At 47.1% G+C, this 115,343-nt stretch carries 100 protein-coding genes and 2 tRNA genes (2 of these 102 running past the window's edge); 40 read left to right on the top strand and 62 right to left on the bottom strand.

What is annotated here, in order from left to right; all coding sequences use genetic code 11:
• Positions 1-1,912: the 5' portion of a GxGYxYP domain-containing protein gene (locus KTO58_RS06825; RefSeq protein ID WP_225860099.1), read on the bottom strand. Its footprint begins 98 nt before the window's first position; the window shows 1,912 of its 2,010 coding nt (coding positions 1-1,912); its start codon is at positions 1,910-1,912; its stop codon lies off the left edge, out of view.
• A 173-nt stretch (positions 1,913-2,085) separates the two neighbouring features.
• On the opposite strand from KTO58_RS06825, the gene KTO58_RS06820 reads away from it, so the two are divergent.
• Together KTO58_RS06820 and KTO58_RS06815 are read left to right on the top strand one after the other, a co-directional pair.
• The gene (locus KTO58_RS06820; protein WP_198314992.1) at positions 2,086-3,468 is read left to right on the top strand and encodes a hypothetical protein; all 1,383 of its coding nucleotides are present in this window, start codon (positions 2,086-2,088) and stop codon (positions 3,466-3,468) included.
• Positions 3,469-3,483: 15 nt separating this feature from the next.
• A tRNA-Lys gene (locus KTO58_RS06815) sits at positions 3,484-3,556 on the top strand.
• A 62-nt stretch (positions 3,557-3,618) separates the two neighbouring features.
• On the opposite strand, the gene KTO58_RS06810 is transcribed toward KTO58_RS06815, so the two are convergent.
• Together KTO58_RS06810 and KTO58_RS06805 are read right to left on the bottom strand one after the other, a co-directional pair.
• Positions 3,619-3,777, bottom strand: a complete 159-nt coding sequence (locus KTO58_RS06810; RefSeq protein ID WP_157753142.1) for a hypothetical protein — start codon at positions 3,775-3,777, stop codon at positions 3,619-3,621.
• Positions 3,767-5,251, bottom strand: a complete 1,485-nt coding sequence (locus tag KTO58_RS06805; RefSeq protein ID WP_198314993.1) for an FAD-binding oxidoreductase — start codon at positions 5,249-5,251, stop codon at positions 3,767-3,769. The genes KTO58_RS06810 and KTO58_RS06805 overlap by 11 nt, the downstream gene beginning before the upstream one ends.
• A gap of 173 nt (positions 5,252-5,424) precedes the next feature.
• Here KTO58_RS06805 and ligD point away from each other — a divergent pair, with 173 nt between their 5' ends.
• Both ligD and KTO58_RS06795 read left to right on the top strand, forming a co-directional pair.
• Positions 5,425-7,578: a DNA ligase D gene (ligD, locus tag KTO58_RS06800; RefSeq protein WP_225860098.1), complete on the top strand. Its 2,154-nt coding sequence runs from the start codon at positions 5,425-5,427 to the stop codon at positions 7,576-7,578.
• An 80-nt stretch (positions 7,579-7,658) separates the two neighbouring features.
• Positions 7,659-8,117, top strand: coding sequence for an NUDIX hydrolase (locus tag KTO58_RS06795; RefSeq protein ID WP_095840100.1), 459 nt, complete (start codon positions 7,659-7,661; stop codon positions 8,115-8,117).
• On the opposite strand, the gene KTO58_RS06790 is transcribed toward KTO58_RS06795, so the two are convergent.
• The 3 genes from KTO58_RS06790 to KTO58_RS06780 all read right to left on the bottom strand — a co-directional run bounded on the left by KTO58_RS06790 (position 8,118) and on the right by KTO58_RS06780 (position 12,078).
• Positions 8,118-8,918, bottom strand: coding sequence for an alpha/beta fold hydrolase (locus tag KTO58_RS06790; RefSeq protein WP_095840101.1), 801 nt, complete (start codon positions 8,916-8,918; stop codon positions 8,118-8,120).
• A 580-nt stretch (positions 8,919-9,498) separates the two neighbouring features.
• Positions 9,499-10,734 (bottom strand): M57 family metalloprotease, encoded by a 1,236-nt coding sequence (locus tag KTO58_RS06785; protein ID WP_095840102.1) that lies wholly within the window; start codon positions 10,732-10,734, stop codon positions 9,499-9,501.
• A 228-nt stretch (positions 10,735-10,962) separates the two neighbouring features.
• Complete coding sequence (locus KTO58_RS06780; protein ID WP_095840103.1) at positions 10,963-12,078, bottom strand: Gfo/Idh/MocA family protein; 1,116 nt, start codon at positions 12,076-12,078, stop codon at positions 10,963-10,965.
• Positions 12,079-12,271: 193 nt separating this feature from the next.
• Between KTO58_RS06780 and KTO58_RS06775 the strand changes: the two genes are divergently transcribed.
• Entirely contained in the window at positions 12,272-12,775 is a 504-nt protein-coding gene (locus KTO58_RS06775) for a pyridoxamine 5'-phosphate oxidase family protein (RefSeq protein WP_095840104.1), read from the top strand.
• Between the two features lie 44 nt (positions 12,776-12,819).
• Here KTO58_RS06775 and KTO58_RS28895 read toward each other — a convergent pair whose 3' ends face one another.
• Genes KTO58_RS28895 through KTO58_RS06760 form a run of 3 tightly spaced genes read right to left on the bottom strand, consistent with a single transcriptional unit; the run spans position 12,820 to position 14,420 of the window.
• Positions 12,820-13,047: an alpha/beta hydrolase gene (locus KTO58_RS28895; RefSeq protein ID WP_095840105.1), complete on the bottom strand. Its 228-nt coding sequence runs from the start codon at positions 13,045-13,047 to the stop codon at positions 12,820-12,822.
• 52 nt (positions 13,048-13,099) lie between these two features.
• Complete coding sequence (locus KTO58_RS06765) at positions 13,100-14,017, bottom strand: helix-turn-helix domain-containing protein (RefSeq protein WP_095840106.1); 918 nt, start codon at positions 14,015-14,017, stop codon at positions 13,100-13,102.
• A 43-nt stretch (positions 14,018-14,060) separates the two neighbouring features.
• Positions 14,061-14,420: a winged helix-turn-helix transcriptional regulator gene (locus tag KTO58_RS06760; protein ID WP_095841675.1), complete on the bottom strand. Its 360-nt coding sequence runs from the start codon at positions 14,418-14,420 to the stop codon at positions 14,061-14,063.
• A gap of 143 nt (positions 14,421-14,563) precedes the next feature.
• Between KTO58_RS06760 and KTO58_RS06755 the strand changes: the two genes are divergently transcribed.
• A complete protein-coding gene (locus KTO58_RS06755) occupies positions 14,564-15,556 on the top strand; it encodes an MBL fold metallo-hydrolase (protein ID WP_198314994.1) in 993 nt (330 codons plus the stop codon).
• A 75-nt stretch (positions 15,557-15,631) separates the two neighbouring features.
• Here the strand turns inward: KTO58_RS06755 and KTO58_RS06750 are convergent, their stop codons facing one another.
• Complete coding sequence (locus tag KTO58_RS06750) at positions 15,632-16,534, bottom strand: ketopantoate reductase family protein (RefSeq protein WP_095840107.1); 903 nt, start codon at positions 16,532-16,534, stop codon at positions 15,632-15,634.
• Between the two features lie 103 nt (positions 16,535-16,637).
• On the opposite strand from KTO58_RS06750, the gene KTO58_RS28890 reads away from it, so the two are divergent.
• The gene (locus KTO58_RS28890; protein ID WP_095840108.1) at positions 16,638-17,030 is read left to right on the top strand and encodes a winged helix-turn-helix transcriptional regulator; all 393 of its coding nucleotides are present in this window, start codon (positions 16,638-16,640) and stop codon (positions 17,028-17,030) included.
• Between the two features lie 43 nt (positions 17,031-17,073).
• Here KTO58_RS28890 and KTO58_RS06740 read toward each other — a convergent pair whose 3' ends face one another.
• Complete coding sequence (locus KTO58_RS06740; protein WP_225860097.1) at positions 17,074-20,475, bottom strand: ATP-binding protein; 3,402 nt, start codon at positions 20,473-20,475, stop codon at positions 17,074-17,076.
• A gap of 404 nt (positions 20,476-20,879) precedes the next feature.
• Between KTO58_RS06740 and KTO58_RS06735 the strand changes: the two genes are divergently transcribed.
• Positions 20,880-21,422, top strand: a complete 543-nt coding sequence (locus KTO58_RS06735; protein WP_157753143.1) for a hypothetical protein — start codon at positions 20,880-20,882, stop codon at positions 21,420-21,422.
• A gap of 84 nt (positions 21,423-21,506) precedes the next feature.
• On the opposite strand, the gene KTO58_RS28885 is transcribed toward KTO58_RS06735, so the two are convergent.
• The 3 genes from KTO58_RS28885 to KTO58_RS06720 form a co-directional block, all read right to left on the bottom strand.
• Positions 21,507-21,677, bottom strand: a complete 171-nt coding sequence (locus KTO58_RS28885; RefSeq protein WP_225860250.1) for a carbohydrate-binding family 9-like protein — start codon at positions 21,675-21,677, stop codon at positions 21,507-21,509.
• A 560-nt stretch (positions 21,678-22,237) separates the two neighbouring features.
• The gene (locus tag KTO58_RS06725; RefSeq protein WP_095840113.1) at positions 22,238-23,302 is read right to left on the bottom strand and encodes a LacI family DNA-binding transcriptional regulator; all 1,065 of its coding nucleotides are present in this window, start codon (positions 23,300-23,302) and stop codon (positions 22,238-22,240) included.
• Between the two features lie 145 nt (positions 23,303-23,447).
• Positions 23,448-23,966 (bottom strand): hypothetical protein, encoded by a 519-nt coding sequence (locus KTO58_RS06720; RefSeq protein ID WP_095840114.1) that lies wholly within the window; start codon positions 23,964-23,966, stop codon positions 23,448-23,450.
• Between the two features lie 485 nt (positions 23,967-24,451).
• Between KTO58_RS06720 and KTO58_RS06715 the strand changes: the two genes are divergently transcribed.
• The 4 genes from KTO58_RS06715 (at position 24,452) to KTO58_RS06700 (ending at position 27,802) form a co-directional block, all read left to right on the top strand.
• Positions 24,452-25,321 (top strand): NmrA family NAD(P)-binding protein, encoded by an 870-nt coding sequence (locus KTO58_RS06715; RefSeq protein ID WP_095840116.1) that lies wholly within the window; start codon positions 24,452-24,454, stop codon positions 25,319-25,321.
• Positions 25,322-25,472: 151 nt separating this feature from the next.
• Positions 25,473-25,988: a DUF1826 domain-containing protein gene (locus KTO58_RS06710; protein WP_225860096.1), complete on the top strand. Its 516-nt coding sequence runs from the start codon at positions 25,473-25,475 to the stop codon at positions 25,986-25,988.
• 303 nt (positions 25,989-26,291) lie between these two features.
• The gene (locus KTO58_RS06705) at positions 26,292-26,861 is read left to right on the top strand and encodes a Crp/Fnr family transcriptional regulator (RefSeq protein WP_095840117.1); all 570 of its coding nucleotides are present in this window, start codon (positions 26,292-26,294) and stop codon (positions 26,859-26,861) included.
• A gap of 77 nt (positions 26,862-26,938) precedes the next feature.
• Positions 26,939-27,802 (top strand): SDR family oxidoreductase, encoded by an 864-nt coding sequence (locus KTO58_RS06700; RefSeq protein ID WP_095840118.1) that lies wholly within the window; start codon positions 26,939-26,941, stop codon positions 27,800-27,802.
• Between the two features lie 158 nt (positions 27,803-27,960).
• Here KTO58_RS06700 and KTO58_RS06695 read toward each other — a convergent pair whose 3' ends face one another.
• Both KTO58_RS06695 and KTO58_RS06690 read right to left on the bottom strand, forming a co-directional pair.
• Positions 27,961-28,281, bottom strand: coding sequence for a putative quinol monooxygenase (locus tag KTO58_RS06695; RefSeq protein ID WP_095840119.1), 321 nt, complete (start codon positions 28,279-28,281; stop codon positions 27,961-27,963).
• Between the two features lie 7 nt (positions 28,282-28,288).
• Positions 28,289-28,807 (bottom strand): dihydrofolate reductase family protein, encoded by a 519-nt coding sequence (locus tag KTO58_RS06690; protein ID WP_095840120.1) that lies wholly within the window; start codon positions 28,805-28,807, stop codon positions 28,289-28,291.
• 139 nt (positions 28,808-28,946) lie between these two features.
• Here KTO58_RS06690 and KTO58_RS06685 point away from each other — a divergent pair, with 139 nt between their 5' ends.
• Complete coding sequence (locus KTO58_RS06685; RefSeq protein WP_095840121.1) at positions 28,947-29,357, top strand: winged helix-turn-helix transcriptional regulator; 411 nt, start codon at positions 28,947-28,949, stop codon at positions 29,355-29,357.
• A 562-nt stretch (positions 29,358-29,919) separates the two neighbouring features.
• On the opposite strand, the gene KTO58_RS06680 is transcribed toward KTO58_RS06685, so the two are convergent.
• The gene (locus KTO58_RS06680) at positions 29,920-30,870 is read right to left on the bottom strand and encodes a lipase family protein (RefSeq protein WP_095840122.1); all 951 of its coding nucleotides are present in this window, start codon (positions 30,868-30,870) and stop codon (positions 29,920-29,922) included.
• A 298-nt stretch (positions 30,871-31,168) separates the two neighbouring features.
• On the opposite strand from KTO58_RS06680, the gene KTO58_RS06675 reads away from it, so the two are divergent.
• Entirely contained in the window at positions 31,169-31,738 is a 570-nt protein-coding gene (locus tag KTO58_RS06675; protein ID WP_095840123.1) for a dihydrofolate reductase family protein, read from the top strand.
• Between the two features lie 92 nt (positions 31,739-31,830).
• Here the strand turns inward: KTO58_RS06675 and KTO58_RS06670 are convergent, their stop codons facing one another.
• Both KTO58_RS06670 and KTO58_RS06665 read right to left on the bottom strand, forming a co-directional pair.
• The gene (locus KTO58_RS06670) at positions 31,831-34,872 is read right to left on the bottom strand and encodes a DEAD/DEAH box helicase (protein WP_095840124.1); all 3,042 of its coding nucleotides are present in this window, start codon (positions 34,870-34,872) and stop codon (positions 31,831-31,833) included.
• A gap of 754 nt (positions 34,873-35,626) precedes the next feature.
• A tRNA-Pro gene (locus KTO58_RS06665) sits at positions 35,627-35,703 on the bottom strand.
• A gap of 432 nt (positions 35,704-36,135) precedes the next feature.
• On the opposite strand from KTO58_RS06665, the gene KTO58_RS06660 reads away from it, so the two are divergent.
• From KTO58_RS06660 to KTO58_RS06620, 9 genes are all read left to right on the top strand, one after another.
• Complete coding sequence (locus tag KTO58_RS06660; RefSeq protein WP_095840125.1) at positions 36,136-37,395, top strand: dihydroorotase; 1,260 nt, start codon at positions 36,136-36,138, stop codon at positions 37,393-37,395.
• An 11-nt stretch (positions 37,396-37,406) separates the two neighbouring features.
• On the top strand, positions 37,407-37,940 hold the full coding sequence (locus KTO58_RS06655; RefSeq protein ID WP_095840126.1) for a DUF4199 domain-containing protein: 534 nt from the start codon (positions 37,407-37,409) through the stop codon (positions 37,938-37,940).
• 16 nt (positions 37,941-37,956) lie between these two features.
• The gene (locus KTO58_RS06650; protein ID WP_095840127.1) at positions 37,957-38,901 is read left to right on the top strand and encodes a glycosyltransferase family 2 protein; all 945 of its coding nucleotides are present in this window, start codon (positions 37,957-37,959) and stop codon (positions 38,899-38,901) included.
• An 86-nt stretch (positions 38,902-38,987) separates the two neighbouring features.
• Positions 38,988-40,142, top strand: a complete 1,155-nt coding sequence (locus tag KTO58_RS06645; protein WP_095840128.1) for a glycosyltransferase — start codon at positions 38,988-38,990, stop codon at positions 40,140-40,142.
• Positions 40,143-40,164: 22 nt separating this feature from the next.
• On the top strand, positions 40,165-41,187 hold the full coding sequence (locus tag KTO58_RS06640) for a GHMP family kinase ATP-binding protein (RefSeq protein ID WP_095840129.1): 1,023 nt from the start codon (positions 40,165-40,167) through the stop codon (positions 41,185-41,187).
• Positions 41,188-41,218: 31 nt separating this feature from the next.
• Positions 41,219-41,800: a D-sedoheptulose-7-phosphate isomerase gene (locus KTO58_RS06635; protein WP_198314996.1), complete on the top strand. Its 582-nt coding sequence runs from the start codon at positions 41,219-41,221 to the stop codon at positions 41,798-41,800.
• On the top strand, positions 41,797-42,495 hold the full coding sequence (locus KTO58_RS06630) for a nucleotidyltransferase family protein (protein ID WP_198314997.1): 699 nt from the start codon (positions 41,797-41,799) through the stop codon (positions 42,493-42,495). Before KTO58_RS06635 ends, KTO58_RS06630 begins: the two co-directional genes overlap by 4 nt.
• Positions 42,496-42,514: 19 nt before the next feature.
• Positions 42,515-43,054, top strand: coding sequence for a D-glycero-alpha-D-manno-heptose-1,7-bisphosphate 7-phosphatase (locus KTO58_RS06625; RefSeq protein WP_095840130.1), 540 nt, complete (start codon positions 42,515-42,517; stop codon positions 43,052-43,054).
• Between the two features lie 83 nt (positions 43,055-43,137).
• Positions 43,138-44,142, top strand: coding sequence for a hypothetical protein (locus KTO58_RS06620; protein ID WP_095840131.1), 1,005 nt, complete (start codon positions 43,138-43,140; stop codon positions 44,140-44,142).
• A 76-nt stretch (positions 44,143-44,218) separates the two neighbouring features.
• On the opposite strand, the gene KTO58_RS06615 is transcribed toward KTO58_RS06620, so the two are convergent.
• The 4 genes from KTO58_RS06615 to KTO58_RS06600 form a co-directional block, all read right to left on the bottom strand.
• Positions 44,219-46,759 carry a DNA gyrase/topoisomerase IV subunit A gene (locus KTO58_RS06615; protein WP_095840132.1) on the bottom strand — a complete coding sequence of 847 codons (2,541 nt, stop codon included), beginning with the start codon at positions 46,757-46,759 and terminating at the stop codon, positions 44,219-44,221.
• Between the two features lie 61 nt (positions 46,760-46,820).
• Positions 46,821-47,222 (bottom strand): hypothetical protein, encoded by a 402-nt coding sequence (locus tag KTO58_RS06610; RefSeq protein ID WP_095840133.1) that lies wholly within the window; start codon positions 47,220-47,222, stop codon positions 46,821-46,823.
• On the bottom strand, positions 47,219-48,115 hold the full coding sequence (locus KTO58_RS06605) for a DUF1835 domain-containing protein (RefSeq protein ID WP_095841680.1): 897 nt from the start codon (positions 48,113-48,115) through the stop codon (positions 47,219-47,221). The genes KTO58_RS06610 and KTO58_RS06605 overlap by 4 nt, the downstream gene beginning before the upstream one ends.
• 25 nt (positions 48,116-48,140) lie before the next feature.
• The gene (locus KTO58_RS06600; protein ID WP_225860095.1) at positions 48,141-50,054 is read right to left on the bottom strand and encodes a DNA topoisomerase IV subunit B; all 1,914 of its coding nucleotides are present in this window, start codon (positions 50,052-50,054) and stop codon (positions 48,141-48,143) included.
• Between the two features lie 496 nt (positions 50,055-50,550).
• Between KTO58_RS06600 and KTO58_RS06595 the strand changes: the two genes are divergently transcribed.
• Positions 50,551-50,706, top strand: coding sequence for a hypothetical protein (locus KTO58_RS06595; protein ID WP_157753144.1), 156 nt, complete (start codon positions 50,551-50,553; stop codon positions 50,704-50,706).
• Between the two features lie 265 nt (positions 50,707-50,971).
• Here the strand turns inward: KTO58_RS06595 and KTO58_RS06590 are convergent, their stop codons facing one another.
• Positions 50,972-51,640: a response regulator transcription factor gene (locus KTO58_RS06590; RefSeq protein ID WP_095840135.1), complete on the bottom strand. Its 669-nt coding sequence runs from the start codon at positions 51,638-51,640 to the stop codon at positions 50,972-50,974.
• Positions 51,641-51,686: 46 nt separating this feature from the next.
• The gene (locus KTO58_RS06585) at positions 51,687-54,812 is read right to left on the bottom strand and encodes a sensor histidine kinase (RefSeq protein ID WP_095840136.1); all 3,126 of its coding nucleotides are present in this window, start codon (positions 54,810-54,812) and stop codon (positions 51,687-51,689) included.
• A 217-nt stretch (positions 54,813-55,029) separates the two neighbouring features.
• On the opposite strand from KTO58_RS06585, the gene KTO58_RS06580 reads away from it, so the two are divergent.
• Both KTO58_RS06580 and KTO58_RS06575 read left to right on the top strand, forming a co-directional pair.
• Positions 55,030-56,115, top strand: a complete 1,086-nt coding sequence (locus tag KTO58_RS06580) for a beta propeller repeat protein (RefSeq protein ID WP_095840137.1) — start codon at positions 55,030-55,032, stop codon at positions 56,113-56,115.
• Positions 56,116-56,420: 305 nt separating this feature from the next.
• Complete coding sequence (locus KTO58_RS06575; RefSeq protein WP_095840138.1) at positions 56,421-58,814, top strand: glycoside hydrolase family 31 protein; 2,394 nt, start codon at positions 56,421-56,423, stop codon at positions 58,812-58,814.
• A gap of 444 nt (positions 58,815-59,258) precedes the next feature.
• Here KTO58_RS06575 and KTO58_RS06570 read toward each other — a convergent pair whose 3' ends face one another.
• Positions 59,259-61,718: a TonB-dependent receptor gene (locus KTO58_RS06570; protein WP_095840139.1), complete on the bottom strand. Its 2,460-nt coding sequence runs from the start codon at positions 61,716-61,718 to the stop codon at positions 59,259-59,261.
• A gap of 169 nt (positions 61,719-61,887) precedes the next feature.
• Between KTO58_RS06570 and KTO58_RS06565 the strand changes: the two genes are divergently transcribed.
• Both KTO58_RS06565 and KTO58_RS06560 read left to right on the top strand, forming a co-directional pair.
• On the top strand, positions 61,888-62,895 hold the full coding sequence (locus KTO58_RS06565) for a sensor histidine kinase (RefSeq protein WP_095840181.1): 1,008 nt from the start codon (positions 61,888-61,890) through the stop codon (positions 62,893-62,895).
• Positions 62,888-63,574 (top strand): LytR/AlgR family response regulator transcription factor, encoded by a 687-nt coding sequence (locus KTO58_RS06560; RefSeq protein ID WP_095841681.1) that lies wholly within the window; start codon positions 62,888-62,890, stop codon positions 63,572-63,574. Before KTO58_RS06565 ends, KTO58_RS06560 begins: the two co-directional genes overlap by 8 nt.
• A gap of 16 nt (positions 63,575-63,590) precedes the next feature.
• Here KTO58_RS06560 and KTO58_RS06555 read toward each other — a convergent pair whose 3' ends face one another.
• From KTO58_RS06555 to KTO58_RS06545, 3 genes are all read right to left on the bottom strand, one after another.
• The gene (locus tag KTO58_RS06555) at positions 63,591-64,817 is read right to left on the bottom strand and encodes a hypothetical protein (RefSeq protein WP_157753153.1); all 1,227 of its coding nucleotides are present in this window, start codon (positions 64,815-64,817) and stop codon (positions 63,591-63,593) included.
• A 24-nt stretch (positions 64,818-64,841) separates the two neighbouring features.
• The gene (locus tag KTO58_RS06550; protein ID WP_225860094.1) at positions 64,842-66,326 is read right to left on the bottom strand and encodes an apolipoprotein A1/A4/E family protein; all 1,485 of its coding nucleotides are present in this window, start codon (positions 66,324-66,326) and stop codon (positions 64,842-64,844) included.
• A gap of 524 nt (positions 66,327-66,850) precedes the next feature.
• Positions 66,851-67,474, bottom strand: coding sequence for a toxin-antitoxin system YwqK family antitoxin (locus KTO58_RS06545; RefSeq protein ID WP_095840144.1), 624 nt, complete (start codon positions 67,472-67,474; stop codon positions 66,851-66,853).
• 206 nt (positions 67,475-67,680) lie between these two features.
• Here KTO58_RS06545 and KTO58_RS06540 point away from each other — a divergent pair, with 206 nt between their 5' ends.
• Positions 67,681-68,577, top strand: a complete 897-nt coding sequence (locus tag KTO58_RS06540; protein ID WP_095840145.1) for a DUF4382 domain-containing protein — start codon at positions 67,681-67,683, stop codon at positions 68,575-68,577.
• A gap of 72 nt (positions 68,578-68,649) precedes the next feature.
• Here KTO58_RS06540 and glgB read toward each other — a convergent pair whose 3' ends face one another.
• The 16 genes from glgB to KTO58_RS06460 form a co-directional block, all read right to left on the bottom strand.
• Positions 68,650-70,608, bottom strand: coding sequence for a 1,4-alpha-glucan branching protein GlgB (gene glgB, locus KTO58_RS06535; protein ID WP_225860093.1), 1,959 nt, complete (start codon positions 70,606-70,608; stop codon positions 68,650-68,652).
• A gap of 91 nt (positions 70,609-70,699) precedes the next feature.
• Entirely contained in the window at positions 70,700-72,439 is a 1,740-nt protein-coding gene (locus KTO58_RS06530) for a DEAD/DEAH box helicase (protein WP_095840146.1), read from the bottom strand.
• Positions 72,440-72,527: 88 nt separating this feature from the next.
• Positions 72,528-73,838 carry a 30S ribosomal protein S12 methylthiotransferase RimO gene (gene rimO / locus KTO58_RS06525; RefSeq protein WP_225860092.1) on the bottom strand — a complete coding sequence of 437 codons (1,311 nt, stop codon included), beginning with the start codon at positions 73,836-73,838 and terminating at the stop codon, positions 72,528-72,530.
• A 356-nt stretch (positions 73,839-74,194) separates the two neighbouring features.
• Positions 74,195-75,073 carry a cupin-like domain-containing protein gene (locus KTO58_RS06520; RefSeq protein WP_095840148.1) on the bottom strand — a complete coding sequence of 293 codons (879 nt, stop codon included), beginning with the start codon at positions 75,071-75,073 and terminating at the stop codon, positions 74,195-74,197.
• Positions 75,074-75,665: 592 nt separating this feature from the next.
• Positions 75,666-76,625, bottom strand: a complete 960-nt coding sequence (gene ftsY, locus KTO58_RS06515; RefSeq protein WP_095840149.1) for a signal recognition particle-docking protein FtsY — start codon at positions 76,623-76,625, stop codon at positions 75,666-75,668.
• 199 nt (positions 76,626-76,824) lie between these two features.
• The gene (locus tag KTO58_RS06510) at positions 76,825-76,995 is read right to left on the bottom strand and encodes a DUF4295 family protein (protein ID WP_095840150.1); all 171 of its coding nucleotides are present in this window, start codon (positions 76,993-76,995) and stop codon (positions 76,825-76,827) included.
• A gap of 85 nt (positions 76,996-77,080) precedes the next feature.
• On the bottom strand, positions 77,081-77,263 hold the full coding sequence (gene rpmG / locus KTO58_RS06505) for a 50S ribosomal protein L33 (protein ID WP_095840151.1): 183 nt from the start codon (positions 77,261-77,263) through the stop codon (positions 77,081-77,083).
• Positions 77,264-77,290: 27 nt separating this feature from the next.
• Entirely contained in the window at positions 77,291-77,527 is a 237-nt protein-coding gene (gene rpmB / locus KTO58_RS06500; protein WP_095840152.1) for a 50S ribosomal protein L28, read from the bottom strand.
• Positions 77,528-77,828: 301 nt separating this feature from the next.
• On the bottom strand, positions 77,829-78,416 hold the full coding sequence (locus KTO58_RS06495; protein WP_095840153.1) for a carboxymuconolactone decarboxylase family protein: 588 nt from the start codon (positions 78,414-78,416) through the stop codon (positions 77,829-77,831).
• A 167-nt stretch (positions 78,417-78,583) separates the two neighbouring features.
• On the bottom strand, positions 78,584-79,138 hold the full coding sequence (locus tag KTO58_RS06490) for a peroxiredoxin (protein ID WP_095840154.1): 555 nt from the start codon (positions 79,136-79,138) through the stop codon (positions 78,584-78,586).
• 629 nt (positions 79,139-79,767) lie between these two features.
• The gene (gene bshB1, locus KTO58_RS06485) at positions 79,768-80,496 is read right to left on the bottom strand and encodes a bacillithiol biosynthesis deacetylase BshB1 (RefSeq protein ID WP_095840155.1); all 729 of its coding nucleotides are present in this window, start codon (positions 80,494-80,496) and stop codon (positions 79,768-79,770) included.
• An 84-nt stretch (positions 80,497-80,580) separates the two neighbouring features.
• On the bottom strand, positions 80,581-81,087 hold the full coding sequence (locus KTO58_RS06480) for a hypothetical protein (RefSeq protein ID WP_157753147.1): 507 nt from the start codon (positions 81,085-81,087) through the stop codon (positions 80,581-80,583).
• A 36-nt stretch (positions 81,088-81,123) separates the two neighbouring features.
• The gene (locus tag KTO58_RS06475; protein ID WP_225860091.1) at positions 81,124-81,756 is read right to left on the bottom strand and encodes a DUF4294 domain-containing protein; all 633 of its coding nucleotides are present in this window, start codon (positions 81,754-81,756) and stop codon (positions 81,124-81,126) included.
• A gap of 91 nt (positions 81,757-81,847) precedes the next feature.
• Complete coding sequence (locus KTO58_RS06470; RefSeq protein ID WP_095840157.1) at positions 81,848-82,849, bottom strand: alpha/beta hydrolase; 1,002 nt, start codon at positions 82,847-82,849, stop codon at positions 81,848-81,850.
• A gap of 72 nt (positions 82,850-82,921) precedes the next feature.
• A complete protein-coding gene (locus tag KTO58_RS06465) occupies positions 82,922-83,314 on the bottom strand; it encodes a barstar family protein (protein ID WP_095840158.1) in 393 nt (130 codons plus the stop codon).
• Positions 83,315-83,490: 176 nt separating this feature from the next.
• Positions 83,491-83,700 (bottom strand): SymE family type I addiction module toxin, encoded by a 210-nt coding sequence (locus KTO58_RS06460; protein WP_095840159.1) that lies wholly within the window; start codon positions 83,698-83,700, stop codon positions 83,491-83,493.
• Between the two features lie 229 nt (positions 83,701-83,929).
• Between KTO58_RS06460 and KTO58_RS06455 the strand changes: the two genes are divergently transcribed.
• A complete protein-coding gene (locus KTO58_RS06455) occupies positions 83,930-84,109 on the top strand; it encodes a hypothetical protein (RefSeq protein WP_225860090.1) in 180 nt (59 codons plus the stop codon).
• Positions 84,110-84,171: 62 nt separating this feature from the next.
• Here the strand turns inward: KTO58_RS06455 and ccsA are convergent, their stop codons facing one another.
• On the bottom strand, positions 84,172-86,628 hold the full coding sequence (ccsA, locus tag KTO58_RS06450; RefSeq protein WP_095840160.1) for a cytochrome c biogenesis protein CcsA: 2,457 nt from the start codon (positions 86,626-86,628) through the stop codon (positions 84,172-84,174).
• Positions 86,629-86,740: 112 nt separating this feature from the next.
• Positions 86,741-87,139 (bottom strand): cytochrome c maturation protein CcmE domain-containing protein, encoded by a 399-nt coding sequence (locus tag KTO58_RS06445; protein ID WP_095840161.1) that lies wholly within the window; start codon positions 87,137-87,139, stop codon positions 86,741-86,743.
• 378 nt (positions 87,140-87,517) lie between these two features.
• On the opposite strand from KTO58_RS06445, the gene KTO58_RS06440 reads away from it, so the two are divergent.
• From KTO58_RS06440 to KTO58_RS06430, 3 genes are read left to right on the top strand one after another with little or no spacing between them, the layout of a single operon-like run.
• On the top strand, positions 87,518-88,570 hold the full coding sequence (locus tag KTO58_RS06440) for an agmatinase family protein (RefSeq protein ID WP_095840163.1): 1,053 nt from the start codon (positions 87,518-87,520) through the stop codon (positions 88,568-88,570).
• 4 nt (positions 88,571-88,574) lie between these two features.
• Positions 88,575-89,165, top strand: coding sequence for a hypothetical protein (locus KTO58_RS06435; protein WP_157753149.1), 591 nt, complete (start codon positions 88,575-88,577; stop codon positions 89,163-89,165).
• A 47-nt stretch (positions 89,166-89,212) separates the two neighbouring features.
• Positions 89,213-90,508 carry a radical SAM family protein gene (locus KTO58_RS06430; protein WP_095840165.1) on the top strand — a complete coding sequence of 432 codons (1,296 nt, stop codon included), beginning with the start codon at positions 89,213-89,215 and terminating at the stop codon, positions 90,506-90,508.
• A gap of 74 nt (positions 90,509-90,582) precedes the next feature.
• Here the strand turns inward: KTO58_RS06430 and KTO58_RS06425 are convergent, their stop codons facing one another.
• The 4 genes from KTO58_RS06425 to KTO58_RS06410 all read right to left on the bottom strand — a co-directional run bounded on the left by KTO58_RS06425 (position 90,583) and on the right by KTO58_RS06410 (position 96,354).
• Positions 90,583-91,812 carry a DUF4374 domain-containing protein gene (locus tag KTO58_RS06425; RefSeq protein ID WP_095840166.1) on the bottom strand — a complete coding sequence of 410 codons (1,230 nt, stop codon included), beginning with the start codon at positions 91,810-91,812 and terminating at the stop codon, positions 90,583-90,585.
• Between the two features lie 29 nt (positions 91,813-91,841).
• Entirely contained in the window at positions 91,842-94,217 is a 2,376-nt protein-coding gene (locus KTO58_RS06420; protein ID WP_095840167.1) for a TonB-dependent receptor domain-containing protein, read from the bottom strand.
• Between the two features lie 163 nt (positions 94,218-94,380).
• Positions 94,381-95,613 carry an MFS transporter gene (locus tag KTO58_RS06415; RefSeq protein WP_225860089.1) on the bottom strand — a complete coding sequence of 411 codons (1,233 nt, stop codon included), beginning with the start codon at positions 95,611-95,613 and terminating at the stop codon, positions 94,381-94,383.
• 105 nt (positions 95,614-95,718) lie between these two features.
• Complete coding sequence (locus KTO58_RS06410; RefSeq protein ID WP_095840168.1) at positions 95,719-96,354, bottom strand: LysE family translocator; 636 nt, start codon at positions 96,352-96,354, stop codon at positions 95,719-95,721.
• Between the two features lie 525 nt (positions 96,355-96,879).
• On the opposite strand from KTO58_RS06410, the gene KTO58_RS06405 reads away from it, so the two are divergent.
• From KTO58_RS06405 to KTO58_RS06390, 4 genes are all read left to right on the top strand, one after another.
• Positions 96,880-97,653, top strand: coding sequence for a sulfite exporter TauE/SafE family protein (locus KTO58_RS06405; RefSeq protein ID WP_095840169.1), 774 nt, complete (start codon positions 96,880-96,882; stop codon positions 97,651-97,653).
• 89 nt (positions 97,654-97,742) lie between these two features.
• Complete coding sequence (locus KTO58_RS06400; RefSeq protein WP_095840170.1) at positions 97,743-98,636, top strand: hypothetical protein; 894 nt, start codon at positions 97,743-97,745, stop codon at positions 98,634-98,636.
• Between the two features lie 139 nt (positions 98,637-98,775).
• Positions 98,776-100,212, top strand: a complete 1,437-nt coding sequence (locus KTO58_RS06395) for a DUF5723 family protein (RefSeq protein WP_095840171.1) — start codon at positions 98,776-98,778, stop codon at positions 100,210-100,212.
• Positions 100,213-100,301: 89 nt separating this feature from the next.
• The gene (locus KTO58_RS06390) at positions 100,302-101,597 is read left to right on the top strand and encodes a bifunctional folylpolyglutamate synthase/dihydrofolate synthase (protein ID WP_225860088.1); all 1,296 of its coding nucleotides are present in this window, start codon (positions 100,302-100,304) and stop codon (positions 101,595-101,597) included.
• 12 nt (positions 101,598-101,609) lie between these two features.
• Here KTO58_RS06390 and KTO58_RS06385 read toward each other — a convergent pair whose 3' ends face one another.
• From KTO58_RS06385 to KTO58_RS06355, 7 genes are all read right to left on the bottom strand, one after another.
• Positions 101,610-102,161 (bottom strand): NUDIX hydrolase, encoded by a 552-nt coding sequence (locus KTO58_RS06385; RefSeq protein WP_225860087.1) that lies wholly within the window; start codon positions 102,159-102,161, stop codon positions 101,610-101,612.
• Between the two features lie 19 nt (positions 102,162-102,180).
• The gene (locus tag KTO58_RS06380; protein ID WP_095840173.1) at positions 102,181-102,720 is read right to left on the bottom strand and encodes a YfiT family bacillithiol transferase; all 540 of its coding nucleotides are present in this window, start codon (positions 102,718-102,720) and stop codon (positions 102,181-102,183) included.
• 58 nt (positions 102,721-102,778) lie between these two features.
• Positions 102,779-103,543, bottom strand: a complete 765-nt coding sequence (locus tag KTO58_RS06375) for an ABC transporter ATP-binding protein (protein WP_095840174.1) — start codon at positions 103,541-103,543, stop codon at positions 102,779-102,781.
• A 145-nt stretch (positions 103,544-103,688) separates the two neighbouring features.
• Positions 103,689-104,180 (bottom strand): CAP domain-containing protein, encoded by a 492-nt coding sequence (locus KTO58_RS06370; protein ID WP_095840175.1) that lies wholly within the window; start codon positions 104,178-104,180, stop codon positions 103,689-103,691.
• A gap of 347 nt (positions 104,181-104,527) precedes the next feature.
• Positions 104,528-105,949 (bottom strand): COG3014 family protein, encoded by a 1,422-nt coding sequence (locus KTO58_RS06365; RefSeq protein ID WP_225860086.1) that lies wholly within the window; start codon positions 105,947-105,949, stop codon positions 104,528-104,530.
• 38 nt (positions 105,950-105,987) lie between these two features.
• Positions 105,988-106,584, bottom strand: a complete 597-nt coding sequence (locus KTO58_RS06360) for a penicillin-binding protein activator LpoB (RefSeq protein ID WP_095840177.1) — start codon at positions 106,582-106,584, stop codon at positions 105,988-105,990.
• A gap of 50 nt (positions 106,585-106,634) precedes the next feature.
• A complete protein-coding gene (locus tag KTO58_RS06355; protein ID WP_157753151.1) occupies positions 106,635-107,006 on the bottom strand; it encodes a hypothetical protein in 372 nt (123 codons plus the stop codon).
• A 163-nt stretch (positions 107,007-107,169) separates the two neighbouring features.
• On the opposite strand from KTO58_RS06355, the gene KTO58_RS06350 reads away from it, so the two are divergent.
• Complete coding sequence (locus tag KTO58_RS06350; protein ID WP_225860085.1) at positions 107,170-107,541, top strand: hypothetical protein; 372 nt, start codon at positions 107,170-107,172, stop codon at positions 107,539-107,541.
• A 5-nt stretch (positions 107,542-107,546) separates the two neighbouring features.
• Here the strand turns inward: KTO58_RS06350 and KTO58_RS06345 are convergent, their stop codons facing one another.
• Positions 107,547-109,982: a TonB-dependent receptor gene (locus KTO58_RS06345; protein WP_225860084.1), complete on the bottom strand. Its 2,436-nt coding sequence runs from the start codon at positions 109,980-109,982 to the stop codon at positions 107,547-107,549.
• 135 nt (positions 109,983-110,117) lie between these two features.
• On the opposite strand from KTO58_RS06345, the gene KTO58_RS06340 reads away from it, so the two are divergent.
• On the top strand, positions 110,118-110,321 hold the full coding sequence (locus KTO58_RS06340; protein ID WP_157753154.1) for a hypothetical protein: 204 nt from the start codon (positions 110,118-110,120) through the stop codon (positions 110,319-110,321).
• A 6-nt stretch (positions 110,322-110,327) separates the two neighbouring features.
• A complete protein-coding gene (locus KTO58_RS06335) occupies positions 110,328-111,365 on the top strand; it encodes an LLM class flavin-dependent oxidoreductase (RefSeq protein ID WP_095840188.1) in 1,038 nt (345 codons plus the stop codon).
• An 80-nt stretch (positions 111,366-111,445) separates the two neighbouring features.
• Here the strand turns inward: KTO58_RS06335 and KTO58_RS06330 are convergent, their stop codons facing one another.
• The 3 genes in view from KTO58_RS06330 to KTO58_RS06320 are tightly spaced (at most 4 nt apart) and all read right to left on the bottom strand, a layout consistent with a single transcriptional unit that may run on beyond the window.
• Positions 111,446-112,345, bottom strand: a complete 900-nt coding sequence (locus tag KTO58_RS06330) for a DUF1338 domain-containing protein (RefSeq protein WP_095840189.1) — start codon at positions 112,343-112,345, stop codon at positions 111,446-111,448.
• A 4-nt stretch (positions 112,346-112,349) separates the two neighbouring features.
• Positions 112,350-114,671 (bottom strand): aminotransferase class III-fold pyridoxal phosphate-dependent enzyme, encoded by a 2,322-nt coding sequence (locus KTO58_RS06325; protein ID WP_198315001.1) that lies wholly within the window; start codon positions 114,669-114,671, stop codon positions 112,350-112,352.
• 3 nt (positions 114,672-114,674) lie between these two features.
• Positions 114,675-115,343, bottom strand: partial view of an MGH1-like glycoside hydrolase domain-containing protein gene (locus KTO58_RS06320; protein ID WP_198315002.1) — the 3' portion only. It continues 1,257 nt past the right edge of the window; the window shows 669 of its 1,926 coding nt (coding positions 1,258-1,926); the start codon falls outside the window, past its right edge; the stop codon is at positions 114,675-114,677.

Genomic DNA, 115,343 nt, shown 5'->3' with positions numbered 1-115,343 from the left:
AATTGGCTACGTTCTTAAAGCTGGTGGGTGTTACATTTTGCCACGGTTGTGCCTGTATGATGATAAAGCGGGGTGATGTCCTGTTCCATCCGGAAGAGGCGGAGGCAATATGATCTTTCATCGCTTGTTCGTTGGTACAGTAGTTACAGGAAAGTGCCATAGCCGGCAGTTTGCCGCTACTACCATTGTGTATGGTCAGGCCGCCCCCTGTATTTTGCGCAGTGAGTCCCAGTAAGGAAGGAGCATTATCTGCAAATGCCTGTCCAACGTTCTGGTTGATACCACCAGTAATAGTATTCCAAATGGTGATTACCCGGAAGCCTGCACGTTTATTATATTCTTCTGTTTTAATTACAAACTTGTTCAATGCCGTCTGATCCGGCCAGCTATTGGGATAGGTATATCCGTAACCGGAAGGGCCTGAAATCAGGTTATCATTGCCGGATGCGCTTTGGTAATAATAGTTGAGGGCGCCTGGCATAGCATCCAGCATGGCTGGCGACAATGTCCATCCAATAGGTACTGCTCCGCGGTCGGGATTGCTCCAGAGTTTGCGCATCAGGTGTTCAACATATTGGAGATTGTCGCCATCGCTCAATATGAAGGCTACATACAGTTTATTCTCCAAGGTAGGTTTAGCAGGTACGGGTTTAACATTTACTGTTCTGGACATACCGCTATGGACCGTCAGGTTAGTTGCCCAGTCGCTGGCGATGGTGGTGATGCCATATTTTGAACCTCTTTCAACGCCCGGTGCTTCGGCGGGCCACCATCCCATATAGTTAGATCCCGGAGGCATAGTGGACAGGAAGTTATTGAGTAAGGCACTTTCGGCGGCGATATCGGGATCGAGCCAGATAACGGCAGCACCCAGTGCGGTAGCATATTCCCGCAAGGCAGCCTTGTGTGCATCGGGGTTAAGCCCTATTAATAAGCGATGGTCCAAATTGGGCCAATAGGTATTGTACAATGTCTGATATACCTGTAATTTACTACTGAATTGTCCGCGTAGGTCCAATAATACCGGCAGGCTGTAAGGTGCTGCGGTCAGCCGTGAAAGCAATGCAGGGGAGACGATCAATGCTTTTTTGTCTTTGGCCAGTACGGTAGCCAGGTTAACCGTATGTATCTGTGCAGGATCATATACGATCAAACCAGATATTTCATTTCGATATTTGGTGATGAGGCTCCATTTATCGGCGGGTTCGGTCCAGCTAAGTCCCAGTGATTGTAGCCAGGTATACTGTCCTTCCGCAAATGCATCTCCTTCGTAGGAAAAGATACGCGGTTTTGTTCTATTCACGATACCCTTTAGTGAGGCGAACAGGTACATTTCCGAAGAAGAATTATTCTGTTGTACGCTTACCCAGTCTACCTTAGTGTAAGAGGAACCTCTCCAGTAAACACGTAATTCTATGGATTGGTCGTTTGCCGGAATTATAAACGGCAAGGTAAAATTGGTATAATCGGATGCGACCGGGAATTGTTTACGTGTCAATGTTTTTGCTGCTAATATCTGGCCGGTAGTTGCATTTCTGACATCGATGTCTACTACTGGGTCATCATTTGCTGTGTTATTGTCGATCTTCATCCGGAATTCGGCGACATTGGGTCCTGCGGGGATATTATTAACGTAAGGACCATAGATCATGTGTTCATTAGGCGCGTCAATACCTGTCTGACATAGCCAGCCATCGGTTTCCAGCCGCCCTGTTTTATGACTCAGTGCACTACCTTCAGCCTCCCAAAATGAGGAGGACTCGCGTAGGATGATCAGGTCCTGTGTAGGATTAGTGGCAGGAAAGGATGGCAAAAGTTGTCCGGCTGGCCATACCAGCTGTGCCGTAGCGGTGAACGTACACAATAAGAGAAGGGACAAAAGTAACGTGGGAATTCTAGCGATTGTTCTCATGGGTTTATTTTGCAATTAAGGATTGGCAGTTTTGGGTAACAACACGCCCCTTACACGGGTCAATAAATATAAGGTATAAGATCAATAAAAAGAAGTTTCCCCGCTACGAATATGCGTTGAATAATGGCTGTACAGCACCCTGTGATTGTAATTTCTATATATTTATATTGTTAATGAAGCAATTAACTTATGGACAGATGACAACTATTGCAGCTTTATATCAAACATTGCAGACGAGGAAACGGCCGGAAGATATTGCGGAAATGATCCGTTATTTATTGGCTGATAAGCTAAGTCCTTCTGAACGAAATATATTGGAAAAAGCAGCTAATGGTTCATTGGCGAAGAATGCCTGGGGTTATACGGCTATGTTACAGGATTTTGGTAATGTAGTTGGCGCCGGACATCAGGTGGCGGCGGCTGTAGCTTTATTTCAGCTAAAGGAGGATAATGCTGCACTTTATGATGATCCTATACATATCACTAACTTTTTGCAACACGCTGCGGGGATCATTCATAAAACTGTTGGCAAAAACGATTTCAGGCATGACCGGCTGAACCGGGAAGAGCGGGAGATATTGGAACTGGATATATCAAAACGCCGTTATAATAAAAAGTGGCGGATGTTAAAACGGATCGAGCGCAAACTCCAAACCATTCTAAGAGAAACGAAAAAGCTGACATTCCAGAAAGTGGCCAAACACGGTCTTGGGCATACGATCTCATTCGAAACATTTTCAGCAGATATTTATGCTGCTTGTTTTATAGCTTATTATAATGCCCGTTGCAATCTAAGGAGTGTATTCACCAATAAAAAGCAGGAAAGACCCTTTGATGAGATCTGTGATATGTTGTTTATGCTGTATAAGCGAGAGCGGGCTGAGCAGGACCCAGCCCGTTCTGCTGAAGCATGGTGGGCCATTTCTCATATCTATGCGACACAAGAAGTGCTATGGCAACTGACGGATAAGCAGCGAGGCATTCTTTTGGGGCAATGGACCACTATACTCCAAGATATAGCTGCCTTTTTAGAGGAGCTCTGGTATAGTAATAGTATTGATCGCCGGACTATGATCGTTAAGAAAGGGAATGATTCCAGCACATGGAATAATACGGCTGGTGCATGGAATAAGGCGAGGGATAACTGGATGCAATTGGTCTATTCGTTGGGCATGGATATGTTGCTGGAGGAAGTTTGTTTTGGTAAAGTCCTCCGGCTTATTGCAGGGGATGTAGCGGCGTGGCATTTTGCAAGTGGCGGGAAGCTTGATCCCAATACGTCGGTATGGGCCGGAGTTCCGTTACCCTGGGAGGTGTTGACGAACAGGGCTACCTGTAATAAGGACCTGATCATACAACATTGTAAGGGTGCGGGTCTGCATGCTGAACAATCCGGCTGGATAGCCCCAAAAACTCATGGGGTAGTGCCTTTTACCCCTACTCCTGAGCTGGTGTACGGTGTTAGTATTTCCAATCCTTACATCGCCGCTATGCTGAAAAGAAGTAAATATTTTTCCGGTAAGGGAGGTCAGCGGATCTTTCCGGAGAAAAATTAATATGTTTGTACGGTCTCTGATATAGCTCAGTGGCAGAGCGCCTGGCTCTTGGACCGGGTGGACACAGGTTCGAGCCCTGTTATCAGAGCAGCAGACACCCTGGCAAAAATTGCCAGGGTGTCTTTTTAGTGTGTAAGTGGTGTTCCATTGTTACAGCTCCTCTGTCGGTGGAAAATCTATTTCGAGATGTGTCAGGTTGTGTATGACGTCAATGATATTGGCTTCTTTATCACCTTGTTCTTTGTCAACTATGCAGTCCGTCGTTCCAGGCCGTTCATAATATCCATATTTTCCAAATTTACTGATCAACTGCCTTTATTGACAACGCATGATGAAATATATTCAGCGGATCCCATTGATTTTTAACTTTCTGTAGTCTTGGATAGTTCTCTTTGTAATACAAGGCATGCCAGGGTACACCTGACTTATTCCATTCCGGATCGGCGAGGTCGGTGTCCGGGTGATTGATCATGGCGCCGCCGGCTTGTTCGTTGGGAACAGGCACGCCACCAGTATGAGCGAATAGTTCGCGATAAAAATGGCGTACCCATGCGACAGCGGATGCTTCTTCTGCCGGATCTCCCCATCCTGTATTACAAGCAATATCGAGGATACAATCCCGTTGTGCGGAAGCCGTTATTGCCGGTGCGATGGCATTGACCTTGCCTCCGTAGGTGGCCATCCCGAGTACTCCCATATTCCCTTCCATTGTCAGGTATTTGTAAGCGGTTGCTATCTGGCTATCATCGAGAGGCCGACGTAGTAAGGCATCCTTTATTTTAGCTTTTGCATCATCGAATCCGGGTTGGAATAATTCAGGAAATGGATTCAAGGCAAAACGTAACCAGGGCAATTCTTCGATCTGCGGGGTGTATGATAATCCAAGAGGGTCTGCAATAGCCGCAAGGTGTTCTTCTATCAATTGTTTGGCTGCGGGGCCTGTAGCCCCCCCTTTCATTTCCAAGGTCCCGATATTGCGATGATTAAGGAATAGCAAGCTAAACAGTTGTCTGTAAGGAGAGTCGGGCCCGCTGTTTTGCTGGCACCATTCTCCGAAATATCTGATAAGATGGGTAAACGATGCTTTATCGATATTTTTCCAGTCCCATGCAACCCGGAAGGTCGTTACTGCTGCTGGCGCCGGGGGTAAGGCTGTAAAGGGATCTGATCCGGTGTTAAGCGGCGTCCTGAACCAGTAGCGGGTAACGATACCGAAGTTACCACCGCCACCGCCGGTATGTGCCCACCAGAGTTCCCTATTGGGATCGTTTGTGTTACGAGTGGCGATTGCACGCTGCGCTTTACCGGATGTGTTGACGGTGACTACCTCGACGCCATACAGGTAGTCAGCAGCGAGGCCGTACTCCCTGCAAATGAAGCCGAAAGCGCCTCCTACTACGTGGCCTCCCACACCGATACCCGGATGTTCTCCTGCGGGTACGACCACTCCCCATCCCAGAAATAACCTGCGATACATCTCTCCTACTGTGGCGCCTGCTTCGACCATGAAGGCGGACTTGTCCGTATCGTAAGCAATGTTTGTCATCAATGATAGGTCCAGCACCACCTGAATGGCAGGGTCGGTTACAAATCCTTCCAGACAATGGCCTCCACTTCGGACGACCAGGCGTTTATTGTTGTCTACGGCTTCCTGAACCGCCTCTACTACCTGTACAGTAGTGGTAGGCAGGCAAATGTATTCCGGTTTTCCCGAAAAACGTTTGTTGAATCTTTTTCCTGCGAGGTCAGGATAACGCGGATCGTTGGCGGTAATCTTCTCCATTGGGTGCTTTTTAAATTGGTTTCCATTTTGAAGAGCAAGCATCAAACTGTGTTTGACACCGGTATCATCCCATACAATTTAAGGTAAAAAGAAGGGGTATCCAATAGTCTACCGGCCTGATGTGCAAGTCATTCCGGCATGGTATTTCCTGTAGTTCTACTAAAAGCTGAGAGATGAGCCATGTGAATTCCAAGAAAAACGGGGCCAAGCAGGCTACCAATAAAAGACCTGCCGGCAAGCGAGAGAAAAAAGGGCATCTTGCTGACGCAAAGAGAACGCGGACAAAATTGTCCATAAAGGATAAAGTCGCTGTCCCTGGTAAAAAGGTTGTTATCACGACATTGCTTAAAGGACTTCCACGGATACCATTTTTCACCTCATTATCACCTATGCTAGCTACACTCGTTGACAAACCCTTCGATCAGCCTGGTTGGCTTTATGAGGTGAAGTGGGACGGTTATCGCGTCATTACTTTCAAGAATAAGCAGATATTGGAGTTGAAGTCACGCAATGATAAGTCTTTCAATGAAAAATTTTATACTGTTTATCAAGCTTTGCAGCAATGGAGAGCTGATGTTATAGTAGATGGCGAAGTAGTGGTGGTAGATGAAACTGGCAAAGCTGATTTCGGGCAGTTGCAGAACTGGCGAAGTGAGGCGGATGGTACGTTACGTTATTATATTTTCGATCTGTTGTGGTATAAAGGGTATGATCTAAGAGGTCTGCCGCTCGAAAAGCGGAAAGTCATGCTACAGCAGCTTCTTCCTGTAAGCGATATACTTTATTACAGTCATGATTTTCATACCGATGGTACCGCGTTTCTGGCAGCAGCCCGTAACATGTCGTTGGAAGGGATCATTGCCAAACGTTGCAATAGCACTTATCATACAGGTGAACGAACGAAGGACTGGCTCAAGATAAAAGCCAACAAACGACAAGAAGTCATTATTGGCGGTTATACGCGTAATGAGGGAAGTAGCAAACCATTCAGTGCGTTGCTACTGGGTGTGTATAGAAAGGGTAAACTAGTCTATTCTGGCAAAACAGGTACTGGCTGGAGTGTGCAGCAACAAAAGTTATTATTGCAGCAATTCAAGCGACTAGAAGTCAATAAGGTACCTTTTGATAAGGAGCCGGATTATAATAAGCCCAGTCGTTTCCGGCCTCATCCGCCTAAGGCAGAGGTTACCTGGTTACGACCATTGCTAATCTGCGAGGTAAGTTTTGCGGAGATCACCAATGATGGTGTGATGCGTCATGCTTCTTTTGAGGGGTTGCTAGAAGACAAACAGCCGAGTGATGTAGTGTTGGAAAAAGAGACAGCAACAGCTGCCATTGTTAAAACCGCCGATGCGAGCGCTCTTCTGCTTATGCCCGCGGCTGGTGGTACACGCCGTACATTACTCAATCCGAAAGATGTAACGCAGGTACGTAAGATTGGTGGTCATGAACTAAAATTCACTAATTTGCATAAGGTATTCTGGCCGAAAGAAAAAATCAGCAAGCGGGATCTGATCAATTATTATTATCAGGTAGCATCTTACATACTTCCTTACTTAAAGGATCGTCCGCAATCATTGAATCGTTTCCCAAATGGTATCGACGGCAAATCGTTTTATCAGAAAGATGTTACCGGGAAAGTGCCGGACTGGATGGAGACCTACGGATATTTCAGTGAAGGTGATGAGGAGCAGAAACACTATTTGTTATGTAACGACGAAGCGACGCTACTGTACATGGTCAACTTCGGTTGTATTGAGATGCATCCCTGGAGTAGTACGATCAGGAAACCAGATCATCCTTCCTGGGCAATGATCGACTTGGACCCGGATAAACAGACTTTTGATCAGGTGATTGAGGCTGCGAGGATGACGAAGGCTGTACTAGATGATATGGGCGTAGTGTCTTATTGTAAAACCAGTGGATCAACCGGATTGCATATCTATATCCCATTAGGGAACAAGTATACGTATGATCAATGTCAGGAATTTGCGCGGGGGGTAGTTACGCTTGTACATCGTCAGCTACCGGCCTTTACAACACTTGAGCGGATCGTCAGTGCACGAAAGGGGAAGATGTATCTCGACTTTCTGCAAAACCGGCCGCATGCGACACTTGCAGCACCTTATTCCCTGCGTCCCAAACCCGGTGCTACAGTTAGTATGCCATTGCACTGGGATGAGGTAAGAGCGGGGATGAAAATGAAAGACTTTAACATCTTCAATGCATTGGAGCGACTACAGAGTGACAGCGATATATTCAAACCAGTGCTTGGAAAAGGTATTGATCTAAAGAAAATTATTGCGTCATACCAGGTAAAGGATTGACTAATCCTCGTGATGGGGGTGTTATCTGTCAGGGCGGCACTCCTTCGCATTATGCGAAAATAACAAGTTTATGTCTTGATATGAAACGAAGTGCAGGTTTACTTCCTTATCGTCAACACTATGGGGAGCTACAATATTTCCTGGTACACCCAGGCGGACCTTTCTTTGCACGCAAAGAAGCTGGGTGGTGGACAATCGTCAAGGGGGAATACCTGGTAGCGGAAGATCCGCTGGCGGCCGCTATCCGTGAGTTTGAAGAAGAGACTGGTTATGTACTTAAAGGGCAATTTATTGCTTTAACACCTATCCTACAAAAAGGTGGTAAACATATCACTTGTTGGGCGATCGAATCTTCTCCTGATGCAGATAATATACGCAGTAATACCTTTACAATAGAATGGCCGCCCCGCTCCGGCAGGCAGCAAAGCTTTCCGGAAATTGATAAAGCCGGCTGGTTTAATAAAAGCACAGCCCGGCGACTGATCAATGAGCGTCAGATAGCGTTGCTGGAAGAGCTGGAGCGGCTACTGAAAATATGATCAAGGTGTGTTGATACGCAGTAGTAAGGTTGCCAGTTGATCTGGGGCGGTGATCATAGCGTCGTGGCCGGTATCGAGACTGTAAAATTCCCAATCTTTATTGTTGCGGGTCTTTTCATCAAACTGTTTTAGTACAGATAGCTGTTCATCGAGGCAGGCGACGTAAATCAGCGGCAGTTTATTACCAAACGGATGCTTTAATATCAGTGGCTGGGTGAAGCTCCTATAGGGTTGTGGGGTCAGCCGTTCATCCACCCATTTGCGTGTTGCCAGATCTTTGACCCCGAAAATACTGGCTGGTAGTGGAGGTATGCTCAGCCCTTTTGTCATTGCTGCCTGTCGTTTCCTCTCTTCTCTCATCTCCTTTGGCAGATAATCCGATAAACTTTTGCCGTTTTCTATTAAAAGTGCATCCAGGAACACCAGTTTTTTCAATCTGCCCGGGATCCGATCTGCCACACCGGCAATAACGGCGCCGGCGTAACTATGTCCGACCAGGATCACTTCTGAGAGATCCTGCATTTCAATAAAATGTACGATATCATTGATATGCGTGTTAAGGTCTATGGAGGAAGATAGCTGATGTTTATATTCTCCCAGCCCACTTAGTGTGGGGGTGTATACAATACTGCCGGTAGCTTGTAAACGGGTCGTAACGGGTTGCCAGCACCAACCACCATGCCATGCACCGTGCACCAATACGAATGTGGGTGTTTTGGGTTTACTTTGTGCTACCGCCACATTGGTGGCTGCTACAAAAAATAGCAGGCATAGCCATACTTTCATCGTCTTTATTTTCATGGTTTATCATTTTACGACGCAAGGTAGCAGACCTTTATTATCCCATCAATAACTCACCCGGAAATTAGTAAGTCATTTGGCGACATCTGCAAAAGAAAAGTCTGCCAATGCATACAATGTAAAGGTAATGGTAGACGCCTGCAATGTGAATGATGTGTTGAAAAAGACATTACAATGATGTAAAGCCTTTTTGTTTGTCAAATTACGATAATCAATGTTTTAATGATCAGGAGCATCATGCTATTAATAAAATAAAATGAAGGTGATTGTTCAGGGGAGATACAGCAAACTTACTCCACAGCCTGGAAGGCTGTGGCATTTATAATAAATATAAAGAAGTATGGGAGTGATCATCAATCATATACGGGTGCAAGGCTGCCTCCCCGTCTTAAATAAAGACGATACAGGTACTGGCAATTACTGCCCTGATGACAGTACTTGCGTTTAACGCCGTATGGTATGTGATGTTTGTTAACACTGTAGTTGAATTGAGGATGCAAGGATACAGTATATTTTTTCAGTAAACAAATAGGCTACCTTTTCGGGTAGCCTATGATGTTGTCAATTGTTATATGATATTTTACTGCACTTCCTGCCAGTAAAATTTTTCCCAGTCACCAATTGCGGGTCTATTGGCGTTTAGATAGGCGCCACCGTCATGTTCTGCGCATACATAGCTATTACTTACGACGGCTTGCAGGCTGATGGTACCGTCACTGTTGTTGATCCAACGGAATTGTTCCCATGTGCTTATTGCTTGTCTATTAGCGATCAACGGGTACAGTCCTGCATTTTCTGCACATACATACCTATTATTTACGACAGCCTGCAAGGCGATCAATCCACTACCCAGGTCTATTACCCTGAATTGTTCCCACAGTTCCACTACATCTCTGTTTGCCAACAGTGGCTCGTCGCCACCATGCTCTGCACAAACAAATTTGTTAAGGCTGGCGGAGCGCAGTGAAATGATTTTTCCGACCGGGGCTACATCACCGGGATACGCTCCCGGATATAGTGCTACCAATGCGATCCGGTCCTCCAATGTAAAGGGACGATCTGTATTATTGGAACAGGCGAGCATCCAGGAATCAGGAGTAGGATCGGTTGGTGAAGGCCAAATCGGATTCGCACCTACACCGGCACCACCTTCGTTACCACCGCCACCGCAGCTATAGGCGCGGTTCATATAGTCGGTATGTCTGAAGCCGATGGCATGCCCAATCTCATGAGCAATCGTCGTGGTCGCATCTGCTCTTGAAGCGCCATCGTTATAATAGAAGGTATTGAGGCTGATAGGGCTAGCGGGATTACCACCACTTGGAAATCCCGCACTATAACCTAATATCGGGCCTACCTGGTAAAAGGCTAGGATACTGATATTTGCCTGGGCAGCAGTTGCGGCACGTTCGAATACCAGGTTGAGGTGTTGTTCATTATACCTGGCCAATGCGGCATCGAAGGCCTGCTGCATATATGGGCCAAATCCACCGTCCATAAACACCCGTATGGTCCTGGTGCCAGCACTGATGGCGACCAGATTATCTGTACTATAATGTTCCGTTTGCGGAGATTTGCTGTCTTTAGCCGCAGGTAATGCCAGGATTTGTTCGTTGGTGAGGTATATATCGTGTTCTACCAGATATCCGTCTTTAAATCGCATTAAGCCTTCACTCAGGTTAAAGCCGGCGGCTTTCAGCTTGCTAACAATCTGATCCGGCATTCTTTCGGCGGGACTGTCTTTCTTATCTGATTTTTGGCAAGAGTAGAATAAGACTGGAAATAGTATCAATAAAAAAAGGATATACTTTTTCATATTATGGGATTTTGGTTTACAGATACATTATTTATTATAGGTTACTGTCAGTTTGGGTGTTCCTAGGGTGTTCCTAGGGTGCTACTACTGTTGAAAGTACCCGAATTGGATGCAGTGGGAATGCATTCATCTTTTTTGGGGACGTACGTATATATTTGGGTGATATTATTATATAACAATAGATATTGCCAGTTATTGCTTCCTGACAATATCCATTGAATTATAACCTTACCATTTGAGTGGTATCTTTTTGCCTGTGCGGCAGGCTTCGTAGATGGCGTCTATTATTTTCAGGTCTTTTACGGCTTCTTCACCATCAACGGGGATGACAGGTTGTTTGTTATCGAAGATGAGGGCTGACATTTCATCCATTTGAATGGTCTGATGGGCCACATGGGGATGAGTGATTTCTCCTTTATGAGTGTGTCCTTTGATGGGACCATAACCTGTTGCGGGCATTAGTTCCGCAAATCCTTTTTCTCCATTCAGGAAGAAGCGGTCCAGGTGATCCATATTATACGTAGACAGGCAGGAGGCTGCTGCTCCACCCGGGAATCCGAGCTGAAACTGTATTGTTTCATCTACTCCTTCGCGGAATTTGGCGGGATCTGTTTTTGTTTCCTGTGCGGTTACCCATACCGGCTCTTCTCCTATCATATAGCGGGCACCATTGATCGAATAGATGCCAATGTCCATCATTGCACCGCCGCCGGCCAATTGTTTATTGAGGCGCCATTGTGTGGGATCTCCTATTTTAAAGCCGCTGAGTCCCTGGAAGAACAGGGGTTTGCCGAACTCTCCATCTTTGCGCATCCGTACAATTTCCAGGGTTTTGGGTTCGAAGTGCATGCGATAGCCTACCAGCAATTTAACACCAGCTTTTTTGCAGGCGGCTATCATTTCATGCCCATCCTTTTCATTTAGGGCCATTGGTTTCTCGCAGATCGCATGTTTGCCAGCCTTGGCTACCCGGATGACCTGGTCGTGGTGCAGTGAGTTTGGCGTGATTACATATACTGCATCTATATCCGGATTATCTTTTATTTTATCAAAGTTGTCATAATTATAGCAGTTCTTCTCTGGTATATTATATTTTGTTTGCCAATCCTTGATCTTTGAAGGCGTGCCACTAATGACGCCTACCAGTTTAGCTCTTTTGCTGGATTGCATTGCTTCTGCCACCCGGGTGCCATAACTACCCAAGCCACAGATCGCTACCCGTAATATCTTATCTGAAGCAGCAGTTTCCAGGACGGGGCTGCCCAGCGATCTATACAATGGTAGAAATGGTAGTGCAACGGAGGCAGCAGCAATTTTTTGCAGGAAATAACGACGAGAATGCATACAGAAGCAGTTGGGGTTTTAAGGATGTTAGTAAATGTATGTACCGGGTTCTACTGTTTGAAAGATAGTTCTACAATATAAGGAATTTACTCACAACTTTACTTCTTAAAGTATCCGATCTCTACGGGTATTGCGGCGGCATAGTATTTGAACCACTTTCTTCAGTCGAATTTTTAACTACAAAGTCTACATTATGAGTACAGAGAACTTACATAGCCAGGAGGCCATAGACAAATTGAAGAAGCTGGTTGACAAAATAGACATCGGGATGCTTTGTTCAAACATCAACAGCGGGCATTTGCATGCTGTTCCGATGAGCAGACAGGAAGTAGATGAGGAAGGTAATATATGGTTTTTATTTTCTTCTGAAAGCGATACCTACCAGCATATACAACATGACAATAAGGTCAGTCTTTTATATTCAGATATCAAAGACTACAACTTCCTTAGTATTAATGGTACCGCTGAAGTATCCAGAGACACCGCCAGGATAGACAAATACTGGAATAAGATGATTGAGGCCTGGTTTGAAAAAGGGAAGGAAGACCCTCGTATCCGGGTACTCAGGGTTACTCCTTCGGAGGCGCATTATTGGGACAATAAAACTAACAAACTGGTTACCTTTTTTAAAGTAGCTCTTAGTGCTGTTTCCGATCAAAAGATGGATGTAGGAAGAAAAGGTGATCTTAATTTTTAAGTTAATTTTCCTCCGAAGTGTAAAGTGCTTCGGGGGATTTTTTGTCAGAAGCCATTTTCGGCCATCCATTTTCTGAACAGTTTAAACCAGTTATTGCCACTGTTTAAGTCATTTATACCGAATCCGTGACCTCCTGATTGGACAATGAGCATTTCTGCTTTCACGTTAGCGACTAGCAGGGAGTTGAAAAATATAAGGGAGTTTTTAACAGGGATGACATCGTCATCGGCTGCATGTACTAAAAAAGTTGGCGGAGTATATGGGAGTGACATGTTTTTCTGTGCTACACAGGTTCAATATCGTTGGGGTATCGTGCAAAAATGCTCAATTTTTATGTCCTTTCCGGAAGCTGGTAGGCTGTATACCATATGCAGCTTTGAATATCCGGCTGAAGGCACTTGCGCTTTCAAATCCACACTTCCATGCGATATCATGCACAGGTTCATTTGATCGCTGTAATAGACCGGCTGCCTGCTCAAGCCGGATCCTGGTGAGGTATTGATGCGGAGTAGTCTGGAAAGCGGACTTAAACTGTCTGACCAATTGAGGAACAGACATACATGCTTCGGCACTTACTTTATTCAAGTCCAGGTCTTCCTGGCAGGAAGAATGTAATACATCCTTTGCGATGCACAATCGTCTATAGATCTCTTGTCTCGTCGTGGCTTTAATTGCCATTATATTACTTACACGCTTTTTATCCGATCGGTGGAGCTCTATCAGGTTACGTAATAAAAATACCAGGCATTCATCCGTCATTGTTTTATGATACCCTTTTGTCTCCAACAGCCTTAGGAGGGCTGATAGCTGAAAGCCCATATCTGGTGTTATATATTGCAGGGTCTGGAAGAATTCGGGCAGGGCCTTACTTTCCGGAAAGGGATATTCCAGTAGAGAATCTTCTGTATGGGAAATATCGAACAGCACTGACGCTGCGAATTCTGTTCTGAAGAAAATGGACAGGCTCCTTACCTTTTCCTTGCTGCTGATACGGCAGGAATAGCGCTGATCATTGTTTAGCACCAGGAATAATCCTGGCCGTACCATCAACTGGCGGCCATCTATTCCGTAACATTCTTCGCCATTCAATATCGTTTTAATGGACAGGCATCCTACATGGTCATCACAAAAGCTTTCGCTACTTTCTGCATTAAAAATGATATTGTGCTTTTTAAACTTGCTGAAATGCTGCGACTCATTGAATCCCGGCTCCGTATGGTCGGGTAAGCAGGTAAAATACATATCGCTTTGTTTATTGGCAATTTATAACGAAAAATAATAGCGTTCAGGAGGGTATTTCCAAAGCAGGTCTTTTTCCCGGCTTTTTTAAATATTGTGTCCCCCAATTCTCCATCAAATTGATAACCGGCAGCAATGAATTGCCCAGTTCTGTCAGACAATATTCTACCTTCGGTGGCGCTACCGGATAAATGATACGCGTAACAATACCATACTCTTCCAACTCCATGAGTTGCTGATACAACACCCGTCTGCTTGCCTTTGGATTCAGCCGCTGTAACTGGCTGGGTCTGTTATATCCCTTCCAGATATTATAGATAAGACAGGGTTTCCACTTTCCGCCAATAATTTCCATGATCATTGCCATTCCGCAATCCAGGTCTTTAGGTATCTTTCTTTCCACCATATCCATCTACGTTAAGACATCAAAATTAAGGACTATTAGTGAGATGGACTATAGAGATAATTTTAGCCCTATGCTATAATAAAGTACGTACTTGTTGTGTAACGGCTGTTGGGATAGTTTTGTGCCCTCAAAAAAACATGACAATGATAAATTTCAATGTTAATCGTATTTTTTTCAGATCAGGTTATACTTTTATGCTCGTGCTGGTTATCCAGCTACTATCTTTACCTGTTACTTTTGCGCAGGAGTCCATTCCACCATTTCTTCAGCCATCCAGCTATCATATGCAGTTTGGTGAGATGGAAATCATTGCCTTTTCGGACGGTAGTGTTCTGCAGGATCTTTCTCAATTACTCACTAATGTCCGCCCCGGAGCGGTTAAAAGGCTGACTGCACAAAATTTCCAGACACCGGTTGTAACGGCCTCTGTGAATGCATTTCTGATCAAGGTCGACGGTAAACTCATTTTGGTGGATGCGGGGACTTCGGAACTGTATGGTCCGACACTGGGATACCTGCCTGCCAATATGAGGCGTGCCGGTTATGATCCGTCGCAAATCGATGCGGTATTAATCACGCACATACATACCGACCATACGGGAGGTTTAATGGACGGAGATAAGATGGTATTTCCCAATGCCACTATTTATGTTAGCAAAAGGGAAACTGATTATTGGTTAAGTGATGCACAATATGCGAAAGCTCCCGCGCGGTTAAAGACGTATTTCGATCAGGCACGGCTTAAGCTGCTACCCTATGCGAAAGCCGGCAAGATCATGGCTTATGAATACGGGAAGGAGCTCTTTCCAGGTATTCTTCCCATAGCAGCACCCGGTCATACCCCGGGACATAGTTTTTACCAGGTAATCAGTCAAGGGGAAAAGATCGTTTTCTGGGGAGATATCATGCATTCAGCAGCGGTGCAATTTGCCGAGCCGGGTGTTACGATTGTATATGATGTTGATCCTGCGGCGGCTGCTCAAACGCGTAAAAAGGCCTATCTGGAGGCTGCCAAAGGGAAGTATTGGGTAGCAAGTGCACATCTTTCCTTTCCTGGCATAGGTCATATAAGCAAGTCAGGCAAAGGGTATCGTTGGTTCCCTATTAATTATACAACAATTGGTACGGGGCAATAATAGACGTGCTTCCTGCATGCGCAGGAACCCGTTCTATCTATAGAACTCGCGCTATTAGCCTTTACACAGGCGAAGCTATAATAAAGAGGTGATCGCTGTCAATCTTGGTACATTAATCCCTTTTTCGTTAGCTTCCGCCAGTACATCGCGGCAAAATGCCTTGATCTCTTCCGGATTAGCATGATTCATTAATGAATATTTAAAAACGGGATTGAGCTTGATCATAGCAGTTACCAGGATACTTATCAGCCATGGCGGTAATTTAAAGATTGCCGCCTCTCCTTTTACAGCAATCCCCCGCTGATGTAAAACCGGGAATAGTTCTCTCACATTCAAGACAATACTTTTGATATCTTCTCCTGAAGTCAATACTTTTTTAATAGACCCTGTACGTAATACCTGAGAGAGGAATCCTGCATTGACCACAAAGTGAATGGATAACCAGCTCCTGAAATCCTTGTGTTCTTTAATCTTGAACCCGGCTGCTTTGAAGATCTGGCGCGCTGCTATTTCTCTTGCGGTCGGGGTGGTATTGAAGGTACCGAAATGCACCATACTGAATAATGCACCTTTCAGTATTCCATTTTGGTCAAAGCCACCTGCTGCGACCGGAAAGCCCCAGGCCAGCTGTTGTTGTGGCAAGGTAGCGGCCACTTTAAGCGGATCATTCCAGCAATTATTAAAAATAAGGACGGTGGCATTGCCGACTTTGTCGCTTAGAAATGTAGCCACTTTTTTGAACTGATAATGTTGTACGCTCACTAGTATCAGGTCATAATCGTGATCGGAAGGTAGCTCTTCCCTCATGCGGACCTTCCACGTTGTGTCAATGTATTGTCCTCTGTCGTAAATATTCAATGGAATCTCTTGTACTGCTCTTCCGGCTCTTACATAAAACTCAACCACATGCTGTGCTTTTTCGAGGGCATAAGCGTACTGTGTGGAGATAACCCCACGGCCGAATATTAATATTTTCATTGGATTGATTGAAGTAATTGCGAATTTAGCGCTAATATTAAATCATGAAAAGTAGGCACGTCAAAGTTCCTTCAGCACGTTCACGAAAGAATTGCGTCTGACAATGAAAAGCAACGAGAAAAAAAGTGAAAGATTTTTGGATCTGCAACGAACGATAACTGCAGGGCCTGATGCGTACAAACACACGATATTATATGACTGCTGTTCGATCTTTGCCAACAAATGGAATTTACTGGTATTGGTGTCTCTGATGCAGGAGACTAAACGGAATAGTGAATTGTTACAACAGATCCACGGTATATCGCCGAAGATGCTAAATGAATCACTCCGAAAACTAATGAGTCTGAAGATGGTGGAACGGATGGTTTATCCTGAGGTGCCACCCCGAGTAGAATATTCGTTAACGGATTTTGGGCGGAGTCTTTCTCAGCCACTGGAAGCTATTTTAGATTGGCATGAAGAGTGGAGAGATAAATTCCAATCGTTATATAGGTAGTCATCTTTTATCAAGATGACTGGTTGGGAATGGCATAGGACTGTTATGGATTGCCGATGACTGGGATTTCGATGGTAAAAATCGCGCCTTCTCCTTTTTTGCCATTTGCATGAATAGAGCCATTATGTCGTTCAACGATTTTTTGACACAATGACAATCCCAGCCCGGTGCCATCGAAGAGATCTTTTGTATTCAGGCGGGAGAATGTTTCAAAAATCAAGTGGTTATAAGCAGGTTCAAATCCAATCCCGTTATCTTTTACCGTGATCCTGTGACTACCAGGCTTGTTTGCATGGTCAATAGTCCAGTTAATCTCTACTACGGGCGATCTTTCAGGGTGGGAAAATTTCAGGGAGTTACTAATAAGATTGTAGAATAATTGATACAAAAGTAAGCGGCTGCCAACGATCACGGGGAGGCCTGCACTATTTATCGTCCCTTCCTTTTGTTGAATCAGTAATTCCAGGTCTCCTTTTATATCTTCTATGACGGTATTCAGGTTTACATTTTCGAATTCGACGCTGGCGCCATTCAAAGAAGAATAGGTAAGTACACCATCAATCATTGTTGACATCCGCTCGGCGGAATTAAGTATTCTATCCAGATAATATTTTCCTTTTTCAGATTTAACAATCTGCTCATCATCCATCAGGCGATAGGTAAATGTTTTGATTTTCCTGACAGGCTCTTTCAAGTCATGACTGGCTACATGGGCAAATTGTTGGAGGTCATCGTTTGAAACTCTTAGGGCAGCATTGGCTTCATTCAATGCTTTTGTACGGTCAGCTACACGGCGTTCCAGGTCGGCTTCGTACAGTTTCCTGTCTGAGATATCGGTGGCTGCACCGAACCACTCTACAATATCACCCTGGCGGTCAAAGATGGGTACTGCTCTGGAAAACGTCCATCCTAACGATCCATCAGCCCGGATCACCTGATGTTCCAACTGAAATAAACTTTTGGTTTCGATTGCTTCCCGGATTACTCCCCAAACGCGTGCCTGGTCTCTTGGATGAATATATTTATTCTGCCAGTCGGAAAGTGGTGTTCCTGTATCCTGAAGGAAATTCCGTCCATCCAGCTGGCTCATGATTGTCCAGTCCCGATTCATCCGATAGACTACATCAGAGGTGGCGATTACAAGCGCACGGAGTCTTGATTCACTTTGACGAATCGCTCCTTCAATTTCTTTCCTGATATTCGAAAGCTGAATGTTGGAATTTACCCTGGCAACAAGCTCATTTCTTGTAAAGGGTTTGGTCAGGTAATCGTCTGCACCGCCTTGAAGCCCTTCAATTCTTGCTTCTTCCCCTGCGCGGGCGGAAAGCAGGATAATGGGTATCGCTTTTAAAGACGGGTCCTGCCTCAGCATCTCCAGCAATTCCAGTCCGTTAAGTTCCGGCATCATAATATCTGACAGGACGAGATCAGGCTTTATTTCATTGATCAGTTTGAATGCGTCCTTTCCATTTGCGGCAGTATAAACACTGCAGTATTCATCGAGTATACCTTTGATGTAATCACGCATATCGGCATTATCATCTGCCAGTACGACAACAGGTTTTTCTGGTGTCTGTTGATCGTTATCAGGATGGAGTGTTTGGCGTACGTTCACTTCATCAGGGAACCATCTCAATGCTTCTTCGATAAAACCATTTGCCTTTATGGATGTTGATAGCTGCGGTATTATATCACTTGTCGTCTGTTCTTTTGGAAGATGTGCTTTTCCCCGTGGAATATGAACGGTAAAGGTGGTTCCTTTTCCCAATTCACTATTCAGATGGATACTTCCAGCATGTAGTTTAACAAGTTCACTTATCAGCGCCAGTCCTATCCCGCTGCCTTCAAAAGATCGAGAACGAGCTTGCGATACGCGGTAGAAACGCTCGAATATATGTTCCTGATCTTCCCTGGATATACCGATACCGGTATCTGCAACGGTCAATGTAAATGTATCCGGTAACATTTCCAGCCGGACGGATATTTTCCCTTCGAATGTAAATTTGAAGGCATTTGAGAGAAGATTCAATACAATTTTCTCCCACATTTCTTCATTCAGATAAATGGGTTCTGAAAAAGGTGGACAGTCTATTTCGAGCTCCAGTCCTGCTTTTTCTGTGGCGGACTTAAAATTACTTGCCAGATCGCAGGTTAATTTAGAAATATCTACCGGCTTAAATGTCACTTGCATACGCCCAGCTTCAATTCTCGAGAAATCGAGCAGGGTATTCACCAGCTTTTGAAGGCGCAGGCCATTCCTTTGAATAAGGGAAATTACTTCCCGTTCTGCCACGACTTTGTCCTGTTTTTGTGTGAGTAGTTCATCGAGTGGACCTAACATTAGTGTGAGCGGTGTCCGGAATTCGTGGCTGACATTTCCAAAAAAGGCAGTTTTGGCTTTATCCAGTTCTGTCAATGTCTCTGCTCTTTGCTTTTCTTTTTCAAAAGCGAGGACATTCGTTACTCCTGAAGAAATCTGGTCTGCGATGAACTGTACAAAGTTGCGATAGGATGCGTCAAATTTGCGGTAAGGATTCAATGCCAGTGTCACGATAGCAATCGGAGCGCCCCTTTTTGCTTCTCTGATAGGGAGATAAACAAACTGTGTGGGACAGGTATCCCATATGCCGGTAGGTATATCTGCTATTATTTGATTGTCTTCAGCTACAATCAAATTACTTTCTTTTACAGACCGAATCAAGTCGTGCCATACCAAATGATCATCAGTCAGGTCTATTTCCCGCGGTAGCCCGGGGTGGTCCTTATGAATTCCGGCGGCAGTAACCAAATATGCTTTTGTACCAGCGTCAATTTTGTGAATGAAAACAAACGGAATATCGAAGTTATTCTCCTGCAGGATCGAGGCAGCCTGTGAATAAAGATCATCGATGGAAGAAGGGGAATTGATCCCTTCTCCTAATTTCCGCAAGGTTTCGGTCTGACGTTTTCCTATCACTTCTCCTGTAGTTTCGTTTACAGTGGCCAACACTCCACCTATACCATTCGCGGCAGATGGGTCCGGTACCGGGCTATAAGCGATGGTAAAGTGTGTTTCTTCAACAAAATTATTCCGATTAACCTTAAGCAGGATATCGTCCATCCAGGTTGCTGCACCGCCTTCAAATGGTGTATCTATCAACGGGCCAATTACAGACCATATTTCATCCCAACATTCATAACCAGGACGGCCCAATCCTGGGGAGGGATGTTTGAGGCCAAGTATGGGAATATATGCATCATTGTAGATTTGAATATAACGTTCTCCCCACCAGAGTAGCATAGGAAATGGGTTAACTAACATTATATTTACAAGGTTTTTTAAGCTTTCAGACCACTCCCTGTAGTCCCCCAACTGGGTTTTCGACCAGTCGAATTCACTGATCAACTTGCCCATTATGCTGTTGGAGACGTAATTTCTGACATTAGGATTAATTGCGGATTTCATATTTCCGAATATTTTTAATCAGCATAAAGCCTCTCTATCCATTTAGTTTTACCTACCAAAGGGCACTTGAATAGAACAGGTTTCACCATGACTGCTTCAGCATATTCACTAATAAAGGTACTTTATAAATATATACTCTGTTTACACAAACGGCGTTCCAGGGAAAATTGTACACACCTCGCTATAGGTTACATTACTACTTTGATATTCCCCATTGATACCGATAGGGTGTACTGGATTTATATCAGCGATTTTCGGATGTCTTTATTTGAAGATGAGGTTGCTTTGGAAAACAATTAAATTAGTCAATGCGTTTAAATACGAGTAATTTCGGTTAGCTATCGGCGTCATTACTATTTGTGAAACATCTCAAGGCGACTTTAATATTATAAAAATATCTACATATGACCCTATTGAGGAAAACCAACAACATTCTTGCTTATTTTGGTGGTCTATTATTCTTATTAGCAGCCTGTAAAATGCCGGCAAGTCCAGAAAAATATTTCGATGCGGCAGCGTTGAATGCCAACTCCGTCTCTCTTTTTGGTACTGACTACTTTGTCAGAGCTCTTGGATATGGGAAAAGAACAATCACTCCTGGGGCACATCTCTTCGAGGAACAGGTAGGTTATAATATTCAACGCATACAGAAATACCTAGAAAATGTAGAGGCACTGATGCCTACTAAAAATACGGAACCCATGCTCAATGCGTTAAAAGACCTCTTTCGCTTTGCTTTGGAGAGCTATAAGACTGATCACCTGGTCATCGCGAAGATGATTGATCAACAAGCTCCTGGAGAGGAGATCAACAAAGCGCTGGAAGCCTTGGATAAAAAATCCTACGATACTTTTCAGGCCAAGTACAACAAACTGTATGATCTAGGTACGCAATATGCTAAAGACAATGGTATCAAACTTGTAGAGATGCCTACTTTCAATCGTTAATTTTCTTACTTAATCTCCCGAGAGAGCCGTACTTAGTGCCCGTTCTAAGAGGCGTCTGATGCAAGGTACCGCCCGGATATAGTTTCATAGAAAAAGAATTTCTTCAAAATCCTCTTTGCGGTGGAAGTCGGGTGTGTGTGTGTGTGTACTTACATGGTTCCAGGTCAGGAAATGTGGTGTAGGCATTTCATCGCCACATTTATGAAAATTCCCCTGGCTTTCATGGTCGCCAGGTTGTCGATGTGATGAAAGCAGAATACGGCGGCTGGTATGACGATACTAAGTTCCCAGCTAAATCTACGTGCTCCGCCAGTTACGGGGTAACTTATGCAGGTGGCGGTCGTAATGCAGTCAGTGGCATGCGCGGACAGGGTCTTACGGTTTTGGTTGTCTTATTGCAATTTGTACACGCAATAATTTGAGTAAAATACCTGCTTTAGATGGACTGTTCTGTTTTTTTATAGAGATACTTGCCTTCTAGTTAAAATGATGGAATAATATAGCGATGATCCCGATTGACCACCCTTCGTTAACGTACACGAATCTGGCTAAAAAAAACGTCTGCTTCAATTTGTCCAAGCGTACCTTGTTTTTGTATAGAGAAAGCGTTTGTATAATTCATTTTGGCTGACACAAGCGAAGTCTTGCGTGTCTGTTTTTACGAGTTAGTTTCTCATCAAAGCGGATGCCTTTAACGGAATAACGTGTACGTTAACGATACTGTCTCTAAAAAAGGACCTTTACTTAGGTCCTACAAAGACGTTAACCTATACAATATAAGAATAAAAACTGAAATCCAAATTTATCGGAAAGTTTTAATTGCGATAGTTACGAAAGTTTTCCCGGGTGATGATATCTATTGGCATGTATTGTTCTTCCTCTACTGACTGTCCGAGCACGAGATGCCGGTACAATGCCATCAGACCTTTGTGGCCTTGCTCCTGGGGTTTCTGACAGATAAGAAAATCGATCACAGATTTCTCCAGGTATGCAATATTTTCCGCCAGGAAATCGTAGCCAATGAGTCGGATATTGACATCTCCGGTCTCTTCCAGGAAGCGCGCTACTGTAGCCACCCGGGAGTTGGTTACGAAGATGACATCAATATTATTCTCTTTCAGCATCTTATCCAGCTTTATTTTCACCGATCTGTAATCTGTTTCGCGGATATCTATTTTTTTTAGTTGAACGGTTCTTTTATTACTTCTGAAATAGGCCCTGAAGCCCTCCTCTTTTTTTAACAGGTGGTGATGCAGGTCCATTTCTTTGGAGATATTTACTATGAGTACTTCTTGTTGATCCTGCATCAGGTAATTGACGAGATGGGCAGAGAGATAGCCGCTTTGAAAAAGGTCGGGTCCGATATAGCTGAGTCTTTGCTGGCCTTCCATATCGGAGTTGATGAATACATAGGGGATTTGTTTGGCGTGACATTTTTTTATCAGCTTCAAGGATTCTTCTTCAAACATCGGTACCAACAGGATGCCATCAAAGGATTGTTTGAGGATGTTGTTTGCTTCTGTCGTAAAGGTGGATTTGTCATTCTGATCGAAAAGGAACACCTGTACGGTTACACCGAAGTCACGGATTTCATTGGCAGCCTCTCTAATTCCTTGTAGAGGGGCATTCCAATAGCCAGTCTCTGTGGATATTGCGGGAATCAGCACCCCCAATTTCCAGCTACGGCGGGAGGCTAGCCTGCGAGCCATTATATTGGGCCGATAATCCAGTTCCTTTATGATTTCCAGCACTTTCTCCCGTGTTTTCAGTGCGACACCGCTACGGTTGTTCAATACCCTGTCCACCGTACCAATGGATACATTTGCTCTTCTTGCAATTTCCTTCACACCAACCAAAGAGGGCTCTATAGTCTTTTTCATGAATTGATTATTAGGTATTTCCAGATCTTTTTAAGTATCTCTTGGAAAAATAAAAATAGCATTTATTTTTGTGTACGTACACGAATATTTAGTAAATGCTTGTTTTCCCCTTTGCCAAACGGTTTATCAGATCGGCGATGGCGAGCTACTTCTTTATCTTCTTTAAGGCATCCTGGTATTTTTTCTTAACACCATTGTCTTCTTCTTTCTCGCAGAGGTCCTCCATTTTGGATAATAGCTTTTTATTGCTTTCTGTTTTGAGCTTCAATATCTCGGCCAGGGCATATGCCGTTGCCCATCGTACTACAGTACCTGAATTTTCAGCGTTTGCCAAAAGGTTATTTATTGATTTTTCGAGTTGAGCCGGAAATTGTTTAGCTATATTCCCCATTACTTTCGCACTTTCCCATTTTATCCTCGGTTCTGCCTCCTTTAGCGCCAGGGTCACATAAGCCAGCAGCTCTTGGTCGGCAATGGCGGGTTGCTTTTTAGTTGCATACTCTATGGCTTCGATACAAGTAGCTTTATCCACTGCCTTTTGCCTTTCTGCATAAGCCGTTAATTCATCTATACGCAGCGCTCCACTTAGCAGCCAATCACCAATAGCAGATACTTTGCCTTTAGCTTTTATCGATTTGTCCTGAAATATCTGTTCGATTGTCATCTTGTTTATTTACCTTATATCTTAACCAGTATCACTCCGGATTTATAATCTTTTGTGTTTAATAATATTAGGTTGCTTTTTTTTATTTGAATGTTCTCAAAAAGTGGTTTCCCCGCCCTAAAATTATTCGCACTAATGACAGTAACATTCGAATCTGTAGGTTGCATCGTTTTTGAAAATACGTACTTAATTTTACTATTCAGCAACTGGTATGCATCCTTCATCTTTTACAATCCAATCAAGTTCTCCATTAGGGCCTTCAATAAATCCATCAAAAGTTATCGCCAGATTTAGAATAACACTTCTCATTTTCCAAAGATGGAACGTTTATTTTACGATAGTTGAGAAACATCTGAGCGCTGGTCTTTATATGCAGCGTTACTTGCCACTTTATATGGAAGTTACGAATATTTATGCCAGCATGCAATCTCATCCTTGGTTCAGGCTGGCCTGGAATTTGGGTTTGATACCAAAACTTTTTTGCTATGTATATTATCTTAGGAGCCACTGGACATATTGGTTCAGCTGTCATCAGGCAATTGGTACAGCATGGTGCATCTGTCACCGGCATTACCAGCAACAATGATCATGCGTCACAGATAGAGAAAGCAGGAGCAACTGCTGCTGTAGCAGATGTCCGAGATACCGAAACGCTGACCCGGATATTTAAAACAGGCAAGCGGCTATATGTACTTAATCCACCTGCAGCACCTCATACTGACACCTCTGAAGAGGAGGAAAAAAACATTGTATCTATAGTTGAGGCTATATCGAAGAGTTCCTTTGAAAAAATTGTAGTCGAATCGACTTATGGCGCACAGCCGGGTAGCCAATTAGGAGACCTTGCTGTACTATATAACCTGGAGCAAAAGGTAAAGGCGATCTTTCGAACTCCAACAATAATACGTGGTGCTTACTATTATAGTAATTGGGACTCGATGCTCCACTCGGCTACTACAACGGGGACCATTTATTCGTTGTATCCCGCCGACTTTGTATTTCCTATGGTAGCACCTGCCGATATCGCCCTATTAGCCGCCAAAGCATTACAAGCGCCGGCAGATGAACATCCCTTATTTTATATCGAAGGGCCTCGTCAATACGCTCCTGCTGACGTGGCAATAGCTTTTAGTCGGGCTTTGCAAAAAGAGGTGGAAGTAACCGTGATACCAGAAAGCGGGTGGGTAGATTTCCTATTGGAATCTGGTTTCTCAACAGCTGCTGCGCAATCAATGGCCAACATGACGCACGTCACTTTGTACAGTAAAAATACATCGGATTGCCCTGAGAAAGGTAACATCACTTTGGAAGAATATATTCAAGCGCTTGTTGACGATAAAGTGCACTCAAAATAAATATTGGCAAGATCGTATTGCTCCCAAGAGCTGACATTTAATTCCAGATCGTAGATTGACACCGGGATTTCATTTAATAATCGTAAAGTCTCGGTTATAAGAAAAAAAAGTCCGTGCTTCGCAGTTAAATCATTTCACATTTATATCAGCCATGATGACAGATTTATCTCCTGCTGAGCAACATATTCAGTATGTCACAAGTTTTCAGGATCTTGCTTATACACCTTTTGAGGGCGCCATCAATGCGATTTGCTGGCGTCGTACACTAGGAGGTAATTTTTCTGAGATTGTTAAAAGAGTAGCACTAAACGGGAATATAACCGAAATCCAACCGGAGGAGCTTCGTGAACTTCAATTGAGTGAGCAAGGGCAACTTGCCCGTGATATTCTTCTCAATGATTTGCAACTATTGACGGCTCATGGGGCTTCCCCGGTACTTAATGTTATCAACCACTATGAGCAGGACGATAGCTACCTGTTTTTCCCCACCGATGTTTATTCTTTCCACGTAGATCGTTCTCCCATACCCACAGATACCTTTTTATGTACTTATTATGGCGATTCCAGCGAAATATTGCCCAATGCACAAGGCCAACAGAAAGTTCTTATTCCAGAAATACGTGATGAACTGAAAAAAACTATATCATGGGTCTGCTGCAGGTTTTGAATCCTTTCTAAGCGAACATTTCTTTGATCTGCACTATGAGGCGAAACCTGGTGCACGTCCAATAAGCTTAGGGCGTGGTCACTTATGGAGGCTGGCAGTTGATCATCCTGAAAGTAAAGTCCCTCCTTGTATTCACCGTGCACCAAGGGAAAAATCCGGACAGAATAGGCTGCTACTGATTTGCTAACTATATCTGGCTGATTGGAGAGCCCCCACTCCGCTGTTCATCCGAATGCCCCTTAGCTATCTATTTTTTTACCATTTGGTAAATCAGGTTTTGCAGGTAAATTGTATTTTTCGCCCATGAAAGCGCTAATTGATCTGATTCTCCAATTCGGAGATTTGAATGAACAGCAGATTGATCTTCTTTTGAGTAAGACCAAGACACTAGAGTTTAAGAAGGATGACTATTTTTCAGAAGCGGGTAAAGTGCCTAGATATGTTGGCTTCGTTGTTACAGGCATATTTCGCTTTTGTTACTACAACAATAAAAACGAAGAGATTACCAATTACTTTGTCGATGAAGGTAACTTCGTATCAGATAATGTGAAGTTTGAATCTCAGCTAGAAGCATCTGAATATATACAGGCGGTTACCGACTGCAAGGTCGTTGCTTTCAGCAAAAAGGATTGGGATGATATCTCCCACACCATTGTTGGCTTTGAAATGATCAAGGCCAATATCATTAAAAAATGTTTGATGTTGGCTATGGAAAGAAGAAGCCCCTTGGTTTCCGAAGATGCCACCACGCGATACTTGTATTTTATTGAGACCTTCCCTACTCTTGTTAACCGCATTCCGCTTTCCTATGTAGCGTCTTATCTAGGCATTACCCAACAATCCCTCAGCAGAATACGCCGGAACATCCGCTAAGTTTAGTTTTTACCAAATGGTAAATATTATTTCTTTGCTGTTGCAGACCTTTGCTTCATTGATTTAAACAAAAAAAAATGAGCGAAAAAATTGTATTAATAACAGGAACAAATAGTGGATTTGGTTGGCTGACTGCCCACAGCGTTGCTGGTTTGGGGCATAAGGTTTACGCAACTATGCGGGATACAAAGGGTAAAAATGTGGAAAAAGCCAATGCCCTATCGGCTGTAGAAAATGTGACCGTTTTAGATGTTACTCTTACAGATGACGAAAGTGTCAGACAAGCGGTTGATACGATCATCGCTGCAGAAGGTAAGATCGACGTGCTTGTTAACAATGCTGGTTTCGCCTCGAACGGAGTGGCAGAGAGCTTTACCACGGCAGATGTACAGTATATGTTTGACGTGAATGTGTTTGCCGCCTGGAGGTTTATTAAGCAGGTGTTGCCATCCATGCGTAAGCAGTCGGACGGCCTGATCATTAATGTGACCAGTGGTTTTGGAAGGGTCTCTTTTCCTCTTGCTACCATATATGCCGCTTCCAAGTTCGGCCTTGAAGGGCTGAGCGAAGGTTTGCATTACGAGCTCAGACCCCTGGGTGTGGATGTGGCTATTTTAGAACCGGGTGCTTTTCCTACCGAAATAAGCCAAAAGGCGCCTCTAGCTTCAGACCTATCGGTGTATGCAGGTTATAGCGCAATTGCGGATATTCCTAACAAAATGATGGATGCTATCGGTAGTCTGATCGAGACTCATAATCCAAATCCACAGGATGTTGCCGATGCCATTGTCAAACTAATCGATTCTGAAAAAGGCAAAAGACCTTTAAGGACTGTTGTTGACCCAATCACAGGAGAATTCATTGAAGCAGCTAACCAGGCTATAGAGAAACAATATGGCAAAGGTCTGACATTATTTGGTATGGGGGAGCTTTTAGCTTAGACCAGGCCATGATGTATTTAAACCGAATTTTTATAAACGGCAGTAGCAAAAACTACTACCGTTTTTTTATGCAAGCGCTATCCAGATAACAATCCTAAGCTGAAATATTGTATCAAAGCGTCGTACATTACTTATCAACAGTAATAGACCGTAAGCTCCTAAGGCGCTACTAATACTTCATCCCAGCATGTAAAATCGGCTTTACCATCAAGAAATGATTCCGCAGCTTGCATAAATGCTTTCATATAAGGCATCTGCATATGGGAACCTAAAAAAATTCCTTTCGAAGTCCACTTTTCGATAATTAGGAGGCGCTGCAGATTGTCGTGATCTTCATAAACATGTATCGCCTGACAGTCAATTTCCTGAGCGATCACCTCTTTAATGACTTCATAGAGTGCTTGTCTGGCGATCTTCATCATTCCGGGCTTAATTAAACTGGATATAACTACGGTTATGGGCTTTAAATTAATATCCATACTTAGTTTAACTTTTCTGTACCTGGTAATGAAGTTGAACTGTATTGTCGTTCAACTTCAAGACATTCAGTAAATTAAGTTTTAACTCGCTCGTTAGGTTTTTTAATAGCGGCAGTCCACCATCAAACAATACGGGTTCTATGACAAAATATACGTCATCGACTAACCCGGCTTTCATGAATTGGCTTATGGTCATTGTTCCACCAATAATCACCGCCTGCTCATAACCTTCGCCCACCAGGCGTTGTATAACTTCGGCCGGACTAGCTTTAGAGAAATGTACTGTTGGGTTTGCAGACGTTTCATCTTCATGTGTAGTTAAGACTATCGTTGTGCCCTCCTCTTTTAGTGGTAAGTGATCAGGTGCGATAATATCATATGTTGTTTTACCCATGATGACAGCTTTGAACTTTTGACAAATACCATACATACCCTGACCATACTCAGGCGAAAGCCAATCTGGCACATTTCTGGCATTTGAAATAAATCCGTTCGCAGACATTGCAATATAAATGCTAGTTTTCATCTTACTTTTTAATAGTTAGTAAATTAGGTTGGTTTTCTTAAACATCTTGTATATTAGGAGATAAACCGTCAGCGAAATTGAGAACATTTCTCGCTATGCACAATAACTGACAAAATTGTTAGTCATAAATGTATTTACCATGAGAAAAAAAGAGTCTACAGATTATACCAATGAACAGTCTTTATTCCAGCTGTGTGAACGCAATTCGGCTATAAGTATGATTAGTGGCCGCTGGAAAGGTCAAATAGTTTATTACATCTCCCAAGGAAATGATCGGTTCCACCTGTTGCAGCAAAAATTGCCTAATATATCTGAAACTGTTTTGGCCAGGCAGTTGAAGGAATTGGAACGTCATGCTATACTTGTAAAAAGGGAAATACCGAACACGGTACCAGCAGGTATAAAATATATTTTAACCAATAAGGGCATTGACCTTGTTCCGATTCTGGACAGCTTGTGTAAATGGGGAAAAATGTATGCAGACGGGAAAGAGATTTCCATTCCTACAGAAGGACAACCTCTTAAAGTTGCCAACCAAGAAATTGGTTAGTTTTATTATTACAGGAAGCCATATTTTATAGGTAATAGCATCATCTCTAGTGTATGTCATACACGTTGCAATTTACATTCAGGTACTTCCTTTATATTGGTTGAACATGATATTATGATATGAATATGGCATAGCTTTTATGATTAGATCTTGCTGATTTCTTTACCCCTAAATGAAACGTATGAAAAGTTTAAAAAAATTCACTGTCATTGACCGTGCTGATTTAAAAAAAATTACAGGCGCAGGTACTCGCAAGGGAGTTACCGATTGCCGGTATGGCTGTTCTGATTCGCCAAGGATATGCCCTGTTGGTTGTTATTGCGATGGAGTGGCTTGCAATTACCTATAGCTAGTCAAAGAGAAAAGCCAGGATAATATCCTGGCTTTTCTCTAGCTGGGATATGGCAACCTTAGTATTTAACTTTCTCACTAATCTGTTTTTTAGCCTTTTCATCTGTGGCAATGTACTGAATAGTATGCCATCTCTCTCTCTCATGGGGATGCATTAACTGTAAATACCGGTGGCCGGATTTAGTATGATCCAGCCACCCGCATATTTTTATCAGCCTTTGCGCCTGCAACTACCACCTGCGGCATTTATAATGTTAGGATTATCATTTCCGTTGAGTTTCTCTAATAGATACTGATAAACCGGGAGCTGATGTGCGCACCCGAAAGCAGTACTCACATTCTTATTATTTGTCGAATCGATGGGAAAGCCCTGGGCTATCTGCGTATAGATATTTCCACCATTGCTCCCGATCCAAATTGGAAGCGTTGGAACAACATCCGGCTTGTTGTATACTCGATAACTTTCAGCTACTCCCTTGTTGACCGCATCAGTAAAGGTGCTATCGCCGGTCATCGGAGACGCATAAGTATACAGGCAAAGATTTAAATCTTTACCCTGACCAACTGTCACAGCAGCCGCATAATAAGTGACCAATGTGGCGCCCAGACTATGACCTGTGAGTACCGTCCGCACCTTTGCCGCATCTTTCATAAGCGCCACCGGATTAGCTGCCACTGTAGGTAATGAAACAGGAGTTATCTTGTTGACTGATCCGGACGGCGATACCAGGCGGCCTGCTTCGTAAAGATTGTAAAATCCGGAAGGGACAGAAGGATCACTACTGAATTCCTTGAAAGGAGTCGGAACGAAATAGTTATCCGCGATATCTTCAAAAGCACTTTCTGTACCACGGATGGCCATTACATATTCCTTTGAGTCGTTATCCTGTGCTATAAAACCAAAATAGACCGGTGTCCTGTTCTCTATCATCTGTACATGATACAATACCTGGTAGTTTGTCAAGAAGTTTTTATCTACCAATAGCTGGTAGGTGTTATCATTACATATATTTGCGTACGCCTTTAAAGAAGGATTTTGTTGTGTAGCGGTATCGTTATTCTTTACAGCCTGTTTGTAAATAATGTCCGCCAGGTCTACTAATTTGGCATACTTAATAGCGTCAGATAGGGAAATTGCTGCAGGCTTTACTTTAGTTTCCATAGAAAGATGGTTTGAGGTTAATGAATAAATTGGTAAGTTCGTCTTGAGTGGTGCAATAATTCGAAGTATCCTGTACAATTTCTGACTTTCCTTTTTTATAATATCCCGTATAAATACGCGTTTGACAAAACCGTACTTATAGGCATTCCACAAATGCAAATGACTGTTTAAACGCCTTCCAGGAGCAGCAGTAGACACACAAATACTCGTGGCTGAAAACACCCGCTTAATGTCGGAATTACACCTCCTGTGCGTACTTTATCGGTATTAACTTTGGATAACAGATAAATCAAACAACATGAGAAGGATCAGAATTTTCGAACATATTTCACTCGACGGTGTGATCGAGCACGACGCAGACTATATCTATGGTGCATGGACGACACCTTATCGCAGTCCTGCGGGAGCAGCCATGCTTTTTGAAGCATATGGCCCTAACTTCGACATACTGCTGGGCCGTAATACCTACGATATATTCAGCAAGTATTGGCCTACTGCCGGAGATTTTCCGATGGCCAATGCCATCAACACAGCCACGAAATACATAGTCACACACCGGCCAGACAGCCTGGAATGGGGGCCTGTAAAAGGTTTAAGTGGAGACATTGCTGCGGCAATCCATGATATCAAATCTACAGATGGTCCCGACATAATCGTCGTGGGGAGTTCGACCCTAACCTCCTTATTACTTGATCAGGGGCTGGCTGATGAGGTGATACTTATCACCTATCCTGTTTTGCTTGGCCGTGGTAAACGCCTGATATCACACAGTATTGACGCCCGGGAACTTACCTTTGTTGACTCAAAAGCCACCCCCACTGGCTTGCTCATCAATACTTACAAACACCTGGGATCACTGAAAAAATAAGCTTGCTATCAGAATGCCTTTAAAAATAAAAGGCTGTCTTGACACGGTATTGAAAAGCGCTACACTACGTCAGGCTTTTCAGATCGTTAAGCTCAGGATAGCCTGCTGCAAAGCACGTTAAAATATGCATGCGGCTTCCAGTGCTTTTTACTGCCGATGACAAAAAGCCTCCTTCTGGCACGAGTTAATGCTACATTAAGCATATTAGGCGTTTTTGATGCCCAGGCTCTTGCCCCATTCCTTCCTGGATCACTGCCCAACACTAAAAAAACGATGTCAGCTTCCTTACCTTGGAAGGTGTGAATTGTTCCGCATTGTACATTAGGGTTGATTCTGTACATTGTCTCTTTGCAGGCGTGGGCAACGGTCTTAAAGGGCGATATAACAAATATACTTTTACTCGATTCTTCCAGCAGCTGGATCTTTTCTTTAAGTAAGTCAATTTCCTCTTTTACTATATGCTTCTTTTCAATGGTAAACCCGGTTATGTCAAACCATTGAGAATTACCGAGTACGCAGTTAAAAGGTACATCATCGATGGCCTTTACCATTTGACCACCGTAGGCAATTTCATTAGAGATGTCAAACATCGGATTGTTACACCGCCGATGTGTACGTAATGGGAACCCGGTCCATATCTGCTCACCATCTCCTTGCATCATCCAGCTACCAATAGTTGTGACCCGGTCAGCCAATGTTTGCGCTGAGCTTCTCAATGGCGACCATAACAAATCATTTTTGTAAGCAGCGTTCAATATTTTTATAAGTGTACCAGGGATAGTGACTACTGGTTCTATCTGTAAAGGATCGCCAATTATGATCGTTCTTTTCGCTCTGTAAATAATGCCAGCTGTAGACTGCGGAGTTGCCTGACCTGCTTCATCGAGCAATACCCATCCGATACTTTCTTTTCCAAGGTTACGGAACAGGCGACTAACAGATGCAAGGGTTGTCGAAACAACAGGAATACAAAAGAAAAATGATTGCCATAAGCTTAATGCAATATTATCACTAACCTCAGCCTTGCCATCCATTAAGTCGATCAACAAACTGATATTGTTCCTAAACTGTTTCGCATTGCACAAAATGGCATATTCATGTAATTTCAGACTTTTTAAAAATATTTCACTCCTTAGTTTATTGATACAGACAGATGACCACGGGTTGCTTTTATGAAATTTTTTCGTATCATGCTTTAAGGCTTCTAATAAATGGTCATCCGGAATATTGTTATAATCAATACCATAAAGCTCATGAAGGCTTCTCCGTGTTTCATTATACTTATTGATACGCTGACCAATTATTGCTAATTGCTGTTGCAAATGCCTTTTCTTCTTTTCCCTGTTATCAATCTCCGTTTCCAGCGCATCCTGTTTCTTTCGGAGTACGGCTCGTTCATCTGACGAGTTATTGTATTCTACCAGTAAAGCAAGAAAAATAGCATTCCATTTTTTAAAGCCGGCGGTATTAAACAGTTTTTTAAAGAAGAAGAAGCGGGGTTTCGCAGACTGATGTAGCTGGATACGATGCTGTATCTGAGAAATATCTGAGTCTATCACCGACATTTTTTGAAGAAGATTCCGTATATCCGTGCGTATAATTTGGAGACGTTCGATCACTGTCTGCATTTTGTCTTCGGTCCCGGTTATCAGTTCCCGATCTTCAAAATAGGCTGGGATCAGCTGATAAAAATTCGAAGCGGCCGTTTTAAAATCATCAAACGATTTCAATAATACCTGCAGTTCTGCCTTTGCAGTATCAAATAAATCCTGGTATATTTGTTTTCGGTCTTCGCCTTCTGTATTGCTATATATTGATTTGAGGTATTCCTGAAAACCGGAGGTCTTCTCGTTTCTGTACCAAAACTTACTCTTGAAATTGGTCCGGTTATCGGCATTTCCCAATGCAACAGCTAATGCGCCCCAACTTTTACCGTCAATGAGCTGTTGCGAGCTATCTGTGAAATAGCCGGCATCTGCAAAGGTGTCCCTGTCAATTTTACGTTCATCAGGCAATTCCTTAGAAATATTTTCTACAGCTGAATTATTGTTACTCGCCACAACAATTCCGACATCGTCAAAAACCTTACTTGTTGTGATAAAATAATAAGCGAATCTATCATCCATTTCCAGTTTGGTTCCTTTGCTAAACAAACCTGTTACACCGATTTGCATAATTTTTTGCGCACGTAATACTATTATTTCGGCCACGACATCAGATAAAAGCGTCGTCTTTCCGGTACCTGGTGGGCCGTTAATGCCCAAAATACCGCTATCTGTCAGTTCGGAAAAACAAGAACTTACTGCGCCGAGCTGGGCGGTATACAGGCCAAATAAAGGATTAGATGGCCATTTGCCAGCGGTAAGTTTCCCAGGATCTAAAGCCTCGAATACAGCCTTTTCATCATTTATAAAATCGACTTTGAGATTTTCATTTACTTCCAATCTTAGCAACTGATTGAGTCCCTCACCAAAGGATGTTTGCGTATTAAGTAATTGTTGAAAGTCGTCCAGGTAAAAGCTATTTAAAAAAGGAATATCATTTTTTGCACGCTTGGATACTCGGACGGATTGTACATAAACCTGTTCTTCACAACGCATGCCTTTTATACCTAGCTTATTCAGGATTTCTATTTCCTTCTTTAAATGTGCAATTGTTATTACAGGCGACAGCCTCTCTTCTACATCTTCTGCGTCAGGGTTAATGGGATGACGTTCAGCAAACCCTAACTGTGCAGCTGATAAACGATCGTTGAGCGTTGACAAACTCACTTCATCTTGCAGGCATTTCAGCCCATGTATATATGATGCCTGCAAATACGGATTTTCCGACACCAAGCATCCTTGTTCATCCAGGACCAGTACAGCCATGCACGTATCACCGCCTGGTTTTTCTCTAAAGTCATCATCTGGTTCATCCCCTACCTGATCCTCAATTAATTTAACTATTTGCTCCTTACTATGTTTTCCCAAGAAAACATAGTGCCTTAATGTACTGCTTTCCTGTAATTCATAATTCAACTCCCATGGAAGAGACTTGTTGAAGTTAAGCACTTTTGCTTCGCGGGGAACATCCGGCATGCTGAATATTTCAATGTCTTTCCAAAAAGACAGTATGTTTTTTTGCTTTTCCAATACAGTAAATTGGGCTGATAAGTTTTGGGGTTTGGACTTTAGCAATTTAAGGAAATTTATTAGAAAGAGCGTTTAGTCACCCGGAGATGTGGTATGTCCATAAAGGGTATATTCACGCACGGTTTTGTTACCAACAATCAGAAACAGTAGCTATTGAGCATGCCTGCTGCAAATTGGACATTAGCCCGGCAATATTTCTCTAGTGAATTATATCTATGGAGCAGGGATAGTACGATACGTGCATCAGCGGATTCATACACTATTTCAGACGGAAGGGTTTAAGGATCATTACACCTGTTTGATTATTCCAAGCTTTCTCCACAAATACATTTACGATACAACATTTTGAACAGCGATTATATAATTTCTGAAAATGCAGGACTCGAAATAGGATTGACAAATAATAATGCTATGTATGACGAAGATGAAAATGTTTTTTTGAAAATGGGAATCCGATCTTTTCTCATTTTATTGCTTATCCAAAATCCACAAAGCTAATTGACATTCTTCTATTTGAAACGAATTTATAGACAAACAAGATGAAGTTACTACGAAGGCAGGCAATCCGACGAAGGTCAATAAGAGTTTTTCTTACTTTTTTGAATAAGCGCTTTCTTGTGGATAGTTATGAACCGGGCAACATTTTATTCAGTTCCGCGAAAATAACTTGATAGCACACCTTCAACATAGACAATGAAAGCCTTAAAATAACAAGACCCTCTACCAGAGCGGGTCTTGAAAAAAGAAGGTAAAATGGTCGGGACGACTAGATTCGAACTAGCGACCCCTTGCACCCCATGCAAGTGCGCTACCGGGCTGCGCTACGTCCCGAACTTTTTTCTTGGCAATATCCCCGGTGAGGACATTGTAGCACCCGTTTTTCAACGACGGGATGCAAAAGTAATTATTATTTTCAATTATAAAAAAAATTCCTACTTCTTTTTAAAAATAGTTCCAGTTGATTATTTATCACTTTGTTGGCCGTTTGGACTAAGGTTGTAAAAACCTAATATTATATTTAGTTTTACAGCATAGCCGTCAGTTGTATTTCAATTGTATTTATAGTAGCCAGTGCATATGATGATCTCGCCTCCGAGAGACCCAGGCGGGATAGCGCTATGTGAGGAGGTACCGGCAACGGCAGTCAGAATGGCAGTATTTCATCCATACAAAAGTAGCTGATTAACAGTTTTATGTTACTTTTGCCCGGTATTATACGGGAATGTTTCCCTTCAAAGGACAGCGACTTATAGATTGAAAAGCATGCATATATTACTCAAGAAAGTTCAGATCGTAGCACCTGCCTCCAAATTTCACGGGCAACAACAGGACATATTGATAAAAGACGGTATCATTCGGCGGATCGGGCAGGATATCAGTGCGGATGGCGCGCAGGTAGTGTCTGGCGAACAGCTGCATGTGTCTACCGGCTGGATGGATGTATTTGCCCATTTCTGTGATCCCGGGCAGGAACACAAGGAGGATCTGATCAGCGGGATGGCGGCGGCGGCAAAGGGTGGTTATACGACTGTGATGGCGATGCCGAATACACAGCCTGCGATCTCTACCAAACCACAGGTAGCCTATATATTAAGTAAATCTCAGCAGGGACCGGTAAAGGTGTTACCGATCGGTGCTGCTACCAAACAAACGGAGGGTACTTCGCTAGCGGAGATGTATGAAATGCAGGAAGCCGGCGCTGTGGCATTCTCTGACGGAACGAAACCGATACAGTCGCCCGGCATTATGCTGAAGGCGTTACAATATGTGAAAGCGTTTGATGGTATTATCATACAGGTGCCGGATGACCAGAGTATTTCTGCTCATGGCCTGATGCATGAGGGCGTATTTTCCACGCAGTTGGGTATGCCCGGCAAGCCAGCGCTGGCGGAAGAGCTGATCATTCAACGGGACTTGGAATTAGCGCGTTATACAGATTCACGGATACACTTTACCGGTATCAGTACGCGCCAGTCTGTTGCACTGATCAAACGAGCCAAAGGCGAAGGGATCAAGGTGACGTGTTCTGTGACGCCTTATCACCTGTCGTTGACGGATGCTCACCTGTACAATTACGATACGCACCTGAAGGTGAATCCCCCTTTGCGTACTGCTGAAGATGTGGAAGCGTTGCAGGCGGCGGTTAAGGAAGGGGTGATCGATTGTTTTGCGACCCATCACCTGCCGCAGGAGTGGGATGCCAAACAAGTGGAGTTCGAATATGCTAAAAATGGTATGATAGGTCTGGAGAGTGCATTTGGTGTATTGCGCAAACATCTGCCTGCCGTATCGCTGGAGCAGCTCATTACTATGCTGACTATACAACCCCGTAATATCTTTAACATCCCTATACCGGCCATAGAAGAAGGAGCGGCAGCTAACCTGACGGTGTTCCATCCTGATGAGGAATGGGAATTCCGTGTGGCTGACATTGCATCCCGGTCGAAAAATTCAGCGTATATTGGCGCGTCACTAAAAGGAAGAGTGAAGGGAATCATCTATGGTAACAACTATCACCTATAAACATTTACCTCATGAAAATAACTAACCCTGGTATCAAATGGGGCCTTATTTATGGCCTGCTGTCCGTAGTAATAAGTGTGATCATCTGGATCATTACTCCTGAGCTTATGTTCAGTTTCTGGTTGCCTCTTATATTCATGGTGATCGCTGTTATCGTGGGGATATTGGTAGGTAAAGAGCGGAGAACCCAGCTGGGAGGTCATATCACCTTCAAACAGGCGTTACAACCGATCTTTTTAGCGTTTGTGATCTCGGGTTTGATCAGTACTCTTTATACTTACCTGCTTTATAACGTGATCGATCCTTCGCTGACTGAGCAACTGAAACATTACAGCATTTCTACTACGGAGAGTATGCTGGTGAAGTTTAAGGCGCCGCAGGATAAGATCGATGAAGAATTGGATAAACTGGCCGCGACCGATTTCTCGATGACAATTGGTAAGGTTTTTATGAACTATCTGTACAGCCTGATTTTTATGTTTTTTGTGTCTTGCATTCTTGCATTGATCGTACGTAAAAAGGCGCCTGTATCGGACTTTCAATAATCTATTTCAACTATTTATGGACATATCCGTTATCGTTCCTTTAAAAAACGAAGAAGAATCATTACCAGAACTGGCGGCTTGGATCGAGCGAGTGATGCAGGAGCATCATTTCTCTTATGAAGTGTGGATGATTGATGATGGTAGTACGGACGATTCGTGGAATGTGATCCAAGGTCTGGCGGCTAACAACTACAATGTCAAGGGTATCAAGTTCCAACGTAACTATGGTAAGTCTGCGGCTTTGAATGAGGGGTTTCGTGCGGCGCAGGGGGATGTAGTGATCACGATGGATGCGGACCTGCAGGATAGTCCGGATGAGATACCGGAGCTTTACCGGATGATCAAGGAGGATGGTTATGACCTGGTCAGTGGGTGGAAGAAGAAACGTTATGATAATGCTGTCACCAAAAATCTCCCTTCCAAATTATATAACTGGACGACTACTAAAATGAGCGGGGTCAAGCTGCATGATATGAACTGTGGTTTGAAATCGTATCGTAAGAAGGTGATCAAGTCCATCGAAGTATACGGAGAGATGCACCGTTATATCCCGGTGATCGCCAAATGGAGTGGTTACCGGAAGATTGGTGAGAAGGTGGTAGAGCACAGGGCGCGAAAGTATGGGGTTTCCAAATTCGGTTTGGAGCGTTTTATCAATGGGTTTCTGGACCTGGCTTCTATCATGTTCATCGGCAAGTTCGGGAAACGTCCGATGCATCTTTTCGGCGCTTTGGGTGTGTTATTCTTTTTTATCGGTTTTATTATTGCCGGTTATCTCACGTTTGCCAAATTAGTCTTTGACAAATACAATATGACGGACAGGCCGATCTTTTACCTGGCCTTGCTGGCGATGATCATTGGTTCCCAATTGTTTCTAACAGGATTTATCGGGGAGCTGGTGACGCGTAATGCTCCGGAGCGTAATAACTACTTAGTGGAAGAGCGGCTGGAGCACAAATAAGTCTTGTCATTTTTTACCAGGTACCGGGTTATAAAATATTGCTGATATTTTATAACCCGGTATGATATTGGTCCACATACACGACGATGCAAACTACTAGAAAAAAAATACTGATACTGGGTACGGCTTATCCTTTCCGGGGTGGGCTGGCGGCCTATAATGAGCGGCTGGCTGAGGAATTGCAGGAACATAGTGATGTGGAGATCTGGACGTTTACGGTGCAATACCCTAATTTCCTGTTTCCCGGCAAAAGTCAATATTCGACGGATGCTCCTCCTGCTCATTTGCGTATAAAACGGGTTATCAATGCTGTGAATCCGCTGAACTGGTTGCGAGTGGGTCGAATGATCCGCAAAATGGCGCCGGACCTTATCATTGTCAAATACTGGCTACCATTTATGGGGCCTTGTCTGGGTACTTTATTGCGCTTGGGTAAAAAGCGGCCTGGCACTAAAGTTGTCTCTATACTGGACAATGTGGTACCGCATGAAAAGCGGCCGGGAGATGTGGCGTTCACCAGGTATTTCGTGCGGCCGGTGGATGCATTTATTGCGATGAGCCAGTCTGTATTGAATGACCTGCGTGTGTTTGAGCCTAGCAAACCGGCGTCGCTCATCCCCCACCCGATCTACGATAATTACGGCACGCCTGTGAGCAAAGCGGGTGCCAGGATACAGTTAAAGTTGGCGGAGGGCAAGCGGTATATCCTGTTCTTTGGATTTATCCGGCAGTACAAGGGGTTGGACCTTTTGTTGCAGGCGATGGCAGATCCGAGGATGCGGGAGCTGGATGTGCACCTGCTGGTGGCTGGCGAATATTATGAGGATGCGGCGCCGTATCAGCAATTGCTGGAGCGGCTGCAGCTGGGTGACCGGGTGAGTATGCATACGGACTTTATCCCGAATGATGATGTCAAGTATTATTTCTGTGCGGCTGATTTGGTGGTACAGCCTTACAAGAGTGCTACCCAGAGTGGCATTTCGCAGATTGCCTATCACTTTGAGAAGCCGATGGTGGTGACCAGGGTGGGTGGTCTAGTAGAGATGGTACCGGATGGCAAGGTAGGCTATCAGTGTGATCCGGAGCCGGCTTCTATTGCGACTGCTGTTGCCAAATATTATACAGAGCAGCAGGAAATGGCGATGGTAGCTGCCTTGAAAGAAGAAAAAAAGCAATACTCCTGGCAGCGGCTTGCCACGGAAATATATAACTTAGCTGCGCGCGCTGCTCAGCAGGCGTAATGCACCAAGCATCTTATGTGATATGATATATAGAAGTAAAGCACCTTTACGTATAGGCCTGGCCGGTGGTGGTACTGATGTAAGCCCTTATGCTGATATGCATGGCGGTGCGATCCTCAATGCCACTATCTCCATGTATGCACATGCCTCGATTGAATTATTGGATACCAATAAGGTCATCTTCGAAACTGCTGATCGTAATGAGCTGCTGGAGTATGACGCGGTATTCCCTTTATCCCTGGATGGTAACCTGGATTTGCTGAAAGGTATTGCCAACCGAATTGCGAAGGAGTATGGAGATTTTCCGTCCGGCTTCCGGCTGACGACTTTTGTCGATGCGCCGGCGGGATCTGGTCTGGGTACTTCTTCTACCCTGGTGGTAGCGGTGGTAGGTGCCTTCACCGAGTGGCTGAAGCTACCGTTGGGTGAATATGATATCGCGCACCTGGCTTATTCTATTGAACGGGAAGACCTGCAACAGGCGGGTGGTAGGCAGGATCAGTATGCGGCCACTTTCGGCGGGGTGAACTTCATGGAGTTTTACAAAGACGACAAAGTCATTGTGAACCCGCTGCGTATCAAAGAGAAATACCTGTATGAGCTGGAGAACAACCTGGTATTGTTCTACACCTCTACGAGCCGTCTTTCTTCTGCGATCATATCTGAGCAGCAGCGTAATGTGACCGACAAGAAGGCTTCTTCTATCGAAGCGATGCACTCTTTGAAGAAGCAGGCGGTGATGATGAAGGAAGCTTTATTAAAAGGGCAGATACACGAGATCGGGGAGATCCTTGATTTCGGATTCAGGCATAAAAAAGCGATGGCGGAGGGTATTTCCAATCCGCAGCTGGATGAGATCTATGAAACGGCTATCAAGGCCGGTGCTTCGGGGGGTAAGATCTCCGGTGCCGGTGGCGGTGGTTTTATGATCTTTTATTGTCCTAACAATACGCGTTATGCGGTGGTGAATGCACTGCAACAATTTGGTGGTGCGGTAAAGCGCTATCATTTTACGCATCACGGTCTTTGTTCGTGGACGATCTAAACAGTCATTGACATTTTAAATTTTAACAGGCATGAACCTGACAGAGAAAATACAACAAACGATACAGGAGAGCATTGCGGTCAAGCAAGCGATCATCAGCAATACGGAATTGGTAGCTACGATAGAGGAAGTTGCCAAGGTGATCACCCGTAGTCTGCGTAATGGCAACAAGATCCTCTTTTGTGGTAATGGTGGTAGTGCGGCGGATGCACAGCACCTGGCGGCGGAGTTTTCCGGCCGTTTTTACAAAGATCGTACGCCGTTGTATGCGGAGGCATTGCATTGTAATACATCTTACCTGACAGCGGTAGGTAATGATTATGGATATGATCAGGTATATGCCCGTATACTGAGCGGTATTGGTCAGCCGGGAGATGTGCTGGTGGGTATTTCCACTTCCGGCAACTCGGCCAACATATTGGAAGCCTACAAGGTGGCGAAGGAGAAGGGTATGATCGTTGTGAGTATGACGGGGGAGACCGGTGGTAAGATGAAGGCGGACAGTAACTTTTTGTTGAACATGCCCTCTACGGATACCCCCCGGATACAGGAATCGCATATTACGGTAGGTCATATTATTTGCGAACTGGTAGAAACGACGCTATTTCCATGATCCGAACCTGTATAGTGCTGGCTGGCGGCCTGGGTACCCGTTTACGTAGTGTCGTGGCGGACAAGCCCAAATGTATGGCGCCGGTAGGCCCTCATCCTTTCCTATATTATCTGCTGCAATACCTGTACCGGCAGGGCATCACCTATGCAGTGCTGTCTTTGGGTTATAAGTCGGAGCAGGTGATCAGCTGGTGTGCGCATACGCCCCTCCCCTTGCAGGTATCCTTTGCAATAGAGCCGGAGCCATTGGGTACGGGCGGCGCCATCTTACATGCACTTTCTGAGGTAAGCGAAGAGCGGTTTTTCATTTGTAATGGTGATACCTTCTTCGATGTGGACCTGTCTGGTATGGCTGCTTTTCACGATACTCATGAGAGTCAGCTGACATTGGCATTGAAGCCGATGCGGCAATTTGACCGTTATGGTAGTATTGTTGCGGATGATGCCGGGCATATTACTGCTTTCCGGGAGAAACAATATTGCGAGGAAGGGCTGATCAACGGTGGTGTTTACCTGAGCAGCCGTTCTTATCTGCAGGGGCTTTCTTTGCCGGTGAAACATTCTTTTGAGAAAGAAGTGCTGGAGGCGCAGGTGGCCCGGGGTCAGCTGTATGGTTATAACAGTGATACTTACTTTATCGATATAGGTATTCCTGCTGATTATGAGCAAGCACAGCGGGACCTGATCACCTTTTAAATTCATCCCTACAATTATTATGCAGGTAGACCGACAATGGACGCTGTTCCTGGACAGAGATGGTGTGATCAATGAGGAGATCAAAGGGTCGTATGTGCTGGACTGGGGGATGTTCCGGTTCAGCGAGGGTGTGCTGGAGGCTTTGGCTATGTTGTCGCAGCGCTTTGGACGGATCGTGGTGGTGACGAACCAGCGATGTATTGGCAAAGGGTTGCTGACAGCGGGCGGCTTACAGGATATCCATCAGCATATGACGGCGGAGATTGTGGCAGCAGGCGGGCGTATTGACGGGATCTATTATTGCCCGGATATAGATAGTACCAGCCCCTGCCGCAAGCCTCAGACGGGGATGGCTATGCAGGCGCAGCGTGATTTTGCCGAGATAGATTTCCAGCGGGCTGTTATGGTGGGTAATACGCTGAGTGATATGCAATTTGGTAAGACGTTGGGTATGACTACGGTATTTATTCCATCTACTCTTCCTGACACTGCTTTTCCTCATCCCCTGATCGACCGGCGATGTGATAGCTTGCTGGCGTTTTCCCGGCTTTTACAATAAATTTGTATATTCTACGTACTTTATGTGTACGCCGGCGGCTGCGTTGTCGCCGGGGGATACCTCAAACCAGACCGGAGCTATCGATGATCAAACGACTGTCATTACTACTGTTTTCTATTATTACGCTTGTACCGGCGATTGCCCAGCAGCGGGCAAACCGGCCTGATGCGTCGGCTGTTGTCCAGTTGCGCCAGCAGCAGGATTCTTTACAGTACTGGAGTACCCTTATCCTGCGGGGGAAGGATGAAAATAGCCGGCAGACGGCATGCGACCGGTTTATACCCAGCCTGGTCAAGGCATTAAAAGCTAGGGGTTCCTTCTACTTCCCATTTGATTCTTTACGAACTATTTCCATACAGTATCCGGAGGATAGTACTTTCCGCATTTTCAGCTGGGGGGTGGAGAATGACAACGGGTTTTACCGGCATTTCGGGGCTATCCAGCTGAATACGGCTGACGGGCACCTTCAGCTTTTCCCTTTGCTGGATAATTCGGATTATTCTGCCAATACTGATACGGTGGCGGATAATAAGGGTTGGTATGGTTGTCTTTATTATAAGATATTGCACAAACATTATTTCAACCAGGAGTTCTATACGTTGTTTGGTTGGGACGCCAATAATCTCCGTAGTCAGAAGAAGCTGGTGGATATGTTGACATTCAAGAACGGCAAGCCGGTGTTTGGTGGGCCTTATTTCAGTTTTGCGGAGGATACGGTCCCTAAGCCGGTGCGTAACCGTTTTATCCTGGAGTATAAGAAGGATGCGACGATCAGTTTAAGTTACAATGCGGAGATGAATATGATCGTGTATGACCACCTGATATCGGAGACTAATGAGCCAGGGAAACCATACACGTATGTACCTGATCTTGACTATGAGGGATTCAAATGGCAGGCGGGCAAGTGGGTGCATATCGAGAAGGTATTTCATGATGCGTTGAAGCAAGGTAAGTTTCCGTTGCAGCAGCCGCAGGATCAGCGGAGGAAAAACCTGATGCGGCCACAGACGGTGGAGGATATGCAGACGGAGCAGCAGCAAAAGAAGGCGAATAGCGGCGGCGGCGGTAATAAGAAGCAACGCAAGTAAGTCATTTATTCTTATAAGCAAGAAGCCCCGGTACGTGTGTACTGGGGCTTTTTTATGTTATGACGGGACGGGGGGATCAGAACAGTTCGCCCTGTACGCCATTGTCATCGGATTTAGGTTCTTCTTCCTCTTCGGAGAGGAGTTCTACGCTGATGAAGTCTTCTCCTGCGATGCGGGTACCTACTGCTTTCCAGCCGGTGATCTCTACGAATTCGTGGAGAGCGATCTCTTCCTGTTCGGGGCTTCTTTTTTTGCCTGTTTGCAGGAGTACTATTGGTTCGCTGTGGGTGGTGATCAGTTCGAGGTGGTTGCCGGTTCCTTCTTTGATGAAGAGGAATTTGTTGTTCAGTGTCTGGGTTTCTATGCGGAAACGTTTGGCATTGAACTGTTTTTTATCGGCATCGAAGTAGATAGCGGTGACTATCTTTTCGGGTTTGAATTTCTCGATGTATACTACTTCATCTGGTTCGTAGCGGTTGGTGAGTTCGAAGTTGGTGAGTTCGTAGGTACCATTTCTGTGGGCTACGAATATTTTGTCTTCTCCTTCGAAGCTACCGATGTATACGCCTCTTTCTTCGGTGTTGAGCCTACCGATGGCGTCGTCGTACCATATTTTCAGGCCGGACAGTGTGGAGGCACCTTTCTCTTTGAACTTCACGCCACGGATGGGGTATTTGGTGACTACGTTACCCATGGAGTTACGGTTCTTGATGGAGATGGATTCGAAGTAGAGGTCGAATTCTTTGTTTCTCGCTACGCAGTTAGGGCTTAGTTTGATGGTTACTACTTCGGCCTCGCCGTTAGGGTTGGCGGAGAAGTAGTGGACTTTGGAGTTTTTCTCTCCTTTGTGTGCGAGGTCGTATTCTTTATCGCGGGTGATCCCTACTACGTTGAAGCGTTTGGCGTAGCTGACGCCGGATTTGCCATCTACGTAGATCATGTTATAGGTCATTCGTTCATCGCCTTTGCGGAAGATGTCGACATGGATGATATCTTTTCCTACGAATGTTTTGTCGGCTACTTTGGTGACCATCATTTTACCATCGCGGCGGAATACGATGATGTTGTCGAGGTCGGAGCATTCGGCGATCAGTTCATCTTTTTTGAGGGATGTACCGATGAAGCCGTCGGCTCTGTTGACATATATTTTGGTATTGGCGATGGCGACCTGTTGTACCTGGATGGTATCGAAGGTTTTGATTTCTGTGAGGCGTTCGCGGCCTTTACCATATTTTTTGAGCAGGCCTTCGAAGTAGTTAACGGTATAGTCGACGAGGTTGGCCAGGTCGTGTTTCACCTGTTTGATATCTCCTTCTATGCCTTTGATCTGGTCGTTGAGTTCGTTGATATCGAGGCGATAGATGCGGCGTACTGGTTTTTCGGTCAGTTTGACGATGTCTTCGCGGGCGATGGCTCTTTTCAGGTTCTTTTTGTAGGGAGCGAAACCTTTGTCGATGGCGGCTATGACGGCTTCCCAGTCTTTATGTTTCTGTTCGAGTTCTTTATAGATCTGTTTTTCGAAGAAGATCTTTTCGAGGGAGGTGTAGTGCCATTTGTCTTCCAGTTCTGCCAATTTGATTTCGAGCTCTTGTTTAAGGAGTTCTTTGGTGAAATCAGTGGAGTGTCTGAGGAGTTCTGAGACGGACAGGAATCGCGGTTTATCTTCTACGATAACGCAGGCGTTGGGTGAGATGGATATCTCGCAGTCGGTGAAGGCGTAGAGGGCATCGATGGTAATATCGGGGGATATTCCAGGAGCGAGTTGTACTTCAATTTCTACGTCTTTGGCGGTGTTGTCTACTACCTTTTTGATCTTGATCTTACCGTTATCGTTGGCTTTAACGATAGACTCCATCAGTTGGGTGGTCGTGATGCCGTAGGGGACATCTTTGATGATGAGGGTCTTTTTATCTTTTTCTTCGATGTGCGCTCTTACTCTTACTTTGCCCCCTCTTTTGCCATCGTTGTAGTTAGCGACATCAATCATGCCGCCGGTGGCGAAGTCGGGGAAGAGTTCGAATTTTTTGCCTCGCAGGTATTTGATGGAGGCATCGAGCAGTTCGATAAAGTTGTGCGGTAATATTTTGGTGGAGAGGCCCACTGCGATTCCTTCGGCGCCTTGTGCGATGAGCAGGGGGAACTTCATGGGGAGTGCCAGCGGTTCATTTTTGCGGCCATCGTAGCTGAGTTGCCAGGAGGTGGTTTTGCTGTTGTAGGCGACGTCCAGAGCGAATTTGGAGAGGCGGGCCTCGATGTACCTGGCGGCGGCGGCTTCGTCGCCGGTGCGTACGTCGCCCCAGTTGCCCTGTGTTTCGATGAGGAGGTCTTTCTGGCCGAGGTTAACGATTGCGTCGCTGATGGAGGCGTCGCCATGCGGGTGGTATTGCATGGTTTGGCCGATGATGTTAGCGACTTTGTTAAAGCGGCCATCGTCCATTTCTTTCATGGCGTGGAGGATACGGCGTTGTACTGGTTTGAGGCCGTCTTCTACGCCGGGAACTGCACGTTCGAGGATTACGTAGGAAGCGTAGTCCAGGAACCAACTTTCGTACATTCCACCAACGTGTGTTACGTTGTGTAATGCTTCATCAGATGGTAATATATTTTCGTTGTCCATATGCCGTCGTCAAAAAAATAAGAGATAAACTAATTTATTGCTGTGGTGTGCTAACTATTGTTTAGCGCGCCATTAGTGTTTTTTCCAGGTCTTCTTTCCATATCCTGATGGAATCGTTCCGGACGTCTTCTACGGTATTGAGTTCGATGAAGGTGCAGTCGGTGACCGCGATGAGCTGGTGCCAGATATTGGCCGGTACTTCTATTCTGGCTGGTGCGGTAGCGATGACGGTGTGTATTGTTATGTCATTGAGTGTGCACCAGTGTAGTGTTGCTTGTCCGTTGAGCAGGTACATCACTTCCGGGTTTTTGTTGGCGCTGGCGCCGGTGTGGTAGTGTTGTCCGCTGCTGGAGCCTGCGTGGCGGTAGCAGAGCAGGAACTCGCCGGTCCGGTCTGTGAGCCAGGAGAAGTTGCTTCCTCTATCGTCTTGTCCTAATAATTGTAAAGGCGTCACGGTGATCATGCTGATGTATTTGGTGTTGTATTGTCCGGTGAAGGATCGCCAGGCAATTTCACTTCGAAGTCGCGTATTGTTTTCAGTTCGCCTTTGCTTTCCAGTTTGCCATCTGCGATGAGTTCTTTGAGTCTCCATCCGAGGTATTGGTCCATAACCGGGTATTTGAGTTTACCGGTGACGGCGCCTACTACTTTGGAGGCTTTTTGGAATTCTTTACCGGATTGGCTAATGAGGTCTTTATCGTGGAAGTCGGCCGATTCTCCTTTTATTTTTTTGCCACCTTCGAGCTGGCGGATGCCGGCGTTTTCGTTCATGAGGCGATGCCATTCGTCGCCATCCAGTTCAAATTCTGCGAGGGAGACTTCGCGGGCCAGTTTTTTGGCTTTGAGGAATTCTCTCGGTTGTATTTGGTGGAGGTGGGTTGGATAAAATATGGCACCTTTCTCGTTGAGGAATGGCAGGTTATTAAGATATATAATATGGATACGGCCTGCGAAGTCGTAGAGTTGGCTAACGAGCCAGTAGTATCCACAGACGTCGCGGGCATTTTGTCCGGCCCAGATCCAGGCCTGTAGTTCCGGTTCTGTTTTGAGCCGGGCTTTGAGGGCTTTGCACCTGGCGGCATCGGTATCTTCGGCGGATCCGGGAGCTGTTGATACTGGAGGCGGTGTATTATTTTCCTGTGCTGGTGCAGGTTCGGGTTCGCGTATGCCGGCCAGTTGTTGCCACCAGCGGTAGCGACTTTCCTGGCCTTCTTTTGTGTCGAGGATGAATAGGGGGCCTACGGAGAGATCGTCTTCGAAGGGCAGCATCTCGCCTTTCAGCTGTTCATCCAGGTCAAAAGCGGCTTCCAGGGTTGGTTTGGAGGCGGCGCCAAAAACTATATGCAACAATTCCATACTCATATCATTGATCGAAGAGCGCTTAGGCCTCTGCTGTTTCTTCTGTCAGGTCTTTTTCGTACTTCAGGTTATTGATAATGAATTCCTGACGAGCCGGGGTATTTTTACCCATGTAGTATTCCAGTAGTTTCTGGATATGAATATCTGTGGAGAGGATGATGGGATCCATTTTAATATCTTCTCCGATGAATCTGCCGAATTCGTCGGGGGATATTTCTCCAAGCCCTTTAAAGCGGGTTATTTCGGGTTTGTTGCCCAATTTTTTGATTGCTTTTTGTTTTTCCTCTTCGCTGTAGCAGTAGATGGTTTGTTGTTTGTTGCGTACGCGGAACAGCGGTGTTTCGAGGATGTATACGTGTCCGTTCTTTACCAGGTCGGGGAAGAACTGGAGGAAGAAGGTGAGCAGCAGCAGGCGGATGTGCATGCCATCTACGTCGGCATCGGTGGCTATAACGATATTGTTATAGCGGAGGCCTTCGAGGCCTTCTTCGATGTTGAGGGCGTGCTGGAGGAGGTTGAACTCTTCGTTTTCGTATACTATTTTTTTGGTGAGGCCGAAGCTGTTGAGTGGTTTACCGCGGAGGCTGAATACGGCCTGTGTTTCCACGTTACGGGATTTGGTGATGGATCCGCTGGCGGAGTCACCTTCGGTGATAAAGAGGGTGCTGGTGAGGCTTTTTACGGCCATTTCCTCTTTGTCTTTACCGGTATATTCTTCGTTGAGGTGGAGTCGGCAATCGCGCAGTTTGCGGTTGTGGAGGTTGGCTTTTTTGGCTCTTTCGTTTGCCAGTTTTTTGATGCCAGCCAGTTCTTTGCGTTCTCTTTCGCTCTGTTCGATTCTTTTTTTGAGTGATTCGGCGACGGCTGGGTTTTTATGCAGGTAGTCGTCGAGGTGTTTGGCGAGGAAGTCGAGTACGAATGCTTTGACGGAGGGACCACCTTCGAACATGGTTACGGAGCCCAGTTTGGTTTTGGTCTGGGATTCGAATACGGGTTCTTGTACGCGGATGGCGATAGCGGCGCAGATGGAAGCGCGGATATCGGTGGCATCGTAATCTTTTTTATAGAATTCGCGGATGGTTTTCACGAAGGCTTCTCTGAAGGCGCCGAGGTGTGTACCGCCCTGGGTGGTATGTTGACCATTTACGAAGGAGTAGTATTCTTCTCCGTATTGATTTTCGTGTGTGATGGCGACTTCGATATCTTCCCCTTTGAGGTGGATGATGGGATACCGGAGGTCTTCCGCGGTGGTTTGTCGTTGGAGGAGATCCAGCAGGCCGTTTTTGGATATGTATTTTTTACCATTGAAGTTGATGGTAAGGCCGGCGTTGAGGAAGCAGTAGTTCCAGATCTGTTTCTCTAGGAATTCGGGGATGTACCGGTAATTTTTGAAGACGGTATCATCGGGAGTGAATGTTACGAGGGTACCATTTACGTCGGTGGTAGAGGTTTCTTTATGTTCTTTTACGAGAACACCTCTTTCGAATTCGGCTACTTTTGCTCTGCCATCGCGTATGGATTGTACTTTAAAGTAGCTGGAGAGGGCATTTACAGCTTTGGTACCCACTCCGTTGAGGCCTACTGATTTCTGGAAAGCTTTGGAGTCGTATTTAGCGCCTGTGTTGATCTTGCTCACTACGTCGACTACTTTTCCCAGGGGTATTCCACGGCCGAAGTCGCGGATGGTTACGCTATGTTCTGACACTTTGATATCTATTTGTTTACCAAAGCCCATGGTATGCTCATCGATACAGTTGTCTGCCACCTCTTTGAGCAGTATATAGATACCATCATCCATGCTGGAGCCATCTCCCAGTTTACCGATATACATACCAGGTCTTAGCCGGATATGTTCTCTCCAGTCGAGTGACCGGATGGAGTCTTCGGTATAGGCTGCGAAAAGGTCCTTTTTGTCCGTATTATCTGTATTTGCCATAATCTATTATAGAACAATTTCTTTTGTTACAAAAGCCCTGGTTTCCCGGATTCCGGTGTTCCGGAGGGGTCGGAATGGCGGCTGGTGCACGCTTACTAAAACTTTTAGCAAAATCTGATTGCTGGCAAAAATAATGGATTAAAGGAATCATCCCAAGTATAAGTTATACACTATGCTTTATTTTTTGGTAATCAGGGGATTGCGGAGCAGGTATTTGGGTGTTTTTCCGGAGGGCACGGCCTGTAAATGTGAGTGCGGGCCTCCGTGGGGGCTGAGATCGGTGTAAAAGCGCGGGATATAGGAGTGCTATACGTAGACTATAGGAATGATATACCTGAGCTATGGGAGAGGTGGAGGTGAACTACAGGAATGGGAGATTTTAGGGGTTTACCAGCTTTTCATATTATCAAGAAAAAAATTATGTGAATAATACTTTATATGATAAATATAATTATATTTACAGCCAAGTATATACGACAGCAAAAAACCTATTCCTATGCAAATACTATTCCTATTACCACTGTTGTCCGTACTTGCTTTTGCCGGCTGGATGTTGTATCTGGTGAGGAGTGAGCAAGTATCTATGAGTCGTTTTTCTTCCCGATTGACTGAATTAGTAAAAAAATTTGATTCCTGGCAGATGATGCGTTAGTCATTTGCTAACACTTTTTAAATGCTGTTCCTATGAAAACGGGTTTACTATTCAAACTGGCATGTTTACTTATTGCATCGATGGTGTTAACGGTGCATCTGATCCGCAAGAATGCGGCTCGGCTGCGGTTGCGGAAGCGAGCTGTGGTATCTTAGCCTTTTTACGGAAAGTTTTATAACGGGAAAGGTGAATCTGGGATGTGCCGGATGGCATAGATCATTCCTGATTCACCTTTCGCGCCTATCTATCGTGAGGAGGCGGGTATTTAGCGATTATAATATTTATTAACTGCGTCTGTGCGGCTTCTTACGTGCAATTTTTCGTAGATGTTATGTACGTGTCTTCTTACGGTCTCTATGCTGATAAAGAGGTTGCTGGCGATCTCTTTATAGAGGAATCCTTTGGATAGCTGATCGAGGATCTCTTTTTCGCGGGAGGTGAGTGCTTCGAGGGCAGGGTTTGGTTTTGCCTGTTTTTGGAAGTAGGCCACTACCCTTCTGGCGATTTGGGAGCTCATGGGGGAGCCGCCTTCGTGGAGATCGCGGATGGCTTCCAGGAGTTCTCCTGGGGAGGTTTTTTTGAGGATATATCCGCTGGCGCCAGCTTCAAGGGCCTGAAATATCTTATCATCGTCTTCATATACGGTGAGCATCATGAATTGCATATCCGGGAATTCGGCTTTGAGCCGGGCGATGCATTCAATGCCGTTCATTCCACCAGGAAGATTGAAGTCCATAAGTGCCACGTTAGGCATGAGTTGTGGTATTTGTTCCAGCGCTGTTTCTGCGTTGTTGAAAGTACCAATACAAGCATAACCTTCCGATCCATTTATCAACAGTTCCATGGCTGTACGGATATCATGGTTGTCTTCCACAATTGCCACAGAGATGATATCCATGTTATCCTGAGATTTCTTTTTAGAGTATACAGTCATTTCTTTAGAGTTATAACACTTAAATGTTATTAAAAACAAATTTATATTAATTTAACGGTATATCTAGAAAAACTATCGTTCCATTCTGTGAAGTAATATCTGCATGCCCACCTACGGCCTGCATGCGCTTCTGAATATTTTTCAGACCGTTGCCGAATAGCCTTACTTTTTCCTGGTCGAAGCCTTTTCCATTGTCTTTGATGACGATGGTCATATTCTTTTTGACTTCTATGGTGATAGTTACTTCGGTGGCTTTGGCATGTTTCATAACGTTGTGCAGTGATTCTTTGACGGCCAGGTAGATATTCCGGCGGGTGCCGCCGCTGAGTTTTATATTGGGAATTGTTTCCGGGATGTTAAACTGGTGGGTGATATGCGCGTGTTCCAGGAAATCGGCTGCGAAGCTGCGCATGTATGCGATCAGGTTTTCGAGGGAGTCATTAGAGGAGTTCATGGCCCAAATGATTTCGCTCATTTTATCGACCAGTTCGCCTGCGGATTCTGATATACGTTCAATTTCCCTGGTTTGTGAGGGGTCTTGTATCTTTCTTTTGGCGATCTCGCTGAGGAGGCGGATGGTGGAGAGGCCGGATCCCAGGTCGTCGTGCATATCGCTGGAGATGCGGGCTCTTTCCTGGTCTACGGCCTGTTCTTTTTCCAATTTCAGTTTTTCGTGGCGGATCTTATAATCCAGGTAGAGGGTACTAAAATAGTAGGCGATGCCCAACAGGAGCAGCAGGAGGAGGAATCGGAACCAGAGGGATTGCCAGAAGGGTATTTGGATGACGATCTCCAGTACGGTCGGGTTCTTGTTCCAGATATCATCGTTGTTGGAGGCGCGGACGTTGAAGGTATAGTTGCCCGGGCGGAGGTTAGTATACCTGGCCATGCGGAAGGTGCCTGCCTGTACCCAATCTTCATCGGCGCCTTCGAGTTTGTATTGTACCTTGTTTTTCAGCGGGTTGGTATATTCCAGCGGTACGAATTCGATGGCGATGGTATTATGATTATATGGCAGAACGACCCGTTTGAGCAGGGAGATGGTGGTATCGGATTCGTAGGGTTTGTCCAGTACTTCCATTCTTTTGATCACGACATGCGGTTCGAACGGGTTGTTGCGGAAGTTTTTGGGATAGAAACCATTGACGCCTCTTATGCCGCCGAAGAACAGTTCTCCGTCGAGGGATTTAAAGTAGGCGCCGGTAGTAAATTCATTGGATTGAAGGCCATCTTCATGATTATAAGTAGCGATCTCGTCGGAGACGGGGTTGATCTGGGACAGGCCTTTGTTGTGGCTGATCCAGATGCGGTCTTTATCGTCGAGTAGTACGCCGTAGATATGATCGTTAATGAGTGAGGGGTAATCGTAGCTGTTGTAGTGTTTGATAAGCCGCATGGCTTCGTCGAAGATGAATAATCCGCGGGAGGTGCCGAGCAGTAGTTGTTTATGTGCGTTTTTGTTGATGGAGCGGACGTTGGTACCTGCGGGCAGTGCGATTTGTTTCCAGGTGGAGCCTCCTGCGTGTTTGCAGTACAGGTTGGCTTTGGTACCTACGTATTGGTTGCCCATGAAGTCTTCGAAATAGCTGGTCAGTATCTCTCCCGGGAACTGGTGTACGATGGCTGTTTTGTATTCCCGGCCTGGCTGGGATAGTAGGAGCAGGTAGCAGCCATAGTTAAAGTACAGGTCGCCATTGGTGCGTTTGCACAGGAAAGCGAAGGGGTTTTCCTGGTGAGGGAGGCCCAGTTCGTGGATGGTGGGGGTGATATCTTTGAATTCTTTGGTCTGGACGTTGAAGAGGCCGAGGTGGCTGGTACGGAAGTAGAACCAGAGGCGTTGGTAGTCTTCGCGGCAGATGGCGCTGAGTGTGTTATCGGGGAATTTGCCTGGTGTTTGTTCGTTGGATATGCGTTCTACGAACTTCCCTCCTTCTCCATATATATCGAGGCCATCCTGAAGGAGGCCGACATACAGTTTGCCATTATCGTGCCGATAGATGGCTTTGACCATATTATGTGTGATGTAGGGGGATCGGTAGAGATTGAAGACTTTTTTATGCGGTGCATATTTCTTTACGCCATCGCCATCGGTGCCTACCCACATATTGTCTGCTGCGTCGCGGTAGAGGGAGAGTACGTTATTGAGGGACCTGGTTTCGAAGGTGTTGAAGCTGACGATGTGTTTAATGATCTCGTTTTGGCGGATGTTATAGATAAGTACCCCATCGTTGCCACCTATCCATACGTTGCCTGCGTGGTCCAGTTCCGTGGTATAGGGGGTGAAGGGTTCACCCAGGTCGTTATTGATATCGAATTCCAGGTCCGAGAACTGGTTGAGTCTTTTATTGAACATTACGATATGGCCGTTGCCTACGATGACCAGGGAGTCGTGGTTCAGGTTACGCATGACGGGATCGCCGGTGATACCTGGCAGACAGTAGCTGGTGAGGCGGAGGGAGTGTATGTTCATGGCCATGAGTTCTCCCTGTTCGAAGTTGAGCCATATGTTATCGCCATCTTTGAGTACGCATTGGGGGTATATGCCTTTGCGGGAGATGGCGGGCGGATAGAGGATGATACGTTTTACTTTCCAGGTGTTGTTATCCAAGACATAGAGACCTTTCATGGGTCGCCATACCCAGAGTTGCTGTGCGGCGGTATCTTCTCCCAGGATGGAGAATTTGGACATGGCATCTCTTTCCTGTTCGTTGATCCAGGAGGGATCGTCGAGTACCTGACGGAAGCTGTTGCGGTATTTATCATAGAGGCTGATGCCATTGTTGTTGGCGAGCAGCAGTTGTTGTTTGGAGGTGGTATAGAAGGTGTATCCTTTATATCCTTTGAGGTCGAAGCGGTTAATGACGGCTTTGCCGCCGCTGCCGGCGCGGGGTACGAGGTCGCCTTTGCCTTCTCCGTTCTTTTCTCTGACGGCGGGTTTATAGCGATATTCATTGAATACGTATCCATCGAAGCGGTTGACGCCATCGCGGGTAGCCATCCACATGAACCCCTGATTGTCCTGGATGATATCATGTACGCTGCTTTGGGAAAGGCCTTCGTTGACGCCATAGGCATCGAATATGTAGGGCTTATCTTGTGCATATAATCCAGTGCCGGCAAGTAAGCACAAGAGTATCAGGAATAGCGTATTTATCTGGACCGGTTGATGCACTTCGATGTTTGGTTATTATGACAGCAGGTTAAAAGGCTGATTGCAAATATATAAATCTGCTCCACACTTTCTAATGATTTTGTATTTTTCTTGCTGTATCCGGCGGCGGGTCATCTGCATTGAAAGACAATAAGATGATAAGGGTCGCGGGTCTATGTCAGTTATGCTCATATGAAGATATGAGTTTGTTATTACCCGATATTCAGCTAATATGTTTATGTCTACAAAACTGTTTTTGTTGTCTATGGCCCGTGATGTACGCGGCTTTTTATTGTTATTGACCTTCGCAGGTGCAAGTATTTTTCCGGCGCGGGTGGCTGCGCAGGGAGGGGGTGTTTTGCCGGAGATACAGTCGTTGGTGAAGGGACCTATTCAGAGTATCCGCGGGATGAGTGTGGTATCTGACCAGGTGGTATGGGTATCGGGGACGGAGGGTATGGTTGGTCGTAGTACGGACGGAGGTAAAAATTGGAGCTGGCAGCGGGTGGCTGGTTGTGACAGTTGCGACTGGCGTGATATATCGGCTTTCAGCGATCAGAAGGCTATTGTGGTGAATGCGGGAGCGCCTGCGCATATTTATGCCACTGCTGACGGCGGTATCAGCTGGCAGCGGGTTTATTTTAATGATGCGCCCGGTATTTTCCTGGACGGGATGGATTTTGCCAATGAGCGGGACGGGGTGATCATAGGCGATCCTATGGGAGGCCGTTTCTTTATGTTGCGTACGAACGATGGTGGGCAGCATTGGAGGCCGGTGGACGGGCCAGTTGCGGAGCAAGGGGAGGCGCTATTTGCGGCTAGTGGCAGTGGTATTCGTTTATGGCCAGATGGTACTATTTATTTTGCGACTGGCGGTACGGTGTCGCGTTTTTTTGTATTGGGCCGGAAGCATACGGTGAGTTACAAGCTGCCGGTGGTACAGGGCGAGGCCAGTACGGGTGTATTTTCCCTGGCATTTTATGATAAACGTAAGGGCATTGCCGTAGGCGGTGATTATATGAAGGATACGGTACGGCAAGGTAACTGTGCGTTGACGATGAATGGGGGACGTCGGTGGGAGTTGCCGGTGGGGACGCCTTACGGCTATCGTTCTGCTGTCGTATATATAGATGCTCACCGGTTGCTGGCGACGGGTCCGGGGGGTACGGATATTTCGCTGAACGGCGGAAAAGATTGGCGTAATATTAGCAGAGCGGGGTATCATGTGGCACAGCGGGCTTTGCATGGGCGGGTGGTATACCTGGCGGGTCAGGGGGGCCGTATTGCGAAGGTAGTAGCGGATAGTGCGGGAGATCGCAGGTAATAAAAAGGGGCTTCCTGGAAAGGTATAGCCCCGTAAAAAATAGGTTAAAGCAAAAAGTATTATTGAAGTTAACAAGTAAAATATATATTTCCGGTAGTTTTTTGTTAACCGATGAATATAAGCGGTAAAAGCTATAAAAACTGCCGTCATCGCCAACAGTAGCTATCAAACAATTTTTATTAACTTGGCCGCCGAAGGACCGGTATGACCCGGGAAAGCGGATGCCGGTGTAACAGATCAAAGCACGCCTGCATCTGTGGACTGGCATGACGGAGCGCACTATGGCCATCAAGTAAATGTGAATTATGCAAGTAACTACCTCGTCAGGAAAATATTCGATCAAACATTATCCCGATACTGTCAAGGACTGGAAAAAGGAAGGTAACTGTTTCTGTTTTTATACGACGGAGACGATATTGGAGGTAAGGGTGATTTCGGATAAGATCATTCGTTTCCGGTATGCTGCGGACGGTAAGTTCCAGCGGGACTTTTCGTATGCGACCAGTGACCGGCTGGAGGAGTCGCCGGTAGATTTTGGTATTCGTGAGTTTGAGGAGGTATTTGAGATCTATACGGCGGCGGTGAAGGTATTTATCGCCCGTGACAATCTGCGGCTGACGATCACTGACTTGGAAGGGAAGATCATCAATCAGGATGAGATGGGTTTTCACTGGCAATATTACCTGCAGAAGGGCGGTAAGATTGTGTATTGTAGTAAGCTGATACAGGACGGGGAGTGTTTTTACGGTCTTGGGGACAAGCCGACTGATCTGAACCTGAGAGGTAAGCGGGTAGAGAACTACGGTACTGATGCCTATGGTTATCAGAAGGATACGGACCCTTTGTACCGTAATATTCCTTTTTATTACGGTTTGCATCAGGGTATTGCCTATGGTATTTTCTTTGACAATACGTTCCGGACCATTTTTGATTTTGGCAAGGAGCGGGATGATGTGAATAGTTTCTGGGCCCGTGGTGGTGAGATGAACTATTATTTCATCTATGGGCCGGAGTTGCTGGAAGTAGCGGCGTCGTATACGCGGATTACCGGCACGGCGGAGTTGCCGCCGATGTGGGCATTGGGTTATCAGCAATGCCGATGGAGTTATTATCCGGATACGCGGGTACGGGAGATTGCTGCGGAGTTTCGCAAGCGGGAGATCCCCTGTGATGTGATCCATCTGGATATTGATTATATGGAAGGGTATCGTTGTTTTACGTGGAGTAAGCAGAACTTTCCTGATCCGGAGGGGTTGATCAAAGATCTGGGGGACCAGGGTTTTAAAGTGGTGGTGATCATTGATCCAGGTATTAAGGTAGATCCTGATTATAAGATATACCAGGAGGGTACGGCGAAGGATTATTTCTGTAAGCGTGCGGACGGTGCGTTGATGGAGGGGGATGTATGGCCCGGAAAGTGTGTATTTCCTGACTTTACGAACCCGGAGGTACGGGAATGGTGGGCCGGGTTGTTCAAGAGTCTGGTAGATAAAGGTGTACGCGGGGTATGGAATGATATGAACGAACCGGCGGTCTTTGAGATGGGTAGTTTTCCGGAGGATGTGCGGCATGATTATGACGGGGAGCAGGTAAGTCACCGGAAGGCGCATAATATTTACGGACATTTAATGAGTAAGGCGACATCTGCGGGGATGCGGAAGTACCTGATGCCGAACCGGCCGTTTGTGATCACGCGATCTTGTTATTCGGGTTCGCAGCGTTGGTCGTCGGTATGGACGGGTGATAATGTTTCCAACTGGGAGCATTTATGGCTGGCGTCGGTACAGTGTCAGCGATTGTCTGTGTCTGGAATTTCTTTTGCGGGCAGTGACATTGGTGGTTTTATAGGGGAGCCTGACGGGGAGTTGTATACCCGTTGGATACAGCTGGCGGTGTTCCATCCATTGATGCGGACGCATTCGGCCAGTAACGAGACCGGATTTAACCAGGAGCCTTGGAGTTTCGGCAGCAAGTATGAGTTTATCATTAAAAAGTTCATCCAATTACGTTATCATCTCCTCCCCTACCTGTATACTACTTTCTGGCAGTATAGTGCTTATGGTACGCCGATGTTACGGCCGCTGGCATTTGTGGATCAGTTGGATGCCAATACGCATAATCTCACGCATGAGTTCATGTTGGGCGATTCGTTGCTGATCAGTCATGTGAATGAGGCTGGTATGAAGGAGAAGGAAGTATATCTGCCTAAGGGGCAATGGTATTATTTCTTTAACGACAAGGTGTATATGGGAGGACAGACAATCAAGATCGCTACGCCGCTGGATGAGATGCCATTATTTGTGAAGGCGGGGGCGGTATTACCTCAATATCCGAAGATACAGCATACTGAGCAGCGTAATATAGAGGAGATGTTCCTGAATGTCTATTACAGTGAGGAGTCGGTATCCAGTGTGTTGTATGAGGATGCGGGCGATCATTATGGTTATAAGAACAACCAGTATAACATTATCCGGTTCAAGCAGGTGAGTAATAAGCAGCAGTTCCTGTTGAAGAAAAAGTATTTTGGGCGGTATGATGCTTCTTACAAGAAGCATCGGGTGATGGTACACGGGCTTCCTTTTGAGCCGAAGGAGTATGTGCTGGATGGTAAGGTATATAAGCTGAATGCCCGTAACTATGCGGTAGGTGTGGTAAAGGTAGTGGTAGACCGGGGATTTGAGGAGTTGATATTGCGCTAGTTTAAAGATTATTGTTTAATAAAAAAGGAACGCTTAAAGCGTTCCTTTTTTATTGTATAAAGTCTTTAGTGGGGTATTGTATAGTTGGAAAGGATTAGTAAAAAAAAGGCACTATAGATTGAAATCTCAGTGCCGGTTCATAACCTATGCCAACTTTAGAGTAATACGAAAATAGCGTGAATACTTGTGCGGACAAAATCACAAGGGCTTCTAAGGCCAAAATGAACAAAATGAACAGGCGAATAGCGCTTTGACAACGCGGATAAACTATCCGGATGCCCGTTTTAGTTGGTTTTGGCGGCATTTCCGGGGGAAAGCGGGTGTTAGGGAGAAAGAGATGCGCCGCAAGGAATTGCGGCGCTTAATTTTACTTTTATACATTCAGAGCGAATGTATTTAAGCTAAACACTAGACTAACAAACAAGGGTGAAGTGGTTATATGGACTAAAAACCTCCAGGTTTGGGTCCTTGGCGGCTACCTTTGGGAAGTCTTCCTTCCTCTTCTTCTTTTTCTTCTGCCGGTTCATCTTTAGGCGCCTTTTTTTGGCCAAAGCGCCAGGTGAATGTGAATTTGGCCACCCGCGATTCGTATTTGCTTTGGAAATACATGGGTGTTTCTTTACCGGCGATCTCTGCCCGGTAGATATTGTTATAGAAAATATCGGATAAGGAGAAGCCTATGTTGGCTTTTTCTTTCCATAGTTGTTTGCTGATACCGAGGCTGACCTCTGCCATAGGTTTGTACCGCATATTGCCGTACAGCCCGCTGCCGGTGTACCAGCCATTGAATTCGAGGGTCAGGTCTGCCGGCAGGGAGATGCTGTTGTTGACGCTAAAGCCGAAGGACACTGCTTTTTCGTCGAAATGTTGTCCGATGAGCTGGGTGTTGTACTTAGCGATGTTGATATACACGCTATTGTAGTTCTGCCACCAGTCGGGTAAAGGTAGTGGGAACGACAAGGAGGCGTAGTAGTTGTGCTGGCGTGCGGCGTTGACGTTGGTGTTAACGGCCTGTAGTGCTCCATCCGGGCGGGTCACTACGAACAGGATTGCGTCGGTGACGAGGTTGTATCCTGCGACGAGGTCGACATATTTAAAGAACTGCTGCGACAGGCTGATATCGTTGGAGAACTGCGGTCTCAGGTATGGGTTACCTGTTTCTACGGTGTACGGGTCCCATACGCGTACGGCAGGGTTCATGGCTTGATAGTCCGGGCGTTCGATGCGGCGGTTATAGGCCAATGAGATCTTATAGTTATCACTGGCTTTGTATCCTATTCTGACATTGGGGAACAGGGACCAATAGTTGCGCTGTACCAGTTTACGATCGCTGGCGGAGTCGCCGGTGGTATTAGTGTATTCGGTGCGCAGGCCAGCCATCAGTTCCCATTTTTTGACGGTGAGTTCACCGGAGGCGTAGGCGGCGAGGATATCTTCCCGGAACCGGAAGCGGTTGCTCTGGCGGGGGTTTTTGATCCATTGTGTCCCTTTTTTGTCATCGGTGATCTGTTCGTAGCGGGTAGCGGCGGTGCTGCCTTTGATACCGGTTTCCCACTTTCCGGCTTTCTGGTTACCGATCTTTATTTCCTGTACGTAGTCGCTACGGAAGGTATAGAGGTCCATGCTTCCCGGGTAGCGGTTGCGGAAGCTATTAACGGGGCGGGTCAGTTGGCCTTTGCTATCCTTGTTTTCGATGGTATACAGGTCTTCTGTATTTGTTCGGAGGCGGGCGGTATGCAGGGAGGCGGAGAAGTTACGTCCCTCTTTCACTTTCCACTTATACTGCAGGGAGCCTGTGATGTTGGTTTGGGGGTTGAGGGAGTTGTTGACCTGGCTGGTAGTGGAGTCGACGATCCCTTTTTCGCCGAAAAAGCGGGTCATTCCCGGTGCGCTATAGGGCACGGCATTTTTCTCCATCGCTACCTGGAGGCTGACGGTATGTTTTTCTCCCAGGAACCTGTCGATGCCTATTCGGGCGGTATGGGAGGTGAGTCGTTCGGGGAAACGCTGTACCTGTTCCATAAAATAGGGTTTTCCATTTTCGGAGAGGTCGCGACGTGTGCTGTCCTGGTACCAGGAGCGATCAAAGGAGAAGGCGTAGGAGCCTGTGAAGTTCCATTTATCGGTACCATAGTTCAGGGCCAAGGTATGGTCTGTTTTGGCATACTGTCCCCAGCCAATACCTGAAGTAATGGTTCCATTGAGTCCTTTCCCGGTCTTTTTCTTGAATACGATATTGAGGACGCCGGCATTACCGGCGGCATCCATGCTTGCCGGTGGGTTGTTGAGTACTTCTATTTGCTGGATGGTAGTACCGGGCGTTGATTTCAGAAGATTTTTAAGCTGGCTGGCGCTCATATTGACCAGTTCTCCATCGAGCATGACGGTCACTCCTTTTTTGCCCCGGACGCTAATTTCTCCATCTTTACTAATGGTGACACCCGGGATGTCTTTCAGTAATTCGAAGGCGGACTGGCTTTGGGCGACGGTACTTTGTGCAACGTTGACGGTTGTTTTCCCCGGATCGATGCTGATGCCGGGTTTTCTGCCTTTGATGGTGACGCCCTGCAGGTGTTTATCGGCCGGGAGGAGGCTGATGAGCAGGGAGGTATGTTGTCCGTTGCCGGGTAGGGTCAGCGGAAGATACCGGGTTCGGTAGGTGATGAAACTGGTTTGCAGGAGATACTTGCCGGCGGGAGGAGTTTCCAGTCGGAAATGGCCGGCGGTATCGGAGAGGGTCGCCTTGACCAATTGGGTATCTTTTGCGTGTTTGAGCATAATGGTGGCACCTGGTAATGGATTGCCGGCGTCGTCGGTGACCCTGCCCATAATGGCGGGTCTTGTCTGTGCGGCACCTGACAAGGAAAAGAATAACAGGAATGCTACAGTAAGAATCAGTTGCATGGTTTAAGTTTTCCGTTTAAAACGGATACAAAATTTCAGCTTCTTTTGTGGTCTTTCAAATCAAAGTGATCAAACTCTGGTGGCAAATGATGAATCTCATACATCAGAAATTTCCCTGCCATTCCGGCATTTGCTTGTAACTTTCCGTCCGGAAATATGAAGCGGATGTATGAAGCAATTTTTATCTAACAGGTGGTTGACGAATGTGTTGTTCCTGTTATTGATACTGGCGGTAAGTTTTTTGATTACCAAGCAGTATGAGCCATTTGAAAATTCCAGGACCTATCACCTGCACCATGCCAGCTCACTGGTATTGGTCTATATTATGACTGTACTGCATAATGCTTATCTCCTCCCTATTTATACGGAGAAACAGCAGTATTGGCGTTATGCGTTGTTATTAAGCTTGTGGCTGGGGTTAGCAACGTTATTGACGAACCGGTTACGGGTTGATATTTTCCGGATAGAGATGGACACGCTTTGGTTTGACGACCTGGTGTTCTGCATTGTATGTTTGTTTGTCGGCATTGGTATCTGGTTTCTGCACAGGCAGGCGACCGTACAGAATATAGAACTGAAGAACTCATTATTGATGCGGGAGAAAGAGATCCAGTATCTGCAAAGCCAGCTGAATCCTCATTTCTTTTTCAACACGCTTAATAACCTCTACGGAGTGAGTTTGCGCTACCCGGGTAAGACGCCGGGGTTGATACTCAGTATTTCGGAGCTGATGCGTTACCAGCTGGAGAGTTCGTTGAAGCAGCGGGTGCACCTGGTGGATGAGCTGCAGTTTATCCGTAATTATATTCACCTGGAGCGTGCGCGTGTAAAGCAACGTTGCCGTGTACACTTTAAAAAGAGAGGGAATGAGGACGGTCTGTATATTGCGCCGCTGATCCTGATCGGTTTTGTGGAGAATGCCTTTAAATACGGCCCGGCCAGTATGCGGGAGTCTTTCATCAAGGTGGAACTGACGGTAAGGGGACAGACCCTGACCTTTAAAATAAGTAACTCTATCCCCGAACATAAGGAATTGGTTTCTTCGATGGGTGTGGGGCTTAACAATGTAAAGCAGCGTCTTGCGCTGATGTATCCGGGCAAGCACCAGTTGCATGCTTACGAAGAGAACAAAGTATATTATACCACTTTAAGTTTAGTACTGAATGGCCATGAGTAAATTAACCTGTTTAATAGTAGATGATGAACCAGGCGCACACTATGTGCTGGAAGCCCATATTGCCAAAGTGCAGGCGCTGACATTGGCCGGTAACTGTTATAATGCCCTTGAAGCAGCGAACTTTCTGCATGGCAAACAAGTAGACATTCTTTTACTTGACATCAATATGCCGGAACTGAGTGGGTTGGATCTGTTAAAGACATTGATCAATAAGCCCCAGGTGATACTGACCACTGCTTACAGTGAGTTTGCGCTGGAGAGTTATGAATATGATGTGGTAGACTTCCTGCTGAAGCCGATCAGTTTTCCGCGTTTTCTGAAGGCAGTCAATAAGATCATCCTATCGGATAAGCCCTCTGCCAATAATGCCGCTACTACCTTATCGCTTAAAACAGGGAATAGCAGGACGACCGTATCTCTGGATGAGATCTGTTATGTACAGAGTATGGGTAACTATGTGAAAGTATTTACCGGCGAGAAGTGCCTGATCGTTAATGCGACGACTGCGGAGATGGAAAAGCAGCTACCGCCCGAGCGCTTTATCCGTATCCATAAGTCCTACATTGTAGCGGCGGACAAGGTGAATGCTGTATTTGCCAGGCATATTGAGCTGGACGGGACCGAGCTTCCTGTGGGACAGACTTTTAAAATGAATTTAGGTAAACTGAAGGAGCGGTAGGCCATGGAATGCAGTCTTATCTAATATGATTATCCGACATTTTCTGTAGTATATCTTCCATTCTTTTGCTGTGGGCCTGTAGTGCTTTTATCTGTTTATCCTGTTCTATCAGATACAGGGTAAGCTCTTCTACTTTTTTTAGCAGTTGTTTATTGATCTCTGCGACATCCATTCCTTTTGTTTCCATTTCAGTAGCGGGAGGTATTTCAGGCAGATGTTTGTTGACCGTGATAAAGTCTGCGACAGACTGTAGTGAAGGCAACTGGTAGTTGTCATGGAATACATAATCTGGCCAGTTGATAACCTTTTTCACTTTCAGGCTTTCGGTGATTGTGTTGCCGGCTACGGCCAGTTTGTAACCGAAGGTGTTGTTGGTACCGATAGCAAGGTCTCCGGTGGCGGTGATGATCATAGCAGGGCCTTTCGTATATGTCTGTCCTTCTGTGGCCGGGGATGGTGGCTTGGTATAGAAGATAACGCTGCCCTGGAATTCGTGTCCGTTGCCTGGAATTGCGATGGCTGCTCCTGACATTGTGGGGTGACTTTTAGCGGTGTATAGGGTGCCATTATCCAGGAACAGGTTACTGCCAATCAGTATTGAACCATGTCTGTCATATCCTACGTTTAGTATATTTTTTGCGGAAACAGCTACATATTCATCTCCTGTGGAGCCGAAGCTCATTATTCCACTTCTGATGGGCCCTGCTACGTTCAGTTTCTCCTGCGATGGATCGGTGCCTAAGCCTATATTTCCGTTGCCGGACATTTTCATAAGGGAGCCGTTTTCGCCCCACCAGTCAAAAGGAGTGCTGCCATATCCTTTAAAATAGGTGGTTCCATTGGTGGCAAAGAAAAAACGTTCTTTTTTCGCGGCATCGGTGTTCCAAACATCCAGCTTACGCGTCATGTAGTCGTCAGCATTGAAGTTCTGGGTGGTCCATATTGTTTTCCAGGCGGACCATTGCATATTGTCTATTTTGCTTCGGAAGCGGATATCTCCATTAAAAAATGTTTCCATTTGGAAAAGCCCGGTGGAGGATGGGTAGCTGCTGTTGTACTGTAATAGTGTGGAAGTGTGTTCACCCGGATGCAAAATGCCAAACACCCCATTTCCCGTCAGGTTGTTAATGTCTGATATCTGCTTTGTATCCTGGTATTTAAAGACGGATGCATCTTGTGCTTTCAGGGCACAAGCGATCGCCATGCAAGCGATGGTTAGCCTGGCAGTAATGAATAGCTTCATATTAATATAGGTATAATTAAGTGATCAGAAGGTATAACCCATACGTAGTTTGAGGGGTTCTGTACGAGGTGTATGCTGGTTATGCAGGAAGTCGTACAGCAGCATGATATTTCCTTTGAGTTTGCTGCTGATCTTATATTTTTTGCTGACACCGAGGAGGGCGCTTCCCTGCCAGTTATCGACACGAGTCAGCTGGTTGGTATTAAAGTATTGGCTATTATAGTTTTGTTCGAAGCCGCCGTTGACGAAGAAAGTGCCTTTCAGTTTATAGTCGGCGAACGAGCGTAGTCCGAGGCCCTGGTGGGAGAAGCGGATATCATTCCAGCCGGTTCCCATACCGAGGCGGTAGGAGGCGCCGAGGCCGATGCTACCATTCTTGCTGAATTTGTAGGCTACCTGGCCTGCGATGTCGCTGGTGGTTGGGAAGTATTTGCTGGATTTTTGGAATTGGATATTGCCACCGAATTCCAGACGTTGCAGGAAACTTTTGGATTTCATTTCATTGGGTTTGAAATTGGGCATGTCTCCGGCGTTGTCCAGGTCGGGGAATTTGCTTTTTAGTTCGTCGAATTGGGCGCGGGCGGCATCCATTTGCTGGCTGATGGCCTGTCGGGCGTTGGGGCCGCCGCTGCCTATGCGTTGTTGAATGAGTTGTTCGACCTGGTTACGGGTCTGGAGGCCTTCGAGGCTTTGAGCCAGGTTAGCGCTATTGCTTCCGCCGGGGAGGTTCAGGAAGCCTGCCCATTGGGAATTGCGCTGCATGAAGTCATTGAATGCAGGTGTTTTGCGGAGCAGCTCCATTGCTTTGGCTTCTGCCTTTTTACGATCTTTCAGGAGGCTTTTATACTCATTGACCTGTTGCATATAGTAATAAGCCTCTTTGTTGATCTTTTGCAGGTCTTTTGTCAGAACGGTGTACTGTGCCAATTGTGTTTTAAGCTGCTGGCGGCGTTCCCGGATAAAAGCTTTGACCTGCTCGGCGTATTGCAGTTTTGATTGCAGGTCTTTTACACTTTTAAGGGAGCCGCTGAGTTTGTCCTGCAGGGCTTTCGATTTGCCTATCAGTGCTTTAGAATCTTTGAGGAAGGAGAAGGAGTTCTGTAGGGTGTCGAGATATCCGGATCCTCCGGATACGTCAGCGACTTTACCGGCAAGGCCGGGTAATTTGCCTTTGAGGCGGGCTTTCATATTGCCCAGGGAGTCGATGGAGCGGGTAAAGATATTTTTAGCTGCTACGGAGTCGATCTTCCCTAATTTTTGCTGGAGGCGTTGTTCCTGTTTGAGAAATCGGGACAATGCTTTATCGGTTCTCCTGGTCAGTTGTTTTTGTAGTTTATCTGTTTTGTTGGAGACCTGGGAGAAGTATTTATCGGGCAATTGGGATAACTGCCGGGTGGTGCTATCTATTTTTTGTCTGGCGGTATCTATTTGCTGCCATGACTTCTCCTGTGCAAAAAGCACGCGTACCACACATAATAGTAACAAAGTAGCTAAGTAGGATCTAAACATATAAGTTTGCAATAGCGTACAGAAATATTAGTGTAAAGGTCGGGCGGTTGATTACATTGTATCTACGTAGCCAGGTATAGTCTTTAAAAATCCTTCGTAAAATCCAGGCAAATAAACGGCATTTTATTTTAATCCGCAAGTTTTACGGCGCTCCGGGCAAAACGCTTCCCTGCGGGGAGATACGCCTGACCTATTGTCACTAATATTCCTATCGCTATGCTGCCATCAATAAAATGAAAAGAAGCAGAAGGACACTAATGCACAGAAGACAAAAAAGGTAAAAAGGAATCTTAACACCAGGTCCACGCGAGGGTTTTCATACGTATTTTTCTTACGGTTCTCCATACGACACCACGATTAAAGGGTTAATAGATAATAAGCAACTCAGGTTAACAATATGTATTACTTTCTAAAAGTAGTTAAATTATGCTGATAATTGTCAAGTCTTTTTATTCATTTTGAGCTTATTGCAGGCTTTCAGTTAAAGGCGCAGTAAGGAGCTACATCTTTCTACGGGATGGTGATCAGGGTTTTGCGGAAGGTTTGGGCGTTGCTTTTTTATTTTGTTTTTCATGTGGCAACACCGATTGTTTTGGCGCAGTTGTAGCGGATGTAGCGGGAGCTGTTGTTGTATCTTCTGCGCCCATTTCTTCGGCGGTAACGGGTTCTCCTCTTTTGTAATATTCTTTGGTCATATGTCCTTCTTCATCGTACATTTTCCAGAGACCATGTTTTGCCGCATTGCCCATTCTTACAATAACGGTGGGTGTTTCAGCGGATGTCACCGGGTCTATGACCATAATAGTGTCACGTTGACCTTCAATTTCTGTAGCCAGTAATAGGCCTTCTGCGCTCTTTTTACCATTGGTATAGTAGTAGGTGCAATAGCCGTCCAGCACATTATTTTTAAACGTTTCCTGGGCGATCAATGCACCTGTTTCTGCATACTTTTTCCACAGGCCTTCTTTGCGTCCATTTTTATAATCTCCTTCCCAGGAATATCCAGGTTCCCCTCTCAGGCCGGGTATTTCTTCGATCCAATGTCCTTGTTTACGTTTTTGTGCATCTGTCTGGTTGGGCGCAGGTTGTTGAGCCATTGTGAGCAGCGTTACACCTTGCAGCAGCAGACAAAGGATCCATTTATTCATATTGCGTATTTTCTCACAAGTTAAATAAAATAATCATTTATATGTATTTCCTGCATCCAGGTAGCAGGCTCTTTAATTTGGGCGGCATAACATTTGCGGGCACTAAAGCAGTTACTCCGAACGTTTTTATAGCAGCGATAGACGGGATAAATCTCAGCCAGATCTATTTTCATTAGTCAGTCTACCATTACTTTAAACCATTCTTTATGAAAAACCATCTCCGTAAAGGGGTGTGGCTGGCGGCGTTACCTATTATATGCCTGCTGTTGTTCCATGCCTGTAAGAAAGATGATTCCTCCTCTCCTGCTCCGGTACCTGTGGGGCAACAACGATTACACATTTATCTCTCAGATGATCCTGGTTATTTTGACAAGGTGTTATTAGACATCCGGAAGGTGGAGGTCCAGATAGATACCTGTGTTAATAAGGACCGGGATGATGATAGTTGGGACGATAAGGACCGATGCTGGTGGGATGAAGACTATCATGGGCGTAACGATGACTGTGAGGTGTGGGATTCGCTGGGTATCCGGCCGGGGGTATATGATGTATTGTCTTTAAGAAATGGTACGGACACGTTGCTTGCCAACGGTAATGTACGTGCGGGACGGGTGGAAAAGCTACGGATCACGATCGGCGGCAATAATTCGCTGGTCAAGGATAGTGTTTCGTATCCGCTGAAAGCGATTGCAGGGCAGGCAAAGATCATTATACGGGTACGGCATAGTGAGTGGGAGGAGTTTACGCCTGACAATTTCCGGCTGTGGTTGGATTTTGACGTTAACCGTTCTATTATCCAAATGAGCAAGGGTCGGTTTATCCTGCGGCCGGTGATCCACGTCTTTACGGTGATCCGGACGGGTAGTCTGGCCGGGCGGGTGACGCCCTCGGAGGCTTTCCCTGTGATTTCGGTGTATAACCAACAGGATACTTTATATGCATTACCCTGGAGAGAAGGTGCATTCAAGGTACGCGGATTGAAGGAAGGCAGCTATAATTTGCTGGTGAATGCCTCGAATGGTTACCGGGATACAACGCTATCGGATATAAAGATCCAGCGTAATAAAGAGGTGAATATCGGGCAGATCAAGTTACGCAAATAACCTGGCCTATCTATACAAATACGGCCTGCTACCTTTTTGGTAACAGGCCGTTCCATTTATATGGTAATGTGTTTATGCTTTTTTAGATGGGGCTGGTATTGTCCTTTTCAGGATGGTGGCTCCCAGGGGTGGCAGGCGAAGTCGCAGTAAGTGCGGCTTGCCATTCCAGATAGCGGCGGTGGTATGGAGTGTACCGGTATTTACAACACCGCTGCCATGAAAGCGCGCATCATCGCTGTTTAAGACTTCTTCCCAGGAGCTCTGTTCCGGTAGCCCTATGTGATAGTCTTCGCGGGCTATTGGGGTCATATTCAATACCACCAACAGTGTCTCGGAAGCGTGTTCATTGGTACGGAAGTAGGCCAGTACGCTGTTGTCGTAGTCGGTTACGTTCATCCATTCGAAGGTTTCCGGTTCGAACTGGCGTTTGTACAATGCCGGCGCGGTGGTATATAGTTTATTCAAGGCTTTTACGTATTCCTGGAGGCCCTGATGTGTGGGGTGATGTAAGAGGTGCCAGCCTAGTTCGGTCTTATAGTTCCATTCTTGTGTCTGGCCAAATTCATCGCCCATAAAGAGCAGTTTGGTACCCGGGTGAGTGAACATATAGCCATAGAGTAAACGGAGGTTGGCAAATTTTTGCCAGTCGTCGCCCGGCATTTTATAGATCAGTGGTGATTTGCCATGTACTACTTCATCATGGCTGAGCGGCAGCATAAAGTTTTCGCTGAATGCATAGGCGATGCTGAATGTGAGTTGATCCTGGTGCCACTTGCGGTGGAGGGGATCTTTTTTGAAATAATCGAGGGTATCGTTCATCCATCCCATCATCCATTTCATGCCGAATCCGAGGCCCCCGAGGAAGGTCGGGCGGGACACGCCGTAGAAGGAGGTGGACTCTTCTGCGATTGTTTGCACATCGGGAAAGAGTGTATAGATGGTTTCGTTAAGATTTTTAAGGAAAGAGATGGCTTCGAGGTTTTCGGCGCCTCCTTTTTCATTGGGTTCCCACGCGCCTTGTTTGCGGGAGTAGTTCAGGTGGATCATGGAGGCGACGGCATCGACGCGAAGTCCGTCGATATGATATTTGTCCAGCCAGTAGATGGCGTTACTGAGCAGGAAAGAGCGTACTTCGTTGCGAGCGTAGTTGAATATATAGCTGTTCCAGTCCGGATGGTAGCCTTTGCGCATATCGGCGTATTCGTAAGCATGTGATCCATCAAAGCGATAGAGGCCATGGGCATCGTAGGGGAAGTGGGAAGGTACCCAATCGAGGATGACGCCGATACCTTCCTGGTGAAAAGCCTCTACCATGCTCATGAATTCCTGTGGTGTACCATATCTGGAGGTGGGGGCGTAGTAGCCGGTGAGCTGATATCCCCAGGAGCCGTCGAAGGGATGTTCCATGATGGGCATGAGCTCGACATGGGTGAAGCCCATTTCTTTGACGTAGGGTACCAGTTTGGCGGTTATTTCGGTATAGCTATAGAATATTTCATGATTGGAAGGATCGGGACGACGCCAGGAGCCGAGGTGTACTTCATATACGGAGAAGGGGCTGTGGAGATCGTTATGTTCATTACGTTGCTGCATCCATTGTTTGTCGGACCAATCGTATTCGAGGTCCCAGGTGATGGAAGCGGTTTGGGGGCGTTGTTCCCAATGCCATGCGTAGGGATCGCCTTTTTGTAGTTCTTCTCCGTTATTGGAGCGAATGAAGTATTTGTAGCGGGTTCCTTTGGTAACTTCTTTTACAAAGCCTTCCCATATACCAGAATTATCCCAGCGAGGTAACAAGGTGTGACTGTAGTGATCCCATTCGTTAAAATCTCCCATGACGGAAACGAAGGCGGCACCGGGGGCCCAGACGGCAAAATAAGTACCTTCGGCGCCTTCATAAGTGATGGGGTGGGAACCAAACTTTTCATACAAACGTGGGTGTGTACCAGCCTGGAATAACGTGATATCCTTTGCGGAGAATAAGGAGAACGGCTCTACAGGCTTTAACGTACGATAGGATTCTTCTGGCATAGCGGTAAGATAGGTTAAATTTTGTATAAAAAAAGGGAAAGCACTTATGGTGCTTTCCCTTTTCTTTTGGTGGGCGATGCCCGGTATTATTTTAGTTACTGAACTTGCGTTTGAAGGTTGGTTTTCTGCTACCTCCGCCGGCGCCACCTTCCCATGGGCGTTTGCGGCCACCATCTTCTCCGCGGGGAGGACGTGGGCCACCGCTGCGACGTTTGTCGCCATCCTGGGACATTTCGATCCTTACATTGCGGCCGTTGTATTCTACTTTTTTGAAGCTTTGTACTACGCTATCCACTACATCGTTTTCCACTTCGAAGAAGGAGTATACGCCTTTGAGGTCGATACGGCCGATCTTATTGCCGCGTACGCCTGTGTTATCACAGAGGTAGCGCAGCATGTCGCCGCGGGTGAAGTCGTCTACGGAGCCGAGGTTGATGAACAGGCGGGTGAATTTGCTGTTGCCTCTGCGATCGCCGCCTTCGAAGCTGCTGCTACGACGTTCTTCCTTCACATTCAGGTCAGGTGCATCCTGGTAGTATTCCAGGAACTGGTTGAATTCGAGGGAAGCGAAACGTTTGATCAGTTCTTCTTTGCTCATTTCTGCAAACTCTTCGTATATACGCTCCAGGTATGGTTCGATTTGTTCCTCGTTTACGGTTACGTTATGTACTTTATGCACGAGGCCAAAGAGTTGTTTTTCACAAACGGCGAAGCCATCGGGTACTTCGGATTTGATGAATTTTTTACCTATTACGCGTTCGATCTGGCGGATTTTACCGGTATCACGGCCGGTGATGATGGCGATAGAGATCCCTGATTTACCGGCGCGGGCGGTACGGCCGCTACGGTGGGTATAGTTCTCTACGTCATCCGGCAGTTCGTAGTTGATTACGTGTGTTACGTTGTCTACGTCGATACCACGGGCGGCTACGTCGGTAGCTACCAATACCTGGATAGATTTTTCGCGGAAGCGTTTCATTACCTTATCGCGCTGTTGCTGGGTAAGGTCACCATGGAGTGCATCGGCATTGTATCCGTCACGGATGAGGGATTCTGCGATTTCCTGGCTTTCTATTTTGGTACGGGTAAATACGATACCGAAGATCTCCGGGTTGTAGTCAACGATACGTTTGAGTGCGGCGTATTTTTCACGCGGGCGTACTACGTAGTATTCGTGTTCTATGTTGGCGTTACCGCTGTTTTTGTTACCTACAGTCAGTTCGAAAGGATCTGACATATAGTTTTGAGCGATGCGGCGTACTTCCTGTGGCATGGTAGCCGAGAAGAGCCAGGTTGTTTTGGATTCGGGTGTGTTGGAGAGGATGCTGTTGATGTCTTCCTGGAAGCCCATATTGAGCATTTCGTCTGCTTCATCGAGTACGGCGTAGCGTACGTTTTCGAAGTTGATGGCACCTCTTTCGATGATATCGAGCAAGCGGCCGGGGGTGGCCACGACGATGTGTGCGCCTCTTTTCAGCTCGCGTAATTGCTGGATGATGCTGGCGCCACCGTATACGGCTACCACGCTGACATCGCCCAGGTATTTGCTGAAGTTGCCCAGATCGCTGGCGATCTGCAAGCAAAGTTCACGAGTAGGACATAATATGAGTCCCTGGGGTTTTCTGTTTTTGACATCCAGCTGCTGCAACAAAGGCAGGCCAAAAGCGGCGGTCTTACCGGTGCCCGTCTGAGCTAATCCAACAAAATCCCGGTCGCCTCCCAATAATACAGGTATTGCTTTTTCCTGGATGGGCGTTGGCGCGGTGAACCCGAGATCCTGGATTGCTTTTAAAATAGGCTCCTGTAAGCCCAGTGATTCAAATGTAGTCATTGATTTGCTTTATGCTCCGTCCGGAGCTGTCTGTATTACTTAACTGTTTTCCAATACCTCCATACGCCGGTCTTTTACCGGTATGAGGTTAATCTACCAATTCTCCCTCCAGGTCATAGTCAAATGCCTTGGTGATCTTTACGTTTACAAACTCGCCGGGTTTAAGGCGTTTGTTGGTGTTGATGATCACTTCATTGTCCACTTCCACGGAGTCGAATTCCGTGCGCGCGAGGTAGCGGCCGGATTCTTTTTTGTCTATAATTACTTTAAATACTTGTCCTATTTTTTCCTGGTTCTTTTCGTAGGAGATCTCCTGTTGAACTTCCATGATCTCTTGTGCTCTCCGCTCTTTTTCTTCTGCAGGGATATCATCTTCGAAGGCGTAGGCGCTGGTTCCTTCTTCGTGGCTGTAGGTGAAGATACCTACTCTGTCGAATCGCATGTCTACCAGGAACTGTTTCAGTTCTTCCACATCTTCCAGGGTTTCTCCCGGGAAGCCGGTGATAAGGGTGGTACGCAGGCATATGCCGGGTACTTCAGCGCGGATGTTACGCACCAGTTCTTCCATTTCTGCGCGGGTGATCTGGCGTTTCATGGCTTTCAGCATGTTATCGGCAGCATGCTGGAGGGGCATATCGAGGTAGTTACAAATATTTTTATGTTCCTTCATGACCTCCAGTATTTCCATCGGGAATTTAGAAGGGTATGCATAGTGCAGGCGTATCCATTCCAGGCCGGGCACTGCTGCCAGTGCACGGAGCAGGTCTGCCAGGCGGCGTTGTTTATAGAGGTCGAGTCCATAGTAGGTCAGTTCCTGCCCTATGAGCATGACTTCTTTTACGCCCATTTTAACCAGCCTTTCTGCTTCCTGTACCAATGCTTCTATTGGTTTGGAGATATGGCCTCCCCGCATGAGTGGGATGGCGCAGAAGGAGCAGGTGCGGTTACAGCCCTCGGAGATCTTAAGGTAGGCATAGTGTGTGGGGGTGCTGAGTAAGCGTTCTCCCAACAGTTCTGCTTTATAATCTGCATCGAATTTTTTCAGGATCAGCGGGAGTTCCATGGTACCAAACCAGGCGTCGACGCCAGGTATTTCCTGTTCGAGGTCGCCGCGGTATCTTTCGCTGAGGCATCCGGTTACGTATACCTTATCGAGTTTACCTCTTTGTTTAAGATCCAGTTGCTCGAGGATGGTATTGATGGATTCTTCTTTGGCTTTGTCGATAAAGCCGCAGGTGTTTACTACTACGATGTTATGGTCTTTGCGGGAACTTTCGTGCACGACGTCTATATCGTTGGCCATTAGCTGACCACTCAGCACTTCAGAATCAACCATGTTCTTAGAACATCCCAGCGTAATAATGTTAACCTTGTCTTTCTTTAAAGTTTTTGTCTTCAAGCGCGAATATTTTATAGCATGCAGTTCATTTGACTGCTTACCGCCACGAAGACTTGAAAAAAACAGCAGGACTTACTGTAAGTGACTTTGAGCCTTAGTGGGGGTTGTGTAAGGAAGTTGCAAATGTAAACAATTCTTGTGAATTGTCAAGGAGGCGGTGTATCGGGAAGGGAACTATGCGGGAAGTAGGATAGAGTACTGATTCCAACAAATCTCACAATTAATTGATAATCAGATTGGATTAACATTTATTCCTATCTCTCTGATTCATTTAATTAACTATAAGACAACATAAGAAAAATAGTGCGCCCGGCCATTTATGACTACCGGGCGCGAGAAACATACATATGATACGGCTAGTGAACGCGTGTGCGGATGATCCGGTTTGCGCGTTCTTTAGCTATTTTGCGTTTGTAGTGGTACCACCAGCGGGGGGCCATTTTGATCAGGAGGTTATTCATTCCCCGGAGACCTACAATGTGGTAGAGGCCATTCAGTTTACCTGCCAGGGTTTCATCCAGGGCACGGAGGCTCATGGCGAATCCGCTATCCATGTATTCCATATGATGCCAGTATCCGGCGGGCATAAACATGGTCTCACCATGATTGAGGATAGTGGTATATCCATTTGCATAGTCGAGTGCCGGGAACTGGTCGGTGTCCAGCTTTTCATGCCAGTTTACGAAGTTAGCGGCGCTTTCTACGGTGCAAGGCATTCTGTAGATGTACGGTGATTGGTTATTTTCCAGCAGCAGTACTCTTTTCCGGCCGATGAACTGGGTATGGAAGATGTGGGAGAGGTCAATATCGTAATGCATATGCGCTACGGAGCCGGCGCCGCCTACAAAGAGCATAGGGTACTTTTTCAGGAACCCTTTTGCCAGGTGATCGGCCCAGGTGAAGTCCTCTACCAGCTGGGGAGCATGCTGGAAGATATTGAACAGGAAGATACGGAGGCTGGCGGGGCCTTTTTGTATCATGTCGAGGTAGTCGCCGAAGCGGATATATTCATCGGCACCATTTACGGGGGTATTTTCATCTGCACGCGTGTTATTATAAACGCCGACGGTTTTATCGCCGACGATGGAGTTGAAGTAACTCCAAGTCCATTTGTTCAATGCGGGCCAGTCCTTACTCAGGCTGGTGATCACGACGGGCTTACGCGGTATAAAATATGACTTTTTAAACTCCTCAGGAGTTATGTCCTCCACCCTGTCGATACTCTGTATATTCATGTATGAACTATTTAAATAAGGGTATAGAAAAACTATGAATTGATAATAAAGGAATGCGGTTTTTATTAAGCTAAGCTATGTTCCCAGGTGTCCGTAACGTTTTGTGCATACAGGGGCACTCTTTATGCTGATCCAACATGACACGGTCTTTTCAGGTATTTTTTATCCTCAAACACGCAAAGGTATTAAATCCGGACATATAAAATTAACGCCCCTATATACTTTGGCGCGTGTGAGGTACTTACCCGTAAAAATTTGTTGTTGTACAATGATCTTTTTTCATTTTTCCAGTCCTGTAGTGCCTGAAATATGTGTTTTTTTGCGATCTAATATCCCGCTGTTAGTGAGATACGGCTGATATTATAATTGTTGTGGTTTTAGAACGCAGCAATTTACGACAACTTTTATACCAAAAGCAAGCATTTTTGTCTATAGGAGTATTGACAAAAATGATAGGAGGCTGGCCAACTAGTTGTTATAATCTGCTATTTCATTGATCAGCAATGCTATAAGCAGCTACGCCATTTAAAGTGATACTTTAAATGGCGTAGTAGTAATACCTGCAACAATAATTGTAACTATCTATTAATCATTATTTTATAGTAAATAAGGAGTCTACGAACTCTTCTTTATTAAATACCTGTAGATCTTCCATTTTTTCGCCGATACCGATATACTTAACGGGTATTTGGAATTGGTTGGCGATGGCTAGTACGACGCCTCCTTTGGCGGTACCATCGAGTTTGGTAATGGCGAGGGCGGTCACTTCGGTGGCGGCGGTGAACTGGCGGGCTTGTTCGAGAGCATTTTGTCCGGTGGACCCATCGAGTACGAGTAGTACTTCATGGGGGGCATCGGGGATGACCTTTTTCATGACTCTTTTGATCTTACTCAGTTCGTCCATGAGATGGATCTTATTGTGCAGGCGGCCGGCGGTGTCGATGATGATGACGTCGGTATCTCTAGAGGCGCCGCTTTGTACGGTGTCGAAGGCGACGGCACCCGGGTCGGAGCCCATTTGTTGTTTGACGATGGGTACTCCTACTCTATCGCTCCAGATGGTCAGCTGATCTACGGCGGCGGCGCGGAAGGTATCTGCGGCGCCGAGTAATACGGATTTGCCTGCTTTTTTGAAGTTATAGGCCAGTTTGCCGATGGTGGTGGTCTTACCTACGCCATTGACGCCAACGACCATGATGACGTAAGGTTTTTTATCTTGGGGTATATCGAAATCGCGGTATCCGCTATCGGGTGCTTCTACGAGGAGGGCGGCGATCTCTTCCTGGAGTATATTATTGAGTTCGTTAGTACCGAGGTATTTATCTTTAGCGACTCTTTTTTCTATGCGGTCGATGATCTTAACGGTGGTGTCGACGCCTACGTCGGCGGAGACGAGGGCTTCTTCGAGGTTATCGAGCACTTCGGTATCTACGGTAGATTTACCGGCTATTGCCCGGCCGATTTTATCCAGGAAGCTTTCTTTTGTTTTTTGTAGTCCCTGGTCGAGGCTCTCTTTCTTCTCCCGTGAAAATAATTTCTTGAAAAAATTCATGTGTATTGATTTAAATCCATGCGCGCTAGTTCGAGGCCCAGCAAATTGGCTGCAATATACAAATGCTATATGACAAACGGGTATACTGCGGGGTAAAAGGGGATGTATGGAGGCGATGGCGGGTGGCGGGTAGCTGATAATAGCACAAAAAGCTGCCCATAATGGACAGCTTTTTGAAGTATTATTTAGTAAAGCCGAATTACTTCTGGTTAATGTACTCCTGTACTTTATCCTTGTGCACGATCGCTTCTTTGAAGGTGTATGCACCGGTTTTTGGAGAACGAACCGCTTTGATCACTTTAGTCCACACTTTTGCTTCTGCAGCAGCTTTTGCGTCTTTCTTGATCGCGGTTTTTGCTTGTTTTGCCATTTTTGTATTGTTTTAATGGTTTTCTTTACTGGCTTATCACTGTGATTAGCAGTTAGCAGCCTCCTCGGTCAAATCTACAAGGAGATTATTTGATTTCCTTGTGTACGGTCACCTTTCTAAGAATAGGATTGTACTTTTTCAGTTCAATACGCTCGGGCGTATTTTTCTTATTCTTGTTGGTGATATAACGAGAAGTACCTGGCTGACCAGAAGTTTTATGCTCGGTGCACTCCAGTATTACTTGTACTCTGTTACCTTTTTTTGCCATTTGTATACAAATTAGTGAATCCTGAAATTAGATGTCCTGTCCGGCTGCACGCAATTCCTTCACTACTGCATACAGGCCTTTTTTGTTAATGGTTCTGATACCATCTGCAGATATCTTCAGAGATATCCAGCGGTCTTCTTCCGCTAAGAAAAAGCGTTTTTTCTGCAGGTTAGGCAGAAATCTTCTCTTAGTTTTGATGTTGGAGAAGGAAACGTGGTGACCTGTTATCGGCTTCTTTCCTGTCACCTGACATACTCTTGCCATGATCGAAAAAATTTTGGAATGCAAATGTCCCAAATTAATATGGTATTAGCAAATATTGGCAACACTATTTATTAACAATATTTGTAAACGCCCATTATTTGTAGACAGCGCCGTGATAAATTTACTGTTCAGCTATTGCTAACCAGTGGATTGTAAAGTTAGTAATGAACCATTACCAGGGTCCGGCTGAAGTTAGCATCCAAGTCAGCCGGGCTGCAAAATTAAGGTATTGTTCTTTATATTCCAATTATATTTATCATATAATTTATACCTAATCTATCAGCCCTGCTTAACAATATTATTACAGGAGCACTACGAGGCTCTTCAGTACAGCGCCCAGGCGTACTGCATCTGCTACCCGTTGTGGTTCGGTACCATGTTTTATTACGGCTTCCTCATGGGAGGTTACGCAAAGTTCACAGCCATTCAGGGCGGATATCACCAGGCTTAACAATTCAAAAAATTCTTTTCCGAGTACGGGATTGGCCATGATGCTCATCCGGATACCGGCGGGGGCTGCGTTATAGAATTCTTTATTTACGAAGTGTTTGAAACGATAGTAAACGTTGTTGGCGTTCATTAGGGAAGTACAGCTGAGTACTTCGGCGATCTCTTTCTCGTTTGCTCCTTCCTGCTGGGCGAGTTTGCTGAAGGCATCCTGGAGGGCGGGCTGTTGCTCGTTGATTGCAATGGCCAGGCCGATGAGATAGGCTTCTTTCTTACTAAGGGTTTGTGCACCCAGGGCATTGCTTACGTTGATCTTCAGATCTTTCAGATAACGGGCATCGGTGGTAGCGAGTGATTGCAGGCGCACGGAAAGATCAGCTGCTGCTAATCCTACTGATTCTAACAGTTGAACGGCCGTATCCTGGTTTGATGTTGCGAACATATCTTATATCTATTTAGACGGTATTCCAGACCAAAGACACCCTTGGCGCTGCCTGTGCAGCACCCTTTACAGGAGATATTGAGCTGGGAACCGGAGTTAGTAAACGGAGGGAAGGTCATTGATCGTCCATGGGCGGCTGCCCATGGACGAGGATGTATATCGTGATATTAAGCGTTGAGGGTAGCTTCGCCTTTCTGCCAGTTGCAAGGGCACAGCTCGTCCGTCTGCAGTGCATCCAGTACACGCAGTACTTCTTTCACGCTACGGCCTACAGACAGGTCGTAGAGAGATACCCAACGGATGATACCCTGAGGATCTATGATGTAGGTAGCACGGTAAGCTACTTTCTCGTTAGCTTCCAGGATACCCAGTTCTTCTGCCAGGGATTTGGAAGTGTCAGCCAGCATAGGGAACTGAAGGCCACGCAGGTCTTCATGATCTCTTCTCCAGGCAGCGTGAACGAATTCGCTATCGGTAGAAGCACCGATCAGGATCGCATCGCGATCAGAGAAATCCTGGAAGTGCTTGTTAAATTCTGCAATTTCGGTAGGGCATACAAAGGTGAAATCCTTAGGCCACCAGAACATTACTGTCCATTTGCCGGAGTTTTTCAGTTCTTCGGAAGACAGTTCGTAGAACTCTTTACCCTTCTCGATAGATACTACAGCCGTTTTTTTGAACTCTGGAAAAGTTGAACCTACGGATAAGATTACATTTTTCATGTTGCTATTTCAATTTATAGATTTCGTAATGACCAGATCCTTGCGGACCATTATTGTTATAAAACCGATGCAAAGGTCACTTTACAAAGAGGATTAAGCAAATAGATTTTAAAAATGTGGTATTGAGATTTTCTATATGCCGCTAACGGAAGGGGCTGCACGGGGAGACAAAGGCAGCTGTTGCTGGGGTTGCCGCCATGCCATGTTACTATTGTCTAATATGTTAAAAACAATTAACGGTTTTTTGCTACTATACGTAACTTTTTGGCACGTTATTTAGTTATATTTAGAAAGCAAAAATGGACAGGTATGAAACTTAAAAATGTACTCTTAGTAATCGTTACAGTTAGCGTTGCGCTCATCCCCCTGGTTAAAAACCTCCTTAACAAGAGAGACGAATTTGATGCCACAGAGGATCTGTTCATTTAAGATGATCAGTGCGTACGCCATGAACCTAATTTCAGCAACTACCCGCTTCCGGTGAAGGGGGATTGTTTGTGCCCGGCTCTGTACTTGTAACCTTCGGCTCTACGTGCCAGATAGACAACACATCCGCACCTAACTTCCAATTACAAATAGATAAGATACCGGGGAGATGTCATCACCTCCCGCGGCGAAGCCATTTTTGGTCAGGTCACTTCGTTGATCAGGTCTGCAAAATTCCTTATGCCCAGCATTTTGGCGCTGGTATATCCTTCTGCATAGGCGATCCCTACTAATTTTCCCAACATTTTAGCTCTATAGATCACGCTCTCGAAGAATTCAGGAGAGGAGATGTATGTCTGTGGTTCATTGTCTTGTGCAGCGAGGAACTGGGTGGTGTATGCCCGGATAGCTTCTAGCTTTCGATCCATCACCGGGGAGATATCGACTACGAAATCGGGTTGATGGTAGCGATCCTGCAGGAAGTGAAACACCTGTTTAGGGCGCCAGGCTGCCTGTACCTGACCATCGGCGGAGGTCTCGATCTTACGCAAACCTGACAGGAAGCAGCTATCTGCTACCAGTTTGGCAGCACGGCCATGGTCAGGATGTCGGTCATCGATCGCATTGGTGAGTACGATATCTGGCTGGTATTTGCGGATGGCCTGGATAATGGCCAGTTGTTCCATGCGGTCATTTTTGAAGAAGCCATCTGCCAGTCCCAGGTTTTCCCTGATCTCCAGGCCCATAATGGCGGCAGCGGCTTGTGCTTCTACGGCCCTTGTTTCAGGGGTGCCTCTGGTACCGAGTTCTCCCCTGGTGAGGTCAACCACGCCAGTCTTTAATCCCTGAGCGGCATGTACCATCAAGGTACCCGCACAGCATAGCTCTACATCATCCGGATGTACGGCTATTGCCAATATGTCTAATTTCATTGTGGTGGTATATTAATTATAATGGTTGGCAAAGATGGCGAAATTTCTCCATTTTGCTATGCGGCGGTGGTGCAGTCGGGGAGACTACTCTTTGTAGTGGACGAGCAGTCCCAGGCGTTTACCTTTTATCTTGTATGTTTTGAGTAATTCTTTGGGGGTGAGTATAGTTACAGAAGTGATATTCCGATCATTGACAGGCGCCAGGATGGACTCTTGCTGGCCGGTAACCAGGGAATCATTGACGATGTATTGTACGTCGATATCGCTGTTCTTTTCTTTCAGCAGATGGGCGTATTCTTTAGCGCGGTTGCTGAACAGGCGCTGGTAGCGCTGGCGGGCAAAGTCTTTTGTCTCTATATATATCACTCCATTTTCTGCCTGGCTACCATATTTCTCTACGGCTTTGCTTCCTTTGGCGACGGTGAGCATGGCGATCTGGTCGGGGCGGATCGTTTTCATCACATCGGGTTGGGCGACTACGCTGTCGACAACGTATACAGGTACGCTATCTTCCTCTTCTTGTGTTTCCACCTGTGCCCAGGCCAGTTGCTGCATGCATAAAAAGGCTATTAACCATATGATCTTTCTCATATAGTAAAGGTACTGATAAAATAAGGAGTAGTTGATTTAGTTGGATGATGCGCGATAATAGCGGTACATTTCGATTTCCTGTACGATGGCTTCTATATCCTGGTCATCTTTGAGGTCGTATTCGCTTTTGAGGTTACCGCCGAAGAAGAAGGCTACGGTTTGCCAGAGGCGGGCATTGAAGCCACCTTTGAGTTCTTTGATGATCTCATAGCAGTTTTCGCCGGTTTCCCGATGGATCAGTTTCATGAGTATCCGGCCCTGGTACATGGAAAGGTTTTCGAGTTTATCGCCAAACTGGGCTTTGAGTTCTTTTTCTTTGGAGGCGAGGTATGCTTTTCGTTGTTTCTTTTCTGTGATGGTAGCCAGCTGCTTACTTACATCCTTCAGGATATAGGCCGCAGATTTGGCGTAGGGGTAGGTTACGTATACGGCATTACGTAAGCGGGTCCAGCGTTCTCTTTCTTTGCGCAGGTGACGCGGGAGTTTTTCTGTTATTTCAAACAAATGGAGGGTAATGGACGGGATGGTATCCGTACCAACTACCACTGCGGGTACTGCCATCCCTTCTCTTTGCGGAGAAGTTTGCTCCTGCGCCCGGAGGTTGTTGTGGCACAGGCAGATGCAGATCACTGCGATTATGAAGGGAAGCCCTTTCCTGAAGCGGTTCATTGGCAATTAAGCGGATATTAGTTAACTAAAGTTACAGAAGGATTTCGAGATTTTGCGTTGTCCATTTTATATACGGTAAAATGGGGGTTAATTATTGTGCGACGGGTTTCAATTTCAATATTTTAATAGCGAAATTATCCATCATTTGTTCCACCTGTGGTACTGCTTTGGAGGTGATACTGCTACCGATCACATGTGCGCCGGCGCCGGGGATATCGATCAGCTGTTTCAGGCTATCGGGAGTACCCAGTTCACCGTGCATGCGTTTGATGGCAGACACGCGTACGGTAGGGTCCTGGTGGGCCTCATCCTTATAATAATAAAGGTCCAGTACCGGTTGTTTCACTTTGGCGAAGGTGGCCGGAGTCATGGTTGTTTCGAGCAGTTCCTGTATCTGGGTCACGGCTTCCAGGCGATATTTGGAGTACCAGTACTGATCTTCCAGGGTGCTTTTGCCGGGAGACTGGTTATAGTTCCCCTTTTTGACAAAGCGGGCTAGTTGCAGCCCCCAGTGGTTATTGGCCAAGAAAGCCAAGTCGTTATTGATGGCGATATTGGGTGACAGGTTGATCACGGCATACACGTCTTTGGGGAAGGTTGCTGCCAGTTTCAGGGCCAGGGTGCTACCGGTAGAAGTGCCGACCAGGATTACTTTGTGGCCCAGCTGTTTGCCGATTGCCAGGGCTTCCCGGGCATCTCTCCACAGTCCGGTGGCTGTCATGTTGAGCAGCGGTTCGGTGGTGTCGATGCCATGCCCATCCAGCCGGGATAGGAACAGGTTACAGCCGAACTTACGGGCAAAATCCCGGTGTACGGGGTCGCCTTCTCCCCTGCTGGCGCTAAAGCCATGCAGATATACGACACTGAAAGGTGTTTTATCGTGTAGGGAATCGTACCAGATGACCTGCGCTTCGTTATCCGGCTTGAGTTGATGCTGCTGTTCCCGGGTCCGGATATAGCGTTCAAGATCAGCCGCCTTTTCGGGTACGGCGGGTAATTGGGTTTCGTATACCGGTGTGGCGGGGGCCGGTCCTAGTAAATAAACGGCCACTAATGCCAACAGGGCAAAGAGGGATACCAGCAGCCATTTCATGGGAAATGATTTAGTGATACAAAGGTACGACCGAACGCGGGAATAAGGATTAAATAATAATTAATAAAGCGGCTACCGGGATACCAGCGTAATATTCGGGTGATCTGCAATGATCTCCAGCAGTATATCGAAATATGTCTGGCCGACACCGCTATTCAGTTCTTCGAGCTTTTGAGCGAAATGTTCCTGGTTAAAGGGTGCCCCTGGCTGTAATTTGTCTTCGTAATATTTTCTCGTGGCGTCAACACCTAACGCCTCCCGGCTATTTGCCATATCTTTCCATATCAACGTAACCCGTGTCGTCCCTTTAAATGCACCAAATCCACCGTATAGTAGATCATTGAAAGCATCCAGGCTGTTTCCCAATTGCCAGTCTTCACCGGCCATGCATACACGGTTTATTTCTGCATAGAAGTCCGGGATGCTATTGATACTGCTGCCTTCAATGATGAATTGTTGTTCCATGTTACTGATTGTTTAATTCTTCCCGACGGGCGATATGGCGTTTGAGGGCATATACGAGATGAATCATACCCCATAATATCAATAACCATAATGGGCCATTACAAAGCAATTAATAATATCCGGAATTTCATCCGATACGCTGAATACTGGGCGACCTCACTAGCTGCTCTTTCTCTTCAGGCGCTTATGTTTCCTGCTTTCTTCCTCCTGATACTCAATCCCCGCTTTCCGATCTTCACTTCTATCTGATCGCCTGCTTTGAATCCTGCTGCTGCCAGCCAGCGACCACTCATATTCAAACACGGGATCTCATCCAGTTTATGCGGTTCTTTTCGATTGGGAATATATTTTGCCTGCAACTTCAGGAAGCGGATTGTTTTGGCCATAGTGTACAGAATATGTGGGTAGTTAACAAGGCTACAATATACAACAACTCCCCGAAATTACGCTTTCCGCCGCCCTCTATTTCTTACCTCTCTGCTATAGGATATCTCATAAAACTTTTTTATCTTAATACCAGGAAACCTTGTTAATCCAACTATATCGGTACCAGCTTAAACCTACTTCAACTAACCCAAATACTCCACTCATTTTTTCACCTCAAAATTTCACGTCTTGAAAAATCTGACATCCTTCGGCAACCAGCTTAATAGAGCTGAAATGAAGAAAGTAAATGGTGGCGGCGCCGGCAAAACGATGGCGGCATGTCCTTCCAGATGTTTACCATTGACACCCTGGCCCTGTGGTTTCACCTGCAGATGCCTCGGCCTTACCTGCTCCCTGTTACCCAGTTGAGCAAACAAAAAGCCCCGCTACTGCGTGTAGCGGGGCCTCCAATAACGATATACAGTGATTAATTATCTGCGGGCACGTTGGACGATGCTCATCACAAACCCGGCGATCATAATGATGATACCTATCCAAAGTACGTTGATGAAGGGGAAGATGAACGCCTTCAGTACGATGTAGTCTTTGAAGGTACCGGATTCTTTTACCAGCAGTTCTATCTTTTTCTCTTCGGGCAATACTTTGTTGAACTGTACATACAGGGACAGTGGGCTGAGGGTATCCGGTACATTACCGGGATAGCTGCTGTCGCGCATGTAATAGATGGGTTGTAAGGCGTATTCTTCTGCGTTTTTGGTATATACTTTCAGTTTAGCGCCGATGGCCAGGTCTTTCTTTTCCGCCTGGTAGTTGGGGCTGCTGGGGTTAGCCTGCAGGGATTCCAGTACCATAAAGCCGCTGGAGAAGAAGATGGAGTCGCCGGGCTGTACTACGTGTTTGCTGTATTTGGCGGTGTCAGCCAGTTCCTCTTCTTTGATAGGTACGGCGGTGACGTAGGTGAAGATGTCTTTGGTCAGGTAGTGGCGGGAGGCCGGGTTAGGCGTCAGACCGGACTGGCCTTTGGTGTTGACGAAAGCATCCGGGTAGAGGTTGAAACGTTCTTTCACCTCACCGGTACCTTTTTCCTTCTTCTCGTAACGTACGACGAAGTAGGTCTTCGGGTCGCCGGCAGCGGTAGAATCGCCGGCATAGGTCACGTGATAGTCGCCCATCTGCACCGGAAAATTCTTGGGCAGCATGAGGTTTTCCCGCGGATTCTCTTTGCTCTCGGAGCCGAAGAAGCCGCCGCCCAACATCTGCATTTTATCGATGGAGATCACTTCTTTTTTGGAAGAGGAGATCAGGATACCGAGTAATACCAATCCGAAGCCGATATGCGCGATGGAGGCGCCGGCATTTTTGAGTTTCCCTTTCAGGCCGGTGAAGATATAGGTGGTATTGGCTACTACGGCATATACGCTGGCAAACAGCATCACGTAGATGGCGGCCAGGTAGCCGGCGCCTTGTACGTTGTAGTTGATGTTGCCGGCCAGGATGATCACTACGGTCGCTGCCAGGGCGATCAGCGTAGGCCACAGCAGCTTTTTGAATACCAGTTTGCCGGGGGTGTCCTTGTATTTAAGGAACTGTACTACGGCGGTCAGTATACCCAATACGATGGCGATCCAGATCTGTATCTTGTTGTAATGGAATACGGGGTCCAGCGGTGGCGCCATCTCCAGTTTGAACAGCTTGTTCCACACCGGGATGGAAGTGGTGAAGGTCATCTGGATGGCAGATATCAGCAGCACCAGGGCGCCTATGAACAGCCAGAACTCGCGGGAGTTAGTGCTTTCTTCTTTTTTAACAGCCGGGATCTCTTTCAGGCGGATGATGAACAGTATGAATGCCGGCAGTACAAATACCAGCATGTATACCAGCAGCTGTCCGCTCATACCGAGGTCGGTGAATGAGTGTACGGAGGTCTCTCCCAGGATACCGCTACGCGTCAGGAAGGTAGAGTACAGGATGAGGGTAAAGGAGATCAGGAAGAAGAAGATGGTGGACTTCAGGGCATGGCCGCTGCTACGGTAAGCCAGCAAGGTGTGTATACCGGCTATCAGCGTCAGCCAGGGCACGAGGGAGGCATTTTCTACCGGGTCCCAGGCCCAGTAACCGCCGAAGGTGAGCGACTCGTAAGCCCAGGCAGCACCCATCATGATACCGGTACCCAGTATCATAGCGGAGAACAGTGCCCAGGGTAGTGCGGGCTTGGTCCATTCTTTATAGTTGCGGGTCCACATACCGGCGATCGCATAGGCAAAAGGTACGATCACGGACGCGAAACCTAAGAACAATACCGGCGGGTGTATCACCATCCAGTAGTTCTGCAGCAACGGGTTGAGGCCGTTACCGTCTTTGATGAATTCGAGATAGTTAGCTTGTTTGAATATCGGCGCAGCCTGGTTCTCTTCTACCAGTCGCAGCAGCAGGAACGGGCTGCTACCCAGGCGATAGCTGAAGAAGTACATCCCTACCAGCATAGTCGCCAGGCATACCTGTGCGATGGAGATCAGCGCCATTACCGGCGCTTCCCATTGTTTGGCGCGGAAGATGAGGATCATACCCAGCACACTGTGCCATACGCTCCAGAGGAGGAAACTACCCTCCTGTCCTTCCCAGAAACAGCTCAGCAGGTATTCTACCGGCAGCGCCTTGGAAGAGTGCTGCCAGGCATATTTGTATTCAAAAAGGTGATTGGAGATGATATAATACAGGATGGCAAATACGGCGAAGACAGCAACGGTCTGGATACCAAAAGCCCAGCGGGCCAGTTTTTTCCAGGAATTTTGTTTCAGTGTATCCTTTTGTTGTACGGCAGAGAAGTAGGCTACAGCGGACACCAGCGATGCTACAAATGCCAGCAGGGTGAAAAAATGTCCTAATTGCCCGGGGAGTAAGTGTTCCCCTGTAAATGTTGTTTCCAAAATATACTACGGTAAAATGCGTGAATAAATGTGACGGTCACAGGCAGGAATAGCGAAATACGTCTGTTCCTGGTATAGGACCTGCTTGCCGGGATAAACGGCCTACCCGTTATTATGCCCGTTGTTTACTCACGGCCACCTGATCATCCTTGTATTTGGAAGGGCATTTCATGAGTATTTTATCACAGTGGAACTCGCCGTCTTTCATTTTGCCGGTGAGCACTACCTGCTCTGATTTTTCAAAATCGGTGGGTTTGGTACCCCGGAATATTACTTTACGGGTCTCCCCGGTCTTATCTACCACATAGAAAGCAAAATAGTTGGCATCTTTCATCGGATCATAGGTCATCGCCTGTTTAATGTCCAGCTTACCGATGATGTGATATTCCTTACCTTCTTTCTGTCTGGCAGTAGCAAATGTCTCGTAAGTGCTAAAGTCACCTACCATGGTCACTATCACCCCGATTGCCACGGCGATCACCACTAATAAAACAATACTTGTTTTCTTCATATTAGATAATATCTATAATTCCAGGTCTGCTGGGCGAAAATGTTGTGGCCAGTCTGTCGTACGCTATCTGCTTACTTCCTTACCCCCTTGTTAACAGCCTTACCGTTCCTTATCATCTGGTAACACCGAGCTTCCGGCCTTTTCTTGATTTTCCACCGGCAAAATTAACGTAAAATGAGGTTTCTATGACGCTTTTTTTATGGAATAGGTGAATAGTGAAATAACTGTCCTGAATAATATCATCATATACCGGCGGGTATCTGTAAGCTCCCCCGCGACCATTGGCCACCGCTACCAGCGCGGTATTGCATTCCATTATCCGTAAAGTGTAACTTATTCCTATCTTTGCGGCGAAAAATAGAAACGTACAGTATAATCATGGCTGATTTATCTCAATTTGATCCCAATTCGGTAGGACTGCTATCGAATAACGTATTTGGTCTCCCCTTCTCCGAGGAGGAAGCGAAGCTGGTATTGTTACCCGTACCCTGGGAAGTGACCGTTTCCTATAGCAATGGTACCGCCCGCGGTCCCGAGCATATGTTCAAAGCGTCCTTCCAGGTAGACCTTTACGACGCCGATGTAAAAGATGGCTGGAAACATGGCTTCTACATGATAGAGCCCGACCGTCACCTGCTCCTGCGCAGCGATTACCTGCGTAAAGAAGCGGAACTCTATATCAAGTTCCTCACCGAAGGGGGCGATATCTCAGAAAATGATTTCCTCAAAAAGACCCTGGTAGACGTTAACACCGGCACCATAGCCATGAACGAATGGGTATACCAGCAAACCAAAGCCCTGCTCGACAAGGGTAAACTGGTAGGCCTCGTAGGCGGCGATCACAGCACCCCCCTGGGTTATTTCAAAGCCATCGGCGAACATAAAGGCGACTTCGGTATCCTCCAGATCGATGCCCACTGCGACCTCCGCAATGGCTACGAAGGATTCCAGTACTCCCACGCCTCCATCATGTACAACGCCCTCAAAGAAGTACCACAACTTACCAAACTGGTACAAGTGGGTATCCGCGACTATTGCGAAGAAGAACTCGATTATATCAACAACAGCCAGGGTAAGGTAGTGACCTTCTTTGATAAAAATATCAAAGAACGCCAGTTTGAAGGAGAAACCTGGAAAGCCATCTGCGACAGCATCATCGAGCAACTGCCCCAACAGGTATATATCAGCTTCGATATCGATGGCCTCGATCCGAAACTGTGCCCGCATACTGGCACCCCGGTAGCCGGCGGCTTCGAGACAGAACAGGTGTACTACCTCTTCAAACGCTTACTGGCCAGCGGCAGAAAACTGATCGGCTTCGACCTCAACGAGGTAAGCCCTTCTCACGACGAATGGGATGCTAACGTAGGCGCCCGCATACTCTTCAAGCTCTGCAACCTGCTGGTAAGCGGTCTTAATGAATCAAAATAGTGTAATGTCCAATTTCCGTTTTCGTATACTCCACCCTGCCGTAGCGTCACGATTGCGTATGCAGCCCGTGATGCACGGCATGGCCGGACTGCTGTTCCTGTTCAATGCCATCGGCATTTACAACAGTATACAGGCCAACTGGTTCATGGCAGGGTTCTTCCTCCTGCTGGGTATCGCCAGCATGGCACTTCCCTTTGCCCTACGCAAACATCGTAACTTTACTGGCATCAATGCCATGGCCAGGATCATACAAGTGTTCGTGTGCCTCAGCGGATGCCTCTACTTCCTGTCGCACCTGTACCCGCTGGCAGCCTTGTTCATGCTGATCGCCGGCATAGGCCTGGGATATGTAGGCTGGGCCGAATACAAAATGTTCCAGCCCGCATTCGTTAAACTGGAAAATACCGGTATCACCGTACCCACCACCTTTTCCACGCACCAGTTCAGCTGGAACCAGCTGAATAACGTAATTTTGAATAACGATCTGCTCACCCTCGACTTCCGGAGCAATAAAATATTACAACTGGAGGTACTGGATAATATCCATCCTGAGCAGGCCGCCGCGATCAACACTTATTGCAAAAGCAGGCTGTAACTGCCTGGAAGCGTATATTACGCCACCAGTATGACTAACTAATCAGCATGAAGGAATCTCCTTATATACTTTATTCAGACGGCAACGGTAACATCTTTGAAGATACCTCTATGCATGTCACTGGCCGCGCCGGCTGGGATGCATGGCCCGTGCCTGTGGAAGAATGGATCGAGCTGCCCGACGGAGGCCAGCTGTATGAACTGCCTGGCCGCCGTGGTATCGGCATCAACGCCAGCACCGGCGATATGGAACTGTGCGAAAAAGGATGGGCCGTAGCTGCCTTCATCCCGCCTGCACATACCGGCCTCTTCCTCGCTGCCTACGAAGCATTACCCGACGCTCCCACCCTCCCACTCTTCTGCTATACCGCAGTAGGCTGGCTCGATGGTAAATTCTACGTTCCTGCCGTTCGTATCGAACAGGATATCCGCCAGGAATGCGCCGGCTTCGACGACAAAACCGTTAAACAGGGCGTACAGCAGCTGACTACCGCATATCCGCATAACCGCCTGGTACAACACCTGGCCAACAACTGCGCACTCACCTATCACTGCCCCGCCGCCCGTAACTACTTCATGGGCAGATGGGAATGCCCCATCCCCTCCTCTCCTGCCTGCAACGCCAACTGCGTAGGCTGCATCTCCTTCCAGCCGGAAGAAGAAAGCATCGTATCTACCCAGGACCGGTTACGCTTCAAACCAACAGCAGCAGAGATCGTAGAATATACCGTACCCCACCTGGAATCAGCCCCCTTCCCCATCGTCAGCTTCGGACAAGGCTGCGAAGGCGAACCGCTGCTCATGTGGGAAACCATCCGCGAATCCATCCTCGAAATAAGAAAACATACCGCCAAAGGAAGCATCAATATCAACACCAATGGCAGTAAACCCGATGCCGTACGTGCCCTCTGCGAAGCAGGCCTCAACAGCATCCGCGTCAGCATGAACTCCGTACAGGAACGCTACTATACGCCGTACTACCGGCCTAATAACTACGTATTCGCCGATATCGTAGAAAGCCTCAAAGTAGTACGCGAATTCGGTGGCTGGACCTCTATCAACTACTTCGTATTCCCGGGCATGACCGACAGCGTAGAAGAATATGAAGCCCTGCGCCAGCTTATCATCGACACCGACCTGTGTATGATACAATGGCGTAACTTCAACATCGATCCCGACTGGTATCTCCGCAAACTGGGCCTCACCGAAACCGGCGAATGCCTCGGCATGTCACAGATGCTGTCCCTCATCCGCGAAGAGTTCCCGCACCTCAAGTTCGGGTACTTCAACCCGCCAATGGAAAGGATCAAAGGCGACTACCTCTCCGACTTCGCCCATCACTAACGCTGTCTCTACTTGTAAATACAAAACGCCCCGGCAACATCAGGTTACCGGGGCGTTACTTTATATATTATCGCTTACTTTCCCAGGTTATAAATACCAGACAACTCCACCCCTTTTACATTAGCTCCTCTCTTACCGGTAGCTGTCTTGGCGTCGATCTCATATACCCGACACTCCTGTGAAGCAGGAGTGGTAATAGACATATACACCTTTCCATTTTCTACCAGCGCCGCCGCACCGAACTGTCCGCCATGTACCGGCACCCCGGCAACATCAGTAACCGTTTTGTTGAACAGGTCGACGACCACCAGCTTACAAGCAGGGATCGTAGGGTCCAGCGCTGCCCAGGCCTCGTTGTCCTTGCCGGGTAATACCATCCTGGCCACTACCAACCCATTACCCACATAAACAGCCGTAAGCAACTTACCGCCGGTGATCGTCTCCACGTCAAAGAAATAACCGGGATCAAAATCCAGCTGTCCACTGCGGATACGGAGGATACCGGACTTTTTGGTCACCTGCGTATACCCGGCCGCGATAGACGAGGGTGAGATGGTATAAATATCGCCATTCTCCGCCTTCAACATACAGGTAGGCGCACCGTAATAACCAATAGGGCCTGTTCTGGTATCTTTCATCGTGGTGATAGAATCCAGCCCAGGGTAACTATATACCGTTACATAAGCAGTATCCGTCAACGCGGTCAGCCAGGATACCCCATGCAAAGGATAGAACGCCACATACAACTTACCATCGTTCACCATCAGGGAACTGGGCCACTTATTCAATGTATCCTTATCGGATATACGATACAACGGCGTTACCTTCCGCTTACGGATACCTACCGAATTAACATCCACCAGCTGTATCTCACAATCGTAGGTACCACCGCCCCATGGCGCGCCCACGCCTACGATCGTCTGGTTGTCGCCCGTACCAAAACAGTCCATCCTGGCAAAGTTAAAAGTACCCTTCTGCTGCAAGGTCTTGCTGGCTGTCAGCTCATAGGCAACAGCCTTGTTCGTCTGTGCGCCATAACCGAAACTCACCACCGTATTACCGATCGCCCAATAGTAAGACCAGCCTTGCTGCTCCTTACCATTACCCTCTGCGGAAATAACAGCCGCCTCCTTGTAAATACTATCCTGTGCCACCAGATAGTCCGCACTTTTATTCATTCCTTTCGTACGCAATGCCACCACATAGTTACCCGATGTCTGGAAAGAAAAATGTTTAGGTTTATAACAGGCCACTGCTGCCAGCACCCCCGTTGTTACCAGGCTATATAAAAAAAATTTACGCATAGTAAATATGTTGGATCGTTGTGAATAGATTAATGGATGAAATATCTCAGCTTCATGTTAAAAGACCTGCCGGGTTTCTGTAGGCGGAAGTTGTCATACACCTTCGCATCACCGAGGTTCAGACATTCCGCCGTAATGTTGTACCGGCCATTCATCATAGCATAGGTCAGACCGGCAAATGCCGTCATCTGGCGGGGGATCACAAACTTATCCCCGGGATCTCCCTGGCTGGGCCAGAAAAGATAAAACTCCTCTACAAATGTGCCGCCGGCAGTGATCGTAAACACATCATCTTTACGGAAAGGCTTTTTCACATTGTAAGCCACATCTACGTTACCGAAATAATAGGGGACGTTCGGTATCCTATCCCAATAAGCGTAGTTACGGATGCCCTTCACCAGCTTCTTCACGTTCAGCGTATTCTGGTAAGTACCGTTCAGCTCAAAGGTGAAGATGTCCTTGTAACCATATTTCACCGTCCACTCTACACCAGTGGTCCGCACACTGTCTACATTCATATAGCGCCCCCGTGGGCCGGTAGCCTCCTGACGGATGAAATCGCCGGACAAACGGTACAACAGGTTCAGCTCTCCCTCCAGGCGATGACTGCGTAATGTCTTCGACACCAGCAGCCCGAAGTTGGCATTATGGCTATGCTCCGGCTTTAAGTTAGGATTGTCTTCTATCAGCAGCCCGTTGCCAAACATCTCCTCTCCTTCCGGTAAGCGCCATGTATTTTCATAGGAAGCCTTCACCTGTACAAAGGGCAGCACAAAGTAAGCAGCCGCCGCGCCATAACCGGGTTTGGTATAGCTGGCAGAGAGCGGCTTGTAATTACCCCATCCTGCCTCCGCATTCACGGCCGACATGCGGAACAGCTTACCAAAAACAGTAGCGATCAGTTTCTTATCTGTCGTCGTATACTGGTACCCCAGGCCGCCTATCTGCTTGGATAAAATGCTGGGATGCTGGAAAGCGATCGGGTATTTACTGATCGGATCTTCTCCCACCCGGCGGAAACGGTTGTAGGTATAGTTCAGGCTAAGCTGATGATGATCGTTCAGCTGATAGTTCAGGTTAGCCATAGCTACAGCATTACGATCGTTAAAGCGGAAAAGCGTCTTGTTGAAGTTGATCTCGCCGGAAGTGCTTCCCACCGTTTTGATCGTATAATTACCCAGCCAGTCATAATGCCGGGAGCTGCTATCCGTGATTCGGGACTTCACAAAACTATAGTTTGCATTCACCACCAGGGAAAGCCCTTTAGTAAACAGATCGCGTTTTTTATACTTTAACGTAGGTATCAGCGATTCACTGCTATTGTAAGCCTGTCCAACCACATCTTCCATGGTCATACCGGTCTGGATGTCTTTTTTATTACCCGCCGCGATCAGCCCGATGAAGAGGCGGTCAGCATAAGGCTTGCCGGTCACACCCAACTCCACCTGCCCCATAGTAGCCTGGTAAGCATCATGGAAACGGCGTATCCGTTGCACTGGTCCAAACTTGCCCGTCTCATCCGGTATCTGCACATCTACCTTAAAGTTGTTGTCGGCATAGTTATGAGCTGCACTCGCGTTGATAGTAAAACCTTTCTCCGTCGTATGCCGTGCACTAAAGGATGCCCGGTGCGTATTAAAGGAACCATAACTATAAGATACATCCAGGAAATGCTGCATGCCCTGGTTGGTGATCACATTCACCGCGCCACCCAGTGCATCTGCTCCCAATGATATCGGCACCACGCCCTTGTACACCTCTATCCTTTCTGCCAGGTTGATGGGAATATTGTTCAGCGAAAGCGCACTGCCAAAGTTGTCGATGGGTACGCCGTCTACAAAGAACTTAATCTGTTTGCCGCTGAAACCATTCAGCGTAAAGCTATAGTTGGAACCCAGACCGCCTTCCTCCCGTATACGGATACCGGTCGTTCTATTCAACACCTGGTTGATATCGCGGGTGGTATTATGCAGCCGTCTGGCATCGATGCTATTGATCGAAAACCCTTGTTCTTTTGCCCGCCGTACTTCTGACTTAGCGGCTACCGATACCTCCTGCAGCTTAGATTCGTCGCGCTCCATCGTCAGGTCGAGGGTAACCGTCTGACCGGCAGTGACCCGTACCTCCTGGTGCAGGCGAATATACCCCACCATGGTACTGGTAAGACGATAGGTCTGTACGGGAAGGCCGGTGAAATGGAAACGGCCGTTTTCATCCGTGCTGGTGGCTTTGTCCAACCGGGCGATGCGCACCGTCACGCCGGCTGCCGGCTGCCCGTCGGCAAAATGAATGGTACCGCTGATATGTCCGTTACGCTCCTGTGCCTGTAACCGGGAAACGGAGAAGGTCAACCCTAAACAAGCGATCAGGTATAGGAAAAGTGTGTATAGGAATTTTATAGGCATCCTGAATTGGTTGATATGAGCCGTAAAGGTCCTCCATCCCGGGTAAAAAGCTGCCGCGTATCAGGAAAACTATTGATCATATCGGGAAAAGCATGGTAGCAAAAAGCCCACGCTCCTGGCAGGAACGTGGGCTTATAGTTGGTCGTACAAATATTTTTGAGGATCAGGCGCTTGCCTGTAATTGGGTAGCGCGGATTTTTACATTGTTCATAGACCGGCGTAGTAAGATAAAACCCGTCGTCGACAGCAGGCAGAGACCAGTCGTGATATACCACCAGTTGTTGAAACCAAGCTGTTGCACCAGGTTGGCGCCCAGTGTAGGCGCTACAATATGCGCCACAGAGAAACAGATAGTATACAGCGCCGCATATTCACCCCGGTTATGATCCTGGCTACGTGCGATCCAAAAAGAGTTCATAAAAGGCATGCTCAACATCTCTCCTACTGTCAGCAGCAACATATACAACAGGGCTACTGCGCCGATCGGCGGGAATATGTTAAAGCAGGCAAATGCCGCCCCCATCATCACGGTACCCCTGACGATAAAGAAAAGATTATCCCGTTTGCCTTCCAGCCGGTATACTAATATCATTTCTACCAGTGCTATCAGCCCCCCATTTACCGCCATCGTCAATCCGATCTGGAATTCATTCAGCTGCATCTGCTCTTTAAAAAATACCGGCACGATCGTCATCGACTGGAAGAAACAGATCGCATTCAGCGTCACCAGGAAAATGAATACCAGGTAATATTTGTCGGCGTAGGCGCTGCCGCCTGTCACCGGCGCTGCCGCTTCTTTTTTGGGCTCCTTATGCACCACCTTCACCGGTGGCAACACTATACGCATCAAAAAGGCCGCCGCTATACAACTGATGCCATCTACCCAGAATAAAAGATGGTAGCTGATGGCGGCCAGCATACCACCTAAAGCCGGCCCCAGGGCAAAACCCAGGTTAATGGCCATCCGGTACAAAGCATAAGAACGTGTCCTGTTCTCCGGCGTACTGTAATGCGCAATAGCCGTCGCATTCGCCGGACGGAAAGCTTCTCCTATCAGGCTTTGGAAAAAGATAGTGACACAGATAGCCGTCAACGTCTGCATCTGCCCCAATATCATAAAAGAGATACCATTCAGCAACAAGCTCCAGAACTGTATCGGGTAAAATCCAATCTTATCCGCCAGCCGTCCACCTGCCAATGCCCCCAGCACTGCGCCACTGCCGAAACAGGCCATGACCCATCCTGCCTCCGCAATACTGAAATGCAGCGATTGCGTGAGATACACCGTCATAAAAGGAATTACCATAGAGCCGGTACGATTCACCAGCAACACCAATGCTAACCACCATATGGAAGATGACAGGCCGGAATATGCTTTTTTATAGATTGCAAACAAAACAAAATGATTTTGGAGCACCGAAACTACAGCATTAAATCATGTCGAAGTATGTCCAAATGATGAACCTCATTCGGACTTGATCAATATAGCAACAAGCTGATATCACTTACTTCTGTCCAATGCCAGCTTAATCGCCAGACCAGATAATACACCTCCCATCAACCATTTCTGTGCACGTACCCATTTAGGATTCGCCGCAAACCAATGCGTCAGTCTGCTGGCAGCAAAAATGATCAGCGAGTTGCCGGTAAAGCTCAATACGAGCAATGTACCCCCAAGAAATATGCTCTGTGCAAACACATGCCCGCGGGCAGGATCTATGAATTGAGGAAAGAAAGACAAATAAAATACCGCCACTTTAGGATTCAGCACATTGGTGAAAAAACCCATACTGAACAAGCGCAGCGGCCCATCTATCGATAGCGCTGCGCGATGCTCAAATAAACTCCGCCCCCCAGGCTTCACCGCCTCCCAGGCCAGGTACAACAGGTATACAATACCCGCCGTCTTCAATATCGTATACGCATAAGGAATGCTCATCAACACCGCCGTCAATCCGAAAGACACCAGCAGGATATGGAACAGGAACCCACATGCCACACCTACCAATGAGATCATACCCGCCTTACGTCCCTGCGTAATAGAGCGGGACACTACATACAACATATTCGGGCCGGGAGTGATCACCATTATCATGGCGGCCAGTACAAAGATGGCATACTGCTGCATCGGTATCATAGCAATCGGTCATTAAGTGAGGACACAAAACTACATCATTGTCAGCAGCTCCAGGTAGCCAATTCTTCGGCTTTCTTATAACATTCCTATAGCATTCCTATAGCATTCGTATAACATTCGTATAGTGTTTGTATAAGCTACCCCTATCCAAACTTATACAAACACTATAGGAAACGTATACAACGGGTATACAACGACTATAGCCTGCTTATACATTGCTTATAGCCTGCTTATACAAGCTATAAGCTGTATTTTTACAACACGCTGCCAATCAATCTACTAAACAAATAAAATAGTTTACCAAATTGATATACAATTACTTACGAAGTATTTTAACGACTAAAAGCTGCATCCCTCCGTTAAACATCCAGCCTAACGCATTACTTACACAATATTGCAGGAACAAAAAGTTACCTCCCGCTTGTTAAATGTCGCGGCCCACCACCATGCATTTAATCGATTATTAATATGCTTTCAGATATTCGTCATTGACTAATCAGTAGGCTACCTGTACCTTTGCGCATCATGATCACGACAGAACTGGCTCTACTTTGCTGCTTTTCCTTTGCAGCAGGCTTTATCGATGCGATTGTTGGTGGCGGCGGCCTCGTACAGACACCTGCTATATTGTTTATCTATCCACAGTACCCGGTAGCCACCTTACTTGGTACCACCAAGATCCCCAGCTTTTCCGGTACGGCAATGGCCGCTGTACAATATGCGCGACGCGTACATTTCAACTGGCCTTTGTTAGTGGTAACCGGCATCTCCGCCTTTATCGCTGCCACCGGCGGCGCGTCCCTGGCATCCGTAGCCCCCAGCCACTACATGCGTCCCTTTATACTCTGCGTATTGATAGCCGTAGGACTATACACCTTCCTGAAAAAAGATTTCGGGCAGCATACAGGGCAGGAAAAGAAAGTGCGTTATCCGCTCCTGTTAGGCGCTGCTATTGGCCTACCCATCGGCTTCTACGACGGCTTACTCGGGCCAGGTACGGGTACCTTCCTGATACTGGCCTTCATCACCATCATGGGCTTCGACTTCCTCCGCGCCAGTGCCTACTCCAAAGCCGTCAATGTCTGCTCCAACCTGGCCTCCCTCCTTTACTTCGGCACCCACGGCCATATCTTGTGGACCGTCACCCTCTTTATGGCCATCTCCAACCTGGCTGGCTCGTTTTTTGGTGCAAGACTGGCCATGTTGAAAGGCAACAAACTGGTCCGTAAAGTGTTCCTGGCCGTTATATGCGCTACCATCCTGCGTTTTGCCTATGATATATTCTGGCTGGGTAAATAGCAGATGGTAATCGCCGACATTAAAAAAAAATATTAACTTTGAAACCACGGCAATAGCCCGGTATTTATCATCAAGCGCGAATGACTCATATGCAGCAAAAGGAACAAACAGGACAAAATAATCTGAAAGCACTGGGCGTCACCATTGGCGTACACGCTTTGCTGTTAGTAGGTTTGTTTTTTGCCGGCTTCTCCGCGCCACCTCCATTACCAGATCAGGACCTGGGTATGGAAGTGAACCTGGGTACCTCCGACGACGGGATGGGTGATGAACAACCACTCAATCCCAACCCTCCGAGCAATGCCGCTCCTAATGCCGCTGCACCACAGGAAGAGCCTACGCCCACCCCTTCTGCCGACAATGCCACCGAACAGGATATTGCCACGCAGGATGAAGAAGCAGCCCCTGAGGTGACCAAACCAGAGAAACCGGTCGTGAAACCCAAAGAGGTCACACCGAAAAACCTGGAACCCAAACCGACCAAAACAGTCAAGAAAAAATCAGACAACCCTCCCGCCCCGGTACCACCGGCTCCTAAGCCCAAGGCTGTATACACCGGTGGCACCTCCAATAGTGCCAACAGCGGTAACAATGCCAATGGTCGGAACAACGCTACCGGCGAAGGTAATACCGGTAAACCCGGCGACCGCGGACAGCTCAACGGAGACCCTAACGCAAAAGGATATACGGGAGGCGGACTGGGTGGTGGTAAATCAGACTTCCGCCTCAGTGGCCGCTCTGTATTAAGCACACCCCGCGTCACCTATGACAGCGACGAAACTGGATATATTACTATCAATATCAAAGTAGACCGCCAGGGGAATGTGATCGACGCATCCTATACCCCGCGCAACTCTACACTTAATAGCGCCAAATTGATCGAGATCGCCAAACGTGCAGCAAGAGAGATCAAATACAATGCAAGTCCAGATGCGCCGGAAATCCAATTCGGACCCGTTCGTTTTTATTTCAAAGTACAATAACATCCTTACCCGGACGTTTTAAGAACATCAACGCTGGGGACCATATCTTAAAACCAAACAACACTTGTTGGAGGAAAGGCCAATAGGTTCATTCATCCATGCGGTTTACCCTACTGGCCTTTTATCCAAGTAGAGATCTATGACTGTAAACTTTAGATGGCAGCTGCCGTTGCTCATGACAGCACTATCATTAGCGAACACTGCACACGGACAAACATTTCCAGGCTACAATACGAGCAACTACTCGGGTATCCATGGTATCATCTCTAATCCGGCTATGGGAGCCGGCTCCCGCTATAAATGGGATGTCAATATCGCCGGGCTGGACGTAAAAGGAGGCAACACCTACCTCAGCTTTCCCAAATCCATCCTCTTCCATATGCCTGATACGTTACGGCGTAATAAGGACTATTTCCTCGATACTACCGCCCGCCGCAAACAAGTCGCCTGGGCCAGTGCCGACCTGGTCATGCCTTCCGTACTATACGCGATAGACCGCAGACAATCCGTCGCCTTCATCTGGCGCATACGTGCCATGGGCAACGGCGGTAACATCAATACCGGCATCGCCAACTTCTTCAATAACTTTCCGAACTCACAATACAACGGCCGCCGTATCAACTTAGACAGAGGCGCCGTCAACGCACACCTCTGGAACGAATTCGGCTTCTCCTATTCCCGCATCCTCAAAGACGATGGCATCCATCGCTGGAAAGGAGGCGCCACCCTCAAAATATTGGGTGGTATGGGCGCCGGTTACGGCATAGTGCAGGATGCCAGTTTCGTACTCAACAACCAACGCTCCGGTACCATCACCTCCGGTACACTCAAAGCAGCCTACAACGAAGATGTCGACAAATGGGTAGACCAACCCTTACGTAACTATAAGCCCTTATCCAACCTTGGCCTCGGCCTGGACCTGGGCGTAGTCTATGAGTTCAACCCCGATGGCGACGGCGCCTATGATGCCGATGGCTGGAATCCCGAAGCAGACATGTACAAACTCCGCATCGGCGCATCCATCACCGACATCGGTGGTATCCGCTATAAAAAATCCCCGCTGAGTGCCGACCTCGACCTCACCCGGGCCAATATAGATCCCAACCAGCTCAAGTACCGCAACGGAGAGAGCTGGAAGACCTACTACCGCCGTATCAAACAATACTTCACACCTACTGAAACGGACGATAACTTCTACATGAACCTGCCCACCGCCCTGAACCTGATGGCCGACTACAATATCGACGGCCGCTTCTTTGTCAGTGCCAATGCCGTAGTCGCATTAACAGCAGGCGAAAAGGATGATAACAAGACCTACGCCATGACGCAGATACAGATCACGCCGCGCTATGAACGCCGCTACTTCGGCGCTTATATGCCCATACAGGTCAACCGCTTCGGACAGGCAGACGTAGGTGCCGTATTCCGCGTAGGCCCACTGGTGCTGGGCTCCGCCAGCCTTTTCAGCAACCTGTTCCGCAAACATGTAGATCATGCCGATGCCTTCGTAGCCCTGCGTATTACGCCGTTCAATTTTCAACGCAAGGACAAACGCCTGAACTGTCCTCCCTACTAAGCACTTGTATCCACCACTCATAACGCTGCCTGGTCACCAATTGGAGATCAGGCAGTACTTTTTATTATCTTTACGTCTCATCATCAGTTATGGATCAGACGCTTTATCAACAGACGCTGGACTACCTGTACCAGCAGTTACCCATGTTCACCAGGATCGGCGATGCCGCTTTGAAAAAAGACCTCGACAACACCCTCGAGCTATGCAAACGCCTGGGCGATCCTCACAAAAAATTCAAATCCATCCATGTAGCCGGTACCAACGGGAAAGGCTCTACCAGCCATATGCTGGCAGCCATCTTTCAGCAGGCAGGCTACAAAACAGGGCTCTATACTTCCCCGCACCTGCTCGACTTCCGTGAGCGTATCCGTGTAAACGGACAGATGACGCCAGAAAGTTTCGTCATCGAATTCACCGAACAGATGCGCAGCGCAATGGAAGAGATACAACCGTCGTTCTTCGAAATGACCGTGGCCATGGCCTTCCAGTACTTCGCTCTCGAACAGGTAGACATCGCCATCATCGAAGTAGGCCTGGGTGGCCGCCTGGACAGCACCAACGTCATCACACCCGAACTGTCCGTTATCACCAACATCAGCTACGATCATATGCACCTGCTGGGCGATACCCTTCCTGCCATCGCCCGCGAAAAAGCAGGTATCATCAAACCTGGTATCCCCGTCGTGATAGGAGAAACACAGTCCGAAACAACAGCAGTCTTCCTCGAAACCGCCGCCGGCAATAACGCACCTATCACCTTTGCCGATCAGCAATGGCTGGTACAAAGCACCCAACTCGATACCAGCAGCATGCAGCTGTCATTGCTGCATACCGCCAGCCAGCAGGTATGGCCGGTGTCGCTGGATCTCAACGGTCAATACCAGGAGAAGAACCTCATGACCGTACTCAGCGCCGCCAAACAAATGCAGCAATTGGGCTGGGAACTCAGCGAAGCAGCTATCCTGGAAGCACTGCGTCATGTCAAAAAATTAACCGGCCTCAGAGGACGCTGGGAAGTAATCAGCCAGCATCCGCTCACCGTATTCGATGTAGGACATAACCAGGCAGGCATCGGTGAGATCGTACAGCAACTACGCCACCAGACCTACCGGCAGCTGCATATCGTAACCGGATTCGTAAAAGATAAAGAAGTGGAAAAAGTGCTGCCTTTGTTTCCGCAGACAGCACACTATTATTTCTGTAAGGCGCAGATACCGCGTGCACTCGACGAACAGGAGCTGTTCCGCCTCGCCACCGCACATGGCCTGAAAGGACATGCCTATGCCACCGTACAGGAAGCTTTTTATGCCGCCAAACAACAAGCGCATCCCGAAGATATGATACTGGTATGTGGCAGCTTTTTCATCGTTGCAGAAGTATTGTAAATAAGAACGCTGCTATTGCAGCCAGCCTAAATGTAAAAAGGCATAGAACAAGCAGGAAATATGCAGGCTTTGCATGATCTCCTTATTACGCAACAGCGTCATCACCTCTTCCCGGTCCATCAGCAGGATTTCGATCTCTTCCGTGTCATCCAGGTCCTGCTCTTGTACCTTCTTTCCTCCTGTCGCCAGGAACATATGTGCATAGTTATTGCTCGATGCCGGATTAGGACAGATAGTACCCAGTAATGTTATGTCGGCAAAATCATAACCGGTTTCTTCCAGCAGCTCCCGCCGCATCGCAAACTCCGGTGAAGGGTCCGTAGGGTCCATAGCGCCCGCCGGTATCTCCAGCAGCACCTTACCGGTACCATGTCGGTACTGCCGTATCAGGATGATCTTTCCTTCTTCTGTAATAGCCACTCCATTTACCCAGTTGGCATATTCCAGTACATAGTATTTTTCCACCAGCTTACCACTCGGCATCACACAGCTGTCCTGCCGGGCGGTCAACCAGGTATCGCGGTGTAAATAGGTTGAACTCAGCACTTTCCACTCTAAAGACATTATTGACTATTTTTTATGATTAATACCAGTTGTTACGATCTTTCAGGCGCGTAATGTGTGCCAGATGGTGTTTACCATGCCAGGCATACATCCCTGCTGCGGTGCGCAGGTCAAAAGAGCGGCCATGTTCAGGATGTATGTAGGCACGTGCCCATTGCTCTTCGGTGAGGGAATCCAGCAGGTTCGTCCAGCGGGTATGTAAGGCATGCAATAAGGTCAAGCTCACGTTGACAGGCGTGTTACTCACATCCGGCAACAAAGCCCAGGCGGCTTCATTATAAGGGCGGATCAACGGTGCTTCTTCTGTAAGGGCCAGCTTAAAACGGGTATAAGCATTTAAATGGCTGTCGGGCACATGATGTACGACCTGCGCAACGGTCCAGCCATCCGGCCGGTAAGGTGTGTCCAGCTGATGTGCATCCAGTTGCTGCACTTCCAGCTCGATCAGCGTAGGCAGCACCTTGATCTCGTTGATATAACTCTTCAATATCTCGTCAGTAAACACTGCTGGCGGCTCATACTGGCCGATCGGAAACTTGAGGTCGTATAGCGGGTCCATTCAGATGGTTTTATTTTTTCCAATAAAAAAGCGCTTTCGTTGGAAAGCGCCAGTGTCTTTATGCTTCTCTCAGGTCCTTGCCCGTCAGGTGTATGAAGACATCTTCCAGGTTGGCCTGTTTTACTTCTTTTTTTCGTTCGAAACCACTGGCCACCAGGTTGTCGATCAGTGTATCCGGCGAGTCGATCGCGATGATACGCCCGCTGTCGACGATCGCACAGCGATCACAAAGGAACTCCGCTTCATCCATATAGTGTGTGGTGATCACCACCGTAGTACCCTGTGCACGTACCTGCTGGATGAGATCCCAGAGGTTGCGTCTGGCTTGCGGATCGAGCCCGGTAGTCGGCTCGTCGAGGAAGATAATACGAGGCTTGTTGATCAGCGTCGTAGCAATGGAGAAACGCTGTTTTTGTCCGCCGGACAGCTCTTTATACTTGGATTTGGCTTTGTCCTCCAGGTTGAAACGGCGCAACAAGGTTATCGGATCTACCGGCTGATTATATAAACCGCCAAACAAAGCGATCAGCTGTACCAAGTTGAGGTTAGGATAATAACCAGAGCTCTGCAGTTGCACCCCGATGATCTCTTTGATGCTATCCGGATCTTTGTCCAGGTCCAGGCCGTTGACGATCACCATACCGGAAGTTTTCTCACGCAGTGTTTCGATGATCTCCAGCGTCGTGGATTTACCCGCGCCGTTAGGTCCTAACAACCCGAATATCTCATTCTCATACACATCAAAACTGATCCCTTTAACAGCTGTGAAGTCACCGTATTTTTTCACCAGTTCCTTTACTTCGATCATCTTCTTCTTTTCCATGGGGCCAAATTAATACAAAAATGCACAACGATCAATGATATTCCCTGGGAGTAGGGCAAAGTGCGAAGGTTGCGACACAAAAAAGCCGTTATAACGGCCCCGGTACGGTGGCTGTTACAACGGCTGTCCATTGCCGGATGGCAGGCTATTTTTTGATAAATACCTGTGTAAAGAAAGTGATCTTCCCCTTTTTCGCCGCTCCTATGCCGATCAGGTTGTAATTGCCCAGCATGTTCTTACGATGGCCGGGACTTTTGATCCAGCCGTTCACCACGGCTTCGGCATCGAGGCTGCCATAGGCTACATTCTCTGCAGCCGCCGCTACCCTACCCATTTTTTTGGTTACCACATCTACCCGCTCTTCAAATCCTTCGTGTCCGAAACCGGTACGGCCGCTGGCCATATCGCGGCTATGCTGCTCGGCCTGCTGATTGATCGTTACATTCATTTCCAATGGCGCTAATCCTTTGGACTTCCTAAATTTGTTGGTGTAATAGAGGATCTGTTCTTCCAGATTGCCTCCTGCGCTGCTGCTGTCACGGCGTGGTACTGCCGACCTTGTACAAGCGGTAACCTGTAAGGCGACGAACGTGAACAATAATACAAACAGGCTCTTTTGATTTTTCAAGATATACATATGATAAGAAATAATGAACACCCTAAGAACGGCGGTCTGTATATACAAAGTATGATACTGTCTAAAAAAAGCGACCGCTGCCTATTGCAGTTTATGCAAAAATCCGGCCGATCTGCTACAAGCCGGTACGGGCAGCTATTACCTGTTGAAAAGTGCTATAAAGGCATGAGTACCTATACGGTATTGCGGAGCAGGTCGAAGTGTTTGGCGTATTACGGGGGGGCGACCAGGTGATGACCCATTCGAATGACGAGATGAAGTAGTGCGGTAGGGATATAAAAGAGGCGGGATGATCTCCCGCCTCTTTTCCGTTTTTATCCATCACAACGGTGCTATATTGTGTAGTATTAAAAAGTAGCGACGTTGTAGAATTGCAGGCCACCGTTGCCGGTGACGTTGATCTTCATTTCCTTGCGGGCGCCGCGAGTGTCGTTGACAACGAGCGTCAGCTGGTTATCGCCTTTACGCAACGGGATGCGGCAGGTCTGTATCTGTGCCGGTAATGTCTGCCAGTTGCGGGTATCTGCTTTTTCGGAAAGCAGGTTATACAGCTGTAGGGCGCCCGCCATTACTTTACGGGTGTCGTCTTTTTCATCATCGTTGCCTTTGACGGCTATTTCAGCCAGTTTCTTCACGAGCAGGCGTGACAATGCGAGGCCTGCTTCTTTGAGGAATCGTTCTTTCAAGATGCTTTGTGCGATGACGTTGATATCTTCCGCTTTTTCGAAGGTGCGTTGCGTGCTGTCGGCGGTGATGGAGCCGGAGGTATAGCCCAGGTCTTGCAGGGCATATCGCGGATATGCGAGCCGGAATGTCTGGAGGTCAGCCAGTTTTACTTTATCTCTATCGACCCCTGCGTCAAAGATGACCGGGAAGCTGAAGCCGCCGGCGGCATCGGTGAAGAAAAAGCCCCCCTCTTTATTTACCAGGGTGAACGTGATATTTTCCTCTTCTTTTACGGGTGCTTTGCCATTTTCCCAGAATACGATGAGTTCTCCGCCATTGAGGGTAGCATCTGGTTTGGCTGGCAGGCCGAATATTTTGGCGTAACGTTCTGCCTCGTCATAGAATCCGTTTTGCCAGGCGGTGCGGAGTACATCTTTTTTCAGCTGCAGGGGGATGGTTGTGCCGTAGTATTGCTGTTCTTTATGCTGAAGGAATATATCTGCGGCATTGCGATAAGAGATAAAGGCGTTGTTGACATCGCGGGCAGCTTCGTAAATCATGCCTTGCATCATGAGGGAGAAAGCGTCTTTGGAATACCGGTTGTCTTTATCGTTGAATTTATCTTTTTGTTCGCCGGAACGGAGGGTGATACGACGGGCTTCTACGACGGCATCTTCATATTTGCCGAGGTATACGTAGTTGAGTGCTTTATAATAGTGGATCATAAACCGTTCGAAGTCTTCTCCTCTGTAGGTTTGCATCATCGGGTTGACGAGTGTGCCTACGGCGATATCTTTTACGGATGCGCTACGGTTTGATTCCAGGAAGCGGTCGGCTTCGTTGAAATAATTATTGCTACTATCGTATGCTTGTTGGAGGTGAGCGAGGCGGCCTTTTTCGACCAGGTACAGGAATTGATTTCTTTTTGCTTTCAACAGTTTGTTTCGATTGATCTCCTGTTCTGCTTTTTTGTAATTGCCCTGCATCACCGCATCATAATAATTGCCTATTCTTCCGTGGTAAGTGGCGCACGAGAAGAAAAAAGGCATTAGCATGCATAATACTAATGCCTTTCTGCAGGCGGTGCTTAGTGTTAAGACCATACTACTGCTTATTCTTTTAATCGGCCTGTTGGCGATGCTTAGTTCTTCACGTATTTAGCGATCTTTTTATCGCCTATCCAAACTACTTCGTTGGACTGGATGTCGGTCAGTTCGAGGTTGACCTGATAATATACTACTTTCTTCTTTTTGTGTGCATCGACGATGGAGTTGATGGAGCCCTGGAGGATGTAGTCAGCGCCATTTTCCATACCGAATTTCTTCATCGTAGCGGTGGTAGCGTTAGTTTGCTGATCGGCTCTTTCGCCACGCAGTTCTTCTCTTTTCTTGCCACCTTGTACCAGTCTTACTTTTTGTCTTTGCAGGAAGGAGCGTTCTACATCTTTGATAAAAGTCTCTGCTTCGATGTGTTCGTGGCTTTTGTTTTGTACCATACCTACGATAACGGTGGGTTTTTTGCCCTGGTGGTTGGCGAGATAATCACTGAGCCAGTTGTCGTTGAGGATGGTGCTGGTCATTTCGTCGGCTACCATACGGGAGTCGGTGTTGTTCCAGCCGCCGCTTACGTCGATCTGTTCATTGGTATCTACGCGTGTAACTGTTCTGGAGCAGGAAGCTGAGAGCAATACTATGCCTGCTGCTGCGATGAAGGGCAGCCATTTCGATGTAAATCGCATTTCCTATTTTTTAGATTAGAATGTAAGTAATTGTGTACGTGAAAATATTATTACCACTGGAACCACCAGTTGCCGGTACGGAATCCTACAGAAGGTCTCATGCCCCAGTTCCAGAAGCGGTTGGTATAGTCCCAGGAGCTGTAGCGGGGGCGGTTCATTCGTTCGAGGTGCCTCCATTCGCGGCGTTGTTGTCTGCGTTCTAATTTAGCTTCGTACCAATCATAGGCTTTATAGGTTTCTTGTGATGTGACGCTGAGGGTACGGGTAAGGGAATCTGACATTTTCATGTACCTGGCCTGACTCTCTGCATAGCGTGGATTTTGTATGTCTTCTGTACCTGCCTGTGCGAACTGTTGGCCGAAGCTCTGCAGCCCCAGGAGCAGCAGAAAAGAGAGTAACCCTATTGTGTTAAAGCTGCGCATAAAGAATGATTTATGGATAATTCGTTGTTGCTGTACAGTTATATAACGCGTTATTACCGCAAACCCCCTACCTATTAATGTTAAAAAGAACTTAAAATAGTTCTGTTTGCTTATTAACCTATCCATTAAGGGGGTATTGTTAGGATAAAGTTACGGAAAAAGGGTGGATATAGCGGGCGGGTGGTGGAGAGTGGCGGGTGGTGGAGAGTGGCGGGTGGCGGAAAGTGGTGGGTGGTGGGTGGTGGAGAGTGGCGGGTGGCGGAGAGTGGCGGGTGGTGGAGAGTGGCGGGTGGCGGAGAGTGGCGGGTGGCGGAGAGTGGCGGGTGGCGGAGAGTGGCGGGTGGCGGAGAGTGGCGGGTGGCGGAGAGTGGCGGGTGGCGGAGAGTGGCGGATGGTGGAGAGTGGCGGGTGGCGGAGAGTGGCGGATGGTGGAGAGTGGCGGGTGGTGGAGAGTGGCGGATGGTGGAGAGTGGCAGAAAGAAAAAGGGGCTGCCGGTTTGGCGCCCCCTGTGGTACTATTATATCCTATCATTAAAGTGATCAGAATTTGAATGCTACGCTGGCGGAGAGGCGGCGAGGCATTTGTTTTTCTACGGTGGTCCAGCCGCCGAAATATTCTTTGTTGGCGATGTTGTCGAGTTTCAATGCCAGGCGATATGCTCTTGCATTGTAGAAGATGCTGGCATTCAGTATAGTGTAAGCCGGGAGGGTGAACAGGCCGGTAGCTTTGTCGTTGGTGATGATGTTTTCGCTGGCGTAGTTACCACCGAAACCGAGGCCGAGGCCATTAGCCGGGCCACTAGGGATGGTATAGCTCGCCCAGAAGTTGGCCAGGTGTTCGGGGCCGGCGGTGGTAGGCCTTCTGCCCTCTACGTTAGGCGCTGATTTGACCATTTTGCTATCGTTATAGCCGTATCCTGCGATGATATTAAGACCAGGCAGGGGGTTGGCATTCAGATCCAATTCTACGCCCTTGCTGCGTTGGGAACCATCCTGCACGGTGTAGTTGTAGCTTACGCCGTTGATGATAGCAGATGCGGAGCGGGTCATGTTGGTGACCAGGATGTTGTAATAGCTGGCAGTCAGGTTCAGTTTACGGTTAGCGGATTCGTATTTTACGCCGGCCTCTATCTGGTTAGCCTGTTGCGGTTTGATAGTGAGGGCTAATTCCGGGATTGGAGGATTTACGGGCGCCAGGTTACGGAAGCCGTTCATATAGTTGGCGAAGATGCTCAGCCTGTCTTTCAGGGGCTGTACGATCAGGCCGAATTTAGGTGATACGGAAGTCTGGCTGTAGTTGCCGGTCTTGGTATCTTTTGTGCGATCTACGGTGCCTTTGTTATCGAAGTGATCTACTCTTACACTGGCCATGGCGATGAGCCAATCGGTTACATTCAGTACATCGGATACGTAGGCGCTGTAAGTATACGTGGTAGCGGTATTCCAGGCGCCTCCGCCTTTCATAGCTGCCAGTTTAGCGTCTACTGCCTGTCTGTTGAGTTGTCCGTAACGCGGATCGAGTTTATTGGTTGCGTTGAGGGAGTCGAACAGCAGGTAGGGAGCGTTGTTATTATCTGTTTTTATGCTGAGGAAGTCGATACCTGCTACTACCCTGTTACGGAGGGAGCCGATCTTAAAGTCGCCGATGAAGTTCTGCTGGATATCAGTAGCGATGGTAGTGGACTGCTGGTGGTAGGCGAAGCGGCTCAGGATGCTATCATTGGGTGTACGGGGGGGCGTGCTGCCGGCATCCAGGAACATGACGTAGGAGTAATATCCGCGGCTGCTACGGTTGCTGCTGGATACGATAGTCTGGGAAGTCCATTTGTCGGACAGTTTATAGTGAGCCTGCCCCATGATGTTGACGGTAGGTGTTTTGTAGGTGATATCGTTGCCGGTGAAGGAGCGGTTGAAGTCGATGCCCAGTTCTGCCGGTGTTTTAGCGATCAGCGGACGTGCCCGGTTGAGGAATACCATGAGTGTGTTAGTGCTTTCTCCGTTGTACAGTTCTGCGTTGACATTGAATGTGAGGCGATCGTTCACTTTATAGAAGAGGCTGGGTGCGACGAAGAAGGAGCGTTTGAAGCCTGCGTCCTGGAAGCTGCCTTCGTAGTGATAGGCGGCGTTGGTACGGAGGAGTACTGACTTATCTTTTGTCAGCGGCGTATTGATATCTGCGGTGAGACGGTTAAGGCCGTAGGTACCACCGGTGTAGGTAAGTTCTCCGCCGAATACATCGTATGGTTTTTTGGTGACGATGTTGATCAATCCGCCGAAGGAGATAAGGCTACTACCAAACAGCGTACCGGAGGGGCCTTTTATCGTTTCGATGCGTTCGATATTGGCCGGGTCCATGTTGCCATTGGAGATGCCAGCGATACCGTTGACCATGGAAGGTTGCACGCTGAAGCCGCGCATAGAGAAATAACCAGCGCCATCTCCGGGACGGCCGGTAGATGACCAGAGGCGGTTTACACCCGGTGCATTTTTCAGTGCGTCATCAACGGTGGTGATCATCTGCTCTTTCATGAGTTCTTTACTTACTACGTTGTATACCTGCGGATTTTCCAGGTTTTTGATCGGCAGGCGGGCTACGTAGTCACTTTCTTTTTTCAGGCGGTTCTGTACGCCTTCTATGGTTACTTCGTTCAGCTGAGTGTTGGATACTTTCAGTTTGATATTTATTACGGCAGTATTACCTGCTTCTACATTGACCCGTTGTTCTACCGGTTCGTAGCCCATGAGGGATACCTGTAGTTTGTAAGAGCCGGGGGCTACCTTACGGAAGTTATACTCTCCTTTTTCATTGGCGACTGTTCCTCTATTGACTTCTTTGATCTGGATGCTGACATGGGCACCAGGCTCTCCATCGCTGGTAATGATGGTTCCTTTGATCATTCCTGTGTTCTGTTGCGCATAGGTTGTGGTTACCAACAGCAAAAGCACGGTCACCAGTTGTATCATTGTTCTTAGCATGACAATATTATTTTTCTGATCTGGCGCGCAAGTTGACAAGTATATAATTGTTAGGGAGATCAGATCGGGAAAAAGATTTTCGATATCCGGAAAAACAAGGCCATTCAATATGGTATGTATTGACATTTTAACTATGTGTCAGAGAATCGTCAAAAGATGTGTGCAGAAAATAGCGGCCCCGACTATTGGAGCGGTGGACGCGAGGTATACCTGGGATATACGAATGTTATGGGAATGATACAGGAGCGGTGGACGCGAGGTATGTCTTTTAACTGGAATAAAAAGCCTATGTTTGTGGCACGAATAGATGTTGCAACTTATATTATCAACAATAATTAATCAGTTATGGAAATAGGTGTAAGTATGTTTGGCGACTTAGGGTACGATGCGGCAACGCGTACGTTTCAGTCGCCTCAGACAAGGCTGCAGGAAATGATAGCGGAGATCAAGCTGGCGGATGAGGTAGGGTTGGATGTGTTTGGTATTGGGGAGCATCACCGGCCGGATTTTTCGGTATCGAGTCCGGAGATTATCCTGGCGGCGGCGGCGACTGTTACTAAACGTATCAAGCTGGCCAGTGCGGTGACGGTATTAAGTTCTACGGACCCGGTGCGGACATATCAAAATTTTGCTACGGTGGATCTTTTATCCAATGGGCGGGCGGAGTTGACGGCGGGCCGGGGTAGTTTTACGGAGTCGTTTCCTTTGTTTGGTTATGATCTGCGGGATTACAATTCATTGTTTGCCGAGAAGCTGCAGTTATTGCTGGCTATCAACGACAACGAGGTGATCAGTTGGCAGGGTAAACACCGGGCGGCGTTGGAGCAGCAGCAGGTGTTGCCACGTGCGGTGGACAACCACCTTGATATCTGGATAGCGGTAGGCGGTACGCCGGAGTCGGTGGTACGGGCGGCCCGGTTAGGGTTGCCTTTGGTAATCGCTATTATCGGCGGTATGCCCCGGCAGTTCCAGCCCTTTTTTGAATTGTATAAAGAGGAATATCTGAATGCCGGCCATGATCCGTCGAAGATGCGGTTGGCGACTCATTCGCATGGGTTGGTAGGTGAAGACGGGCGTGCGTTGGCGGATCGTTATTTTCCTCATTATGAGCGGCAGATGGACCGGATAGGCAGGGACAGGGGGTGGCCTCCTTATTCCCGGCAGCAATTTGAAAGTGGTCGTGGCCGGGAGGGTGCATTGCTGATCGGTGAGCCTAACGAGGTGATCGACAAGATACTGTATCACCAGGAGATGTTTGGGCTGACGCGGTTTGTGATGCATGTGGATGTGGGTGCTCCTTCTCACCAGGACCTGATGAAGACGATAGAATTGCTGGGTACTCAAGTGGCACCGGCGGTGCGGAAAGCGGTTACGGCGAAATAATTCCTACCAGCTTTTTATATTAAAAGTAAAGGATGGCTATATGCCATCCTTTTTTCATAGGTATAGGGTGTTGGACAGTGTTATACTTTGTTGGTCTGTTCGCGATAGGTGCTTTCGAATATGCGGTCGGCGTTACCTGCTTCGAAGCCTTCGCGGCGATGTTCGCGTTTGAGCTGTGCCGGCGGCAGGTGTATGAAGGCTGGCAGTATGCGACGTTCTGCGAATTCTACGTAGGAGCCAGCGATGGGTGAGGTGGCTCCGTTGGCGAAGGTGGCGGTAATCATACCGGCGACGGTACTGCTTTGGAGCAGTAGTCCGTCGGGGCTGGTTTTGATGGTGCCGCCGGCTGTATTGAGTGTAAAGCCCTGTTGCAGCAGGAACTGGTTGAAGTCTGCTACGGTGTTATATCCCGGAGGGAGGTGGTGTACGCTGATGGTGAAATGATTGAGATAGTACCGGTTGTAGATGACCCAGGCGGCGTATTCGCTTTCTTCCAACAGGGCCTGGTAGTCTTCCAGAGACGGCAGCGACCATTGACTGCTATGCAGGAATTCCTCTACTGCGGCTGCATTGTCCAGGTCCAGCATATCTACCGGATTGGCGGTCACCTGGCCGGTGAATTGATGGATGCGATGTTGAGCTGCTGTGGAGAGATCTGCTACGCGCAGTTCGCTGATGAAGATGCGGGGGTAATGTGGTGCGGGCGGTGCGTACCACCAGGCATCCAGTTTCTTTGCATTAAAATGGTAGTGTTCTTTTTTCGTGTAGCCGTAATGCAGGAATATTTTTTCCAGTGATCTGATTCCCAGGTGTGGAACACCCATGGTGCGGAATGCGATATGATCATTTTCTATGTCGGCGGCTTCGGCGATGATGCCTTTATGGATCATGGCGTTGGTGATGGCGGTTACGTCGGGCACGCGCTCCTGGTATCGGCGCATTAGGCCATGCAGGACCTGATCGAGTGTATGGTGTGTCATGTGTTTACTTTTTGATCGGTGTTGTTTGCAGGATGTTATCCAGGTGAAAGAGGAAATCGTCGGCGTTTTCTTTATTGAATACCAATGGTGGTTTTATTTTGAGCACGTTGTGGAGTGGTCCATCGGTGCTGAGGAGGAAGCCACGTTCTTTCATTTGTTCGACGATGTCGTCGATCTCCGGTACGGCTGGTTCGAGGGTGATGCGGTCGCGTACCAGTTCGGCGCCGATGAAGAGGCCATGGCCACGTACGTCGCCGATGATGGGATGTTTGTCCATTAGTTGGCGGAGTCCCTGCAGGAAGTGGTCGCCGGTAGTTTTGGCGGACTGTTGCAGTTGTTCTTCCTGCATGACTTTCAGGACAGCTTTGCCGCAGGCCATGGAGACGGGATTACCGCCGAAGGTATTGAAATATTCCATGCCATTGTTGAAGGCATCGGCTATTTCCTGTGTGGTGATAACGGCTGCCAGTGGGTGGCCGTTGCCGATCGGTTTACCCAGTACGACGATATCGGGTGTAACCTGTTGCAGTTCGAAGCCCCATGTGCACGCTCCTACCCTACCGAAACCAACCTGTACTTCATCGGCGATACATACGCCACCTGCTGCGCGTACGTATCGATATACTTCCTGTAGATAACCCGGCGGCAAGGGTATTTGTCCGCCGACCCCCAATAATGTTTCGCAGATATAGGCGGCAGGAGCTTTACCATTGGCCTGCAGTTGTGTGATGATATGTTGTACATCGGCGGCGTATTTGGCGCCCGCCTGTGTATCATCATACCGATATGGTCCGCGATAGAGGTCGGGATTCAACGCTTTGTGTGTATGCGGGGGTTTGCCGAAGCCTCCTTTGCCATCGAATTTGTAGGGGCTGAGTTCCATGGCGACGGTGGAGGTGCCATGGTAGGCATGATCGAGTACGATGACGTCGCGTTGTTTGGTAAAGTGGCGGCTCATGCGGATGGCGAGGTCGTTGGCTTCGCTGCCGGAGTTGGTGAAGTAGCATACCTGTAGTGGTTCGGGCAAGGTATCTGTGAGCATGCGGGCATATTCGACGAGGTGATCGTGCAGGTATCGGGTGTTGGTGTTGAGGCGGGCGGCTTGTTGTGCGATTGCCTTTACGACTGTCGGGTGGCAGTGGCCGACATGGCTGACGTTGTTGACGCAGTCGACGAAGGTACGGCCCTGGTCATCGTACAGGTATTGCAGTGCGCCTTTCCATATTTTAAGTGGCTGGCGATAGCTGATGCTGAGGTTACGGCCGACATGTGTCTTGCGTGTTTGCAGCAAGGCGGTATGTGCTTCATTTATGGTGATGCAGGGTGGGAAACCTGCGGCGAGGCGGAATGCGTTTTCTGCAGCTACCGGGTTGATCTTTATCAGGCGGTGGAGGAGGTTCCAGGCGGCATTTTCGGTTACGAAGTGGAAGGTGTTGGTGCTGCCGGCAGCGGACAGGCGTGCGGAGTTGGTGACGCTGATGCATAGACGAGCGGCGATCAGATAGTAGAGTACCTGTATCTCCTGTAGTTGCAGCGAGTATGTCTCGTGATATCCCTGTATTACTGCTACCGCTGCTGCGAGGGGGTCGTGCTGGTGGAGCATTGCGTAGGTGCAGGCGATAGCGAGGTTGTTGATCAGTTGTGAGTAGACCATATCTCCGAAGTCGATGAGGCCTGTTACCCTGTTATGTTTCACCAGTACGTTGTAGTCATTGGCATCGTTGTGCAATATGGCTTTACGCAGGTGAGGCAGTACGGGCAGTACTTCTGTTTCAAATTGGAGGAGGAAGTAGGCGGCGAGGCGGCGGCGTTCCGGATCGTGTATATGTTCGAGGTGTTGTGATGCGATGGCGGTGTTGGCGAGGTCCCAGGTGATATCCCGATGTGCGGCCGGATGGGAGAATAGGCGCAATGCATGGTCCATGCGGCCGAGGAAAGCGCCCAGGCTTTGTAGCAGGGAGGTATCTGCTGAAGCGGCGGTGACCCAGGTATCTCCTTCGAGATAGGTAAGTACGCGCATGTACAGTACTTCGGGGCCGGTGGTGATGACGGTGAGGCCATCGCCGTTACGGTTGAGTAATACCCGTTGAAATCCATTGCTAACCGGGGACTGGGCCAGGTGTTGCAATATGCGGACCTGTGCATCGAGGAAGTACAGGTTGTGCCGGATGCCGGCCAGTTTACATATATAGCGATTACCATCGGCGGTCTGTAAGAGATAGTTTTGTTCATCGTATCCTTCCAGCGGCGTGATGCTTGCCTGCAATCCATAGTGTATATGGAGTAAGTTATCCAGTTGTGCGGTTGTCAGTTGTGTATTCATCATGATCTATTCTACGCTTGTTTTATCCAGCATGAGCAGTACGTGGGCTGCTGACCAGCTGAAGTGGATGGCATTGAGTCCTTTTCCGGTGAGGGGATGATAGTTTTCGTACAATGGCCGGCTGTCCTGCATGCCTTCGGCGTTGGTCCAGAGTTTATGCAGGAAGGTATCGGCTATAGCGTGTAGTTGATAGCGTTGTAGTCCATTGACAGCGAAGTAGAACTGGTCGAGCCATACGGGGCCTCTCCAGTATCCGCGGCGTGGATCGAAAGCCGGGTGAGCGGCAGACAGTACGGGTAGGGGTACTTGTGTGTTGAAGGTAGTTGGCTGCTGTAGTATGTTGGCGATGTTTTGTGCCTGGTCTTTGCTGGAGAGGCCGGCCCAGAGGGGTAGCCATCCTTCGGCGCCCAGCACTTTGACGAGGGAGTCGCCCGGCAGGCGGCGATCGTAGTAGAAGCCTGTCTCTGTGTCATAGAAGCGGCGATCGATGTGTTGTTTCAGTTGTGCTGCCTGTGTGTGCCAATGTTGTGCCGGTTGTTTGAGGACGGCGGCTAATGTGGCCAGGTAATTCTTTTCGGCGTAGAGGTATACATTCAAGTCGACGGAGGCCTGGTCGAGGGACCAGGCGTGGGGGCCATTTTGCAGCATGCGGGCGTTATCGAAACGTACGGCGTT

The sequence above is a fragment of the Chitinophaga pendula genome (assembly GCF_020386615.1).
Lineage (GTDB): Bacteria > Bacteroidota > Bacteroidia > Chitinophagales > Chitinophagaceae > Chitinophaga > Chitinophaga pendula.
Note: the sequence above shows the minus strand (reverse complement) of the source record. Positions and strands in the feature narration are given on the sequence as shown.

Excerpts from the sequence above, each read along its gene's own strand:
- KTO58_RS06820 (WP_198314992.1), top strand. The coding sequence starts at position 2,086 with ATGAAGCAATTAACTTATGGACAGATGACAACTATTGCAGCTTTATAT.
- KTO58_RS06805 (WP_198314993.1), bottom strand. The coding sequence starts at position 5,251 with ATGGAGAAGATTACCGCCAACGATCCGCGTTATCCTGACCTCGCAGGA.
- ligD (WP_225860098.1), top strand. The coding sequence starts at position 5,425 with ATGAGCCATGTGAATTCCAAGAAAAACGGGGCCAAGCAGGCTACCAAT.
- KTO58_RS06795 (WP_095840100.1), top strand. The coding sequence starts at position 7,659 with ATGAAACGAAGTGCAGGTTTACTTCCTTATCGTCAACACTATGGGGAG.
- KTO58_RS06790 (WP_095840101.1), bottom strand. The coding sequence starts at position 8,918 with ATGAAAATAAAGACGATGAAAGTATGGCTATGCCTGCTATTTTTTGTA.
- KTO58_RS06785 (WP_095840102.1), bottom strand. The coding sequence starts at position 10,734 with ATGAAAAAGTATATCCTTTTTTTATTGATACTATTTCCAGTCTTATTC.
- KTO58_RS06780 (WP_095840103.1), bottom strand. The coding sequence starts at position 12,078 with ATGCATTCTCGTCGTTATTTCCTGCAAAAAATTGCTGCTGCCTCCGTT.
- KTO58_RS06775 (WP_095840104.1), top strand. The coding sequence starts at position 12,272 with ATGAGTACAGAGAACTTACATAGCCAGGAGGCCATAGACAAATTGAAG.
- KTO58_RS28895 (WP_095840105.1), bottom strand. The coding sequence starts at position 13,047 with ATGTCACTCCCATATACTCCGCCAACTTTTTTAGTACATGCAGCCGAT.
- KTO58_RS06765 (WP_095840106.1), bottom strand. The coding sequence starts at position 14,017 with ATGTATTTTACCTGCTTACCCGACCATACGGAGCCGGGATTCAATGAG.
- KTO58_RS06760 (WP_095841675.1), bottom strand. The coding sequence starts at position 14,420 with ATGGTGGAAAGAAAGATACCTAAAGACCTGGATTGCGGAATGGCAATG.
- KTO58_RS06755 (WP_198314994.1), top strand. The coding sequence starts at position 14,564 with ATGATAAATTTCAATGTTAATCGTATTTTTTTCAGATCAGGTTATACT.
- KTO58_RS06750 (WP_095840107.1), bottom strand. The coding sequence starts at position 16,534 with ATGAAAATATTAATATTCGGCCGTGGGGTTATCTCCACACAGTACGCT.
- KTO58_RS28890 (WP_095840108.1), top strand. The coding sequence starts at position 16,638 with ATGAAAAGCAACGAGAAAAAAAGTGAAAGATTTTTGGATCTGCAACGA.
- KTO58_RS06740 (WP_225860097.1), bottom strand. The coding sequence starts at position 20,475 with ATGAAATCCGCAATTAATCCTAATGTCAGAAATTACGTCTCCAACAGC.
- KTO58_RS06735 (WP_157753143.1), top strand. The coding sequence starts at position 20,880 with ATGACCCTATTGAGGAAAACCAACAACATTCTTGCTTATTTTGGTGGT.
- KTO58_RS06725 (WP_095840113.1), bottom strand. The coding sequence starts at position 23,302 with ATGAAAAAGACTATAGAGCCCTCTTTGGTTGGTGTGAAGGAAATTGCA.
- KTO58_RS06720 (WP_095840114.1), bottom strand. The coding sequence starts at position 23,966 with ATGACAATCGAACAGATATTTCAGGACAAATCGATAAAAGCTAAAGGC.
- KTO58_RS06715 (WP_095840116.1), top strand. The coding sequence starts at position 24,452 with ATGTATATTATCTTAGGAGCCACTGGACATATTGGTTCAGCTGTCATC.
- KTO58_RS06710 (WP_225860096.1), top strand. The coding sequence starts at position 25,473 with ATGATGACAGATTTATCTCCTGCTGAGCAACATATTCAGTATGTCACA.
- KTO58_RS06705 (WP_095840117.1), top strand. The coding sequence starts at position 26,292 with ATGAAAGCGCTAATTGATCTGATTCTCCAATTCGGAGATTTGAATGAA.
- KTO58_RS06700 (WP_095840118.1), top strand. The coding sequence starts at position 26,939 with ATGAGCGAAAAAATTGTATTAATAACAGGAACAAATAGTGGATTTGGT.
- KTO58_RS06695 (WP_095840119.1), bottom strand. The coding sequence starts at position 28,281 with ATGGATATTAATTTAAAGCCCATAACCGTAGTTATATCCAGTTTAATT.
- KTO58_RS06690 (WP_095840120.1), bottom strand. The coding sequence starts at position 28,807 with ATGAAAACTAGCATTTATATTGCAATGTCTGCGAACGGATTTATTTCA.
- KTO58_RS06685 (WP_095840121.1), top strand. The coding sequence starts at position 28,947 with ATGAGAAAAAAAGAGTCTACAGATTATACCAATGAACAGTCTTTATTC.
- KTO58_RS06680 (WP_095840122.1), bottom strand. The coding sequence starts at position 30,870 with ATGGAAACTAAAGTAAAGCCTGCAGCAATTTCCCTATCTGACGCTATT.
- KTO58_RS06675 (WP_095840123.1), top strand. The coding sequence starts at position 31,169 with ATGAGAAGGATCAGAATTTTCGAACATATTTCACTCGACGGTGTGATC.
- KTO58_RS06660 (WP_095840125.1), top strand. The coding sequence starts at position 36,136 with ATGCATATATTACTCAAGAAAGTTCAGATCGTAGCACCTGCCTCCAAA.
- KTO58_RS06655 (WP_095840126.1), top strand. The coding sequence starts at position 37,407 with ATGAAAATAACTAACCCTGGTATCAAATGGGGCCTTATTTATGGCCTG.
- KTO58_RS06650 (WP_095840127.1), top strand. The coding sequence starts at position 37,957 with ATGGACATATCCGTTATCGTTCCTTTAAAAAACGAAGAAGAATCATTA.
- KTO58_RS06645 (WP_095840128.1), top strand. The coding sequence starts at position 38,988 with ATGCAAACTACTAGAAAAAAAATACTGATACTGGGTACGGCTTATCCT.
- KTO58_RS06640 (WP_095840129.1), top strand. The coding sequence starts at position 40,165 with ATGATATATAGAAGTAAAGCACCTTTACGTATAGGCCTGGCCGGTGGT.
- KTO58_RS06635 (WP_198314996.1), top strand. The coding sequence starts at position 41,219 with ATGAACCTGACAGAGAAAATACAACAAACGATACAGGAGAGCATTGCG.
- KTO58_RS06630 (WP_198314997.1), top strand. The coding sequence starts at position 41,797 with ATGATCCGAACCTGTATAGTGCTGGCTGGCGGCCTGGGTACCCGTTTA.
- KTO58_RS06625 (WP_095840130.1), top strand. The coding sequence starts at position 42,515 with ATGCAGGTAGACCGACAATGGACGCTGTTCCTGGACAGAGATGGTGTG.
- KTO58_RS06620 (WP_095840131.1), top strand. The coding sequence starts at position 43,138 with ATGATCAAACGACTGTCATTACTACTGTTTTCTATTATTACGCTTGTA.
- KTO58_RS06615 (WP_095840132.1), bottom strand. The coding sequence starts at position 46,759 with ATGGACAACGAAAATATATTACCATCTGATGAAGCATTACACAACGTA.
- KTO58_RS06610 (WP_095840133.1), bottom strand. The coding sequence starts at position 47,222 with ATGATCACCGTGACGCCTTTACAATTATTAGGACAAGACGATAGAGGA.
- KTO58_RS06605 (WP_095841680.1), bottom strand. The coding sequence starts at position 48,115 with ATGGAATTGTTGCATATAGTTTTTGGCGCCGCCTCCAAACCAACCCTG.
- KTO58_RS06600 (WP_225860095.1), bottom strand. The coding sequence starts at position 50,054 with ATGGCAAATACAGATAATACGGACAAAAAGGACCTTTTCGCAGCCTAT.
- KTO58_RS06595 (WP_157753144.1), top strand. The coding sequence starts at position 50,551 with ATGCAAATACTATTCCTATTACCACTGTTGTCCGTACTTGCTTTTGCC.
- KTO58_RS06590 (WP_095840135.1), bottom strand. The coding sequence starts at position 51,640 with ATGACTGTATACTCTAAAAAGAAATCTCAGGATAACATGGATATCATC.
- KTO58_RS06580 (WP_095840137.1), top strand. The coding sequence starts at position 55,030 with ATGTCTACAAAACTGTTTTTGTTGTCTATGGCCCGTGATGTACGCGGC.
- KTO58_RS06575 (WP_095840138.1), top strand. The coding sequence starts at position 56,421 with ATGCAAGTAACTACCTCGTCAGGAAAATATTCGATCAAACATTATCCC.
- KTO58_RS06570 (WP_095840139.1), bottom strand. The coding sequence starts at position 61,718 with ATGCAACTGATTCTTACTGTAGCATTCCTGTTATTCTTTTCCTTGTCA.
- KTO58_RS06565 (WP_095840181.1), top strand. The coding sequence starts at position 61,888 with ATGAAGCAATTTTTATCTAACAGGTGGTTGACGAATGTGTTGTTCCTG.
- KTO58_RS06560 (WP_095841681.1), top strand. The coding sequence starts at position 62,888 with ATGAGTAAATTAACCTGTTTAATAGTAGATGATGAACCAGGCGCACAC.
- KTO58_RS06555 (WP_157753153.1), bottom strand. The coding sequence starts at position 64,817 with ATGAAGCTATTCATTACTGCCAGGCTAACCATCGCTTGCATGGCGATC.
- KTO58_RS06550 (WP_225860094.1), bottom strand. The coding sequence starts at position 66,326 with ATGTTTAGATCCTACTTAGCTACTTTGTTACTATTATGTGTGGTACGC.
- KTO58_RS06545 (WP_095840144.1), bottom strand. The coding sequence starts at position 67,474 with ATGAATAAATGGATCCTTTGTCTGCTGCTGCAAGGTGTAACGCTGCTC.
- KTO58_RS06540 (WP_095840145.1), top strand. The coding sequence starts at position 67,681 with ATGAAAAACCATCTCCGTAAAGGGGTGTGGCTGGCGGCGTTACCTATT.
- glgB (WP_225860093.1), bottom strand. The coding sequence starts at position 70,608 with ATGCCAGAAGAATCCTATCGTACGTTAAAGCCTGTAGAGCCGTTCTCC.
- KTO58_RS06530 (WP_095840146.1), bottom strand. The coding sequence starts at position 72,439 with ATGACTACATTTGAATCACTGGGCTTACAGGAGCCTATTTTAAAAGCA.
- KTO58_RS06520 (WP_095840148.1), bottom strand. The coding sequence starts at position 75,073 with ATGAATATACAGAGTATCGACAGGGTGGAGGACATAACTCCTGAGGAG.
- ftsY (WP_095840149.1), bottom strand. The coding sequence starts at position 76,625 with ATGAATTTTTTCAAGAAATTATTTTCACGGGAGAAGAAAGAGAGCCTC.
- KTO58_RS06510 (WP_095840150.1), bottom strand. The coding sequence starts at position 76,995 with ATGGCAAAACAAGCAAAAACCGCGATCAAGAAAGACGCAAAAGCTGCT.
- rpmG (WP_095840151.1), bottom strand. The coding sequence starts at position 77,263 with ATGGCAAAAAAAGGTAACAGAGTACAAGTAATACTGGAGTGCACCGAG.
- rpmB (WP_095840152.1), bottom strand. The coding sequence starts at position 77,527 with ATGGCAAGAGTATGTCAGGTGACAGGAAAGAAGCCGATAACAGGTCAC.
- KTO58_RS06495 (WP_095840153.1), bottom strand. The coding sequence starts at position 78,416 with ATGTTCGCAACATCAAACCAGGATACGGCCGTTCAACTGTTAGAATCA.
- KTO58_RS06490 (WP_095840154.1), bottom strand. The coding sequence starts at position 79,138 with ATGAAAAATGTAATCTTATCCGTAGGTTCAACTTTTCCAGAGTTCAAA.
- bshB1 (WP_095840155.1), bottom strand. The coding sequence starts at position 80,496 with ATGAAATTAGACATATTGGCAATAGCCGTACATCCGGATGATGTAGAG.
- KTO58_RS06480 (WP_157753147.1), bottom strand. The coding sequence starts at position 81,087 with ATGAGAAAGATCATATGGTTAATAGCCTTTTTATGCATGCAGCAACTG.
- KTO58_RS06475 (WP_225860091.1), bottom strand. The coding sequence starts at position 81,756 with ATGAACCGCTTCAGGAAAGGGCTTCCCTTCATAATCGCAGTGATCTGC.
- KTO58_RS06470 (WP_095840157.1), bottom strand. The coding sequence starts at position 82,849 with ATGAAATGGCTGCTGGTATCCCTCTTTGCCCTGTTGGCATTAGTGGCC.
- KTO58_RS06465 (WP_095840158.1), bottom strand. The coding sequence starts at position 83,314 with ATGGAACAACAATTCATCATTGAAGGCAGCAGTATCAATAGCATCCCG.
- KTO58_RS06460 (WP_095840159.1), bottom strand. The coding sequence starts at position 83,700 with ATGGCCAAAACAATCCGCTTCCTGAAGTTGCAGGCAAAATATATTCCC.
- KTO58_RS06445 (WP_095840161.1), bottom strand. The coding sequence starts at position 87,139 with ATGAAGAAAACAAGTATTGTTTTATTAGTGGTGATCGCCGTGGCAATC.
- KTO58_RS06440 (WP_095840163.1), top strand. The coding sequence starts at position 87,518 with ATGGCTGATTTATCTCAATTTGATCCCAATTCGGTAGGACTGCTATCG.
- KTO58_RS06435 (WP_157753149.1), top strand. The coding sequence starts at position 88,575 with ATGTCCAATTTCCGTTTTCGTATACTCCACCCTGCCGTAGCGTCACGA.
- KTO58_RS06430 (WP_095840165.1), top strand. The coding sequence starts at position 89,213 with ATGAAGGAATCTCCTTATATACTTTATTCAGACGGCAACGGTAACATC.
- KTO58_RS06425 (WP_095840166.1), bottom strand. The coding sequence starts at position 91,812 with ATGCGTAAATTTTTTTTATATAGCCTGGTAACAACGGGGGTGCTGGCA.
- KTO58_RS06420 (WP_095840167.1), bottom strand. The coding sequence starts at position 94,217 with ATGCCTATAAAATTCCTATACACACTTTTCCTATACCTGATCGCTTGT.
- KTO58_RS06410 (WP_095840168.1), bottom strand. The coding sequence starts at position 96,354 with ATGATACCGATGCAGCAGTATGCCATCTTTGTACTGGCCGCCATGATA.
- KTO58_RS06405 (WP_095840169.1), top strand. The coding sequence starts at position 96,880 with ATGATCACGACAGAACTGGCTCTACTTTGCTGCTTTTCCTTTGCAGCA.
- KTO58_RS06400 (WP_095840170.1), top strand. The coding sequence starts at position 97,743 with ATGCAGCAAAAGGAACAAACAGGACAAAATAATCTGAAAGCACTGGGC.
- KTO58_RS06395 (WP_095840171.1), top strand. The coding sequence starts at position 98,776 with ATGACTGTAAACTTTAGATGGCAGCTGCCGTTGCTCATGACAGCACTA.
- KTO58_RS06390 (WP_225860088.1), top strand. The coding sequence starts at position 100,302 with ATGGATCAGACGCTTTATCAACAGACGCTGGACTACCTGTACCAGCAG.
- KTO58_RS06385 (WP_225860087.1), bottom strand. The coding sequence starts at position 102,161 with ATGTCTTTAGAGTGGAAAGTGCTGAGTTCAACCTATTTACACCGCGAT.
- KTO58_RS06380 (WP_095840173.1), bottom strand. The coding sequence starts at position 102,720 with ATGGACCCGCTATACGACCTCAAGTTTCCGATCGGCCAGTATGAGCCG.
- KTO58_RS06375 (WP_095840174.1), bottom strand. The coding sequence starts at position 103,543 with ATGGAAAAGAAGAAGATGATCGAAGTAAAGGAACTGGTGAAAAAATAC.
- KTO58_RS06370 (WP_095840175.1), bottom strand. The coding sequence starts at position 104,180 with ATGTATATCTTGAAAAATCAAAAGAGCCTGTTTGTATTATTGTTCACG.
- KTO58_RS06365 (WP_225860086.1), bottom strand. The coding sequence starts at position 105,949 with ATGGTCTTAACACTAAGCACCGCCTGCAGAAAGGCATTAGTATTATGC.
- KTO58_RS06360 (WP_095840177.1), bottom strand. The coding sequence starts at position 106,584 with ATGCGATTTACATCGAAATGGCTGCCCTTCATCGCAGCAGCAGGCATA.
- KTO58_RS06355 (WP_157753151.1), bottom strand. The coding sequence starts at position 107,006 with ATGCGCAGCTTTAACACAATAGGGTTACTCTCTTTTCTGCTGCTCCTG.
- KTO58_RS06345 (WP_225860084.1), bottom strand. The coding sequence starts at position 109,982 with ATGCTAAGAACAATGATACAACTGGTGACCGTGCTTTTGCTGTTGGTA.
- KTO58_RS06335 (WP_095840188.1), top strand. The coding sequence starts at position 110,328 with ATGGAAATAGGTGTAAGTATGTTTGGCGACTTAGGGTACGATGCGGCA.
- KTO58_RS06330 (WP_095840189.1), bottom strand. The coding sequence starts at position 112,345 with ATGACACACCATACACTCGATCAGGTCCTGCATGGCCTAATGCGCCGA.
- KTO58_RS06325 (WP_198315001.1), bottom strand. The coding sequence starts at position 114,671 with ATGATGAATACACAACTGACAACCGCACAACTGGATAACTTACTCCAT.